The organism is Pseudomonas halotolerans, from assembly GCF_039581215.1.
Classification (GTDB): domain Bacteria; phylum Pseudomonadota; class Gammaproteobacteria; order Pseudomonadales; family Pseudomonadaceae; genus Aquipseudomonas; species Aquipseudomonas tehranensis.
Genome location: NZ_JBCNTJ010000008.1, coordinates 1 through 112088, shown reverse-complemented (window position 1 = coordinate 112088; position 112088 = coordinate 1). Strand labels below are relative to the sequence as shown.

At 60.0% G+C, this 112088-nt stretch carries 103 protein-coding genes, 2 tRNA genes, 8 pseudogenes and 1 riboswitch (1 of these 114 running past the window's edge); of the genes and pseudogenes, 60 read left to right on the top strand and 53 right to left on the bottom strand.

Annotation, left to right across the window (positions count from 1 at the left end):
* The 3 genes and pseudogenes from AAIS01_RS13300 to AAIS01_RS13290 all read right to left on the bottom strand — a co-directional run.
* Positions 1-11, bottom strand: a pseudogene (locus AAIS01_RS13300) (Atu4866 domain-containing protein) (it extends 247 nt beyond the left edge of the window).
* Between the two features lie 119 nt (positions 12-130).
* Positions 131-868 (bottom strand): SDR family oxidoreductase, encoded by a 738-nt coding sequence (locus AAIS01_RS13295; RefSeq protein WP_343469330.1) that lies wholly within the window; start codon positions 866-868, stop codon positions 131-133.
* Between the two features lie 111 nt (positions 869-979).
* Positions 980-1558, bottom strand: a complete 579-nt coding sequence (locus tag AAIS01_RS13290; protein ID WP_343469329.1) for an NAD(P)H-dependent oxidoreductase — start codon at positions 1556-1558, stop codon at positions 980-982.
* Positions 1559-1704: 146 nt separating this feature from the next.
* Between AAIS01_RS13290 and AAIS01_RS13285 the strand changes: the two genes are divergently transcribed.
* Together AAIS01_RS13285 and AAIS01_RS13280 are read left to right on the top strand one after the other, a co-directional pair.
* Positions 1705-2613, top strand: a complete 909-nt coding sequence (locus tag AAIS01_RS13285; RefSeq protein WP_343469328.1) for a LysR family transcriptional regulator — start codon at positions 1705-1707, stop codon at positions 2611-2613.
* Positions 2614-2812: 199 nt separating this feature from the next.
* Complete coding sequence (locus AAIS01_RS13280; protein WP_343469327.1) at positions 2813-3064, top strand: hypothetical protein; 252 nt, start codon at positions 2813-2815, stop codon at positions 3062-3064.
* A 196-nt stretch (positions 3065-3260) separates the two neighbouring features.
* Here AAIS01_RS13280 and AAIS01_RS13275 read toward each other — a convergent pair whose 3' ends face one another.
* On the bottom strand, positions 3261-3686 hold the full coding sequence (locus AAIS01_RS13275) for a bleomycin resistance protein (RefSeq protein WP_343469326.1): 426 nt from the start codon (positions 3684-3686) through the stop codon (positions 3261-3263).
* A gap of 758 nt (positions 3687-4444) precedes the next feature.
* On the opposite strand from AAIS01_RS13275, the gene AAIS01_RS13270 reads away from it, so the two are divergent.
* Positions 4445-4810, top strand: coding sequence for a DUF6124 family protein (locus AAIS01_RS13270; RefSeq protein WP_186655056.1), 366 nt, complete (start codon positions 4445-4447; stop codon positions 4808-4810).
* 571 nt (positions 4811-5381) lie between these two features.
* Here AAIS01_RS13270 and AAIS01_RS13265 read toward each other — a convergent pair.
* The 12 genes and pseudogenes from AAIS01_RS13265 to AAIS01_RS13210 all read right to left on the bottom strand — a co-directional run bounded on the left by AAIS01_RS13265 (position 5382) and on the right by AAIS01_RS13210 (position 18582).
* Positions 5382-5455 (bottom strand) — tRNA-Gly (locus tag AAIS01_RS13265).
* Between the two features lie 161 nt (positions 5456-5616).
* Positions 5617-6501, bottom strand: a complete 885-nt coding sequence (locus AAIS01_RS13260) for an alpha/beta fold hydrolase (RefSeq protein ID WP_343469325.1) — start codon at positions 6499-6501, stop codon at positions 5617-5619.
* Positions 6502-6810: 309 nt separating this feature from the next.
* A complete protein-coding gene (locus tag AAIS01_RS13255; RefSeq protein ID WP_343469324.1) occupies positions 6811-7503 on the bottom strand; it encodes a pseudouridine synthase in 693 nt (230 codons plus the stop codon).
* Between the two features lie 32 nt (positions 7504-7535).
* Positions 7536-7754 carry a cysteine-rich CWC family protein gene (locus AAIS01_RS13250; protein ID WP_343469323.1) on the bottom strand — a complete coding sequence of 73 codons (219 nt, stop codon included), beginning with the start codon at positions 7752-7754 and terminating at the stop codon, positions 7536-7538.
* Positions 7747-8358, bottom strand: a pseudogene (locus AAIS01_RS13245) (GGDEF domain-containing protein); the annotation flags it as partial. The pseudogene AAIS01_RS13245 and the gene AAIS01_RS13250, both read right to left, overlap by 8 nt.
* A gap of 366 nt (positions 8359-8724) precedes the next feature.
* Positions 8725-10503: an allophanate hydrolase gene (gene atzF / locus AAIS01_RS13240; RefSeq protein ID WP_343469322.1), complete on the bottom strand. Its 1779-nt coding sequence runs from the start codon at positions 10501-10503 to the stop codon at positions 8725-8727.
* Between the two features lie 22 nt (positions 10504-10525).
* Entirely contained in the window at positions 10526-14206 is a 3681-nt protein-coding gene (uca, locus tag AAIS01_RS13235; RefSeq protein WP_343469321.1) for an urea carboxylase, read from the bottom strand.
* Positions 14207-14506: 300 nt separating this feature from the next.
* Positions 14507-15148 (bottom strand): urea amidolyase associated protein UAAP2, encoded by a 642-nt coding sequence (locus tag AAIS01_RS13230; RefSeq protein ID WP_343469320.1) that lies wholly within the window; start codon positions 15146-15148, stop codon positions 14507-14509.
* Positions 15149-15159: 11 nt separating this feature from the next.
* Positions 15160-15885 carry an urea amidolyase associated protein UAAP1 gene (locus tag AAIS01_RS13225; protein ID WP_343469319.1) on the bottom strand — a complete coding sequence of 242 codons (726 nt, stop codon included), beginning with the start codon at positions 15883-15885 and terminating at the stop codon, positions 15160-15162.
* A gap of 13 nt (positions 15886-15898) precedes the next feature.
* A complete protein-coding gene (locus tag AAIS01_RS13220) occupies positions 15899-16687 on the bottom strand; it encodes an ABC transporter ATP-binding protein (RefSeq protein ID WP_343469318.1) in 789 nt (262 codons plus the stop codon).
* Positions 16684-17499, bottom strand: coding sequence for an ABC transporter permease (locus tag AAIS01_RS13215; RefSeq protein ID WP_343469317.1), 816 nt, complete (start codon positions 17497-17499; stop codon positions 16684-16686). Before AAIS01_RS13215 ends, AAIS01_RS13220 begins: the two co-directional genes overlap by 4 nt.
* Positions 17500-17514: 15 nt before the next feature.
* Complete coding sequence (locus AAIS01_RS13210) at positions 17515-18582, bottom strand: putative urea ABC transporter substrate-binding protein (RefSeq protein WP_343469316.1); 1068 nt, start codon at positions 18580-18582, stop codon at positions 17515-17517.
* Positions 18583-18642: 60 nt separating this feature from the next.
* A riboswitch (guanidine-I (ykkC/yxkD leader) is annotated at positions 18643-18744 on the bottom strand.
* 306 nt (positions 18745-19050) lie between these two features.
* Here AAIS01_RS13210 and AAIS01_RS13205 point away from each other — a divergent pair.
* Positions 19051-19458, top strand: coding sequence for a hypothetical protein (locus tag AAIS01_RS13205; RefSeq protein ID WP_343469315.1), 408 nt, complete (start codon positions 19051-19053; stop codon positions 19456-19458).
* 183 nt (positions 19459-19641) lie between these two features.
* Here the strand turns inward: AAIS01_RS13205 and AAIS01_RS13200 are convergent, their stop codons facing one another.
* The gene (locus tag AAIS01_RS13200) at positions 19642-20754 is read right to left on the bottom strand and encodes an enoyl-CoA hydratase/isomerase family protein (RefSeq protein ID WP_343469314.1); all 1113 of its coding nucleotides are present in this window, start codon (positions 20752-20754) and stop codon (positions 19642-19644) included.
* Between the two features lie 131 nt (positions 20755-20885).
* Between AAIS01_RS13200 and ung the strand changes: the two genes are divergently transcribed.
* A complete protein-coding gene (gene ung, locus AAIS01_RS13195) occupies positions 20886-21578 on the top strand; it encodes a uracil-DNA glycosylase (RefSeq protein WP_343469313.1) in 693 nt (230 codons plus the stop codon).
* A gap of 243 nt (positions 21579-21821) precedes the next feature.
* Here the strand turns inward: ung and AAIS01_RS13190 are convergent, their stop codons facing one another.
* From AAIS01_RS13190 to AAIS01_RS13175, 4 genes are read right to left on the bottom strand one after another with little or no spacing between them, the layout of a single operon-like run.
* Positions 21822-22862 (bottom strand): AbrB family transcriptional regulator, encoded by a 1041-nt coding sequence (locus tag AAIS01_RS13190; RefSeq protein WP_343469312.1) that lies wholly within the window; start codon positions 22860-22862, stop codon positions 21822-21824.
* Positions 22855-24369: a tripartite tricarboxylate transporter permease gene (locus tag AAIS01_RS13185; RefSeq protein ID WP_343469311.1), complete on the bottom strand. Its 1515-nt coding sequence runs from the start codon at positions 24367-24369 to the stop codon at positions 22855-22857. Before AAIS01_RS13185 ends, AAIS01_RS13190 begins: the two co-directional genes overlap by 8 nt.
* A gap of 1 nt (position 24370) precedes the next feature.
* On the bottom strand, positions 24371-24829 hold the full coding sequence (locus AAIS01_RS13180; RefSeq protein ID WP_343469310.1) for a tripartite tricarboxylate transporter TctB family protein: 459 nt from the start codon (positions 24827-24829) through the stop codon (positions 24371-24373).
* Between the two features lie 57 nt (positions 24830-24886).
* Entirely contained in the window at positions 24887-25864 is a 978-nt protein-coding gene (locus AAIS01_RS13175) for a Bug family tripartite tricarboxylate transporter substrate binding protein (protein WP_343469309.1), read from the bottom strand.
* 452 nt (positions 25865-26316) lie between these two features.
* Between AAIS01_RS13175 and AAIS01_RS13170 the strand changes: the two genes are divergently transcribed.
* Both AAIS01_RS13170 and AAIS01_RS13165 read left to right on the top strand, forming a co-directional pair.
* Positions 26317-26988: a response regulator gene (locus AAIS01_RS13170; RefSeq protein WP_047227978.1), complete on the top strand. Its 672-nt coding sequence runs from the start codon at positions 26317-26319 to the stop codon at positions 26986-26988.
* A complete protein-coding gene (locus tag AAIS01_RS13165; RefSeq protein ID WP_343469308.1) occupies positions 26981-28372 on the top strand; it encodes a sensor histidine kinase in 1392 nt (463 codons plus the stop codon). The genes AAIS01_RS13170 and AAIS01_RS13165 overlap by 8 nt, the downstream gene beginning before the upstream one ends.
* A gap of 228 nt (positions 28373-28600) precedes the next feature.
* Here AAIS01_RS13165 and AAIS01_RS13160 read toward each other — a convergent pair whose 3' ends face one another.
* Entirely contained in the window at positions 28601-29422 is an 822-nt protein-coding gene (locus AAIS01_RS13160) for an HDOD domain-containing protein (protein WP_343469307.1), read from the bottom strand.
* A 36-nt stretch (positions 29423-29458) separates the two neighbouring features.
* On the bottom strand, positions 29459-30400 hold the full coding sequence (gene ygfZ / locus AAIS01_RS13155) for a CAF17-like 4Fe-4S cluster assembly/insertion protein YgfZ (protein ID WP_343469306.1): 942 nt from the start codon (positions 30398-30400) through the stop codon (positions 29459-29461).
* A 149-nt stretch (positions 30401-30549) separates the two neighbouring features.
* Between ygfZ and AAIS01_RS13150 the strand changes: the two genes are divergently transcribed.
* On the top strand, positions 30550-30804 hold the full coding sequence (locus tag AAIS01_RS13150; protein WP_007930227.1) for an FAD assembly factor SdhE: 255 nt from the start codon (positions 30550-30552) through the stop codon (positions 30802-30804).
* Entirely contained in the window at positions 30788-31240 is a 453-nt protein-coding gene (locus AAIS01_RS13145; RefSeq protein ID WP_214913217.1) for a protein YgfX, read from the top strand. Before AAIS01_RS13150 ends, AAIS01_RS13145 begins: the two co-directional genes overlap by 17 nt.
* Here AAIS01_RS13145 and nadB read toward each other — a convergent pair.
* Positions 31209-32825, bottom strand: a complete 1617-nt coding sequence (nadB, locus tag AAIS01_RS13140; protein ID WP_343469305.1) for an L-aspartate oxidase — start codon at positions 32823-32825, stop codon at positions 31209-31211. The genes AAIS01_RS13145 and nadB overlap by 32 nt on opposite strands.
* Positions 32826-33380: 555 nt before the next feature.
* On the opposite strand from nadB, the gene rpoE reads away from it, so the two are divergent.
* From rpoE to AAIS01_RS13120, 4 genes are all read left to right on the top strand, one after another.
* Complete coding sequence (gene rpoE / locus AAIS01_RS13135; RefSeq protein WP_003172477.1) at positions 33381-33962, top strand: RNA polymerase sigma factor RpoE/AlgU; 582 nt, start codon at positions 33381-33383, stop codon at positions 33960-33962.
* Between the two features lie 30 nt (positions 33963-33992).
* Positions 33993-34580, top strand: coding sequence for a sigma-E factor negative regulatory protein (locus tag AAIS01_RS13130; protein WP_256231798.1), 588 nt, complete (start codon positions 33993-33995; stop codon positions 34578-34580).
* A gap of 9 nt (positions 34581-34589) precedes the next feature.
* On the top strand, positions 34590-35537 hold the full coding sequence (locus tag AAIS01_RS13125) for a MucB/RseB C-terminal domain-containing protein (protein ID WP_343469304.1): 948 nt from the start codon (positions 34590-34592) through the stop codon (positions 35535-35537).
* A gap of 226 nt (positions 35538-35763) precedes the next feature.
* The gene (locus tag AAIS01_RS13120; protein ID WP_343469303.1) at positions 35764-37191 is read left to right on the top strand and encodes a DegQ family serine endoprotease; all 1428 of its coding nucleotides are present in this window, start codon (positions 35764-35766) and stop codon (positions 37189-37191) included.
* Positions 37192-37254: 63 nt separating this feature from the next.
* Here the strand turns inward: AAIS01_RS13120 and AAIS01_RS13115 are convergent, their stop codons facing one another.
* Complete coding sequence (locus tag AAIS01_RS13115; RefSeq protein ID WP_343469302.1) at positions 37255-38688, bottom strand: M48 family metalloprotease; 1434 nt, start codon at positions 38686-38688, stop codon at positions 37255-37257.
* A 98-nt stretch (positions 38689-38786) separates the two neighbouring features.
* Between AAIS01_RS13115 and AAIS01_RS13110 the strand changes: the two genes are divergently transcribed.
* Positions 38787-39026, top strand: a complete 240-nt coding sequence (locus AAIS01_RS13110; protein WP_047227968.1) for a sulfurtransferase TusA family protein — start codon at positions 38787-38789, stop codon at positions 39024-39026.
* 30 nt (positions 39027-39056) lie between these two features.
* On the top strand, positions 39057-40127 hold the full coding sequence (locus AAIS01_RS13105) for an AI-2E family transporter (protein WP_092459920.1): 1071 nt from the start codon (positions 39057-39059) through the stop codon (positions 40125-40127).
* Between the two features lie 132 nt (positions 40128-40259).
* Here the strand turns inward: AAIS01_RS13105 and AAIS01_RS13100 are convergent, their stop codons facing one another.
* On the bottom strand, positions 40260-40733 hold the full coding sequence (locus AAIS01_RS13100) for a peroxiredoxin (protein WP_343469301.1): 474 nt from the start codon (positions 40731-40733) through the stop codon (positions 40260-40262).
* Between the two features lie 10 nt (positions 40734-40743).
* Complete coding sequence (locus tag AAIS01_RS13095) at positions 40744-41304, bottom strand: glycine cleavage system transcriptional repressor (protein ID WP_214913209.1); 561 nt, start codon at positions 41302-41304, stop codon at positions 40744-40746.
* Positions 41305-41619: 315 nt separating this feature from the next.
* Here AAIS01_RS13095 and dapA point away from each other — a divergent pair, with 315 nt between their 5' ends.
* The 8 genes and pseudogenes from dapA to AAIS01_RS13060 all read left to right on the top strand — a co-directional run bounded on the left by dapA (position 41620) and on the right by AAIS01_RS13060 (position 47571).
* Positions 41620-42498, top strand: coding sequence for a 4-hydroxy-tetrahydrodipicolinate synthase (gene dapA / locus AAIS01_RS13090; protein WP_343469300.1), 879 nt, complete (start codon positions 41620-41622; stop codon positions 42496-42498).
* Positions 42499-42515: 17 nt separating this feature from the next.
* Positions 42516-43631, top strand: a complete 1116-nt coding sequence (gene bamC, locus AAIS01_RS13085; RefSeq protein WP_343469299.1) for an NlpB/DapX family lipoprotein — start codon at positions 42516-42518, stop codon at positions 43629-43631.
* 4 nt (positions 43632-43635) lie between these two features.
* A complete protein-coding gene (locus AAIS01_RS13080) occupies positions 43636-44394 on the top strand; it encodes an MBL fold metallo-hydrolase (RefSeq protein WP_092397343.1) in 759 nt (252 codons plus the stop codon).
* 28 nt (positions 44395-44422) lie between these two features.
* The gene (gene purC, locus AAIS01_RS13075) at positions 44423-45136 is read left to right on the top strand and encodes a phosphoribosylaminoimidazolesuccinocarboxamide synthase (RefSeq protein ID WP_025212375.1); all 714 of its coding nucleotides are present in this window, start codon (positions 44423-44425) and stop codon (positions 45134-45136) included.
* Positions 45137-45219: 83 nt separating this feature from the next.
* Positions 45220-45309: transfer RNA gene (locus AAIS01_RS13070), tRNA-Ser, on the top strand.
* A gap of 461 nt (positions 45310-45770) precedes the next feature.
* Positions 45771-46547 (top strand): annotated as a pseudogene (locus tag AAIS01_RS25705) (MCP four helix bundle domain-containing protein); the annotation flags it as partial.
* A 69-nt stretch (positions 46548-46616) separates the two neighbouring features.
* A complete protein-coding gene (locus tag AAIS01_RS25700) occupies positions 46617-47405 on the top strand; it encodes a methyl-accepting chemotaxis protein (protein ID WP_371134788.1) in 789 nt (262 codons plus the stop codon).
* Positions 47406-47418: 13 nt separating this feature from the next.
* Complete coding sequence (locus AAIS01_RS13060) at positions 47419-47571, top strand: hypothetical protein (RefSeq protein WP_343469297.1); 153 nt, start codon at positions 47419-47421, stop codon at positions 47569-47571.
* 30 nt (positions 47572-47601) lie between these two features.
* On the opposite strand, the gene AAIS01_RS13055 is transcribed toward AAIS01_RS13060, so the two are convergent.
* From AAIS01_RS13055 to AAIS01_RS13045, 3 genes are all read right to left on the bottom strand, one after another.
* Positions 47602-47973, bottom strand: a complete 372-nt coding sequence (locus AAIS01_RS13055; protein ID WP_343469296.1) for a cupin domain-containing protein — start codon at positions 47971-47973, stop codon at positions 47602-47604.
* A 101-nt stretch (positions 47974-48074) separates the two neighbouring features.
* Positions 48075-48881 (bottom strand): AraC family transcriptional regulator, encoded by an 807-nt coding sequence (locus tag AAIS01_RS13050; RefSeq protein ID WP_343469295.1) that lies wholly within the window; start codon positions 48879-48881, stop codon positions 48075-48077.
* A gap of 143 nt (positions 48882-49024) precedes the next feature.
* Entirely contained in the window at positions 49025-49216 is a 192-nt protein-coding gene (locus tag AAIS01_RS13045) for a YegP family protein (RefSeq protein WP_214913200.1), read from the bottom strand.
* Positions 49217-49540: 324 nt separating this feature from the next.
* Here AAIS01_RS13045 and AAIS01_RS13040 point away from each other — a divergent pair, with 324 nt between their 5' ends.
* The gene (locus tag AAIS01_RS13040; protein ID WP_343469294.1) at positions 49541-49906 is read left to right on the top strand and encodes a 5-carboxymethyl-2-hydroxymuconate Delta-isomerase; all 366 of its coding nucleotides are present in this window, start codon (positions 49541-49543) and stop codon (positions 49904-49906) included.
* A 108-nt stretch (positions 49907-50014) separates the two neighbouring features.
* On the opposite strand, the pseudogene AAIS01_RS13035 reads toward AAIS01_RS13040, so the two are convergent.
* Positions 50015-50317: pseudogene (locus AAIS01_RS13035) on the bottom strand (LysR family transcriptional regulator); the annotation flags it as partial.
* A 523-nt stretch (positions 50318-50840) separates the two neighbouring features.
* Here AAIS01_RS13035 and AAIS01_RS13030 point away from each other — a divergent pair.
* The 8 genes from AAIS01_RS13030 (at position 50841) to AAIS01_RS12995 (ending at position 59355) form a co-directional block, all read left to right on the top strand.
* Positions 50841-52223: a glutamine synthetase family protein gene (locus tag AAIS01_RS13030; protein WP_343469293.1), complete on the top strand. Its 1383-nt coding sequence runs from the start codon at positions 50841-50843 to the stop codon at positions 52221-52223.
* Positions 52224-52411: 188 nt separating this feature from the next.
* On the top strand, positions 52412-54061 hold the full coding sequence (locus AAIS01_RS13025) for a phosphoethanolamine transferase (protein WP_343469292.1): 1650 nt from the start codon (positions 52412-52414) through the stop codon (positions 54059-54061).
* A gap of 70 nt (positions 54062-54131) precedes the next feature.
* On the top strand, positions 54132-54773 hold the full coding sequence (locus tag AAIS01_RS13020) for a class I SAM-dependent methyltransferase (RefSeq protein ID WP_343469291.1): 642 nt from the start codon (positions 54132-54134) through the stop codon (positions 54771-54773).
* A 121-nt stretch (positions 54774-54894) separates the two neighbouring features.
* Entirely contained in the window at positions 54895-56028 is a 1134-nt protein-coding gene (rnd, locus tag AAIS01_RS13015) for a ribonuclease D (RefSeq protein WP_343469290.1), read from the top strand.
* Positions 56025-56318, top strand: coding sequence for a YcgL domain-containing protein (locus AAIS01_RS13010; protein ID WP_343469289.1), 294 nt, complete (start codon positions 56025-56027; stop codon positions 56316-56318). The genes rnd and AAIS01_RS13010 overlap by 4 nt, the downstream gene beginning before the upstream one ends.
* A gap of 125 nt (positions 56319-56443) precedes the next feature.
* The gene (locus AAIS01_RS13005) at positions 56444-57379 is read left to right on the top strand and encodes a D-2-hydroxyacid dehydrogenase (RefSeq protein WP_343469288.1); all 936 of its coding nucleotides are present in this window, start codon (positions 56444-56446) and stop codon (positions 57377-57379) included.
* A gap of 265 nt (positions 57380-57644) precedes the next feature.
* Positions 57645-58094, top strand: a complete 450-nt coding sequence (locus tag AAIS01_RS13000) for a YcgN family cysteine cluster protein (protein ID WP_186656064.1) — start codon at positions 57645-57647, stop codon at positions 58092-58094.
* A gap of 31 nt (positions 58095-58125) precedes the next feature.
* A complete protein-coding gene (locus AAIS01_RS12995; RefSeq protein ID WP_343469287.1) occupies positions 58126-59355 on the top strand; it encodes a hypothetical protein in 1230 nt (409 codons plus the stop codon).
* A 123-nt stretch (positions 59356-59478) separates the two neighbouring features.
* Here AAIS01_RS12995 and AAIS01_RS12990 read toward each other — a convergent pair whose 3' ends face one another.
* The 4 genes from AAIS01_RS12990 to AAIS01_RS12975 form a co-directional block, all read right to left on the bottom strand.
* The gene (locus AAIS01_RS12990; protein WP_343469286.1) at positions 59479-59856 is read right to left on the bottom strand and encodes a YgaP family membrane protein; all 378 of its coding nucleotides are present in this window, start codon (positions 59854-59856) and stop codon (positions 59479-59481) included.
* Positions 59857-59933: 77 nt separating this feature from the next.
* Entirely contained in the window at positions 59934-60404 is a 471-nt protein-coding gene (locus tag AAIS01_RS12985) for an RNA methyltransferase (RefSeq protein ID WP_003184248.1), read from the bottom strand.
* Between the two features lie 183 nt (positions 60405-60587).
* Positions 60588-60962 (bottom strand): YajD family HNH nuclease, encoded by a 375-nt coding sequence (locus AAIS01_RS12980; RefSeq protein WP_003184246.1) that lies wholly within the window; start codon positions 60960-60962, stop codon positions 60588-60590.
* Positions 60963-61010: 48 nt separating this feature from the next.
* Entirely contained in the window at positions 61011-61697 is a 687-nt protein-coding gene (locus AAIS01_RS12975) for a spermidine synthase (RefSeq protein WP_214913190.1), read from the bottom strand.
* A 77-nt stretch (positions 61698-61774) separates the two neighbouring features.
* On the opposite strand from AAIS01_RS12975, the gene AAIS01_RS12970 reads away from it, so the two are divergent.
* Positions 61775-62059, top strand: a complete 285-nt coding sequence (locus tag AAIS01_RS12970) for a hypothetical protein (protein WP_092458208.1) — start codon at positions 61775-61777, stop codon at positions 62057-62059.
* 136 nt (positions 62060-62195) lie between these two features.
* Here the strand turns inward: AAIS01_RS12970 and AAIS01_RS12965 are convergent, their stop codons facing one another.
* Together AAIS01_RS12965 and AAIS01_RS12960 are read right to left on the bottom strand one after the other, a co-directional pair.
* The gene (locus AAIS01_RS12965) at positions 62196-62669 is read right to left on the bottom strand and encodes a cyclic nucleotide-binding domain-containing protein (protein WP_092397377.1); all 474 of its coding nucleotides are present in this window, start codon (positions 62667-62669) and stop codon (positions 62196-62198) included.
* 230 nt (positions 62670-62899) lie between these two features.
* Positions 62900-64954: a S9 family peptidase gene (locus AAIS01_RS12960; protein WP_343469285.1), complete on the bottom strand. Its 2055-nt coding sequence runs from the start codon at positions 64952-64954 to the stop codon at positions 62900-62902.
* A 179-nt stretch (positions 64955-65133) separates the two neighbouring features.
* On the opposite strand from AAIS01_RS12960, the gene AAIS01_RS12955 reads away from it, so the two are divergent.
* Genes AAIS01_RS12955 through AAIS01_RS12945 form a run of 3 tightly spaced genes read left to right on the top strand, consistent with a single transcriptional unit; the run spans position 65134 to position 66997 of the window.
* Positions 65134-65631 carry an MFS transporter gene (locus AAIS01_RS12955; RefSeq protein ID WP_343469284.1) on the top strand — a complete coding sequence of 166 codons (498 nt, stop codon included), beginning with the start codon at positions 65134-65136 and terminating at the stop codon, positions 65629-65631.
* Positions 65632-65664: 33 nt separating this feature from the next.
* Positions 65665-66441 (top strand): class II glutamine amidotransferase, encoded by a 777-nt coding sequence (locus tag AAIS01_RS12950; protein WP_343469283.1) that lies wholly within the window; start codon positions 65665-65667, stop codon positions 66439-66441.
* A 13-nt stretch (positions 66442-66454) separates the two neighbouring features.
* Positions 66455-66997, top strand: a complete 543-nt coding sequence (locus tag AAIS01_RS12945) for a DUF2937 family protein (protein ID WP_305416078.1) — start codon at positions 66455-66457, stop codon at positions 66995-66997.
* Positions 66998-67115: 118 nt separating this feature from the next.
* On the opposite strand, the gene AAIS01_RS12940 is transcribed toward AAIS01_RS12945, so the two are convergent.
* The 3 genes from AAIS01_RS12940 to AAIS01_RS12930 form a co-directional block, all read right to left on the bottom strand.
* Positions 67116-68294: a vWA domain-containing protein gene (locus AAIS01_RS12940; protein WP_092458222.1), complete on the bottom strand. Its 1179-nt coding sequence runs from the start codon at positions 68292-68294 to the stop codon at positions 67116-67118.
* A 34-nt stretch (positions 68295-68328) separates the two neighbouring features.
* Positions 68329-69174, bottom strand: a complete 846-nt coding sequence (locus AAIS01_RS12935) for an AAA family ATPase (RefSeq protein ID WP_025212404.1) — start codon at positions 69172-69174, stop codon at positions 68329-68331.
* A gap of 330 nt (positions 69175-69504) precedes the next feature.
* Positions 69505-70581 (bottom strand): DUF748 domain-containing protein, encoded by a 1077-nt coding sequence (locus AAIS01_RS12930; RefSeq protein ID WP_343469282.1) that lies wholly within the window; start codon positions 70579-70581, stop codon positions 69505-69507.
* A gap of 130 nt (positions 70582-70711) precedes the next feature.
* On the opposite strand from AAIS01_RS12930, the gene cysK reads away from it, so the two are divergent.
* Positions 70712-71686 (top strand): cysteine synthase A, encoded by a 975-nt coding sequence (gene cysK, locus AAIS01_RS12925; RefSeq protein WP_343469281.1) that lies wholly within the window; start codon positions 70712-70714, stop codon positions 71684-71686.
* Between the two features lie 168 nt (positions 71687-71854).
* On the opposite strand, the gene AAIS01_RS12920 is transcribed toward cysK, so the two are convergent.
* The gene (locus AAIS01_RS12920) at positions 71855-72772 is read right to left on the bottom strand and encodes a DMT family transporter (protein ID WP_343469280.1); all 918 of its coding nucleotides are present in this window, start codon (positions 72770-72772) and stop codon (positions 71855-71857) included.
* Positions 72773-72902: 130 nt separating this feature from the next.
* On the opposite strand from AAIS01_RS12920, the gene aceK reads away from it, so the two are divergent.
* From aceK to AAIS01_RS12885, 7 genes are all read left to right on the top strand, one after another.
* On the top strand, positions 72903-74624 hold the full coding sequence (aceK, locus tag AAIS01_RS12915; RefSeq protein WP_343469279.1) for a bifunctional isocitrate dehydrogenase kinase/phosphatase: 1722 nt from the start codon (positions 72903-72905) through the stop codon (positions 74622-74624).
* Between the two features lie 327 nt (positions 74625-74951).
* Positions 74952-78863 carry an ATP-dependent RNA helicase HrpA gene (hrpA, locus tag AAIS01_RS12910; protein WP_343469278.1) on the top strand — a complete coding sequence of 1304 codons (3912 nt, stop codon included), beginning with the start codon at positions 74952-74954 and terminating at the stop codon, positions 78861-78863.
* A 331-nt stretch (positions 78864-79194) separates the two neighbouring features.
* Positions 79195-80316, top strand: a complete 1122-nt coding sequence (locus AAIS01_RS12905; RefSeq protein ID WP_092397399.1) for a beta-ketoacyl-ACP synthase III — start codon at positions 79195-79197, stop codon at positions 80314-80316.
* A gap of 164 nt (positions 80317-80480) precedes the next feature.
* Positions 80481-81092 (top strand): RNA polymerase sigma factor, encoded by a 612-nt coding sequence (locus AAIS01_RS12900; protein ID WP_343469277.1) that lies wholly within the window; start codon positions 80481-80483, stop codon positions 81090-81092.
* A complete protein-coding gene (locus AAIS01_RS12895; protein ID WP_343469276.1) occupies positions 81086-81322 on the top strand; it encodes an anti-sigma factor family protein in 237 nt (78 codons plus the stop codon). Before AAIS01_RS12900 ends, AAIS01_RS12895 begins: the two co-directional genes overlap by 7 nt.
* Before the next feature lie 295 nt (positions 81323-81617).
* Positions 81618-82928 (top strand): OprO/OprP family phosphate-selective porin, encoded by a 1311-nt coding sequence (locus tag AAIS01_RS12890; protein WP_343469275.1) that lies wholly within the window; start codon positions 81618-81620, stop codon positions 82926-82928.
* Between the two features lie 140 nt (positions 82929-83068).
* On the top strand, positions 83069-84193 hold the full coding sequence (locus AAIS01_RS12885) for a GNAT family N-acetyltransferase (RefSeq protein ID WP_343469274.1): 1125 nt from the start codon (positions 83069-83071) through the stop codon (positions 84191-84193).
* 16 nt (positions 84194-84209) lie between these two features.
* Here the strand turns inward: AAIS01_RS12885 and aqpZ are convergent, their stop codons facing one another.
* The 5 genes from aqpZ to AAIS01_RS12860 all read right to left on the bottom strand — a co-directional run bounded on the left by aqpZ (position 84210) and on the right by AAIS01_RS12860 (position 89505).
* Positions 84210-84899 carry an aquaporin Z gene (aqpZ, locus tag AAIS01_RS12880; protein WP_343469273.1) on the bottom strand — a complete coding sequence of 230 codons (690 nt, stop codon included), beginning with the start codon at positions 84897-84899 and terminating at the stop codon, positions 84210-84212.
* Positions 84900-85281: 382 nt separating this feature from the next.
* Positions 85282-87114, bottom strand: coding sequence for an ABC transporter ATP-binding protein (locus tag AAIS01_RS12875; protein ID WP_343469272.1), 1833 nt, complete (start codon positions 87112-87114; stop codon positions 85282-85284).
* Between the two features lie 82 nt (positions 87115-87196).
* Positions 87197-87760 carry a peptidylprolyl isomerase gene (locus tag AAIS01_RS12870; RefSeq protein ID WP_343469271.1) on the bottom strand — a complete coding sequence of 188 codons (564 nt, stop codon included), beginning with the start codon at positions 87758-87760 and terminating at the stop codon, positions 87197-87199.
* Positions 87761-87764: 4 nt separating this feature from the next.
* On the bottom strand, positions 87765-88568 hold the full coding sequence (locus AAIS01_RS12865; RefSeq protein WP_343469270.1) for an alpha/beta fold hydrolase: 804 nt from the start codon (positions 88566-88568) through the stop codon (positions 87765-87767).
* 13 nt (positions 88569-88581) lie between these two features.
* Positions 88582-89505 carry a PA3225 family LysR-type transcriptional regulator gene (locus tag AAIS01_RS12860; protein ID WP_107322098.1) on the bottom strand — a complete coding sequence of 308 codons (924 nt, stop codon included), beginning with the start codon at positions 89503-89505 and terminating at the stop codon, positions 88582-88584.
* A 50-nt stretch (positions 89506-89555) separates the two neighbouring features.
* On the opposite strand from AAIS01_RS12860, the gene AAIS01_RS12855 reads away from it, so the two are divergent.
* From AAIS01_RS12855 to AAIS01_RS12845, 3 genes are all read left to right on the top strand, one after another.
* The gene (locus tag AAIS01_RS12855) at positions 89556-89870 is read left to right on the top strand and encodes a 3-phosphoglycerate kinase (RefSeq protein ID WP_343469269.1); all 315 of its coding nucleotides are present in this window, start codon (positions 89556-89558) and stop codon (positions 89868-89870) included.
* Between the two features lie 151 nt (positions 89871-90021).
* Positions 90022-90621 carry an FMN-dependent NADH-azoreductase gene (locus tag AAIS01_RS12850; RefSeq protein WP_343469268.1) on the top strand — a complete coding sequence of 200 codons (600 nt, stop codon included), beginning with the start codon at positions 90022-90024 and terminating at the stop codon, positions 90619-90621.
* Positions 90622-91063: 442 nt separating this feature from the next.
* Positions 91064-91930 carry a carboxylate/amino acid/amine transporter gene (locus AAIS01_RS12845; RefSeq protein ID WP_343469267.1) on the top strand — a complete coding sequence of 289 codons (867 nt, stop codon included), beginning with the start codon at positions 91064-91066 and terminating at the stop codon, positions 91928-91930.
* 114 nt (positions 91931-92044) lie between these two features.
* Here AAIS01_RS12845 and AAIS01_RS12840 read toward each other — a convergent pair whose 3' ends face one another.
* Entirely contained in the window at positions 92045-93343 is a 1299-nt protein-coding gene (locus AAIS01_RS12840; RefSeq protein ID WP_343469266.1) for a mechanosensitive ion channel family protein, read from the bottom strand.
* A gap of 193 nt (positions 93344-93536) precedes the next feature.
* On the opposite strand from AAIS01_RS12840, the gene AAIS01_RS12835 reads away from it, so the two are divergent.
* The gene (locus AAIS01_RS12835) at positions 93537-94883 is read left to right on the top strand and encodes a DEAD/DEAH box helicase (protein ID WP_092397423.1); all 1347 of its coding nucleotides are present in this window, start codon (positions 93537-93539) and stop codon (positions 94881-94883) included.
* Positions 94884-95129: 246 nt separating this feature from the next.
* On the opposite strand, the gene AAIS01_RS12830 is transcribed toward AAIS01_RS12835, so the two are convergent.
* Positions 95130-95405 carry a hypothetical protein gene (locus AAIS01_RS12830; protein ID WP_343469265.1) on the bottom strand — a complete coding sequence of 92 codons (276 nt, stop codon included), beginning with the start codon at positions 95403-95405 and terminating at the stop codon, positions 95130-95132.
* A 287-nt stretch (positions 95406-95692) separates the two neighbouring features.
* Here AAIS01_RS12830 and AAIS01_RS12825 point away from each other — a divergent pair.
* The 7 genes and pseudogenes from AAIS01_RS12825 to AAIS01_RS12795 form a co-directional block, all read left to right on the top strand.
* Positions 95693-96649 (top strand): annotated as a pseudogene (locus AAIS01_RS12825) (ShlB/FhaC/HecB family hemolysin secretion/activation protein); the annotation flags it as partial.
* Positions 96643-97107: pseudogene (locus tag AAIS01_RS25695) on the top strand (DUF637 domain-containing protein); the annotation flags it as partial. The pseudogenes AAIS01_RS12825 and AAIS01_RS25695, both read left to right, overlap by 7 nt.
* Positions 97108-97748: 641 nt before the next feature.
* Entirely contained in the window at positions 97749-98309 is a 561-nt protein-coding gene (locus AAIS01_RS12815) for a hypothetical protein (RefSeq protein WP_343469263.1), read from the top strand.
* A 210-nt stretch (positions 98310-98519) separates the two neighbouring features.
* Positions 98520-98804 (top strand): annotated as a pseudogene (locus AAIS01_RS12810) (IS4 family transposase); the annotation flags it as partial.
* Between the two features lie 70 nt (positions 98805-98874).
* Positions 98875-99135: a transposase gene (locus tag AAIS01_RS12805; RefSeq protein ID WP_343469262.1), complete on the top strand. Its 261-nt coding sequence runs from the start codon at positions 98875-98877 to the stop codon at positions 99133-99135.
* A pseudogene (locus AAIS01_RS12800) lies at positions 99113-99712 on the top strand (transposase); the annotation flags it as partial. The gene AAIS01_RS12805 and the pseudogene AAIS01_RS12800, both read left to right, overlap by 23 nt.
* 333 nt (positions 99713-100045) lie before the next feature.
* Entirely contained in the window at positions 100046-102538 is a 2493-nt protein-coding gene (locus AAIS01_RS12795; protein ID WP_343469261.1) for an exo-alpha-sialidase, read from the top strand.
* A 600-nt stretch (positions 102539-103138) separates the two neighbouring features.
* On the opposite strand, the gene AAIS01_RS12790 is transcribed toward AAIS01_RS12795, so the two are convergent.
* Entirely contained in the window at positions 103139-103870 is a 732-nt protein-coding gene (locus AAIS01_RS12790; RefSeq protein ID WP_343469260.1) for a DUF899 domain-containing protein, read from the bottom strand.
* A 187-nt stretch (positions 103871-104057) separates the two neighbouring features.
* Between AAIS01_RS12790 and AAIS01_RS12785 the strand changes: the two genes are divergently transcribed.
* Positions 104058-104450: a transcriptional regulator gene (locus tag AAIS01_RS12785; protein WP_343469259.1), complete on the top strand. Its 393-nt coding sequence runs from the start codon at positions 104058-104060 to the stop codon at positions 104448-104450.
* A gap of 141 nt (positions 104451-104591) precedes the next feature.
* Here the strand turns inward: AAIS01_RS12785 and AAIS01_RS12780 are convergent, their stop codons facing one another.
* The 3 genes from AAIS01_RS12780 to AAIS01_RS12770 all read right to left on the bottom strand — a co-directional run bounded on the left by AAIS01_RS12780 (position 104592) and on the right by AAIS01_RS12770 (position 106655).
* On the bottom strand, positions 104592-105458 hold the full coding sequence (locus AAIS01_RS12780; protein ID WP_343469258.1) for a DUF6279 family lipoprotein: 867 nt from the start codon (positions 105456-105458) through the stop codon (positions 104592-104594).
* 96 nt (positions 105459-105554) lie between these two features.
* Positions 105555-106271 (bottom strand): TorF family putative porin, encoded by a 717-nt coding sequence (locus AAIS01_RS12775; protein WP_343469257.1) that lies wholly within the window; start codon positions 106269-106271, stop codon positions 105555-105557.
* A gap of 195 nt (positions 106272-106466) precedes the next feature.
* On the bottom strand, positions 106467-106655 hold the full coding sequence (locus AAIS01_RS12770; protein WP_025212437.1) for a hypothetical protein: 189 nt from the start codon (positions 106653-106655) through the stop codon (positions 106467-106469).
* A 350-nt stretch (positions 106656-107005) separates the two neighbouring features.
* On the opposite strand from AAIS01_RS12770, the gene AAIS01_RS12765 reads away from it, so the two are divergent.
* Positions 107006-107842: a CvfB family protein gene (locus tag AAIS01_RS12765; protein ID WP_047227905.1), complete on the top strand. Its 837-nt coding sequence runs from the start codon at positions 107006-107008 to the stop codon at positions 107840-107842.
* A 318-nt stretch (positions 107843-108160) separates the two neighbouring features.
* Entirely contained in the window at positions 108161-109609 is a 1449-nt protein-coding gene (locus AAIS01_RS12760) for an NCS1 family nucleobase:cation symporter-1 (RefSeq protein WP_343469256.1), read from the top strand.
* Here the strand turns inward: AAIS01_RS12760 and AAIS01_RS12755 are convergent, their stop codons facing one another.
* On the bottom strand, positions 109610-110782 hold the full coding sequence (locus AAIS01_RS12755) for an MFS transporter (protein ID WP_343469255.1): 1173 nt from the start codon (positions 110780-110782) through the stop codon (positions 109610-109612). It abuts the gene before it with no gap.
* Positions 110783-110885: 103 nt separating this feature from the next.
* Here AAIS01_RS12755 and ptrR point away from each other — a divergent pair, with 103 nt between their 5' ends.
* Complete coding sequence (gene ptrR / locus AAIS01_RS12750) at positions 110886-111779, top strand: putrescine utilization regulator PtrR (protein WP_343469254.1); 894 nt, start codon at positions 110886-110888, stop codon at positions 111777-111779.
* A gap of 140 nt (positions 111780-111919) precedes the next feature.
* Positions 111920-112045 (top strand): PA1414 family protein, encoded by a 126-nt coding sequence (locus AAIS01_RS12745; protein WP_343469253.1) that lies wholly within the window; start codon positions 111920-111922, stop codon positions 112043-112045.
* Positions 112046-112088 lie beyond the last annotated feature (43 nt).

The window sequence follows — 112088 nt, the reverse complement described above, 5'->3', positions numbered from 1 at the left end:
GGGTTCGCCATGTCGTTGCTCCTTGGTTTAGTTAAGGCGCCGCTCGCTTCGCAAAACGTTCGGCAGGGCAGGTAGTCGCACTAACGACGCGAGGCTGGCCCGATGGTCAGCCTCGCAATTGCGCATCCCGTCAAAAAGGGCTCGCGGTTGGCCGTACGATCAGCTCGCTTACATCTACTTCCGCGGGCTGCTCCACTGCGTAGGCAATGGCCCGCGCAATGGCATCGGCAGGAATGGCGATCTTGCGGAACTCCACCATTTCAGCACGACCTCCTTCATCGGAAATGCTCTCTGCCAGCTCGGACTCGGTCACCCCAGGCGCGATAACGGTGACCCGAATGTCGCCGCCCACTTCCTGGCGAAGGCCTTCCGAAATTGCTCGCACGGCGTACTTGGTTGCGCAGTAAACGGCCGCCGTCGGGCTAACCGCATATGCGCCAATCGAGGCAATGTTGATGATCTGCCCAGTTCTCTGCGTCTGCATCAGCGGAAGGGTCGCTGCGATACCGTGCAGCACTCCACGGATATTCACGTCGATCATGCGATCCCACTCATCGACCTTGAGCGCTTCAAGCTTGGAAAGCGGCATCACACCGGCGTTGTTTACCAGCACATCGACTCGACCGAAGCGGGTAACGGTGAAGTCAATGAAGTCCTGGACGTCTTGTCTATCGGTGACGTCGAGTGCACGGAACTCTGCGCTACCGCCGGAGCCTCGGATATCGCCGGCAATCTTTTCAAGACGCTCGGTACGCCGAGCGCCGAGTACCACCTTGGCACCGCGACTGGCCAGTAGTCGTGCGGTAGCTTCACCAATACCGCTGCTGGCGCCAGTTATTACGATGACTTTGCCTTCAATGTTCATCATGTTCGATTCCTCTTATGTTCACCCCGCAGTGGGTATGGACATAAGGTTAGGGGCGGGGGCCGAGGAAGCAGTAATCGATTCCTGTGAAATAACTGCCTATTTCTGCCTCAGCTATTGATATTGGTTTACTAGCTCATAGGGCTTCTGTTCTCGTGCAATCTTCAGCGCTCTGGCCCACCAGTTGAGCTGGACTAGCATTCTCGCCATGGGAAGTCTTGCCTGATCTTGCAGGCGCAAGACCCCACACTCATCGAAGAGCGTCCAGGGACTGGGAAATGTCACGAAGCTGCAGATGGGTACCGCGTGTTGCCCCGCCACTACTTGGCGAAGCTGCCCGATAGCGTTCATTCCGCCCGACTCGCCGCCGTACCCGATGAATGCCACCGGCCTGGCCTGCAAACGAATTGCTACCTTGTCGATGATTGCTTTCAATTTCGCGGAATACCCGTTGCTCCGCTCCGAAGCAAGGATCAGGAAAGCATCAGCTCTGGCAAGGTGACGCAAGATTTCTCGTCGCTGAGGTTGATCGTCATCAAGAGGGCCACCCACAAGGTGGGTCGGCTCAAGTAGACAGCACTCGAACTCGGCGCGCTGAGCTATAACTTCCGTGGCCCACGTCACCAGCGCAGGACCGATCTCCTCTTCATCCTTGCCGTCGTAGATCAGGATCAGTTTGACCTTGCTGTTCATCTCATCCTCCAGACTGGACATCTATAGCGGTGGCACGCCTGTTGCTGAGTTTCGAGGCTCAACTCGGGCTCTGGAGAACAGAATAAGAGTGGGGTTTCGGCAGATATAGCCGGTCCTCAGGCATACAACTTGTGACTTGAATTCAAATGAGACGACTAGACATAAACTGCTTTGCCGAGATGAGCGTATTCGTCAGGGTTGTCGAGGACGGTGGATATACAGCTGCAGCTAAGAGTTGCGCGATGAGCCCCTCCGCGGTGAGCAAGCTGATCTCTCGGCTGGAGAATAGGCTGGGCACCCGCTTGCTCAATCGTTCGACGCGACGACAGCTGCTTACTCCCGAAGGGACGGCTTTCTATGAGCGCACTCTGACCATCCTGGCTGCTCTCGATGAGGCTGAGCAGGAAGCAGCCGCCAGCTCGGCACCACAGGGAACCGTGCGGGTAAACTGCAACGTGGACATAGGGCGCTTGTACCTATTGCCGCTGTTAAACGAGTTCCTCGGCTACCACCCTGGGGTGTCGGTAGAGATTTTCCTCAGTGATGAGGTGGTTGATCTCATCAGCTCGCGGGCAGACGTAGCGATCCGCAGCGGGCCGCTCAAGAGTTCCAACCTCGTGGCCAGGCGCCTAGGTGAGACTCGAACTCTTATCGTGGCGTCACCGGCCTATCTCGAAACGCATGGCACTCCGACGTTGCCCTCGGATCTCGCGTCTCACAACTGCCTGGGATTCACATTCAACCAACCAAATATGGAGTGGGGCTTCGTGGATGGGGACGGCCAGCCGTTTTCTATACCCGTGACCGGAAACACTCGAGCCAGCGATGGCCATGGTGTGAGGAGCCTGGCGATCCTCGGGCTTGGCCTTGCACGCGTAGGTTTCTGCCAGGTTGAGCAGGACTTAGCCGCCGGGCAGCTCCTGCCGATCCTGGAGGATTTCATGCCCACGGGGAAAACTGAGGTGCATGCGGTTTACGTCGGGCAGGGCGGTCGGTTGCCCACACGCGTCAGGGTTTTCATGGATTTCCTTGCGGCGAACCTTAAGATCAATTGACCGGGCAGGCAGCAGCGCTGCCGGGCGAAGTCAGTTCAGGTGGCACTCATGGAGTCTATCTGAGCGCCAAAACCCCAACATCGCAGGCAAGTCTGCAAAAGCCCTCTCCGTATTGCGAGACAGTGAATCCGTCGAAACAACAGCGCCCAAGGTTGCTGGGCCGCGAATTTCTCACTGGCTCGTAACGAAAGAGGCCACCATGACTGCTATCAACAACAACCAAATCCGCTGCCACAGTTATTTGGGTGGCATCAGTCCCGAGGCTTTCGAGCCGGCCCCGTTGTTAGGTCGGGAAATGTCTACCGGAGTGGGGGTAGTCCAAAAAAGGTCTTTCAGCGAGAAAGAAACGGTCCTCCTTTGGAGGATTGCTGTCTTCCCCCACTGGCAGCTATTGGCCGATTCTGTTGAAAAAGTCGGCCCTGGGTTCCGCGGCAGAAAATTACACATCTGAGATTGAAATCTTTACTTTTGGCTGAGGCTTCAAGGCTCAGATTTGACATAGCAGCCTGCAAAAATGGCGTTTTCCCCGGTCAATTTCCGGGCAGTTTAAGCGGAGCGACTTTTTCAACACTATCGGCCGATTTCTGCCCGTCGCGAGGGGCTGCAAACGACCCAAAACTGACGGTCGGCTTGGTTCAGATCCAGATTCAGCAAGCCGGTCGCTCGCCCAGCCGCTCTACCAACCTTACGAGATAACCGTCGGCATCCTGGACGATGAATTCTCTCTGGCCTACTTCTACATCTTCAGCCCGATACCAGGTGTCTTTGCATTCTCGGTAGAGTGAAAATCCAGCCTGATCAAGCTTTTGGATGATCGGGGCGACAGCCTCAACATCAATCTGTAGGTTGATGCCTCTTCCAAACGGCTTAGTCAACGGTGCCGTCAGCCATTGACCCGCGTCCGAATCAACCTGTTCAAGCATGACTTGAGCCCCATTCAAATTAAGGTATGCAAATCCATCTTCCGGGCGTTGATAAGCTACTTTGAACCCCAGGCAAGAAACCCAAAAAGCTAAGCTGCTCTCCAGGCTGGTTACCATTAACTCCGGAACCAGTTTGTTACGTTCAAACATAAGATGACTTCCATTTCACAAGGCTCATTTGTGCAGGCGGGCAGGTTCTGCATTTATGACTTCGATGCCGCGACGGGGTCGTGGCGAGCATGATGATGCACGGTCGGGCGGGAATGATCGAGTCGCTTTTTGAGTGGCAGCTTTCGCGCCGAACATCCATCGTCGGACAAGCTACATAGCCAGAAGGAAATCGGCAGACCGGCCGCCTGTCACGCTGCCGCTCACCAGCCTATCGACGCTTAACGGTGCCTGCCGTGCGCAACCAGCACAATTCAAAGCCCAATCAGCGAGGCCAAAGGTGATAGCCAGCGTCCAGTCTCCCCGTCCCGAATCTAACGCAGTGCCACCGACATTTCAGTCCCAAAAAACACCAACGAAACTCTCGATGTTTATTGCGCATAAACACATCCCAAGGCGCATGTTTAAAGACACCCGGCGTTACGTCCTAAAGGCTACGACACCTTGCGTCCCTACTTACGCGTGCGTCAGAATCCGCTGGCTTGTGCGCTTTGCCCTCGGCCTCTATCGTTTACCTGCCACTGCCTATCAGTGGTCGGGTTTAGTCGCCCGGTCGGTTTTAGCAAGGTGCATGAGCGCCATTCAGTCAGGTCATTCTATTCCTGTACTTGATGGTGGTTGTGCGCAGGGCGCCCTTGGGCGCGCCGGGTTTGCTAATTCCACCGGTCGACTAACCTGCGTACAGCCGCCACCCTCTTTTAGTCGAGAGCGGTTGTGGCCCCAACTCTGGAATTAGACATATGTTCAAGGTTACCCCCAACCCCCCGGATATCGATCCAGTACCCTACGACGCCTCTCTCGATCCTAAGAAGCTAAAAGAGGCGGCAGACCGCGCACTCAGCTACTACCTCAACCCCGGGGCGCCGAAAACGCAGATACCGCCCCGCAAGTCCGGCAACATCTTCCTCATCGACCCAACGGTGGATGACGAAACGCTGCTCGTCCACGCCTGCGAATCGCTGGCGTCGGCCAGCGATATGGCCAGTGATATCGCCGGCGCAATGGAAGGCTCGCAGCGCAACACGATGATGGTGCTGCAACAGGTGATCATGTTGAGTGAGTTAGCGGTGAATCGCGTACTGGATAATCAGCAGTTACCTGGGTAGTCGCCAGGTACGTTGTGAGGGCGCCTGCGCCCTCACAGCATTGATTTTGCCTACAGCCAAGCGGGAACCATCCACTATCCACAACTGTGTAGATCGGAAATAGTGCTCCGCAGACGGACTATAGGAAATGAGCGACTGACGTCCGACAGATTTTGCTGGCTTCGTTTCACTGACTCAGCAGGGCCCCCGACCTGGGAGGAGAAAAAGACATGTCCACACATCGAAGTTATCCATCAAGCATCGAGCAATTACATCGTGAGGTGGAGGCGTTAGCTGAAGAAATGAGGCGCCCGACCCCGACCACATTCCGCGTTACGTGGCTGCCGTTCAGCATCGGTGCTGCGTTCGCTCTGACTGTGTTTGTCGTCGTCGCTTTTGTCGCTAAGCATGTTTGATGCTCTATCGGGCGTGAAATGGCGACATATTTATTTGGCCCGCACACGGGAAGCCACCTACCTACGCTCGAAGATCCCCTCACACGTCCCCAAACATCAGCCATAAAAAAACCGGCCACCAAGAGCCGGTTTTTTTATCCCCCGTCAAATCACACGACGTGAGACCAGAATTCGATTGGAGCGGGTGAAGGGAATCGAACCCTCGTTATCAGCTTGGGAAGCTGGAGTAATGCCATTATACGACACCCGCTCAGAGCGGCTGACTTTGTACCAGATGTGGCCAGGGATTTGAAGTTTTTCTTTACGGACGGTGAAGTTAACCGTCTACGCAAGCCTCAAACCAGAGCGGTCGTTCGCGGGCAAACCCCGTTGCTGAAAGCGCAGGGCGGGGCTTGCTCGCGAAGACTCGGTTCAGATGGCCGGTGCATGGTAACCCTGCACGTAGCTGTAGCGCGGTCGGCTTTCGTGCTGGGTGGGTTTGAGGAAACCCAGCAAGGCGTCACGGCTGTCGCGGCAGGCGGCTTTGTGTTCCATGTCCAGGAAGTGCCCGGTGGCTTGCAGCGTGCTGAAGCTGCTGTGCTGCACGTGGTTGGCGAAGACCTTGGCATCTTCGGCGGCGGTGTATTCGTCCCATTCGCCGTTCAGGAACAGCACCGGCACGTTGATTTTTTTCGCCGCATTGACGTAGCACAACCGATCGCTGTGGAGCACGTCGCTGATGTGGAAGTGCATCTGCCCGTATTCATGCTCGGCCAGGCTGCTGACGTGGCGATAGTTGAAACGTTTGAACAGCGGCGGCAGGTGCTTGCCGATGGTGCTGTTGACCAGGTGGCCCACGCGGTGGCCGTCCAGGCTTCCCAGGTAATCGACACCGCGTTCCAGGTAGTCGCGCATCGGTGCATTGAGCACCGGCGAGAATGAGCTGATCACCGCTTTTTCGATGCGCCGTGGACGTTGGGCCAGGGCGGTGAGGGTGGCGGCGCCGCCCCAGGAAAAAGACAGCACATGCTCAGCGGCGAAGTGATCGATCAGTTCCAGGAGGATCTGGCCTTCGATCTCTTTGGTCAGCATTTTCTCATGGCGGTTGTGGGGCTTGGACTTGCCCGCGTAGGGCTGGTCGTACAGCACGACGTTGAATTGCGGGTAGAGGTTTTTGGCGGTCTGAGCAAACGAGGCGGTGGTGGCCATCGAGCCGTTGACCAGGATAATGGTCTTTTGCGCGGCGTCTGCGCGATAGAACTCCGTGTAAACCCGATACTGACCCTGTATATCCAGCACAGCGATTTCTGGCCTCATGTCATAAGACTCCTGGCAAGCGGGTATGCGCGCAATGAGATTGCACGAGCAATGTGACAGGTAGGCATACGCCTGGAAGAGAAGGCCCATGTCGATCCGCGCAAGCTGGTCGACGGGTGTTGTTATAGGCGGGCAGTTTGTCGGCTGTTAAGAAGAAGCCTGAGGGCTCCGGCCGGCAAAAAGTTTCTTGGAAGTATGTGGTGACTCATCGGTCACATTTCGGCCGACGGTTTGATTCAAGCAGCGGACCGGCTGTCGCGCAAGTGTTGTTTGACAATTGCCCGACACTTCTGCCGAGCGGTCATACGATCAGATCAGCTGGATCTCTTCAGGGCTCAGGGCGCGGTATTGGCCCGGCTCAAGTTCGGCGTCCAGCAGCAACGGGCCCATGCGTTCGCGGTGCAGGCGCAGTACCTTGTTATTGAAGTGGCCGAACATGCGTTTGACCTGGTGATAGCGGCCTTCAACGATGCTCAGTCGCGCCGATCTTGGCCCCAGCAACGTCAGCTCAGCTGGCTGGGTCGTCAGGTCTTCGAAGGCGAAGTACAAGCCGTGGGCGAAGGTGATGGCGTACTCGGCGGTGATGGTTTGCTCGGTTTCGACGTAATAGACCTTGGGCAGTTTGGTTTGCGGCTGGGTCAGGCGCCGCGACCAGCTGCCGTCGTTGGTGATCAGCATCAGCCCGGTGGTGTTGAAGTCCAGTCGCCCGGCGATGTGCAGGTCGTCCTTGTCTGGCTCGTCCAGCAGGTCCAGCACGGTAGGGTGTTGCGGATCGCGGGTGGCGCTGACGCAACCGGGCGGTTTGTGCAGCATGAAGTAGCGCGCAGGGCGGCCCCCTTGCAGCACCTCATCGTCGATTTCGACTCGGCTGAATTCACGTACCTGCGCATGGGGATCGTTGACGATCTGGCCGTCGATCCGTACTCGGCGTTCCACCAGCAACAGGCGGACCTGCTGGCGATTGAAACGGGGTAGGTTGCTTAAAAAACGGTCAACGCGCATGGGTGGGCAGCGGAGGAGAAAGGACGCGCATCTTACCCAATCGACTGTTCCTTGGCTTGTAACTGCTCCAATACCTGGGCGCAGCGCGGGCACAGGCAGGATTGATTGCGCAGCTCGACCGGCAATGCTTCAAGCACGGCCGGGTCGATGCTCACGCCGTAACACCAGCAGGCACGGTCGGCGGTTCGCGGGTCGGCCAGGGTGCAGTCATTGCTGGCGCCGCAGGCCGGGCACAGGTCAGGTTTATTCATAGCTGGAGTGAGGCATCTGTACACAGGTTCGGTTGTTTCCGGTTTGCCGGGCGCGTTGCAGTGCATGATCGGTCCGCGACAGCAGGCTGTGCAAGGTGTCTTCGTCCTGCAAGGTGGTGAGGCCGATGCTGACGGTGACTCGTAGTTCTTTGCCGCTGCAGAAATAACGCTGTTGTTCGATCCGTTGACGAATTTTCTCGGCGATCTTCAGACCGTTCTGCCCGTCGGTGTCCTTGAGCAGCACAATAAAAGCCTCGCCACTCCAGCGACACACAATGTCCGAATGCCGCAGGCTGTCGGTCAAGTCGCGAGCGAACCCGGTCAACAACTGGTCGCTGGCGATGTGACCATGGGTGGCGTCCAGCCGCTTGAACTCGTCCAGCTCCAGCAGCAGCGCCGCCAGGGGCTTGGGTTCACGTTGGGCTTCATGCAGGGCTTGCACGGCCAGCAGATCGAAGCCGCGCCGGTTCGGCAGTTCGGTCAGGCTGTCGAGGGTGGCTTGGGCGTCGATACGGTGTTGGTAGCGGTCGATCAGGCGATAGAGGATGACCAGGACAGTCAGCGTCACGAGTGCGCCGATCAGCAGGTTCAAGTACAGCGTCTTGAGGAGGGTGTCGCGTATGGAGGCATGGGCCGCGTAATAGCCCAGCAATGCAATGGCCAGGAAACCTGTAACGAGCAGCGCCACCACGGCCAGGAGCGGCTTGCGCTGGGAATACAACGGCGAACGGAGCGACATGGCGATTCCCTTGGCGCAGACCCAATGAAGTCAGTTTAGTGGCCTTGTGGGAAAAGGTGCTCGGATTTGCAGGTTTGTAACATTGTGGCGAGGGGATTTATCCCCGCTGGGCCGCGAAGCGGCCCCAATGCACTTTTGTCTGATATACCGCGTTGACAGGTTTTAGGGCCGCTTCGCGGCCCAGCGGGGCGGTGCGACGTTTCGATAAATCCCCTCGCCACAGGGTTATGTTTATTGGTGGGTATTAAGGTAAGCCCGCCACCCGCCCAAATGACTGATGTCCTGCGCCCCCGCCAAACCATACGGCTCGCAAATGAATCCGCTTTCCCAGCGACCGTCGGCCAGTTGTACCTTGCCCAGCCCAAGCGGCGCGGGGATGCCGGTCAGGAACGAGCCGAGTTCACTGCTCGGCAGCTCCCACACCTCCACCTCAATCGCCACACCACCCTCACTGACCCGCAGCATGCCGGGGCGCAGAGGCGGGCCACCGGCCAGTGCGTAGAGACGGTAATCGGCTGAGCTGTGGGTGGCCTCGATCAAACGCGCACCGCGTTGCTGGAGCTGCCAGTTTAGCGCCAAGCCGTCCAGATGCGCCCCGCACACCACCAGCCGCGCCCGGTCATGGCGAGCCGGGTTGGCCGGCGCTGGCACGGCCGGCTCTTGCTGGCGCTGCAAGGCATCGGCCACGCTTAACAGGTATTGATCGGTGAAGGCCCGACCGAACAGTGTCACGCCCCAGGGCAAGCCGTTGGCCATGAACGCGCTGGGAACGGCGACGGCGGCGTAGTCCAGCAGGTTCATGAAGTTGGTGTAGTAGCCCAGCTCCGAGTTGCGCAGCACCGGTTCGGCGGCCAGTTCGGCGAGGGTCACCGGGCGGCCGATGGTTGGGGTGAGCACGCAATCGAGCGTTTCCATGACGCGATCGCATTGGGCTTTGAGCACTTGCAAACGGTACTGGGCACGGAAGGTTTGTACGCCATCCACGGTAGGCGCTTTCGCCAATACGGCGCGGATAACCGGCAGTACGGCGTCGGGCTCGCGCTCCATCAACTCCCCGGCAACGCTGTAGCGCTCGGCCACCCACGGCCCTTCATACAGTAGCCGGGCGGCCTCTAGAAACGGCGACAGGTCCAGTTCCACCGCTTCGCCGCCCAGGCCCTTGAGTCGCTCGATGGCCTCTTGAAACAGCCATGGACCTTCGTGGCAGCCAAAAAAAGCCAGGTCTTGTGGACGAGGCACGCCGAAGCGAAAGCGTCGCGGCGCGCCGAACGCGGAGCCGTCGTTCCACAGCGGATTGCGGCGGCTGTACTCGTCGCGTGGGTCGAGGCGGGCGGTCAGCGCCAGTAATTGACTGGCCTCCCGCGCCGTTGCGGTGAAGGTCGTGACGCAATCCAGCGTGCGACAGGCCGGCACCACACCCGCCGTGGAAATCAAACCCTTGGTGGCTTTCAATCCCAGCAGATTGTTCAGCGCCGCCGGCACCCGACCTGAACCCGCGGTGTCGGTGCCCAGGGCAAAACTGGCCACACCCAGGGCCACCGCCAGTGATGAACCAGCGCTTGACCCGCCGGCCGGATAGTCGGGCAGCACGCTATTGCGACAGGCACCGTAAGGCGAGCGGGTGCCGTTGAGCCCAGTGGCGAACTGGTCGAGATTGGTCTTGCCCAGAGGAATCGCGCCCAAGGCCAGTAGCTGCTCGACAACGGTGGCCGAACGTTGCGGCACGTAGCTGAACGCCGGGCAGGCGGCCGTGGTGGGAATGCCAGCCAGGTCGATGTTGTCCTTGATCGCGAACGGCACGCCATACAACGGCAGGTTTTGCAGATCCTGGCCCTCCAGTGCGACGAGGTAAGGTTCCAGTTCCTCGGGCGTGAGCAGGTGGATGAACAGGTGATAATCAGGGTTCAGCGCCGCGGCTTTTTCCCGCAGGCTCAACAGTAAATTCCGGGGTGTAAGTTCGCCGCTGCGGTAGGCGTCACGCAGATCGTCCAGGCGTAAAGACAGGTTCATGGCATTCATCCTTTGCTTGAGTTCAGTCACGTTCCAGCACCACCACACGTTGTCCGGCGCGCACCGCCGAGCCGGGCTGTACACGAATCTGGCGCACCACTCCGCAGACGGGGGCGAGCACCGGGATTTCCATCTTCATCGACTCCAGAATCACCAGCACATCGCCGACCGCAACGCGTGCGCCAACCTCTACCTGGACCTGCCAGAGATTGCCGGCGAGGTGGCTGTCGACGCTGAGCTGATCCTCGCTCAGCAGCGAATCTTCGCTGGGCGCGGGTGCCGGGTCTTCGCTGTCAAAGTGTGCCTGGCCACTGGCGATCCAGCGCTCGCGCTCGGCATTGAAGGCGCCTTGTTGCTGCGCTCGGAACGCGGCGATGCTGTCGGCTTCCTGCGCCAGAAAGCGCTGATAATCGGCGAGGTTGAGCTGGCTGTGTTCGATGTCCAGGTCGAAGCGGCCCAGGGGGAAGTCTCGGCGGATGCGCAGCAGTTCATCGGCGCTGACCGGGTAGAAGCGGATCTGGTCGAAAAACCGCAGCAGCCAGGGTTTGCCGTCGAATGCGGCGACCTCGCGATAACGATTCCACATCTGCAACGTACGCCCGACGAATTGATATCCGCCTGGGCCCTCCATGCCGTACACGCACATGTACGCGCCGCCGATGCCCACCGAGTTTTCCGCAGTCCAGGTGCGGGCCGGATTGTATTTGGTGGTCACCAGCCGATGCCGAGGGTCCAGTGGCGTGGCGACGGGCGCGCCGAGGTAGACATCCCCGAGGCCCATCACCAGGTAGCTGGCGTCGAACACCGTGCGCTGCACCTCGTCGAGATTGGGCAAGTCGTTGATGCGCCGAATGAACTCCAGGTTGCTCGGGCACCAGGGCGCGTCCTTGCGCACCGTGGTCATGTATTTTTCGATGGCCAATTGGCAGGCCGGATCGTCCCAGGACAGCGGCAAGTGCACGATGCGTGACGGCACCTGCAGATCCTGCGCGGCGCACACCGCGTCCCACTCTCCGCTGAGGATCTGCAGTAGCTCGGGCAGCGGCAGTTGTTCGGGTTGGTAATGCACTTGCAGCGAGCGAATGCCCGGCGTCAGATCGATCACGCCGCGCATCTTTTTGTGCTCCAACGCCTGCATCAAGGCGTGGGCGCGAAAGCGCAGCACAAGGTCCAGTTCGGGAGCGCCTATCTCCAGCAACAGGTGCGTGTCGCCGGCCAATCTCGCCACCAGCCGGGTATCGCCCAGACCAATATCCAACACCACCGGCGACATCAATGTTTGTGTATCCCCAACACCTGTGGCGAGCGAGCTTGCTCGCGCTGGGGCGCGTAGCGGCCCCAACCCTTCAGGGACAGGATCATTGTCTGGCGAGCGCTGCGCACTCGAGCGGGAGCAAGCTCCCTCGCCACAAGGGAAGTGTGTCGCCAGTGATCGGGCGGTCTTCAGGTCCACCGGCACAAACCGCACCCTGTCCCCGGCCTTGAGTTGCCCCAGTTGCCAAAGATCCGCCTCGATCACCGTCACCGGGCAGACGAAGCCACCCAGGCTCGGGCCATCGGGGCCGAGGATGACGGGCATGTCGCCGGTGAAGTCCACGGCGCCGATGGCGTACGGGTTGTCATGGATATTGGAAGGGTGCAGGCCGGCCTCGCCACCGTCGGCGCGCACCCATTCGGGTTTCGGCCCGATCAGGCGCACACCGGTGCGGCTGGAGTTGAAATGCACTTCCCAGGACGTGTCGAAGAAGGTCTGAATGTAGCGCTCGGTGAAGTATTCCGGCGCACCATGCGGGCCGTAGATCACGCGGATCTGCCGCACGTCGGGCAGCTCCAGAGTGGGTTCGCTCGTGTGCGCCACGCTCGCGCGCTCATCCAGGGGCGCCAGGTGCAGCACGTCACCGGTACACAAGGCCCGGCCACCATGGCCACCGAACTGGCCGAGGGTGAAGGTGCTTTTGCTGCCCAGGTAATCCGGCACTTGCACGCCGCCTTGCAGGCACAAGTAACTGCGCGCCCCGGCGCCGGAAATGCTGCCGATCGCCAGCGTTGAACCGGCAGGAATCGACAGGGCAGTGTTCATCGGCACGGCTTCGCCATCAAGGGTCAGCGCAATCACCGCGCCGGTCACGGCCACCCGGGCATTGCAATTGAAACGCAGCAGGGGCCCGCTCATGGTGATTTCCAGCGCCGCAGCGCCTTCTTCATTGCCCAGCAGGCGATTGCCCTGGCGCAGCGAGCGACTGTCCATCGGCCCCGATGGCGGAACACCCACCGCCCAATAACCGAGTCGGCCGGGATAGTCCTGGATGCTGGTCTGGGTCCCAGGGCTGAGCACTTCAAAGGTGTTGGCGCGATAGACCAGCGCCTCCAGGCAGCGCGTCCAGGGCTGGCCGCTGGCAAAGGGTGCATCCAGGAGAATCTGTTGCAGGTAGTCGCGGTTGCTTTCCACGCCGTACAGCAGGCTTTCATTCAGCGCCTGATGCAAGCCCAGGCGCGCTTCTTCGCGGGTCGGCGCCCAACGAATGACTTTGGCGATCATCGGGTCGAAGTAGGGCGGAATTTGGCAACCGGCCTCGACCCAGGTGTCGACGCGCAGGTGTTTGCCGTCGGCTGGCGGGAATTGCACAGCCGTCAGCAGCCCCGGGCTTGGCTGGAAATCCCGGCCTGGATCTTCGGCATACACGCGCGCCTGGATCGCATGGCCCTGGGCGTGCAAACCCTGGCTCAGCTCGTTCAGAGGAGGCAGTTCTCCGGCGGCCAATTGCACCATCCAGCGCACCAGGTCCACGTTCCACACTTGTTCGGTGACGCCATGCTCCACTTGCAGACGGGTGTTCACTTCCAGAAAGTAAAAGCGTCCGGCGTCACTGTCGAACACGAACTCCACCGTGCCGGCGCTGCGGTAGTTGACCGCCTGGGCCAGTTGGATCGCCGCTGCGCAGAGCTCCTCGGCCATCCCTTCGGGCAGGTTGGGCGCGGGGGTTTCTTCGATGACTTTCTGGTTGCGCCGCTGCACCGAGCAGTCGCGTACACCCAGCGCGATCACCTGGCCCTGGCCGTCGCCAAATACCTGAACCTCAAGATGCCGGGCGCGTTCGATGTACTGCTCGATGAACACGCCGGCATCGCTGAAGTTGTTCTGGCCCAAGCGCTTGACCGCTTCGAATGACTCGCTCAACTCGGCGGCATTGCGACAGACACGCATGCCGATGCCACCGCCCCCGGCGGTGCTTTTGAGCATCACTGGATAGCCGACCTGGGTGGCGGCCAGCAGCGCGGCGTCGAGGCTGTCGAGCAGTTCGGTGCCTTCGAGCAGTGGCACGCCGTGGCGGCGAGCCAGGTCACGGGCGGTGTGCTTGAGGCCGAACACGCGCAGTTGCTCTGGCGTCGGGCCGATGAAAGCGATGCCGGCGGCTTCGCAGGCCTGCGCGAAAGCGGCGTTTTCCGAGAGAAAGCCGTAGCCGGGATGGATCGCCGTCGCGCCGCTGCTTTTGGCGATTGCCAGGAGCTTGTCCACGGCCAGATACGTAGCGGCCGCCGCGCCTTCACCCAGGCAGTGGGCTTCGTCGGCCTGCAGGATGTGCAAGCTGGCCGCATCGGCTTGGGAATACACCGCAACGCCTTGGACCTTCAGTTCGCCCAGGGTCCGCAGGATCCGGCAGGCGATGGCGCCACGGTTGGCGATGAGGATTTTTTTGAACATGGCGTAACCCCCTCAGGCATGCATGTCTGCCTGAACTGGGATGCGGGCCGTCCCGCAGTTTTCGATGGCCGCCGGGGTCGTCCCCGAGGGCGAAATAATCAACCTTAAAAACACCGCCAATCCCTGTGGGAGCGGGCTTGCTCGCGAAAGCGGTGTGTCATTGAGCATCAATGTCACTGTCAGACCGCCTTCGCGAGCAAGCCCGCTCCCACAGGGGGGCGTCTGGTAACCGCTATTTAATGCACTGCCCCGACCGGCTCTGGCACAGCACAAACAGCCAGCGTCGCAGGCGGGCTAACTTCAGTTCCATATCAAAAGCTCCGCTGGCGTGGGGTTGTAGGCGTTGCACGGGTTGTTCAGTTGCGGGCAGTTGGAGATCAGGACGATCACGTCCATCTCGGCCCGCAGATCGACGTATTTGCCGGGTGCCGAAATCCCGTCCTCGAACGTCAGGCCACCGTCGGCGGTGACCGGCACGTTCATGAAGAAGTTGATGTTCGGCCCGATGTCGCCCTTGCCCAGGCGACCGTCGTGGGCGCAGGCCCGCAGGTAGTTGTCGCGGCAGCTGTGCATGTAGCGTTTTTCCAGGGCGTAGCGCACGGTGTTGCTTTCCTGGGCGCAGGCACCGCCGAGGGTGTCGTGGCGCCCGCAGGTGTCTTCAACGATGGTCAGCATGGGGTGGCCGAGGTTGGAATACAGCACGCTGCCGGTGCTCAGGTACACGCTGTTCTGCCGGCGCAGAGTGCGCTGCACGTCGTAGCGTTCCTTGGGGTTGGCCAGGCTGTAGAACAGCGTATCCACCGCCTGGTTGCCTTCCAGGTCGAGGATGCGCAGGGTTTGCCCGGCCTTGACCTCAACCAGCCAGGGTTCCCCGGCGGGAATGGTGGCGCGGTAGATGGCGGCGTCGGGCTGCTTGTGTGGGGTGGCGATGGCAAGTGACATGGCAGCGATCCTCAGGCGAACAGGCGGTCGGTGTTGATGAAGCCGCGCTGGTTTTCCGGGCGCGAGTGGCGGCAGTGCTCGGCAACGCTGGGCTCGGCGTTCATCCAGCTGAGCTTGAGCGGTTGCGGGGCGTATTGCGGGTTCGGGTCCATCGGGTGTTGCAGCGCAGTCAGCACCACCAGGGTGTCCATCGGTGCGTAGAGCTCGATGTAATCGCCGGCCTTGGAATGGCCTTCAACGAAGTGAAAGTTGCCGGCCTCATCGACATCGACCCGGCTGAACAGGTTGAGGGTCATCAGCAGGTCGGACAGGCCCAACCCCCATTTGCCCAGCTCCACCAACAGGTTGTCGGTGCCGTTGCGAAAGAAGCCGTTGCGCAGTTCCTGATAGCGGCCCTGGCCGTATTTTTGTGCGACTTCCTCGGCGCAGAGCACGCCGCCCAGGCTATCGCTCCAGCCGCAGGTGTCGGCGGTGATGGCCGCCAGCACCCGGCCCATGTCCGAGTACAGGCAATGGCCGCTGGTGAGTTTGGCGGTGTGTTGGCATTTGAGGCTGTCGGGCAGGTTCAGGCGTTCGGTTTTCTCATGGGCATTGAGCAGCGTCAGGCTCACGTTGGCCCCGCCGCGCAGATCGGTCAGGCGCAGCAGTTGCCCACGCTTGAGCACGAAGGAACGGTGGCCGCCACCGGGCAGCAGTTCTTCGGCGAAGGGAGCAAATAATTGGGTCGAATCGGTCATGGGTAAACTCCTTTCAAGCGATACGCAATGCGCCGGCCAGTTCGGCGGGCAGGGCGTCGACGGCGGCACGGGCGGTGCGGCGGTCGCTGTTCAGTGGAATGTCGTAGGTGATGCGTGCGCCATAGGCGCCGGGGGCATGGGGGTCGAGGCGAACCTTGTCGAACACCAGCAGGCGTGTGCCGAGGCTGAAACCTTCGGACAGGTCATGGGTGACCATGAACACCGTCAACCGGGTTTCGCGCCACAGGTCCAGCAACAGGGCGTGCATGTCTTTGCGAATGCCGGGGTCGAGGGCGCCGAAGGGTTCGTCCAGCAGTAGGACACGGGGTTTCATGATCAGCGCCTGGGCGATGGCCAGCCGCTGTTGCATGCCCCCGGACAACTGCGCCGGGTATTTGTCCAGCGCATGGCCGAGGCCGACCTTGTTCAGCAGGTGCGCGGCCTCTTCACGGGCCTGGCGTTTGGCGCTGCCAAACAGGCGACCCAGCAGCGGCGAGCGCGGCAGTTCCAGGCCCAGGGCCACGTTGTTCAGCACCGTCAGGTGCGGGAACACTGAGTAACGCTGGAACACCACGCCACGGCTGGCATCCGGCTCGCCGGCCAGGGGCTCCCCGTCCAGCAGAATCTGCCCGCGACTGGCGCGCTCCTGGCCCAATAGCAACCGTAGAAAGGTCGACTTGCCACAACCCGACGCCCCCACCAGCGTGCAGAACTCACCTTCGGCGACGCTCAGGTTCAAGCGCTCCAGCACCACCTGATCGGCGTACTGCTGCCAGACGTTGTTGACCTTGATGAAGCTCATGCCTTCGCCCCCTCATACCAGGGGAACGCTTGGCGGGTCAGGTGCTTGAGACCCCAATCCATCAGCCAGGCGAGCAGGGTGATCCAGACCACGTACGGCAAGATCACATCCATCGCCAGGTATCGGCGCACCAGGAAAATCCGATACCCCAGCCCATCGGTGGACGCAATCGCTTCAGCGGCGATCAGGAACAGCCAGGCCGAACCGAGCATCAGCCGCAAGGAAATCAACAGGCGCGGCAGCAATTGTGGCAGCACCACCCGTAGCATCAGGGTCCAGGTCGAGGCGCCGAGGGTCTGGGCCTTGATCAGCAATTCGACCGGGATTTCCCGGGCGCGCTGTTCCAGATCCCGGGCCAGGCACGGGGTGATGCCAATGACGATCAGCATCACTTTCGACAACTCCCCCAGGCCGAAGACGATGAACAGGATTGGCAGGATGGCCAGCGGAGGCACCATCGACAGCACGGTGAGTAAAGGCGATAGCGGCGCACCGAACAGCGGCAGCGTGCCGGCGGCGATGCCCAGGCACAGGCCGGCCAAGGCACTGATGCCCAGGCCGATTGCCAGTCTTCGCAGGCTCGACGCGGTGTCTTGCCAGAGCAGGTAGTCGCCACTGCGCACGTCAGCGGTGAAGGCCAGGCGTTTGACCGCATCGGCCATTTGCACCGCACTGGGCAGCAGCTTGTCGTTGGGGTTGTCCGTCAACCGTTCGGCCGAGCCCATGAAGTAGGCGAACAGCACCAGCGCGAAAGGCAGGATCACCAACAACAGGCGACTGGGGCGATCCGGGTAGCGGTTGATCAGGCGCATGCCAGCTCCTCCGGTTTACAACTTGGCGTCGGCGGCCAGTTGCACGTAGGTCGGGTCAAAGCGCAGCTTGAGATTGGCCTTGTCGCCGCTGCTCACGCCATTGGCAAACGACATGCCGACCGCGTCGGTGTCCTTGGCGCCTTCGCCGAGCAAACCGTGCTGGAACGAGAACTCGGCGACTTTGCGCATGGTGGCGGGCAGTTGCTCGCTGGTGGCGAAGTTCAGAGCCTCCTTGGCGGTGGCGAACAGCTTGGTGGTGTCCAGTTGCGACTGGAAGCCGGCCAGGTCGGTGCCCGAGGCTTTGGCCATGTGTTCCAGTGCGGTCTGGCTGGCGGCGTTTTTTGCGTTCATCAGCGCCACCACTTCAAACCAGGCGCCGGTCAATGCTTTGCCCAGGGCCGGGTTGTCCTTGAGGGTCTGGGTGTTGACCACCATCATGTCCATGATCTCGCCGGGGATCTGGCTGGAATTGAACACCTCGCTCACGTCGGGCTGGGCCTTGATGTCCGAGAGCATCGGGTTCCAGGTGGTGACGGCCTTGACCTCGTCGGTATTGAAGGCCGCGGAGATATCGGCGTCGGAGGTGTTGACGACTTTCAGGTCTTTTTCGGTGAGGCCGACCGAGTCCAGGGCACGGGCCAGCAGGTAGTGGGAGACCGACAGTTCCACCAGGTTGACGTCCATGCCCTTGAGGTCAGCGACTTTCTTGCCGTCACCCTTGAGCACGATGCCGTCGTTGCCATTGGAAAAGTCGCTGACGATCAGCGCGGTGCTGTCCACGCCACCGGCGGCGGGAATGGTCAGGGCGTCCATGTTGGTCATGGTGCAGCCGTCGAACTGACCGGCGGTGTATTGGTTGATGGATTCGACATAGTCGTTGAGCTGCACCACATCGATGGTGATGCCGTATTTTTTCGCCCATTTATCGACAATGCCTTGGCTGCCGGCGTATTCCCAGGGCATCCAGCCGGCGTAAATGGTCCAGCAGACGCTGAAATGGTCTTTGGGTGCGGCAGGGGACGAGGGGCTCACGAGGGCCGAGAACGTGGCGAGGAGCAGGGCGCAAAGACGAAGCTTGAGCATGGTGGTTCTCCAGTTGATCAAGGGCGGACAGGAGCAACGCGGCACCGCGAACGGTGGCTTGTCTCCCGGGCTTTTGTCCCGCCGTGTAACCTCAACTGGAGGTCGCCAACTCTCGGACCAGCCACTCGCCAGAGGCGAGCCGGAACCCTAGTCAGCCATTGCAAATTGTGGTGCCGCGAACCTGTGATGACTCCTGCACGGAGTTTGTTAAAGCGAGAGCCGTGCCAAGTGCCGTAAAGGCCCGGGCCAGAGAGGGGCGGCCGAGCAGCGCGCGGCGTCGCAAGTGGATTTTTGCATAGTTGTGGTGCTTGCCCGCACCGGGATGAGGCACAGGGTTACATGTTTCAACTTATTGCCAGGGCGCACCAGATTCGGATTTCGCTGTCAGATTAATCGTCAGTCACCCAATAGATGACTGCCGCCCGCCAGCGTCGCTGATGTGGCTCATTAGCGGTCCAGGAGGCCGCCATGTATCGACGACTTCTGCTCATTGCGTTTCTGGGTTTGACACTTTCGGCATGTGTTCCTTACGACGGAGGCTCAAGCTACTACCGTTCCGAGGTCTACACCTCACCGGCGCCGGTTTATTACGGTGGCGGGAGCTACTATTCGGCACCGCGGTATTACCAACCGGCGCCACGCTACTATTCGGCACCGCGGTATTACCAACCGGCACCGCGCTATTACTCGGCGCCGCGTTATTACCAACACGGGCCGCGCCATTACTCGCCACCGCGCACGGCGTACCGGTCTCATCCACACCGGGGCGGCTGGGACGGCCATAAACGGGGCGGTTGGAATGACGACCGTCGTGGTCGAGGCGGGCGGGATCATCGGGGACGCGGTGATCATGATGGACGGCGTAACCACCGCTGATTCATCGGCAGCAAAAAGCGGCGCATTGAGCGCCGCTTTTTTTGTGCCTGCCATAAACCTGATGAGATAACGCTTGTGGGAGCAAAGCTTGCTCGCGATGGCGTCGGGTCAGCCGACATTGAGGTATCTGATATACCGCTATCGCGAGCAAGCTCGCTCCCACAGAGCACTCTTCCTGGCTCGTTACTCGTTGGACAAATCCGCCAACGGATGCCGCCCTTCCCAGGCTTTGTGAAAGTGCGCCTCGACCGCCGCTTCGGGTACATGGTTGATGTCTGGCCAGTGCCAGTGGGGCTTGTGGTCTTTGTCGATCAGCCGTGCCCGCACGCCTTCGCTGAATTCCGGATGACGGCAGCAATTGAGGCTCAGGGTGTATTCCATCCGGAACACACCGGCCAATGACAAATGCCGGGCTCGGGCGATCTGTTCCCAGACCAGATGAGCGGTCAGCGGGCAACCTTCGGTCATGGTCTTGGCGGCCCGGGCGATCAACGGGTCCGGGTGGTCCACCAGCAGGCTGAGGGCTTTCCAGGCGCAACGTACATCGCTGACATCCAGCCATTCGTCGATTTTCTGCCGGCGCGGCAGCCATTGCGCCTCGGGCAACTGAGCAACGGCCTCCTGCTGCAAGGCTTTGAGCAGGCTGTTGAGCTGCATGGGTGTTTGTTCCTGCCAGTTGAGCTGCAACAAGCCCTCGATCAGGTCGTCCTGTTGTTCATCCAGCAAGAAACGGTCGGCTAGCCCCAGGTCAATGGCGTCCCGCGCATTCATGTGGGCGCCCGTCAGGCCCAGGAACAGGCCAAGTTTGCCGGGCAACCGCGACAGGAACCAACTGGCGCCGACATCGGGGTACAGGCCGATGCTGATTTCCGGCATCGCCAGGCGCGTGCTCGGTGTGACGATCCGAATATTCGCGCCTTGCAACAACCCCATGCCGCCGCCAAGCACGTAGCCATGGCCCCAGCACACCAGGGGTTTGGGATAAGTGTGCAGGTTGAAGTCCAATCGGTATTCCGCTGCAAAAAATTGCGCAGCCAGAGGCGGTACTTCGCCGGGTTGAGCACGGCAGGCCTCCACCAGGCTGCGCACCTCGCCACCGGCGCAAAACGCCTTGGCGCCGTTGCCGCGCAACAAGACACAGACGATTTGCGGTTCTCTGGCCCAGGCATCAAGCCGATCGCGCAGAGCGTTGATCATCGGCAAGGAGAGGGCATTCAGGGATTTTTCAGCATCCAGCGTGGCGATGCCGATACGGGCGCCGTTGATGCCGGTGAGTTCTTCGAAGTGCAAATTCATCGTGACCTCGATCAGAAATTTGAATGATCAGTATGACCGCTGCGTAGGAAAGTGCCGGTTCTGCATCAGATCAATTGACAAGCCATGTAGGCTTTCCTAGGGTGCGCCCATTGTTTTTACCGGGTGCAACCATGACTGCTGACGACCGTATCAAACTCGAACCGAGCTGGAAGCAAGCCCTGCGTGCCGAGTTCGACCAGCCCTACATGGCAGAGTTGCGCGAATTTCTGCGTCGCGAGTACGCGGCCGGCAAGGAGATTTACCCACCGGCACCGCTGATTTTCAATGCCCTTAATTCCACGCCGCTGGACAAGGTCAAGGTGGTGATCCTCGGCCAGGACCCGTATCACGGCCCGGGCCAGGCTCATGGCCTGTGCTTTTCGGTGCAGCCGGGCGTACCGGCACCGCCTTCGCTGGTGAACATCTACAAGGAATTGAAACGCGACCTGAATATCGACATCCCGAATCACGGCTACCTGCAAAGCTGGGCCGACCAGGGCGTGTTGCTGCTCAACACCACCATGACCGTGGAGCGTGCCAATGCCAACTCCCACGCGGGCAAGGGGTGGCAGCACTTTACTGATCGGGTCATTGAAGTGGTCAGTGAGCACCAGCCGCATTTGGTCTTTTTGCTGTGGGGCGCCCATGCCCAGGGCAAGCAGAAGCTGATCGATGCCACCAAACACCTGGTGCTGACCTCCGTCCACCCATCGCCGCTGTCGGCTTACCGCGGCTTCCTGGGTTGCGGACATTTCAGTCGGGCCAACAAGTTTCTTGAGCAACAGGGCGAGACGCCGATCGATTGGCGGTTGCCGCCGGTTTAATGCGTTGACCGGGCTGGCCTCATCGCGAGCAAGCTCGCTCCCACATGGGGTTTTTGGAGGGGCGCAGAAATGGGGTTCGCCACCAATCCTTGTGGGAGCGGGCTTGCTCGCGAAAGCGGTGGTTCAGCTTGCATCAAGGGTGAATGTGCCGGCGCCTTCGCGAGCAAGCCCGCTCCCACAGGGTATTGCGGCGTACACAAATCAGTGTGGGAGCGAGCCTGCTCGCGATGGGGGCAACGCGGTCTATAAGTCCGAACCCGACTTGCGCATCCAATACCTGAACAACGGCTCCGCCAGAAACAACACGAACAGCAGGCGCATGACCTGCAACGCTGTCACCAGCGGCACCGACAATTGCAGCGTCTCCGCCGTCAGGCTCATTTCCGCAATACCGCCGGGCATCATGCCCAAGGTCAGTGAACGCAAGTCCAGGTGGGTCAGGGTGCTCAGGCCCAAGGCCGCGAGGGTGGCGATCAACATCGTCAACACCGTGCCGATCAGCGTACGGCCCATGAACGAAGGCGCGCGGCGGAAGAACTGCCGGTTGAAATGACAACCCAGCCCGCTGCCGATCAACCATTGGCCGATCTGGCTGCCGCCGTCGGGCAGGCTGATGTGCAGGTCCCAACCGATGCTCACCGCCGCACTCACCAGCAACGGCCCGAACAGCCACGGGTTGGGTTGGCGCAAACGCTCCCAGCCCCAGGCGAGCAGGGCGCCCGCCGGGAACAGCAGCGCCAGCCACAGCCAGTCCACCGAGGCAGCGTGCTGCGCCGGGGCGCCTTCGCCGAGCAAGTATTTGAAAGCGGCCGGCACGCAGAGCACCACCACCAGCACCCGCAGGCTCTGGCCGGCAGCGACGCGGCTCAGGTCGGCGCCATTGCGGGCACCGAGGTTGACCATCTCGCCGGAACCGCCCGGCATGCTGGAGAAAAAAGCGGTGGCGCGGTCTTCGCCGGTGCGGCGCATCAGCCACACACTCACCACGCTGGACACGCTGGTGATCAGCGCGCCGAAGAAGATCAGGCCAAAATGGCTCAGCACCTGTTCCATCACCACCGGGGTGAAGTGCAGGCCGATACCGATGCCGACCACCCACTGGCCGCATTTACGGCCGCCAGGGATCTCCATCAGTTGCCACGGCGTGAGGCAGCGCACCAGGATGATCGCCAGTAACGAGCCGACCATCCAGGGCAAAGGCCAGCCGATCAGGCTGGCCAGATAACCGCCGGCCAGACCGACCAGCGGTGTTCCCCACCATTGTCTGAGTGTTGCCTCAGACATTGGCCAGGGCGCGACGTTGAGCCGAGCGGCGGCGCCAGATCCGCAGCAATGGCATCATCAGCATGATGACGGTCAACACCCAGCAACCCAAGGTGATCGGGCTCGACCAGAGGATTTCCAGCGCACCGTTGGAAATCGACAGCGCACGACGCAGGTTCTGCTCCATCAGACCGCCGAGGATGAAGCCCAGCAGGACCGGCGACAGCGGGAAGTCCAGCTTGCGCAGGATGTAACCGAAGATGCCGATACCGATCATCAGGAACAGGTCGAACGTGGTGGCGTGCACTGCGTAGACGCCGATCCCGGTGATGATCGCGATGACCGGGACCAATGCCCAGTTCGGCACGGCCAGGATACGGGTGAAGACGCGGATCATCGGGATGTTGAGGATCACCAGCATGATGTTGGCGACGAACAACGAGGCGATCAGGCCCCAGACGATGTCGGGTTGCTGTTGGAACAACAGCGGACCCGGCGTGATGTTGTACAGCGACAGTGCGCCGATCATCACCGCGGTGGTGCCGGAACCAGGCACACCCAGGGTCAGCATCGGCACCAGCGCACCGCAGGCTGCACCGCCGATGGCCGTTTCTGGAGCGGCCAGACCACGCTTGTCGCCCTGGCCGAAAGTGCCAGTCGAGCCTGCGATGCGTTTTTCTGTCATGTACGCCACGGCACTGGCCAAGGTCGCACCAGCGCCTGGCAACACGCCCATGATGAAGCCCAGCACGCCGCATCGCATGTTCACCCAGAACACCGACGCCGCTTCCTTGACGTTGAACATCATCCGCCCGGTGGCTTTCACCGCTTCCTGGCCGCGATGGGTCTTCTCCAGCAGCAACAGAATTTCACTGATGGAGAACAGGCCCAGCACCAGCACGACGAACTGGATGCCGTCGGTCAAGTGGATGTTGTCCCCGGTGAAACGGTATACGCCGCTGTTGGCGTCAATTCCGACGCAGGACAGGAACAGCCCGATCAGCGCCGCGATGAAGGTCTTGAGTGGGCGATCACCGGCCATGCCGCCGAGACAGACGATGGCAAACACCATCAGGACGAAGTATTCCGCCGGTCCGAAGGCAATCGCCCATTTGGCCAGCAGCGGGGCGAACAGCACCATCCCGCAAGTGGCAATGAATGCACCGAGGAACGAACTCCACGCCGACAGCGAAAGGGCGACGCCGGCCATGCCTTTGCGGGCCATCGGGTAGCCGTCCAGGGTGGTCATGACGGTGGAGGCTTCGCCCGGAATATTGAGCAGGATCGAGCTGATCCGCCCGCCGTATTCACAACCCAGATACACCGCTGCCAGCAGGATCAGCGCCGATTCCGGCGGCAGCCCCAAGGCGAATGCAATCGGGATCAGCAACGCCACGCCATTGATCGGGCCCAGGCCCGGCAGCAGGCCGACCACAGTACCGATCAAGGTGCCGCTCAGGGCGGTCACGAGGTTATAGGGGGTCAGTGCAACGCCAAAACCCTGGCCGAGATAATTCAGGGTATCCATATCAATTCTCCAGGACGTCGAGCAGGCCCAAGGGCAGCGGCACGTCCATCAGCTTGTCGAACAACAGATAAAGACCGATGGCCATCAGGCTGATGATCACCACGCTCGGCACCCAACGACCGCCATACAGGCGCGCCATCGGCACCCCGACCACGATGCTGGCGAGGATGAAGCCCAGGGGTTCGAAGGTTCCGGCGAATATCAGCAGCAGCACTACGCAGATGCCGATTTTTTGCAGGGTTTCACGATCCAGTTGCGGATCTTCGTCGCTGTGCACGATGGGCGTCGGACGAAACACCATATAAAGCAGGGACAGGCTCAACAGCCCGATCATCAGCAAGGGGAAGGCACGCGGCCCGACCGGTTCGTAGGAAAAGGCTGCCTGGTAAGGCCAGGCCATCAGCGCGAGGCCGACGCAAACCAGCAGCAGCACTGAAGCGAAAATACGTTGGATGAGCATGACTAACTCCTGGGCGGCGCCGTGGGATTGCCGACGCCGCCGCGAGAACAGAGGCGATTACTGGACCAGGCCAAACTCTTTGGCCAGCATCTTGTAGTCGGCCACTTGCTTCTTCACGTAGGCGTCCAGTTCCGGACCGGTCATGGCGAACGGAAACAGCTCGCGCTGGTCACGCAGCTTGGCGAAGTCTTCGGAAGCCAGCAGCTTGTCGAACGCGTTTTTCCACCAGGCGTAGTCTTCATCACTGACCTTCGGCCCGAGGTAGAAGCCGCGAACCACTGGCCAGACGATCTCGTAGCCTTGTTCGCGGGCGGTCGGGATGTCTTTCATTTCCGGCTCGTCCAGGCGCTTCTCGGCGAACACCGCCAGCAGGCGCATGTCGCCGCTCTGGATGTGTGGCATGGAGTCGGAGATGTCGGTACTGCCCACTTGGATGTGGCCGCCGAGCAGGGCCGTTGCGATCTCGCCACCGCCTTCGAGCGCCACGTAGCGCAGTTTGCGCGGGTCGATACCGGCGGCCTTGGCGATCAGTGCGGTTTGCATCCAGTCCTGGCTGCCGACGGTGCCGCCGGAGCCGATCACCACGGAGCCCGGATCTTTCTTCAGGGCCTGTACCAGATCATCGAGGTTCTTGTAGGGCGAGTCGCTTTTCACCGCGATGGCGCCATAACTGGTGCCAACGGCCGCCAACCAGCGAACGGCGTTTTCGTCGAAACGCCCGAACTTGCCCTGGGCCAGGTTCAGCAACGAGCCACTGGACCAGGCCACCAGCGTGCCGGCGTCGGCCGGGCGCTGGGCAACCACTGCGTTGTAGGCCACCGCACCGACGCCGCCGGGCATGTAGGTCACACGCATCGGTTTGGTCAGCAGTTTTCCGTTCACCAGGGCGCTTTGGACCAGTTTGCACGTCAGGTCAAAACCGCCGCCAGGAGCGGCCGGGGCGATGCATTCCGGACGCTTGGGTTCGGCGAGCAACTGCCCGGCGAACATCAGGCAACCGGCGGCCAGGGCTACTTTACGCAGTGATAGGTTCATTGTTGTCTCCACAGGAGTTGTTGTTGTGTGTTGCACATTGGGTGTTGCCGGCCCCTTCGGGAATCGACAACGGGCCATCAGGAGCGAGAGGTCACGTGGCGCAGACGCACAGGCACGACGATGCAAGACCGGCGAAAGCGGTGGCGCAACGGAAAGACTTCTGGTTGAAGCGGGAAGGGCGAGCAGGCGTCGGGGCCTGGGGCTGTATGGACAGCATGGTGAATACTCCGCGCTATTGTTCTTATTTGGCGAAAACGCTTCGGGGCGTTTTTCGTTCGCAAGGTGCCTCGCGAGCGGCAGTCGAAACTAGCCGTTGGAGGACTCTAACCGGCCAACCTTTCGCTAACCTTTCAAAAGCTTTCACGATGTTTTTGGCTTCACAGAGGCGGATGCGGCTGTAAACTCCGCGCCACAGAGTGGTGCCGACCATCCCTGAATCGAGGTGAAACCCAATGCGTGTCCTGCTCGTCGAAGACCATCTCCAGCTGGCCGAAAGTGTAGCCCAGGCGCTCAAGAGCACCGGTTTGACCGTGGATGTGCTGCACGACGGGGTGGCGGCCGATCTGGCGTTGAGCAGCGAGGAGTACGCGGTCGCGATTCTCGATGTGGGGCTGCCGCGCATGGACGGCTTCGAGGTGCTGGCCCGGCTGCGAGCCCGCGGCAAGACCTTGCCGGTGCTGATGCTGACTGCCCGCAGCGACGTCAAGGACCGGGTCCATGGCCTGAACCTGGGCGCTGACGATTACCTGGCCAAGCCGTTCGAACTCACTGAGCTGGAAGCGCGGGTCAAGGCTCTGTTGCGCCGTAGCGTATTGGGGGGCGAACGCCAGCAGCGCTGTGGTGGGCTGATTTATGACCTGGACACCCGCCGCTTTACCCTCGACGACGAATTGCTGACCCTGACTTCCCGCGAGCAGGCGGTGCTGGAGGCGTTGATCGCCCGGCCAGGCCGGGTGATGAGTAAAGAGCAGCTTGCGGCCCAGGTGTTCGGCCTGGACGAAGAGGCCAGCCCCGATGCCATTGAAATTTACGTCCACCGACTGCGCAAGAAACTCGACGGCCATGCCGTGGCGATCGTGACATTCCGCGGCCTGGGCTACCTGCTGGAAACCCGCGATGCATAAGCCCGACAGTTTGCGTTGGCGACTGCTCTGGAACCTGGCGCTGCTGTTGGTGGTGCTGATGCTCGCCAGCGGCCTGAGTGCCTATTGGAACGGTCGCGAAGCCGCGGACACGGCCTACGACCGCACGCTGCTGGCCTCGGCCCGGACCATCGCCGCCGGCCTGTCGCAACGCGACGGCAGCCTCAGCGCGGACGTGCCTTACGTGGCCCTGGATACCTTCGCTTACGACAGCGCCGGGCGTATTTATTACCAGGTCAATGACATCCACCAGAAGCTGATTTCCGGCTACGAAAACCTTCCAGATCCACCGCCCGGTACGCCGCGTACCGACGATTACCCGGCCCTGGCGCGCTTCTATAACGCCAGCTATCAGGGGCAGGACGTGCGGGTGGTGAGCCTGCTCAAGGCGGTGAGTGAACCGAACATGAACGGCATGGCGGAGATTCGCGTGGCGGAAACCGAAGAGGCGCGGATCAGCATGGCCCGCGGCCTGATGGCCGATACGCTGTTGCGTCTGGGCATGCTGGCAGTGGGCGCGCTGTTGATGGTGTGGTTCGCCGTCAGTGCCGCCTTGCGCCCGCTGGAGCGCTTGCGCACGGCAGTGGAGGAGCGTCAGCCGGACGATTTGCGGCCATTGCCCCTGGTGGAAGTCCAGCATGAACTCTGGCCACTGGTGCGGGCCCTCAACCATTTCACCGAGCGTCTTCGCGGGCAATTCGAGCGTCAGGCGCAATTCATCGCCGACGCCGCCCATGAACTGCGCACGCCTTTGGCTGCCTTGAAGGCTCGGCTTGAATTGGGGCTACGCGCCAGCGAGCCGGCAGTCTGGCGTGAAACCCTGGAAACTGCGGCTCAGGGCACGGATCGGCTGACCCATCTGGCGAATCAACTGCTGTCCTTGGCACGGGTCGAAAATGGTGCCCGGGCCATCGCCGAGGGCGGCGCGCAGTTACTGGATCTCAGCCAACTGGCACGGGAGCTGGGCATGGCCATGGCCCCGCTGGCCCATGCCCGCGGCGTGGCGTTGGCTTTGGAAGCCGACGAGCCGGTGTGGCTGCGAGGTGAGCCAACCTTGTTGAACGAGTTGTTGAGCAATCTGGTGGACAATGCCCTGGCCCATACCCCGTCGGGGGGCAATGTGATTCTGCGGGTCACCGCACCGGCGGTGCTCGAGGTCGAGGACGACGGACCGGGCATCCCGTTGCATGAGCGAGACCGCGTGTTCGAGCGCTTCTATCGGCGCAATCAGCAAGTGGCCGGTTCTGGTTTGGGGCTGGCGATCGTCGGTGAAATCTGCCGTGCGCACCTGGCGCAAATCACGTTGCATGACGGGCAGGAGGGCGGTCTGAAGGTCAGGGTGAGCTTTATCCCCGGTTCCGATTGAGAGTCGAACACTGTCTTGTGGCGAGGGAGCTTGCTCCCGCTCGACTGCGCAGTCACGCAGTGAGCCAGGTCCTGTGGCGAGGGGATTTATCCCCGTTGGGCTGCGCAGCGGCCCTAAAGCAGTTAACTCAATCTTCCTGGTACACCGAGTTGCCTGGTTTGGGGGCTGCTGCGCAGCCCAGCGGGGATAAATCCCCTCGCCACAAAAAGACGCTTTCCCTCGGGCGTTCTAGTAAAACATCGACCGCGCTTCTTCGATATCCGCGCACCTGGCTTTGTTTTCCGGGTCGATGCCCAGCTTTTTGAAGGCCGGTACGCCGAAGGCATCGATCCTGCCCAGAGGGTGGTCGCAGTCCTTGTAGCAATACAAGGCGGCCACCTGCACCAGATCGACGTAATCGAGTTGCTTGGAGTCTCGGGTGAAGTCCAGATACAGCCCCGGCAGCTTTACCAGTCTTTCTGGAAACTCCCAGACACTGAGCAACTTGTCTCCCAGCACCGGGTGAATCGTTTCGATGACGTGATTGAGGCTGACCGGGTCTGACAGCAATTCATTGTTGTCTTCGGCGTAGGTGAGGATCGGCAGTACGCCGATCTGATGCACCAGCCCACCCAGCGCAGCCTGATCGGGCTTGAGCTGCGTATAGACCCGGCACAACGCATAGCTGACGCCGGCGATTTCCAGGCTTTTACGCCAGACTTCGCGCATCTTCTGTTCCACTACTTCGGACCGGGCATGGAAAATCTGCTCCATGACCAGGCCGATGGCCAGGTTGCTGCTGTAGTTGACCCCCAGCCGGGTGATGGCTGTGTGCAGGTCGGTGACTTCCTGGGTCGCCCGCAGCAGCGGGCTGTTGACCACTTTTATCAGGCGCGCCGAAAGCGCCGTGTCACGACCAATCACTTTGCTCAGGTTGCTGACGCTGATTTCCGGGTCTTCGGCGGCCCGGCGAATCTGCAGGGCCACTTCCGGTAACGTTGGCAGAACCAGGTCATCGTTATCGATGGCCTCTACCAAATCCCGTTGGACCTTATCCGCCAAATCGCTCATTTCGTTTCTCTAGGGTGTTACGACAAAATGCTGCGATCAGCGCTGGATTTCGAGGTCGCGGTCCAGTTCGTAAGGCAGGTCGAGCAATTGCAGGCCCGGGCCTTCCAGCGCGCCGAGGTGCAAATTGTCATCTTCTGCAGCTTCGGCCTGTACCACGGCCAGCAGTTCAATGTTTCGTTCGGCCCGAGCAGCCATCACCACTTCACCGATGGAGCTGCCATGCGTGGGTGAAAACAAAGGGGCGCCAGGCTCGGGCAGTTCGCTGGCATCCATTTGCAGCCGATACAGGCGCCGCTTGAGCTTGCCCAGGTACTGCATGCGGGCGACGATTTCCTGGCCGGTGTAGCAACCTTTCTTGAAGCTCACGCCGCCGACGGCTTGCAGATTGAGCATCTGCGGGATGAACAGTTCGCGGGTAGCCGGCATGACCTGGCCGATCCCGGCGCGGATCTGACCCAGCAGCCACTGGTTCAGCTCGCCTTCGGCCAGCTGTTCGCGCAGCCGTGCTGACAGCAGGTCGGCCTGTTCGGCGGGCGCCCAAAGTTCGGCGCGGTGGGGAGAGACGCGAATGGCGACCAGGCAATCATGGCGAACCACACTGTCGGTGTCGGCCGGCAGTTCGAGGCCCAAGGTTTCGAGCGCTGTATCGGCGTTCTCCAGGCCGAAGCGAACCCAAGCGGTGCTTTCATCGGTCAGCCTGGATTTGGAGAACACGGCGTACTTTTTCAGGTCGGCCAGTTGCGGTTCGAGCAATTCGGTGGCCATTGCCATCAGTACACCATCGCCTTCGAGCAGGATGCGGAAACTCGATTGCATCCGGCCTTTCTGGGTGCAGCGGGCGCCGAGGCTGGCCCGGCTGTCGCTCAGGTAGTTGAGATTGCAGGTCAATTGGCCTTGCAGGAATTTGCCGGCGTCCACGCCGCGGACCGCGAGAACGCCTTCGTGGGACAGGGTGCAGAAAAAAGCGGAATCAGCCATGGGTCATCGCAGGGTAAAAAGTCTGGTGGACATCATAAGGGGGTGCCCTTGAAATGGGTAGTTCACAAAGGATCGGTGGTGCCTGACCCGAGCTGTCTGTTCCATCGTGGCGGGGCCTGTATACTTGCGCTCTATTTGAGGAGCGCTCCATGGTCGAAGATGTTGAACTGAATCGCCTTTACTGGCACAGCCGCCGCGGCATGCTTGAGCTTGATGTGCTGCTGGTGCCGTTCGTGAAAGAAGTTTATCCCCACCTTAACGACGTGGACCGTGCCTGCTATGTGCGCCTGCTCGAGTGCGAGGATCAGGACATGTTCGGCTGGTTCATGGAACGCAGCGAATCCGAGGACCCGGAGTTGCAGCGCATGGTTCGGATGATCCTGGACCGTGTCCAGCCCAAGTAATCGCTTTGAATGCCGCTGGCAGGCCTCCGGGCAACTGCTGGTGGCCTATCTCCTGGCCCAGGCCTTCGCCCTGGGTTCGTTGTTGCTGTTGTCGGCCCCGTTCTGGTTAATCGCCCTTGGCGTGGTGCTGTGCCTGGCCCATGGCGCCTGGACGCTACCTCGCCATCTATTGTTGTCCCACCGTCAGGCTTTTTGCCGGTTGCGTCGTGATGCCGATGGCTGGCAGCTATGGAACAGGGCCGGTGGCTGGCAAGCGGTGCAGTTGCGCCCGGACAGCCTGGCGCTGCCGATGATTATCGTGCTGCGTTTTCGCCTGCGGGGTGAGTGGCGGGTTCGCTCGCTGTGCGTGCCTCGCGATGCGCTGGCGCCGGATCTGCATCGGCGCCTGCGGGTTCGGCTCAAGTTCAGCCGACGTAGGTGGGCGGCACCAGGATAGTGTCCAGCGCTTCGGGCAGCAGGCCCGGGTAATCGAGGGTGTAGTGCAGCCCGCGGCTCTCCTTGCGTTCCATGGCTGAGCGAATCATCAGTTCAGCGACCTGGGCCAGGTTGCGCAACTCGATCAGGTCGCGGCTGACCTTGTAGTTGCTGTAGAACTCATCGATTTCATCCAGCAACAGCCGCACCCGATGCTGCGCCCTTTGCAGGCGTTTGTTGGTGCGCACGATGCCGACGTAGTCCCACATGAAGCGCCGCAGTTCGTCCCAGTTGTGCGCGATGATCACATCTTCGTCCGAGTCGGTGACCTGGCTGGCATCCCACGCGGGCAGGGCGGATGGAGCGCCGATCTGCGGCAACTGCTCAAGAATGTCCGCCGCCGCCGAACGGGCGTAGACGAAACATTCCAGCAGCGAGTTACTGGCCATGCGGTTGGCGCCGTGCAGGCCGGTGAAGCTGGTTTCGCCAATGGCATACAGGCCCGGTACGTCGGTGCGACCCTGTTGGTCGACCATCACGCCACCGCAGGTGTAATGCGCCGCTGGCACCACCGGAATCGGTTGCTGGGTGATGTCGATGGAAAATTCCAGGCAGCGCTCGTACACCGTCGGGAAATGGCTCTTGATGAAGGCTTCGGGTTTGTGGCTGATGTCCAGGTAGACGCAGTCGATGCCCAGGCGCTTCATTTCATGGTCGATGGCCCGGGCGACGATATCCCGGGGTGCCAGTTCGGCGCGGGAATCGAAGCGCTGCATGAAGCGCTCGCCGTTGGGAAGTTTCAGGTGAGCACCTTCGCCGCGAAGGGCCTCGGTGATCAAAAAGCTCTTGGCCAGCGGATGGTAGAGGCATGTTGGGTGGAACTGATTGAACTCCAGGTTCGCCACCCGGCAGCCCGAGCGCCAGGCCATGGCAATGCCGTCCCCGCAGGCGCCGTCGGGGTTGCTGGTGTATAGATAGACCTTCGCGGCGCCACCGGAGGCGAGGATCACGAAGCGGGCGCCGTAGGTGTCGACTTCGCCGGTGCCGCGGTTGAGCACGTAGGCACCCAGGCAGCGATCGCCGTCCAGGCCCAGGCGTTTTTCGGTAATCAGATCGACCGCGACGCGTTGTTCCAGAAGCTCGATATTGGGCCGCTGGCGGGCTTGGGTCAGCAGGGTCTTGAAAATCGCCGCGCCGGTGGCATCGGCGGCGTGAATGATGCGTCGATGACTGTGACCGCCTTCGCGGGTCAGGTGAAACTCGAAACCACCGTCTTCGGTCCCGGATTGTTCGTCACGCGTGAACGGGACGCCCTGGTCGATCAGCCACTGGATGGCTTCCCTGCTGTGCTCGACGGTGAAACGCACGGCGTCTGGATTGCACAGGCCTCCTCCGGCATTGAGGGTGTCATCGACATGCGATTCAATAGTGTCGGTGTCATCCAGCACGGCCGCGACGCCGCCCTGGGCCCAGAATGTCGAACCGTTGGCCAGGTCGCCTTTGCTCAGGACTGCGATGCGCAGATGCTCCGGCAGCGTCAGCGCCAGGCTCAAACCGGCGGCGCCGCTGCCGATTACCAGAACATCGTGTTGGAACTGTTGGCTCATTTGAAAGGTTTCCGCTCAAAACGACCCGGGTCGGGGTTGGCGCAAGACATCCGTCAATGGGTCAGGCAGCCATGCAGCCCACTAGTATATAGAGAGGGGGATCGGCACAATAGCGGCGTATTCATGGCAATGTGAAACCAGAATGACACAATGGTGATGCGCTTCGTCGGATCACCCTTTTGGTAGATGGGCGACAAGGCGACCGTTTCGTGGATGAAACACTGTTTATCTCGTCAGGGTTGCCCGATGTTCCATACGCAAGGCTATAAATAGTTGGAACTTTTGCCGAACGACCGGGTTCAATAGACGGTTGTCTGCAAAAGGGAACAACGTCGGGTTGGTGCAGGATTAGGATTTGAATCTTTGCCGACAGGCCCGGCGACAGATTATTCGCGCAGTCGGGGAATCTCGTGCTGCGCTTTTCGTGTGTGCCGGATCAGAGCACACCGGAAACTTGCTTGAAGGGGGAGAACTTTTGCGAAAAGCCCGAGTCTATGGTTGCAAGCCCGGTCGATTAGTAATGCAAGCCTCCTTCGAGCTTATCGAGGAGTGTTCATGCTAACCCAGGAAGAGGATCAGCAACTGGTCGAGCGCGTTCAACGCGGCGACAAGCGAGCTTTCGATCTGCTAGTGCTGAAATACCAGCACAAAATTCTCGGGTTGATCGTGCGTTTTGTGCACGACACCCATGAAGCCCAGGATGTTGCTCAGGAAGCCTTCATCAAGGCTTACCGCGCGCTTGGTAATTTTCGCGGAGACAGCGCGTTTTATACGTGGCTTTACCGCATCGCCATTAACACGGCGAAGAACTATCTGGTTTCACGCGGCCGCCGGCCGCCGGATAGCGATGTAAGTTCTGAAGATGCAGAGTTCTATGATGGCGATCACGGCCTCAAGGATCTTGAATCACCGGAACGAGCGTTGCTGCGGGATGAGATCGAAGGCACTGTCCATCGGACCATCCAGCAACTGCCCGAAGATTTGCGTACGGCTCTAACTTTACGTGAATTCGACGGTCTGAGTTACGAGGACATTGCCAGCGTCATGCAGTGTCCGGTGGGTACCGTGCGCTCCCGGATTTTCCGCGCTCGGGAGGCCATCGATAAAGCCCTGCAACCCTTGTTGCAGGAAAACTGAGACAGCGGCGACAGCCAAGAGAGGAACGCCATGAGTCGTGAAGCCCTGCAGGAATCGCTGTCCGCAGTGATGGATAACGAAGCGGACGAATTGGAATTGCGTCGGGTATTGAATGCCTTTGACGATGTTGAAACCCGTGAAACCTGGGCGCGCTACCAGATTGCCCGGGCTGTCATGCACAAGGACTTGCTGCTTCCGCGTCTTGACATCGCTGCGGCTGTATCTGCTGCACTGGCTGATGAAGCGGTTCCGGCCAAAGCCTCCCGCAGCCCTTGGCGCAACCTGGGTCGTCTGGCGGTTGCCGCTTCGGTGACGGTGGCTGTTCTGGCTGGGGTTCGCCTCTACAACCAGGATGAGATTGCCGGTGTGCAAATGGCCCAGCAATCCAACCAGCCTGGCTTGGCCGCTCCACAGGTCAAAGGCCCGGCAGTGTTGGCCGGTTACAGCGAAAGCTCGGAAGTCGCAGGCCCCATGGCCAACGGTGTGCTGCAAGGCCAGCCAGGCTGGCATGATCAGCGTCTGCCCAACTACCTGCGTCAGCATGCCCAGGAAGCTGCCCTGAAAGGTACTGAAAGCGCGTTGCCCTACGCTCGTGCAGCCAGTCTGGAAAACCGCTAAGGAGGACCATTGCGCGCCATACCTCTATTTTCGCTTTTGCTAGGTGGCTGGTGCGTTATCCCAGCCTATGCCGGTGAGGCTCAAGACTGGCTTAATCGTCTGAGTCAAGCCGAGCAACAGCAAAGCTTCCAGGGCACTTTCGTTTACGAGCGCAACGGTAGTTTTTCTACCCATAACATCTGGCATCGTGTCCAGGATGGCAAAGTCCGCGAGCGGTTACTCCAGCTTGACGGCTCGGCACAGGAAGTCCTGCGCATTGATGGACGTACTCAATGCGTAAGTGGCTCCTTGATTGCAGGGGTGGGGAATACGCCTGAAGGCACGGCCCGTGCGCTCGATCCGCAAAAACTCAAGAATTGGTATGATCTTGCCGTCATTGGCAAGTCGCGCGTGGCTGGGCGCCCGGCGGTGATCGTGGCGCTGACGCCCAAGGATCAGCATCGTTATGGGTTCGAGCTGCATCTGGACCGAGAGACCGGCTTGCCACTCAAGTCTCTGTTGCTCAATGACAAGGGGCAACTGCTCGAACGTTTTCAGTTCACACGTTTGAATATTACGGCGCCGTCCGACGGTGACCTGCAAGCCACTGCCGAATGCAAGGTTGTAGCGCAGAACCCGGCTCAAAGCGCCAAGGCGAAAGCTGCATGGCATTCGGACTGGCTTCCACCGGGCTTCGAACTGACCAGCAGTGGAATGAGAAAGGACCCGGAAACCAACGTTCAGGTCAATAGCCTGATGTATGACGATGGCCTGGCTCGTTTCTCGGTGTTTCTCGAACCATTGAACGGCGGGACCGTCACGGACACGCGTACGCAGCTCGGCCCGACAGCCGCTGTTTCGCGTCGACTCACGACGCCCCAGGGCGAAATGATGGTCACGGTGGTCGGCGAAATCCCCATCGGTACAGCGGAACGGATCGCGCTCTCCATGCGTTCCGATGCCACGGCAACGCAATAGCTGCCTGGGGTGGGTCGATTGGGCGAGAGGCTTGCAACGCCAGGACTGATCGAAATGCCGAAACTTCCTGTCAGTATTTTCATTTGCAAAACTTCAATTTTTTTTCTATAGGTCAGAGCCGCTCGGCTCTGGCCTTGCCTGTTTGCGGAACAAAAATACCGGCGTATCTTCCTCTGGTATTTCTTGCTCCATATCGCTTAACCACGCTCGTCGTAACGGGAGCCGTATGTCGATACCACGCTTGAAAACCTATCTCTCCATTTTTGCCACCGTGCTTGTGCTCGGTCAGGCCGTTCCCGCCATGGCGGTCGAATTGCCTGACTTCACCGAGCTGGTCGAGCAGGCCTCGCCCGCGGTGGTGAACATCAGTACCACCCAGAAGCTGCCGGAACGCCGGGTGATGGACCAGCAGATGCCGGACCTGGAAGGTTTGCCACCAATGTTGCGCGAGTTCTTCGAGCGCGGGATGCCGCAACCGCGTTCTCCCGGCGGTGGCCGTCAGCGTGAAGCGCAGTCCCTGGGCTCGGGCTTCATTATTTCGCCCGACGGTTACATCCTGACCAATAATCATGTGATCGCCGATGCTGATGAGATCCTGGTGCGCCTGGCAGACCGCAGTGAGCTCAAAGCCAAGCTGATCGGTACTGACCCGCGTTCTGACGTGGCGCTGCTGAAGATCGAAGGTAAAAACCTGCCCGTCCTCAAGCTGGGCAAATCCCAGGACCTGAAAGCTGGCCAGTGGGTTGTGGCCATCGGCTCGCCGTTCGGCTTCGACCATACCGTAACCCAAGGCATTGTCAGCGCCATCGGTCGCAGCCTGCCAAACGAAAATTACGTGCCGTTCATCCAGACCGACGTGCCGATCAACCCAGGTAACTCCGGTGGCCCGTTGTTCAACCTCGACGGTGAAGTCGTGGGGATCAACTCCCAGATATACACCCGTTCGGGCGGCTTCATGGGTGTGTCCTTCGCGATCCCGATCGACGTCGCCATGGACGTGTCCAATCAACTGAAAACCGAAGGCAAGGTCAGCCGTGGCTGGTTGGGCGTGGTCATTCAGGAAGTGAACAAGGACCTGGCCGAGTCGTTCGGGCTGGAGAAACCTGCCGGTGCGCTGGTGGCGCAGATTCAGGAGGGTGGTCCGGCTGCCAAGGGTGGCCTGCAAGTGGGCGACGTGATCCTGAGCATGAACGGTCAGCCGATCGTCATGTCCGCTGACCTGCCACATCTGGTAGGTGCCCTCAAGGCCGGTTCCAAGGCGAATCTGGAAGTGATTCGTGAAGGCAAGCGCACAAACGTCGAATTGACCGTCGGCGCCATTCCAGAAGAAGGCAAAGAGCTCGATTCACTGGCCAAGTCAGGCGTGGAACGCAGCAGCAATCGTCTGGGTGTGGCTGTGGCGGAGCTTACGCCGGAGCAAAAACGGACCCTGGAACTGCAAGGTGGCGTGGTGATCAAGGAGGTGCAGGACGGTCCTGCGGCCATGATCGGCTTGCAACCGGGCGACATCATCACTCACTTGAACAACCAGGCCATCGGTTCGGCCAAAGAGTTCACCGACATCGCCAAGGCCTTGCCGAAAAACCGTTCGGTTTCGATGCGGGTGCTGCGTCAGGGCCGTGCGAGTTTCATTACCTTCAAGCTGGCCGAGTGATCGCTTAGCCCCCTCCACAAAAAAACCGCCTTGAGAGGCGGTTTTTTTGTGGCCGAAAAATACTCAGCCCATCATGTCCTTGACCATGCGCTCCTGCTCCATCAGCTCGCGCTGCCTGGCGTCGATGCGTGACGACAGCGGGAAATTGCTACCCGCGCGTCGTTTGGCGAAGTCCAGTTGCTGGATGGCCTGACGGTAGTCGCCTACCAGGGCGAAGTATTCGGCGCGGGCCTGGTGCAGGCCGATGATGTTGCCCGACAGCCCCCGAGTCTCTGCCACCATGTACCAGACGTCCGGGTCGTCCGGGCGAGTCTTGAGCAGGCCCTCAAGCGCTTTCTCGGCGTCGGCGGGGCGGTTCTGCTTGAGCAGCAGGTCGACACGCACCTGATTGAGCGGATAGTTGCCCGGGTACTGGGCCAGCATCCGGTCGACGCGAGCCTGAGCGTCCGGCAGTTTGTTGCTGGTGATATCCAGATCGACCTGGGCCAGGTTATAGATGATCTCGTTAGGCGATTTGGCCAGTAACGGCTTGAGGTTTTCCCGGGCCTCATTCAACTGGCCGCCCTTGATCTGCGCGATCGCCAAGCCATAGCGGGCCACGTCGTTCTTCGGGTTTTCATCCAGTTGCGCCCGGAAGCGCTTGGCGCCCAGCCCTGGCGTTTCTTCGTAGATCAACTTGACCCGTGCGCGAATCAATTGATAGCGCATGCTGTCCTCGATGCCACCTGGCCTTGCCTGTTCGGCGCGGTTGCGGGTGTCAGCAATTCGGGATTCGGTCACCGGGTGAGTCATCAGGAATTCAGGAGGCCTGGCGTCGAAACGGTACTGGCGCATCAGCCGTTCGAACATGGTCGGCATGGACCGTGGATCATAGCCGGCCTTTTCCAGGTTCTGGATGCCGATGCGGTCCGCCTCCTGCTCATTCTGACGAGAGAAGCGCCGTTGTTCCTGGATGGCGGCCGCCTGGGTGCCGGCAATCGCCGCGATCCCGGCATCCCCACCACCGGCGGCGGCGATCACAATGCCAGCCAGCAACGCTGCCATCATCGGCACCTGCATGCGTTGTTGGGCTTCGACGCCCCGGGCAAAGTGGCGTTGCGACAAGTGCGCCAGTTCGTGGGCCATGACCGAGGCGTATTCCCCTTCGGTCTGCGCGTTGAGGAACAGTCCACCGTTGACCCCGACGATTCCGCCGGGTGCGGCGAAGGCGTTGAGCTGGGGGCTGTTGATCAGGATGAACTCCAGGCGTCGGTCGTTGACCTGGCTGGTCTCCACCAGTTTGTAAACGCTGGACTCGACGTAGTCCTTGAGCTGTGGATCGTTGAGCTGTGAGACCTGACTACGCAGCAAGGCCAGCCAGGCGCGGCCCAACTGGTGCTCCTGTTGTGGCGAGACGATGGCAGAACTGGCGTCGCCAAGTGACGGCAGGTCGTCGGCGAAGCCCGGTGAGGCAAGCAGGCAAGCGAGCGTCAGCAGGGTGGGGCGCAGAAATGTCATGCACGAAGCCTTAGTCGACAAAGACCCTACTGTAGCCGGACACCAGGCCCGGGACCAGATATTCTAAGTCGCCCAACGACCCGCTGCGGAGTGAACCGATGACCGATGCTGTAGCCCCCGATGCCGAACTGGACGCCAGCGGCCTGAATTGTCCGTTGCCCCTGCTCAAGGCCAAGCTGGAACTCAATCGCCTGGCCAGCGGTGCCGTGCTCAAGGTGACCGCGACGGATGCAGGCTCCCAGCGTGATTTCCGCACCTTTGCCCGGTTGGCCGGTCACACGCTGCTGCGTGAAGAAGACGATAACGGCGTCTACCGTTACTGGCTGAAGAAAGCCTGAAAAAACCACAGCGGCCCTTAAGGATTTTTAATGTTCAAAGTGTTACGCGACTGGATCCAGCGCTACTTCTCCGACGAAGAGGCGGTGGTGCTGGCAGTGTTGCTGTTCCTGGCCTTCACGGCAGTCCTCACGCTGGGTGGCATGCTCGCGCCGGTGCTGGCAGGGATGGTGCTGGCGTACCTGATGCAAGGGCTGGTCACGACGCTGGAACGGATGCGGCTGCCTGGCGCCATGGCGGTAGGGCTGGTATTCGCCCTGTTCATGGGATTGCTGGTGGTGTTCGTCGTGGTGATCATGCCGCTGCTCTGGCATCAGTTGGTGACCCTGTTCAATGAATTACCCGGGATGCTCGCCAAATGGCAGTCGTTGTTGTTGCTGTTGCCGGAGCGCTATCCGCATCTGGTGTCCGATGAACAGGTACTGCAGGCCATCGAGGTGGTGCGCGGCCAGATCGGCAAGTTCGGCCAGTGGGCACTGACGTTTTCTTTGTCCAGCCTGCCGCTGCTGGTGAACATCATGATCTACCTGGTGCTGGTGCCGATCCTGGTGTTTTTCTTTCTCAAGGACCGGGAAATGATCGGGCGCTGGGTTCGTGGCTATCTGCCCCGCGAGCGGGCGCTGATCACCCGGGTGGCCCAGGAAATGAATCGCCAGATCGCCAACTACATTCGCGGAAAGGTCATTGAGATTTTCATCTGCGGCGGCGTGACCTATATCGGCTTCGTGGCCCTTGGGCTCAATTACGCGGCATTGCTGGCGCTGCTGGTGGGCATTTCGGTGGTGGTGCCTTATGTCGGGACCGTGGTGGTGACCGTGCCCGTGGCGTTGATTGCGCTGTTCCAGTGGGGGTGGAGCGATCAGTTCATTTATCTGATGGCTGTCTACGGGATCATCCAGGTGCTCGATGGCAACGTGCTGGTGCCGCTGCTGTTCTCCGAAGCGGTGAACCTGCATCCGGTGGTGATCATCTGCGCGGTATTGCTGTTTGGCGGGCTGTGGGGGTTTTGGGGCGTGTTCTTTGCCATTCCCCTGGCAACACTGTTCAAGGCTGTGCTGGATGCGTGGCCGAGCCGGGAGCCGGTGGTGGCGCCGTTGCTGTAGCGGTCAATCTGAATCAGCCGGTGAGGCTGATGGCCCCTTCGCGAGCAAGCCCGCTCCCACCTGGATCTGCGACAATCTAACCATGTGGGAGCGGGCTTGCTCGCGAAGGGGGTGGAGCAGGCGCTCCAAAAGTCAGGCCTTGTTCAGGGCCTGCGCCGCCGCCAACACCGCATCCACATGCCCGGGCACCTTCACACCGCGCCACTCCTGGCGTAGCACGCCATCCTTGTCGATCAGGAACGTGCTGCGATCAACGCCCAGGTATTCCTTGCCATAGAGCTTTTTCAGCTTGATCACGTCGAACAGCTGGCATACGGCCTCGTCCTTGTCGCTGATCAGCTCGAACGGAAACGCCTGCTTGCACTTGAAGTTCTCGTGGGACTTGAGGCTGTCCCGGGAGACGCCGAACACTTCGGTGTTGGCGGCCTGGAACTGGGCGTACTGGTCACGAAAGCCCTGGCCCTCGGTAGTACAGCCCGGGGTGCTGTCCTTGGGGTAGAAGTAAATCACCACCTGCTTGCCTTTGAGGGCCGCGAGGCTGACCGTGTGCCCGCTGGTGGCGGGCGCCTGGAAGTCGGTAACCGGTTGGTCGATGGCAACGGCCATGAACGTTTCCTTACATTGGGTTTTGGGGGCGCCACGGTTCGATCAAGGCATCGAGGTTCATCGCATCGGCGAAATCCAGGAACTGATCGCGCAGCCAACTGATCTGGGTGCCGGCCGGCAGTGTCACGGTAAACGTGGCATTGAGCATGGTGCCGCCTGTCTGCGGGGCCTGGTAGGTGTCGCAGGTCAGGTTCTCCAGCTCGACATGGTGGTCCATGAAGAACTGGCACAGCTCATTGATGATATCCGGGCGATAGGCCGAACTCACATACGCCACGTAGGGCAGGGCCTGGGGACGGTTCTCCAGGGCGGCGCTGCGCACCACGTTGACGGTGAAGGCGTGTTTCTTGGCCAGCGCCGGCAAGCTGGCTTCCAGGCGGGCCAGGGCGTCCCAACTGCCGGAGATCTCAAGCACGAGCGCACTGCATTCGCCGTGACGGGTCAGGCGTGAGGTTACGACGGCGCAGCGATTTTCATGGCTGGCGCGGCACAGGACGTTAGTCAGCTCCATGGGGTTGGCGCCAAGGGCACTGATAACAAGGAATTGTTCGCGGACTGTGGGGGTGGACATGCAGCATTCCTAAAGCGATGAGCGGTCGGTACTTTTGCAGCTCGGCACGGCGACAAACCTGGAGAAACGAACGACTCAAGCCCTTTGCCTGGGTTGCGCTGCATTCCGGGATGGCGAAAATGCGGCAAGACAAACGCAGGAATGGGGCTTGTGGCGACGAATAACGGAGGCTGGGAACCGGCGTATGAGCTTATCGGTACCGATCAAAGCCTGAAGGGTAGCGAAAACCATCGCCAAGGGGAATGGTAGTTCGCTTGTACAAGCATCTTGGCGCCAGTACCATTACCGCTCTCTTTTTCCGGCAGGAGCGGTTTCATGATTGCGGGCAGTATGGTGGCACTGGTCACACCCATGGATGCACAAGGGCGTCTTGACTGGGTCAGCCTCAGCAAACTCGTGGACTTCCACCTTGAAAACGGCACCCATGCCATTGTCGCCGTCGGTACCACTGGCGAGTCGGCAACCCTCGACGTCAACGAGCACATCGAAGTCATCCGCGCCGTGGTCAAACAGGTAGCCGGAAAGATTCCGGTGATCGCCGGTACCGGCGCCAACTCGACCCGCGAAGCCGTCGAACTGACCCGCAACGCCAAGGAAGCCGGTGCCGACGCTTGCCTTCTCGTCGTGCCGTATTACAACAAGCCAACCCAGGAAGGCTTGTACCAGCACTTCAAGCACATTGCCGAGGCTGTGGACATCCCGCAGATCCTCTACAACGTTCCCGGCCGCACCTCCTGCGACATGCAGGCCGAGACCGTGATTCGCCTCTCCACCGTGCCGAACATCATCGGCATCAAGGAAGCCACCGGCGACCTGGACCGCGCCAAAGCCATCCTCGCTGGCGTGAGCGATGATTTCATCGTGCTGTCCGGCGATGATCCGACCGCGGTCGAACTGATCCTGCTGGGCGGCAAGGGCAATATCTCCGTCACCGCCAACGTCGCTCCGCGCGAAATGGCCGACCTGTGCGAGGCGGCGCTCAAGGGCGATGCCGAGACCGCGCGGGCAATCAACGAAAAACTGATGCCGCTGCACAGGGACCTGTTCATCGAAGCCAACCCGATTCCGGTGAAGTGGGCTTTGGTTGAAATGGGCCTGATGCACCAAGGCATCCGTTTGCCGCTCACCTGGTTGAGCGAAGCCTGTCACGAACCGCTTCGGCAGGCCATGCGCCAGTCGGGCGTCCTGGTTTAATTGAGGAAGTACAACGCATGAAGCGAATGGCCGGACTTTCCGCACTTGCCTTGATTATCTCCAGCACCAGTGGCTGCGGATGGGTCTGGGGCCCGGAAGGTTACTTCCGCGACCGTGGTAGCGATTACCTGGAAGCGCAACAGACTGCACCGATGCAAATCCCGACCGATGTCAGCGTCGCCAAACGCCTGGATCCGCTGTTGCCGATCCCGCGTAACGTGGCGGATGACAGCGTCAAGGGCGAATACGTCGTTCCCCGTCCACAGCCGCTCTCGGCCTTGGCCGATGCCAGCGACTACACCCTGCAGAAGAGCGGCGATTCAAGCTGGGTCATGGCCCAGCATCCGCCGGCCGAAGTCTGGCCCGTGGCGATCCAGTTCTTCCAGGACAACGGTTTCCGCCTGGATGAGCAGCGCCCGCAAACGGGCGAGTTCACCACCACCTGGCAACGTGCCGATGAGCTGTCCGCCGCCGTGGCCAAGCGCTTGAGCGCCGCCGGTGTCGGTGCCGACAGTGAAAGCCGCGTGCGGGTTCGCATCGAGCCGGGCGTGCAGCGCAACACCAGTGAAATCTACGTGGTCAGCGCCGAGCGTCCCGCTGGCAGCACTGCCGATGTGGCCTTCACCAACCGTTCGGTCAACACCGGGCTGGACGCCGCGCTGGTGGACGACATGCTCGCCAGCATGAGCCGTACCGCAGAACAGGGCGGTTCGGTTTCGATGCTTGCATCCCGGGATTTCGACGTTCCGAGCCGCGTCAGCCTGAGCGAAGACGGCAGCGGCAACCCGGTGCTCAACGTCGGCTCCGACCTGGATCGCGCCTGGTCGAGTGTGGGTCGTGCGCTGGAGCAGGGTGAATGGCGGGTGGAAGACATCAACCGCAGCCTGGGCCTGTACTACATCAACCTCGCCGAAAAGGCCGAGAATAAAGATGAGAAACCGGGTTTCTTCAGTGGTCTGTTCGGCAGTAAGCCGGACAAGGAAGAAATTGAAGCCCGCGCCGAGCGTTATCAGGTTCGCCTGAGCAAGGTGGGTGACAACGTTCAGGTGACTGTCGAGAAAAACATCAACACCGTGGCGCCGGCCGATGTGGCCCGCCAGGTGTTGAGCGTGATTCAGGATAACCTGGGCTGATCCGATGCGTTTTGCCGTTCTCGGCAGCGGTAGCCAAGGGAACGGCACGCTGATAGCCAGCGCCGGCACGTATGTGCTGGTCGATTGTGGTTTCTCCTTGCGAGAAACCGAGAAGCGCCTGTTGCGCCTGGGTGTGCACCCGGCGCAACTGAGCGCGATACTCGTGACCCACGAACATGCCGACCACGTGCATGGCGTGGGTTTGCTGTCTCGGCGCTACAATCTGCCGGTATACCTGAGCCGCGGAACACTGGAGGGCCTGCGTAAGCCCCTCGAACCTGCAGGCTTGGTGGCCGGTGGTGAGCAACTGCGCATTGGTGCCCTGGAGGTCAGCGTGGTCAGCGTGGCGCACGACGCCCGGGAGCCCACGCAGTATGTGTTCAGCGACGGTGAGCGGCGCTTTGGGTTGCTGACCGACCTGGGTTCGTATTGCGACAGGGTGATGGACAGCTACCGCGATCTCGATGCTTTGATGATCGAGTCCAACCACTGCCGTGACATGCTGGCGCGCGGGTACTACCCGTACTTTCTCAAGCAGCGGGTAGGCGGGGAGCGCGGACATTTGAACAACCACCAGGCGGCGTTCCTGGTGGCCGAGTTGGGCTGGCAAGGCCTGCAACACCTGGTCCTGGCCCATCTGAGCAGCAAGAACAACCTGCCGCAGCTGGCCCGGCAATGTTTCGTCGACACCCTTGGGTGCGACCCGGACTGGCTGCAACTGGCCGATCAAGATTCAGGGCTCGACTGGCGACATATCGCCTAGCCCATCTACTTAGCAAGCGGAGCCCATCATGGAAAAACGTGAAGAACTCTACCGCGGCAAAGCCAAATCGGTTTACAAGACCGACGACGCAGACCGCTTGATCCTGCTGTTTCGCAACGACACCTCGGCGTTCGACGGCAAGCGCATCGAACAGCTGGACCGCAAGGGCATGGTGAACAACAAGTTCAACGCCTTCATCATGCAGAAACTCGAAGCCGCTGGCGTGCCGACCCAATTCGACAAGTTGCTGGGCGACAACGAGTGCCTGGTCAAGAAGCTGGACATGATCCCGGTCGAATGCGTCGTGCGTAACTACGCCGCCGGCAGCCTGGTCAAGCGCCTGGGTGTGGAAGAGGGCATGAAGCTCAACCCCTACACCTTCGAGCTGTTCCTGAAGGACGACGCCAAGGGCGACCCGTTCATCAACGAATCTCACGTCGTGGCATTCGGTTGGGGCACCGCCGAGCAACTGGCGCGCATGAAGGAATTGTCCCTCAAAGTCAACGAAGTGCTGACCAAGCTGTTCGACGACGCCGGCCTGCTGCTGGTGGACTTCAAGCTTGAGTTCGGCGTGTTCAGCGACGGCTCCATCGTCTTGGGTGACGAATTCAGCCCGGACGGCTGCCGCCTCTGGGACAAAGACACCAAGAAGAAGATGGACAAAGACCGCTTCCGCCAGGGCCTCGGTGACGTCATCGAAGCCTACGAAGAAGTTGCCCAGCGTCTGGGCGTACCGCTGTAATCGACGCAAGCATCTGATAGCACGGAAAAAATTTCGCCCGGGGGTTCGCTTCCGGCGAATGTGCTGGTATGATGCGCGCCACTGGAGAGATGCCGGAGTGGCCGAACGGGACGGATTCGAAATCCGTTGTACTGGCGACAGTACCTAGGGTTCAAATCCCTATCTCTCCGCCATAATTGAATACGACTAAGCCCCTGAAATGGTTGAACATTTCAGGGGTTTTTTCGTTTTTGGCGTTTGGTTTAGGGCATACGTCGGCATTACTGGTAAGCGCCATGTATCTATTCATTTTCTACATTCCATTTGATTGAGGGCCTTCTTACCATTTGTCATCGAGTCGCCAAACCCGAGCTGCTCTTACGAACGACGCTTGGACTATAGGGCCCTTCTGTAGAAATCCTCAATCAGATGATGAGTCAGAAAATTCCCTGAATTATGTGGGCGGTAAATGTCAGAAAATTCCCCGCCGCTCCTGCCTCCAACCCACCTTTTTCTTCCACCCCGACCCACTCCGCAACCTGCATAACCACAGCCTTCCCAACGGCGAAAGCTTTGTGTCAATCAGACTAATGGTCTATAGCTCAAGGCATGCCTGCCGATAGGTAAGCTAACCCCCATAGAAGGAGTGCCCCCCATGATGCGGTTCTTTGCCGACCTGGGTTTTCGCTGGAAAATCACCCTGCCGATTGCTTTCCTGGCGCTGTTGTTGGTGTTAATGGGGTGGTCGGGCATGCGTGGCATTGATCAGGTGACGCAGTCCAGCACACAGCTGACCAAGCGTTACTTGCCGGCCATCAGCCTGTTGCTCAATGCCGATCGCGATCTCTATCAGGCCTTCGTGGCTGAGCGCAGCCTCCTTGACGGTCATGCGGACGAGCATCTGACGGCGCTGAGCGCCAGTCATGAGGAGAATACGACGCAGGCTTTTGATCGTGTGCAGCAATACGCCGCGATGCAGCCGGGGGCCGAAGCGCTGGCGTTGGTCAGTCAGTTCAATGACGGTTTCGCCAAGTGGAAGCAGGTTTCGCGACGGGTCATGGAGCTGTCCGTGGGGGATATGGAGGCGGCCAGCAAACTGAGTTTTGGTGACAGCGAACGCCTGTTCGATACCATGCGTGATTCCATCGACAAGTTGGGCGAGCTGGAAGATCAGGCGTCCCACCGCGAGGGTGACGCGGCGATAGAAAATGGCGAGGAAGTGGGGTTGCATCAGGGCGGCATTCTGTTGATCGGTCTGCTTGGCTGCATTCTGGTGGTGGTTGCCCTGCCAATGGTCGTGTTGCGCCCTATGCGTCGCTTGCTCAGCCGCGTCGAGCAGATTGCAGAGGGTGGCGGCGATTTGAAGGCGCGTCTTGAGGTCCGTTCGGCTGACGAACTGGGCCAGCTCGGTAGCGCGTTCAACCGCTTTCTCGACAAACTGCAGCCGCTGATCGCCGAGGTGGGCCGGGTGACCGGAGAGGTCGATGCCGCGGCACGCGCCATGGCCAGCATGGCCGCGACCAACGACCAACTGATCAGCAGCGAGCATGCGGCGCTCGATCAGGTCAGCACCGCCGCGACTCAGATGAGCGCCGCCGTGCATGAAGTCGCTCACAACGCGCTGAACGCCTCGGACGCCGCACAACAGGCCACCAGTCAGTCCCGCGATGGCGCCGAGGTTGTCAGCAGCACCATCGAATCGATCCGCCAACTGGCCCAGGAAGTGGAAAGCGCATCGGGAACCATCGAAGCCTTGGCCCAGGAAACGTCCAGCATCGGCGCGGTCCTCGAGGTGATTCGTGGCATCGCTGAACAGACCAACCTGCTTGCGCTGAACGCCGCCATCGAGGCTGCGCGGGCCGGTGAACAAGGCCGCGGTTTTGCCGTCGTGGCTGACGAAGTCAGGGCGTTGGCGGCACGGACCCAGGATTCGACCAAAGACATCCAGGTCCGCATCGAGCGCTTGCAATCGGGCGTCGCCAAGGCCGTACAAGCGATGCACGTCGGTAGCACCAAGGCCCGTGACAGCGTCGAGCGGGCGGCGAGTGTGGATCAGGTGCTCAGCGGCACCGGCGGTTCCATACAGCGGATCAACGACATGGCCGCGCAGATCGCCAACGCTTGTGAAGAGCAGAGCAGCGTCACTGAGGAAATCGCCCGTAACATCTCCGATATCCGCGACCTGTCCAACGAAGCGGCGCAGAACTCTGCCCAGAGCATGCATGCCAGCCAGCAGCTTTCCGGCCTCTCGAGGACATTGGCGGAATTGACCGGCCGTTTCCGCACCTGAGGCAGGCGCGATCGTGGCCTCCCTCCCACCCTTGGCGGCGCTCACTGGCGACCGCTTGCGGGCCCTGCATCAGGACGGTTTTGTCCTGATGCCTGCGGTGTTGAACACCGCGACACCTCGCCAGCGGCGCCTGTTGGGTGATCATCAGGAGGTCGAGTACGATTGACCCCGGTATCGGTTACGTCACGGGGCGACGTCAGATCCAGACATCATTGACTGCTGTTCGCTCATTGGTTTCTTCGCCTGTGTTGATGACGCCGCGAGGCTCGATCAACAGCAATTTCACTTCCAGTGCGGCGCTGGGCTTGTGCTCGACACCTTTTTTCACCACGTACATCTCGCCCGCGCCAATCGTCACCGCGCCGTCGCGAAAATCAATTCGAAGCTCGCCTTCCAGCACGATGAAGGTTTCATCGGTGTCGGCGTGAGTGTGCCAGATGAAGTCTCCTTCGAGCCGGACGATCTTGAACTGGTAGTCGTTCATTTCGGCCACGACTTTCGGGGCCCACTGGTCCTGGAAGAGTGTGTATTTCTGAGCGAAATTGATGGGGGCGTAGTGAGTGCTCATGGGGATGCTCATCTTGTGAAGGGGGTGAGAGCGACCTTACAGCCTGAGCTTGAGCGGGTATTGGATGATTGTGCAGCTTTTTTGGGGGCGGGCGCCCGGCGTTAACGCAGCATTTTCATCCAGCGTGCCGGTGAAATACCGAACGCCTGGGTATGCAACCGGGTCATGTGGCTCTGATCGAAAAAGCCGCACGCCAGGGCGGCTTCACTCAATGGCATGCCGTGGATAACCAGGTGCCGGGCTTTATTCAGGCGGCGCTGGTTGATATACCGATAGGGGCTGGTGCCGTACAGCGCTCGAAAGTCCCGGGACAGGCTCCATCGATCCCGCCCACTTGCCTGGACCAGATCATCCAGGCTGATGGGTTGGTCAAGGGCATCGTGAATGAACAGTCGGGCGCGTTCTGCCGCCGAGTAGTCAATCAACCGCCGTCCGCGCCGGTTACCCGCTGCGCTGTCGAGGGCCTGGGCCACATCGTAGAGGCCGTCCTCCTCTTCCAGCGGATCGAGCGGATGATCCAGGCTGCGCAATAGTCTGCGGGTAGCGACATTAAGGTGAGGATCGTTCGACAACCCTCCTTCAATGAAGGGCAAGGGTTTGCCGCCCAGCACTTGCTGGATCACGGAGGGCTCTACGTAGAACATCCGGTAGCGAAAGCCCTCGCTCGTGCCTGCTTCGCCATCGTGAACTTCATCCGGGTGCAGGACGATGGTTCCGCCGGGCTGGCTATGGCGTTTGCTATGGCGGTAATTGAAACTCTGAACACCGCAGAGCGTGACGCCGATGGCGTAGGTGTCATGCCGGTGGGTGGTGTAGCCATGGCCACTGAAATAGGCTTCGATGCGTTCCATTTTTCTTGATTCAGGAGCCCGCACCAGCCAGTCGCGATCACGGTTTGATGGAGTCATTTAGACCGGCCTCTCGCTTTTTGTCTGCACACGATACCTGTCTGATAGGCCTTGGCGCAGTAAAAAGCGAGACCCGGATTCAGGTCGCAGCAAGCTGCTTGTTACGCGGGACAGCTTACTGGTCGGTACAGTGCGTGGCTGCTTCAGATTTCTTTCACGGGTGTCTCGCCCTGGGCGCTCTTGATCAGCCCGATAACGTGAAGGCAGTCAGCCTTGTTCACATAGGATTCGCCGCTGGCGATCGTTTCATGGTTGCCGGCTCTCAAGCGCCACCGCCATTGGCCTTTTCCAGTGTTCTGGGTGCCTCGGGTCTGCCTGTAGATCTCAAAGTACATCGGTTCGCTCCCTGCGATTAATTCATTCAAGACATGTTTTGAACATGTTTCGCAAGCCTAGCCAAACGGGTACTTTTCGCTACCGCAAATACGTTTCCAATAGTGATGAAATATTGCCAATAATTGCAGCGCTGTCGCGTAAGTGAATGCGCGCGTGGGCGATGGATGAATCGCAACGTTCGCGATGGTCGGCGCCTGGAGCCGACGACCGGTGGCGAACCGGCCACCGTCGACCCAACAAAACCTGCGTGAGCAAAGTCAAGTCGAGGTATGGTTGCGACGGCTGAAACCACATCGTCATATTTTCGAACAGGAGTCGAATACATGCCTCACCTGCACATGGAGTACACCGCCAACCTGCCCAAGTTGGACGAGGGGGTCGTACTGTTGCGCCTGAATAATGCGCTGGTGGCTTCCGGTCAGTTTGCTGCCGAATCGGACATCAAAAGCCGGGCTTTGAAAATCGAGAATTTCCTGGTGGGCACGGTTTTCGAAAAGCGAGGTTTCGTGCACGTGAAGCTGGCCTTGTTGAGCGGCCGTTCGCCAGAGGTCAAGAAGCAGTTGGCCGAAAAACTGCTGGCCGTGATCCAGGAGGTGGGCGACTGGCCAGCTGACGTTTCCGTGCAACTGTGCGTGGAAATCCTCGACATCGATCGAGGCCCCTATGCCAAGGCGGTCGTCGGCGTTTGAGGGGCTGATGCCTCGGGCCTTGACGATCCGCTCGCGCAGCCAGGCGCTATCAGCGTTCTGGTTGCACGGGGGTGTTCAAGGTGAATCCCGGCAAGCCTTCAGGCGCTTGATGGCTTGCCGGGCGGGATCAACCGTGGCCGCGCCGGCATGACACAGGTTGATGCTCTGCAAGATGGTGCGCACGTGGTTGTACATGCCCTCGGCTTTATAAGTGGGGCGCATGCCGGTGCGGGTGTTGATGAACAACTCGTCGTCGAAACAGGTCCGCAGTTTTTTGAGGCAGTAGCTGACCGTTGACTGGCTGACACACAGCGCCTCGGATACACCGGTCACGCTGCTTTGCTCGTACACGGCGTTAAATACCATGAGGTCTTGCATATCGAGTTTTCTGAGGGAGTTACTGTTCAGCATCCGTTCTGTCTCTCTCTGAGCTCCTTGCGCGGATCTTGCGCAAACCAGACCCTTGATCCTAACGGAACGATCGTCCCAGGAGAATGCCAGGCAAGCGCTTTCACGGTCGGGAGTGGGACAGATAAAGTAATGAACACGACAGATCGATCAGCACTGGATGCTCTGGCCGATTGTTTAGTCTGTGGCGATCCAAGCTCCATCAAATCGAGGTTTAACCGACTTTGGTGGCGTGGGACGCTGTCAGGGTGTGTTTTCTGTGATGTCTTTTATGGACGGTTGGCCCGCAGCACTCCAATACCCGTCATACGCCGCAATGGGGCCGGTCGGCAGGTTTATGTCCGGTGTCTCTCCCACGCTTTGTGCGCTGCCTTCTGAACTGGCATTTTGGGCGCTCTGGCATTGCCGCCATGCCCGTCCTCCAGATACTTGTATTTCCTGTTGATCCTTAAACAGTGTTCGTTGATCGCGAGCACAGGCTGACGGTGCTTTGTCGCCCGTCCGACATGAAAATACGAGCATTCTCATGAGTTCTGCCCACCTCTCTTTTGCCCCCCTGCATCAAGCCCAGGCGTTCCTGGAGCAAAATCCGGATATTGAGTTGTTCGAGCTGTTTATCCTCGACAGCAACGGTGTGCCTCGGGGCAAACTGCTGCACCGCGATGAGTTGCTGGCGCTTTACGAAAGTGGACGGCCCTTGCCCAGTACCATTCTCGGCTTGACCATCAATGGCGATGACGTGGAAAACTCCGGGCTGGTATGGGAGGTTGGCGACATCGATTGCCGGGCTTATCCCATCAGCGGCAGCTTGCAGCGAATGCCCTGGCGGCTGATCCCCACTGCCGCCGTGCAGGTCAGCATGCATCCTCAGGAAGGCATGCCTGCCACCATCGCCGATCCGCGTTACCTGCTCAGCCAAGTGATCGACGCGTTGCAGGCCGATGGCTATTACCCGGTGATGGCGGCGGAGCTGGAGTTCTATCTTTTGGATGCGCAGCGCGACAGCCAGGGCCGACCACAACCGGCGCGGGACGCTGATGGCGGCCGGCCACGTGCCACGCAGGTCTATGGCTTGCGCGAGCTGGAACAGATCGAGCCATTCCTGGCGGACCTCTATGCCGCCTGCAAGTCCCAGGGCATCCCGGCCCGAACGGCCATTTCCGAATACGCGCCGGGCCAGGTGGAAATCACCCTCCAGCACCGTACCGATGCCTTGCAAGCCATGGATGAAGCGGTGCGCTACAAGCGTCTGGTCAAAGGCGTGGCGCATAAACACGGCATGCAGGCGTGTTTCATGGCCAAGCCGTTCGCGGAACTGGCGGGTTCGGGCATGCACATGCACGTCAGCCTGGCGGATCGCGAGGGCCATAACCTGTTTGCCAGCGAAGCCGCCGATGGCACGCCGCTGCTGCGTCATGCGGTGGGCGGGATGCTCGACACGTTGCTCGACTCACTGCTGATGTTCTGCCCGAATGCCAATTCCTACCGGCGATTCCAGAGCAACAGCTACGCGCCGCTGGCGGCCACCTGGGGCGTGGACAATCGCACCGTGAGCCTGAGGGTACCGGGCGGGCCGGCGTTTTCGCGGCATATCGAACATCGTATTTGTGGTGCCGACGCCAACCCCTATCTGGCCGCCGCCGCCATATTGGCCGGCATCCATCGCGGCATTCGTGAACAGTGCGATCCCGGTGCGCCGGTAGAGGGCAACGGCTATGCCCAGGCGAGTGAATTGCTGCCCACCGACTGGCTCACCACCATACGCACGCTTGAAGCCTCGAGCTGGGCCAGGCAAGCATTTGGGGACGAATTTCTCAGGGTGTACCTGGCGGTCAAACGCGCCGAATACCGCCAGTTCATGGGCGAGGTAGGCGAGCAGGACTGGCGTTGGTATATCCATCAGGCCTGAAATGAGCGACCAGCTGCACGTCGGGTCGGACGTGTGGCTTGTTATTTGAAAAATTATTTAATAGCAACTTTTTCACGAAAAATTGATAGTGGCCTGCCTAGAGTTTGCGTGGCCGTAGCACAGTTTTTTTCTAACTTTCCTGCGGTATTTGCTTTCCATCGCGCAACTTCCAGGAAACGTTAAACCTCATGCTGACTATTAAACCTGTGCGTCCCGAATGGGTGACGCTGGTCGCCAGTGTCTTTTTATTAGTGGGCTTTAACGCCGTGCTCTGGCAGCACCTGCATAGCATTACGGCAGGTGACGGCGGGGGCGTGCTGATCGGCGTGGCGTTTGCGGTGCTGGTGTTGTTCGCCTTCAACCTGGTACTGACAATGGTGGCGTTCCGTGGGCTGCTCAAGCCTGTGCTGATCGTGCTGTTTCTGACCAGCGCCGGTGTGGCGTACTTCATGGCTCAGTATGGCGTACTGATCGATGCCGGGATGTTTCGAAACTTCGCTGAAACCAATGCCACGGAAGTGCGTGATTTATTGTCGTTGAAGTTGTTTGCCTACTTCGGTCTGTTAGGCGTGTTGCCGTCCTGGTTATTATTTAAAACGCCGATCAGTTATCGCCGCTGGCCCAAAGAGCTGTTAAGCAAGTTGGTGGTGAGTGGGGTGTCGGCGGCGGTGATCGGCGTGGTCGCCCTGGCCAATTACCAGGGGTTGTCTTCATTGTTTCGCAATCACCACGAATTGCACCTGATGGTGGTGCCGAGCAACTACATCGGTGCGTCGATCGGGTACTTGCGCGAGCAGGTCGCGGCGGCCAAACAACCCTTCATCACCTTGGGTGAGGACGCGAGTCGCAATCCGGTCTGGCAAACCCATGCCCGCAAGTCCCTGACCGTACTGGTGGTGGGGGAGAGCGCCCGTGCCGAGAACTTCGGCATTCTGGGCTATAGCCGCGATACCACGCCGCAACTCAATCAAGAAGCCGGCCTGATCGCCTTCACTGATGTGCATTCCTGCGGTACCGAAACCGCGGTATCGGTGCCGTGTATGTTTTCCAACATGGGCCGCAAGAACTACGACGCCAGCAAGGCCAAGAACGAAGAAGGCCTGCTGGATGTGCTCAAGCGTGCCGGGCTGGAGGTGATCTGGCGTGACAACCAGTCGGGCTGCAAAGGCACTTGCGACCGGGTCACTGTGCAGGACGTCAGCAATCTCAAGGACCCGACCCTGTGCGCCAACAGCGAGTGTCGCGACGAAATTCTGCTCCAAGGCCTGCAACATTTCATCGACACCCTCGACAAGGACACCGTGCTGGTGCTCCACCAAATGGGCAGTCACGGGCCGGAGTATTTCAAGCGCTATCCCAAGCAATACGAACATTTCACCCCAGTGTGCCAAAGCAATGCGCTGAACAATTGCAGCCGCCAGAGCATCGTCAACGGCTACGACAACACGCTGGTGTACACCGACCATGTGCTATCGACCCTGATCGACTTGCTGCGGGCCAATCAGGACAAGGTCGACACCGCCATGCTGTACCTGTCGGACCATGGCGAGTCCCTGGGCGAATACAACCTTTTTCTCCATGGCACGCCCTACATGCTCGCCCCGGAACAACAGAAACACGTGGCGATGCTGGCGTGGTTTTCCGACAGCTATCAGAAGTCCTTTTCGGTCGACACCCATTGCCTGCAGATGAGCCGGGACAAGCCCTTGAGCCAGGACAATCTGTTCCATTCGATGCTCGGGCTGCTGGAGGTCAACAGCAAAGTTTACAACCGCGACCTGGACCTGTTCGCCGGTTGCCGTGGCGCGGTCATTGACGGCGTGCTGGCCCGGCAGTGAGCGCCTCGACCTTTTTTTCACGTATCGGTGGTTAGCCTGTTCCCATTCATCTTTGCCAAGAGCGGCTGGTATGTCCGGGCAACCCCCATCCCCCGTAGAGCTCGAGTTCGCCAGGCATCACGACCGGGAACACGCGCGCATCTGCCGTCAAGCGGCGCCCAAGCGACTGCGCTTGGCGTTCTGGCGTGATGAGCAATTGGTCCGCAATGCCTTGAAAGCAGCCGGTGAGCCGGGACTGGTGCTGGATGTGACCTGTGGCGCGGGTCGGTTCTGGCCGGTGCTGGCCGAACACGCCAATCGGGTGATCCTGGCGGCGGACCCCTCGCCGGACATGCTCGATCACGCCCGAACCCACCATGGCGGCGCGTTGCTGGAACGGGTCACGACCTTTCCCAGTTCGGCATTCACCCTCGGCCTGTCGGCTAACGCGGTGGACTGTATTTTGTGTCTGCAACTGTTTCGGCACCTCAGGGCCAGCGAGCATCGGCTGGCGCTGCTGCGCGAGTTTCATCGGGTCAGTCGTGACACGGTGATTGTGTCGGTGCAAATTGAGGGGCGCCTCAACATCGGACCTGCGCCGCACCGCGAACTGGCCGATAAGGCTGAAGTTGAAGCCGAGTTCCGCCAGGCCGGTTTCACCCTGCTGTGGTTCCAGGATTTTCTGCCCGGTTTTGCGCTGACGCGGGTTTATGCGTTGTGCAAGGCCGGTTAATTTCCGATGTAGGACTATTCTTGCCTTCGCGCAGGCGATTTCTCTCAGGCTCCCGCTCTATGGATGCTCGCAATCGCTGGCGGCGATATATACTGCGCGCCATTCTTCAAGGGAGAGCCGTGTGGCCATCGATATTCACTGGATTCGCGACAACGATAGCCTCGGTCAGTTTTGCGACGAATGGCAGCAGTTGCCATTCGTCGCCCTCGACACTGAATTCATGCGGGTCGACACGTTTTATCCCATTGCCGGTTTGTTGCAGATCGGCGACGGTGAGCGTGCCTATCTGATCGACCCCTTGACCATCGACAACTGGAAACCCCTGGCCGCGTTGCTGGAAAACCCGGCAGTGCTCAAGGTGCTGCACGCCTGCAGCGAAGACCTTGAAGTGCTGCTGCGCTTGACCGGCAGCCTGCCCGCGCCGCTGTTTGACACTCAATTGGCCGCCGCCTACCTGAACCTGGGTTTTTCCATGGGTTATTCCCGGCTGGTGCAGGACGTGCTGGGTCTCGAGTTGCCCAAGGGCGAAACCCGCTCTGATTGGTTGCAAAGGCCGCTGTCCGACACGCAGATCAGCTACGCCGCTGAAGATGCGGTGCATCTGGCGGAAGTTTTCGTACAGTTGCGCCCGAAGCTTTCTGACGAGAAATATGCCTGGGTCCTGGAGGATGGCGCCGAACTGGTGGCCAACCTGCGTCGCGAAGTCGACCCCTATGAGGTCTATCGCGAGGCCAAGCTGGCCTGGAAACTTTCCCGTGCCCAACTGGCCGTGCTGCGCGAGCTATGCGCCTGGCGCGAGCGGGAAGCGCGGGCCCGTGACCTGCCGCGCAACCGGGTCATCCGCGAGCATTCGCTGTGGCCCCTGGCCCGCACTCAGCCGGATAACCTTGGTGCGCTGGCGAAAATCGAAGACATGCACCCGCGTACCGTGCGCCAGGACGGCGAGTTCCTGCTGGAGCTGATTAAACGCGCCGCCAGCCTGCCGCCCGAACAGTGGCCGCCCGCCGTGGCCGAACCCTTGCCCATTGAGGCCTCGGCGCTGGTCAAGCGTCTGCGGGCACTGGGGCAGGTTGAGGCCGAGCGCCTGGGGATCGCCCCTGAACTGATGCTGCGCAAGAAAACCCTTGAAGCGCTGATCAAGAGCGGCTTTCCCGAGGGTCCTTACCAATTGCCCGATTCGCTGCGTGGCTGGCGCCGCGAATTGATGGGCCAGGCGCTGCTCGATAGCCTGGCCACCGCCGGAGAACAGCCTTGAAACGTATCTGCTCGATCTACCGAAGCTCGAAGAAAAACGAGATGTACCTGTATGTGCTCAAAAGCGATGCCCTGGAGCGCGTGCCCGAGCCCCTGATGGCTGCCTTTGGCAAGGCGATCCATGCCTTTGACCTGGTGCTGAGCCCCGAGCGCAAGTTGTCCCGGGAAGACATCAACCTGGTGCTGGAAAACCTCGATACTCAGGGTTATCACTTGCAGATGCCACCGGCTGAAGACGAATACATCGAGCATCTTCCGGATGAGTTGCTGCGACGCAACGACCCGGTCTGACGGTACCCTGAGGCACCCGTCCCGGGCGTCTCTTGAAACACTGGAATGGTTTAATGGCGATGGCCGCAAGGATGGAGCGACACTCTGTCGGCGGTCGTCTGCATCGTTTTTGAAAGGTTTGATCCATGCGCGTTCTGATTGCCGAACACGACCACGCGGTGTATGCCCAGCTTCTGCGACAGGCTGCACCCGATCTAGAAGTCCTGACCAGTGGCGACTCCGCCGAACTGTCGCGACTGGCCGCCGACTGCCCGGTCTGGCTGGGCCAGCCCGACCTGCTGGCCACCCTGTTGCGTCAAGGCCATCAGCCCCAGTGGCTGCAATCGACCTGGGCGGGCATCACACCGCTGCTGGCCGAGGGCTTGACGCGTGATTATCGCCTGACCCGTGCGGTGGGCATTTTTGGCCAGGTGATGGCCGAGTACGTGCTGACCTACATGCTCGGCCATGAGCGCGAGGTGCTGGCGAGGCTGGTCAGCCAGGTCGAGCGCAAGTGGGACAATCGTCAGGGCCAGAGTCTGGCCGGGCGCAAGGCATTGATCGTCGGCACCGGCGATATCGGCCAGCGCGTGGCGCAGTTCCTGGTGCCGTTTGGCGTGCAACTGTATGGCATTGCCAGCGAAGCCCGGGAGCTGGAGCCTTTCATCGAGGTCGGGGCGTTGAAGGATCTGCCGCGCATGGTGGGCGAGGTGGATTACGTGATCAACCTGCTGCCCAACACGCCGGACACCCACGATATTTATGACGCGGCGCTGTTCAAGCAGTTCAAGCCTACTGGCCTGTTCATCAATGTCGGGCGCGGCGTGGCCGTGGTCGATGCGGATCTGGTGCAAGCCTTGAAAGAAGGGCACCTGGCCGGTGCGGTGATCGACGTTTGCCGCCAGGAGCCGTTGCCACAGCGGCACCCGTTCTGGACCGCCTGGGGCCTGCTGTTGACCGGCCATAGCTCGGCTCCGACGTCGCCGGCGATGATGGTGCAGTTGTTTCTGGAAAACCTGCGGGCCTACCAGGCCGGCGAAACCGCGTTGCGCGGGGAAGTGGATTTCGATCGGGGCTATTAAGGCCAGCACCCATCCGATTGTGGGAGCGAGCCTGCTCGCGATAGCGGTGTGTCAGTCGGTCTCAAGGCTGGCTGATCCGACGCTATCGCGAGCAGGCTCGCTCCCACAGTTGATCTTCTGCGCTCGCCCAATCGGTGTTCTCGGCCAATCCATTGACGGACTTCGCCAGCGCAACGCCCTACCGACAGTCGCCCATGCTTGGCCTGAAGCAGCCCCGGCACTAGACTGACGACCTTTTCACCACCTGATGCTGAATGCTTGAGCCATGGCCGCCAAAGTCGAACCGTTCTGGATACGTAAAACCCTCGATCAGCTCGATGCGCAGGAATGGGAATCGCTGTGTGACGGCTGTGGCCTGTGCTGTCTGCAAAAACTCGAAGACGAAGACGACAACAGCGTCTACTACACGCGCATCGCCTGCAAATTGCTGGACCTGAAAACCTGCCAGTGCACCGACTATCCCCGGCGCCGCGACTTTGTTCCCGATTGCATCCAGCTCACGCCGGGCAAGGCCGATGAGTTCAAATGGTTGCCGCCGACCTGCGGCTATCGCCTGGTCAGCGAGGGCAAGGACCTGCCGTTGTGGCACCACCTGGTCTGTGGCGATCGCGATGCTGTGCACCACGAACGCATTTCCCAGTCGGGGCGTATGCTCGCCGAAGGCAGCGTGCCCGAGGATGATTGGGAAGATCATCTGATTTTTCGCGCCGGCTGAATGCCAGGCATCGCACCATCAGGGAGAACCCATGGCTGCAGGATTGAAAAGGATGCTGGCAGCCGGGCTGTTGGCGCTGTGCGGGCCGCTGTGGGCGGCGCAGAAGGTCGATCTGGATTATCACGTGCAACTGTTGCCGCAAAGCGATCAGGCCGAAGTGCGCCTGACCCTGGCGCGGGGCTCGGCGGTGCGCAGCCTGGACTTCGACCTCGGCGATGGCAGCCGCTACAGCCACTTCAAGGCCGACGGTCAATGGCGGCTCATCCCTGGCAAGCAAACACGCGGTGTTTGGCGTCCCAGCGCCGACAAGGCGAGCCTGAGCTATCGCGTGCGCGTCAGTAAGACTCGCAAGAACGGTACGTTTGAAACCCGTATGACCCCGGGATGGGGGCTGCTGCGCGGCGACGATCTTGTGCCGCCGGCCAAGTTGGATCAGCTGGATGGCACTGAGCTGGTGTCACGCCTGCAATTTGAGCTGCCCGACGGCTGGAAAAGCATCGAAACGCCCTGGCCGCGCATCGGCAAGCAACGCTTTCGCATCGACAACCCGGCGCGGCTGTTCGATCGCCCCACCGGCTGGATGCTCGCCGGTAAACTCGGCAGCCGCCGCACGCGTCTGGGAGAGACCGAGGTGACGGTGGCCTCGCCCCAAGGCCAGGGCATGCGCCGGATGGATGTGCTGACGCTGCTGACGTTCGTCTGGCCGCAGGTGCAGGCGCTGGTGCCGCGTCATCCCGGCAAGCTGCTGATCATCGGCGCGTCAGACCCGATGTGGCGTGGTGCCCAGGCCGGGCATGAGTCGATTTATCTGCACAGTCGCCCCGCTCTGGTGAGCGAACGTGGCCATAGCCCGATGTTGCGGGAACTGGTGCAGATGCTGGCGCGGGTCAAAGACCGTGAGCGCAGTGACTGGATCAGCGAAGGGCTGGCCGAGTACTACGCCATCGAATTGCTGCGCCGGGCCGGCGGCATGAGTGATGAGCGCTATCAGGCCCTCAATGACCGCCTCGCCCGTGACAGCAAAGGCGTCACCACCTTGCGCGGTGAGCAGATCGGAACCGCGACGCAGGCCAAGGCGGTGTTGCTGTTGCAGGAGCTGGACCGCGAGATTCGTTTGAAAACCCGCAACAAACGCTCGCTCGATGACGTGCTGCAGGCTGCGATGCGCCTGGAGACGGTCGATACCGAGGAGTTTGTCCAGCTCAGCGAGAGCGTTCTGGGGGAGAGTTCTACCGTTCTGGATAGCAAGTTACTTCAGTAATACCGCTATCGCGAGCAAGCCTAGTTCCCACACTGGATCTTCGCCGGACGAAATGTTTGGTACGACTCGATCCTGTGGGAGCAAGGCTTGCCCGCGATGAGGCCATCAGCCCCACCGCAAAAGTCAGAGCCCAACCTTGGGCGAATTCAGCGAATCATTCCCCGTCACTGTAGCCGTGCTGGTCGCGGCCTCGGCACTGGCCTTCATGCGGCTCAGCTCATCACCGGCCTGCTCGATGCGGGCACGGGCGTGGTGCAGGTTCTGACGATTCTTTTCCAGCAACGTCTTGGCCGAGCAGTGCCCGGTGATGCCGCGCGCCAGGGCCATGCCGCCGATCGCCAGTTGGGCCAAACCGATCACACCACCACGGCGCAAGCCCTTGCCCATCATCAGGACTCCGCCGGCCAATGAGCCAATGCGTTCCCAGCCATGCACGTTTTGCGGCGGATGAGATTGGAAAGGGGTGGTCTCAATCGGCTCGAACGGGTTGTTATCGCTCATGATCTGTCTCCGGTGTGGGGGTTGGTATAAAACTGACTGCCCGAGCGATTCCCTTGTTCAATCCAATTGCGCACCGATCAGCGGAATTGCGGTCCCGAACGGGTGTTGTTGCCTTTGGCCATGCGGTCGTACAGCACGACGTTGACCGTGGCCGCCAGGTTCATGCAACCGGTGGTGGGGATGTACACCACGTCTTCGCACCAGTCACGGATGTCTTTATCCAGCGAGCCATCTTCCGGGCCGAAGATATACAGCGCCCGGTCCGGGTGAGTGTATTCAGGCAGGGGACGCGCACCGTCCACCAGCTCCACGGCCACTGGCACACAACCCAGGGGCAGGATTTTCTTCAGGTCGTCGATGCCGATCAGCGGGATGTCGTAGTGGACTTTCTTGGTGTCCGTGACGAAGTCCGCGGCGCGCTCATAACGCTTGCCGGTGTAGAACACCGACGCCACGCCGTAGCAGCCGGCGGCACGCATGACCGAACCGACGTTTTCCGGAGATTTGGGGTTGAACAAACCGATGCAGCTGTAGCGTTTGTTGGCCACGGGCGGGGTGCCTTTGGGGAAAAGGCGCGATTATACGGGGAATGGGGGAGGGTGGTCAGGTTCGAGATGTGTGGTGTTTATTTGATCGCCTTCGCGAGCAAGCTCGCTCCCACATTGGAGTTTCGGCGTTCACAAAACCTGTGGGAGCGAGCTTGCTCGCGATGGCGGCCTGACAGCTGTAAATTACTCGTCTTTTTTCATCAACCCCGCCAGCGCGGCAAACGGGTTGTGGGTCGCCTTGGCGATTTTCGGGGTGCTCAGGGAGCCGTCGCCGAAATATTGCTGGTCGGTGTAACGCGAGTGTTCGTTGTCGTGGCAATACAGGCACAGCAGTTCCCAGTTGGAACCGTCCTGCGGGTTGTTGTCATGGTTGTGGTCGCGGTGGTGAACGGTCAGTTCACTCAGGCGCTTGCCGGAAAACTCACGGGCGCAACGGCCACAGACGTGGGGGTACATTTTCAGGGCTTTGTCGCGGTAACCCATTTCCCGGTCACGCTGGGCATCGGCCAGGATGCGATCCAGCTTGGCGGTGTTGGACGGTGGCGTTGACGAACTCATGGGTTCACCTTTGTAAAAAAGACTGATGACGGTTGAACAGAGTTTAGCTCAGCCCTTGAGCTTCTCGGCAATCCAGATGGTGTGGCGGGTGCCTTTGTTGCCATGGGCGAAGACTTGCACCTCTTCGGCCTTGAAGCCGGCCTTTTTCAGTTTGTCGCAAAACTGCCGGTCGGCGCTGGCCGACCATACCGCCAGTATGCCCTTGGGCCGCAGGGCCTTGGCGCAGGCGGCCAGGCCGCCGGTTGAATAGAGCCAGCTGTTGGCTTTCTGTGTCAGGCCTTCGGGGCCGTTGTCGACGTCCAGCATGATGGCGTCGAAGCCTTGGGGTTCGGCTTGCAGCACCTTGGCCACATCTTCCATGCGGATCACAGTACGCGGGTCCGACAATGGACGGCCGGCTTTTTCGCCCAAAGGGCCGCGGTTCCACTCCACCACGCCGGGCACCAGTTCGGCTACCACCACTTCGGCGCTTTTGCCCAGGTGCTTGAGCGCCGAGGCCAGGGTGAAACCCATGCCGAGGCCCCCGATCAGTACGCGCGAGCCGGGACGGCCGGCGACCTTGCGGCAAGGAATTTCTGCCAGGGCGTCTTCGGAGCCGTGCATGCGCGTATTCATCAACTGGCCACCGTCGCCGCCCTGGATCTTGATAACGAAGTCGTCGCCGTACTCGAACAGGCACAGGGCGCCGCCGTTGTCAGGGATGGGGGCGGTGTCCAGCAGAACGAAACGTTTCATGGATGTCTCATGCAAAGGAGGGCAAAGCAGCGCGGTAAGGACTAGCCTGAAGACAGACAATCGCCACGGAGCCATTGATGAAGCGCACCATTCTAACGGCCATTGCCCTGGCAGCGCTCTCGATAAGTTGGGTGCAGGCCCAGCAGCCCACGATTCCGGTAAGCCCACCGAGCATTCCCGGTTCGCCCGGCACGCCTACACCGATGCCATACCCGCCGGTCACGCCCAGCGGCGTGCCCACGCCCGGCCCTGGAAGCGGACCGCCGTTGCTGCCGCCCATCGAAATGCCCAAGCCGCCCAAGGACCAGCCGATACCGGGCATGGAGCCGAAACCGCCAAAGGCCAAGTCGCCGGGTGGGTAGATCCTGGAAAGGTTGAATGATGCAACCCTGTGGGAGCGAGCCTGCTCGCGATAGCGGTGTGTCAGTCAACATCAATGCTGATTGATACACCGCTATCGCGAGCAGGCTCGCTCCCACAGGTGCTGTGGCGCTACGGTCAGACCTGCTGCGCCAGCAACTGCCCATCGGCCATGCGCAGGCGCTTGGACAGGGAGACGGCGAGGGCTCGAATGATTTTGGCGGCGATTTTCGGTGCATCGTTGAGCATTTTTTCCAGGGAATCCTTGCCCAGGTTCAGCAGTTGGCAGTCACTGGCGGCGATGCAACTGGCCGAGCGCCGTTCACCGTCAAGCACCGCCATTTCCCCGAATGCCCGGCCACTGCGCAGCGTGGCGATGGTGACGGGTTGGCCGTCGGGGCCGGTTTTCTGCACGGCCACTTGCCCTGAGTGGATGATGCACATGAAGCTGCCGGCATCGCCCTCGCGAAAAATGGCTTCCCCTTGGGCAATGGCGCTGATGCTGAAGTAGCCCGACGCCGCGGCGAAGTCGACAGGCTGCAACTGGTCGAACAGGCCGCAGTCCATGAGCCAGTCGCGGATTTCGTTGTTCAGTAAGGTCGGTTCTGACATGTTGTCACGGTCTTTTTCTTGTGTCTGGTGCGGTTCAAGGGTTTGGATGTAAGGCGATTCCTTTGTGGGAGCAAGGCTTGCCCGCGATACAGACGACTCGGTCTGTCTGTCAGATCAAGCTGATGCCATCGCGGGCAAGCCTTGCTCCCACAAAGGCTCGCTCCCACACTGACTGTGGTTGTGTCAGGGCCTGTACATGGAGCTAAGACCCGGCCATCCCACAGAGTTCCTCAGACCAACCCCAAAACCTTCAAAACAAATGCATATTCGAGGGCTACGTCACGTAACCCCTGGTAGCGCCCGCTCATTCCGCCGTGGCCGGCACCCAGTTCGGTCTTGAGCAGCAAGGGGTTGTCATCGGTCTTGGTGGCGCGCAATTTCGCCACCCATTTGGCTGCTTCCCAATACTGCACGCGGCTGTCGTTGTAACCGGCGATCACCAGCAGCGCCGGATAGGCCTGGGCCCTGACGTTTTCGTACGGGGCATAGGCTCTGATCCGATCATAGACGGCTGGCTCCTCGGGATTACCCCACTCGTCGTATTCGGTGACGGTCAGCGGCAGGTCCGGGTCGAGCATGGTGTTGAGTACGTCGACGAACGGCACTTCGGCAATCGCCACCTTGAACAGGTCCGGGCGTTGATTGAGCACCGCGCCAATCAACAAGCCTCCGGCACTGCCGCCGCTGATTGCCAGTTGATCGGCGCGGGTGAAGCCATTGGCGATCAAATGCTCGGCGCAGGCAATGAAGTCGCTGAAGGTGTTGTGCTTGTGCTCCTGCTTGCCGGCGCGATACCAGGCTTCCCCCAGTTCTCCGCCGCCACGCACATGGGCAATGGCAAACGCCACGCCACGATCGAGCAGGCTCAGTCGTGAGTGGGAGAACCACGGATCGAGGCTCTCGCCATAGGCGCCGTAGCCATACAGGTACAACGGTACCGGCTGACCGAGGGCTTCGCGTTTGACCACCAGACTGATGGGCACTTGCGTGCCGTCCGGCGCCGTCGCCCACAGCCGCTGGCTGACGTAGTCATCGGCATCGAACGAACCGAGCACCGGGGTTTGCTTGAGTACGACCTGTTCGCCGCTGTCCAGGTCCAGCTGGCGAATCTGCGCCGGACGGTTCAGCGCCTCGTAGCGCAGGCGAATGCGGGGGCTGACGAACTCCAGGCTGTTCTGCACATGCAGGCTGTAGGCCGCGTCCGGCAGTTGCACCCGATACGCCGGTAAACCTTGTGGGTGAACTTCGATGATCGGCAGGCCGCCTTCACGCAGGCTCAGGGTCATGGCGCTGGCGTTCAGGCTCAGGCCGTCGATCATCACCGTGTCGCTGTGGGGGATCAGGTTCTGCCAATCGGCCTCGGTCGGCGCCAGGCCCGTGTCGGCCGCCTGGTACAGCGCGAAGTTGATCCCGTCGCGGTTGCTGCGGATCAGCCAGGTCCACTGACCGTCGCGCAAGCCATGGTCGACGTCGTACTCATGGTTCTCCACCCGCGGCGCCAGGCAGGTGAAAGGCTGATGGGGCTGTGTGGCGTCCAGGACCCAGACTTCACTGGTGGTTTTGCTGCCCAGGGACAGGATCAACTGCCGCTCGGAGCTTGAGCGGTAGCAATGCAGGAAGAAACGCCCGTCCGGCTCATGGAACACTTCTTCGGCCGCCGTGCCGTCCAGGCGATAGCGCCACAGTTTGTGCGGGCGATGGGTGTCATCCAGTTCACCAAAGAACAGCGTCAGGCTGTCGTTGGCCCAGGTCATGCTGCCGTCGCAATCCTCAAAGGACAGTTCGCTGACCTTGTCATTGGCCAGCTCCTTGACGAACAGGGTGTAAATCTCGTCGCCCGTGGTGTCCAGGCTGTAGGCCAGGCGCTGGTGGTCGGGGCTGATGCTGAAGGCACCCAGGGAAAAGAACCCGCCGCCGGCCAGCACGTTGGGGTCCAGCAGCAATTGTTCGCGGCTTTCATCGACGGTCAGGCTATCGTCCGTCGGGCGCGGGCAGCGGTAGTGACGCGGGTATTCGTCGCCGGCCGTGGTGCGGGTGTAATACAGGTACGGACCCCAGGGCGAGGGCAGGGACAGATCGGTCTCCAGGATCCGGCCTTTGATTTCCTGAAACAGGGTTTCGCGCAGTTCGGCCTGGTCAGCCAGTTGCGCGTCCTGATAGCTGTTTTCAGCCTTGAGGTAGTCGAGCACGGCGTCGGTGTCGCGCTCCTGCAGCCAGGCGTAGGGGTCAACACCGGCGTCCCTGCGGGCAATCGGGGCGTTGCAAACGTGGGCAGATAGGGGCATGAAAGGCTCTCGAACGTTGTACGAAATAGGGACTGGTGGCCGGTGTGGTTAGTTCGGTCAGCCACCTGCGGCGGCAGAAATTAACCGACAGATACGGCGGCACAGACCACTCGACAGACGCCGGGGCAGCCTGACGAGCGAAAAGCCGTTACTATAAGCGCCTCTTTGCCTGCCTTGCCATGGACACCATGACCGAGAACGACTATCTGATCGCCTGGGGCCTTTATGCCTTCGCCGCCCTGGGCTGCCTGCTGGTATGGATGCGCATGACCCGCTGGATGTGGCGCGGGTTGCGCGAACCGCTGCGTCTGTTGATGGCGGTGTTGCTGTTCAGCCCCACTATCGTCGACCCCGTGAAGGAGCAGGTTGCTCCGGCCCTGGCCATCGTCGCCCTGGACGTGCTGTTCAAGGTCGGCAACAACGCCTGGCGTGCCGTGTCCGATCTGTTCATGTACGGCATGATCGCCTTTGGCCTCTATTTGATTCTCGTGCTGATCCGCTTTCCCATCGAGCGTGCCGCCAGCGCTCGCAAGGAAAAAGCCACTGCCGCCAAAGCCGCTGCTGCGGCCGATGAGCTACAGGATGAGCAACCGTTCGGTGTGGCGGGGGATGACCGTTACGGTCGCCCACCGGTGCCGAGCAATCCTCAGCGTTCGCGTATCGAGCCGCGGCTGTAAACAGGCTTGTCCCATTGAAGCGAGGGTCCGAGCATGTGTGAGTTACTGGGCATGAGCGCCAACGTGCCGACCGATATCGTGTTCAGCTTCACCGGGCTGATGCAGCGTGGCGGCAAGACCGGGCCGCATCGGGACGGCTGGGGCATTGCCTTCTATGAAGGTCGTGGCCTGCGCCTGTTCCAGGACCCTGCCGCCAGCAGCGAGTCGGAAGTGGCGAACCTGGTGCAGCGCTATCCCATCAAGAGCGAAGTGGTGATCGGGCACATTCGTCAGGCCAATGTCGGCAAGGTCTGCCTGTCCAACACCCACCCGTTCGTGCGTGAGTTATGGGGGCGCAACTGGTGCTTCGCCCACAATGGCCAGCTTGCCGATTTCCAGCCGGGCGCAAGCTTCTATCGTCCGGTGGGTGATACCGACAGTGAGGCGGCGTTCTGCGATTTGCTCAACCGCGTGCGCGAGGCGTTCCCGGAGCCGGTGGAGGTGGAGCAACTGTTGCCCTCGTTGATCCAGGCCTGCACCGAATACCGCAGCAAGGGCGTGTTCAATTGCATGCTCAGCGACGGTGACTGGCTGTTCTGCTTTTGCTCGACCAAACTGGTCCATATCACCCGTCGCGCGCCGTTCGGCCCGGCGCGGCTCAAGGATGTCGACGTGATCGTGGATTTCCACGCCGAAACCACGCCCAATGACGTGGTCACGGTAATTGCCACTGACCCCTTGACTGAAAACGAAACCTGGACCCGCTACGAACCGGGCCAATGGAGCCTGTGGCGGCGCGGTGAATGCGTCAGCCATGGCCAGACCGAATAAGGACGTCACGCTTATGTTGCTCAGTTATCTACGGCTGGTGTTGTTCGCGGTAGGCCTGTTGGTGGGGGTGCAGGTGCCGGGTTTCATCAGCGATTACGCCAAGCGGGTCGAGGCGCACCTGATCGAAGCGCAGACCGGCCTGCAAGGTTTCCAAGGCACCGCCAACCAGTTCTTCAAGGGCGACATGCAGGCGTTGGTGGCGCATTACCGTGCCAGCGAAGACCCGATCTTTCGCAGTGATGCCGACAGCCTGAACACCTTGCTCGTCCGTCAGCAGGCGTTGGACAAGCAATTCCAGGCGATGCAGGGGCCGTGGTACATCCGTTTGCTGCAAGTGGCACTGGCCGCCGACCCGGAGATTCGCAAGGAAACCTGGAACGGCTACAGCTACCAGATCCTGCTGACGCCCGAGGCGATGATCTGGGGCCTCAGTGGCGCCATGTTGCTGTCGTTCGGCCTGGAGTGCCTGTTCCGCCTGATCGACTGGGTGGTGCTGGGCGGCAGGCGCCTGCGCCAGAGCCGACCGATCGAAGAGCGGGATTTGCGCGGGTTGTAACATCGCTCGGAGGCTGAAAGCATCGCGAGCAGGCTCGCTCCCACATTGGACTTTGTCGTACACGAGACCCTGTGGGAGCGAGCCTGCTCGCGATGAGGCCCTCATGGGCAGAAAAATCTTACTTGGAAAGCAACCGCATCCCTTCTTCCAGCCCGCGCAAGGTCAGCGGGAACATCCGGTCTTCCACCAGTTCGCGCACGATGTTGGTTGAAGCGGTGTAGCCCCAGGTGTCCTTGGGGTAAGGGTTGATCCAGATGAGTTTCTTGTACTTCTCCATGAAGCGCTGCATCCACACGTAGCCCGGTTCTTCGTTCCAGTGCTCGACGCTGCCGCCGGCCTGGGTGATTTCATACGGGGCCATGGCGGCGTCGCCGATGAAGATCACTTTGTAGTCGGCGCCGTACTTGTGCAGCAAGTCCTGGGTCGAGGTGCGTTCCGAGGTGCGGCGCAGGTTGTTTTTCCACACCGACTCATAGACGAAGTTGTGGAAGTAGAAATACTCCAGGTGCTTGAACTCAGTCTTGCAGGCCGAGAACAGTTCTTCGCAGATTTTTACGTGGGCATCCATCGAGCCGCCGATGTCGAACAGCAACAGCAACTTGACGGTGTTGCGACGCTCCGGGCGCATCTGGATGTTCAAAAGGCCCGCGTCCCGGGCGGTGTGGTCGATGGTGCCATCGATGTCCAGCTCTTCGGCGGCCCCCTGGCGGGCAAACTTGCGCAGGCGGCGCAAGGCGACCTTGATGTTGCGGGTGCCGAGTTCCACCTGGTCGTCCAGGTTCTTGTATTCGCGCTGGTCCCAGACCTTTACGGCCTTGCCCTGACGCTTGCCGGCGTCGCCGACACGGATGCCTTCGGGGTTGAAGCCGCCGGAACCGAACGGGCTGGTGCCGCCGGTGCCGATCCACTTGTTACCGCCGGCATGGCGTTCCTTCTGTTCTTCCAGGCGCTTCTTGAATTCTTCGATCAGCTTGTCCAGGCCGCCCAGGGACTGGATCTGCGCCCGCTCTTCGTCGGTCAGCGAACGCTCGAATTCCTTGCGCAGCCAGTCTTCGGGAATCAGGGCCTGGAGGTGATCATCGAGTCTTTCCAGGCCGTTGAAGTAAGCGGCGAAGGCGCGGTCGAATTTATCGAAATGCCGTTCGTCCTTCACCAGGATTGCCCGGGACAGGTAATAAAACTCATCCATGTCGGCAAAGATCACTCGCTGTTTCAGCGCGTTGATCAAATCCAGCAGTTCACGCACCGACACCGGCACCTTGGCGGCGCGCATTTCATTGAACAGGTTAAGCAGCATGGCAATCGCCCTCGCTCTTGTTAAACGAAGAGGATCAGCGAGTGCCGCGGCGGCTCATGAACGCCAGGCGTTCTAGCAGTTGCACGTCCTGTTCGTTCTTGACCAGGGCACCGGCCAGGGGCGGAATGGCCTTGGTTGGATCACGCTCGCGCAGCACCGCTTCGCCGATGTTGTCGGCCATCAGCAGCTTGAGCCAGTCCACCAGTTCGGAGGTGGAAGGTTTTTTCTTCAGGCCCGGCACCTTGCGCACGTCGAAGAACACGTCCAGCGCTTCGCTGACCAGGTCTTTCTTGATGTCCGGGTAATGCACGTCGACGATTTTCTGCAGGGTGACGCGGTCGGGGAAGGCGATGTAGTGGAAGAAGCAGCGGCGCAGGAAGGCGTCCGGCAGTTCCTTCTCGTTGTTGGAGGTAATGATGATGATCGGCCGCTGTTTGGCCTTGATGGTTTCATCGGTCTCGTAGACGTAGAACTCCATCTTGTCGAGTTCTTGCAGCAGGTCGTTGGGGAATTCGATGTCGGCCTTGTCGATTTCGTCGATGAGCAGAATCACCCGCTCCTCGGACTCGAAGGCTTCCCAGAGCTTGCCTTTTTTCAGGTAGTTGCGCACGTCGTGAACCTTGTCCACGCCCAACTGCGAGTCCCGCAGACGGCTGACCGCATCGTACTCGTACAGGCCTTGATGGGCCTTGGTGGTGGACTTGATGTGCCAGGTGATCAGGCGCGCACCGAAGGATTCAGCCAGTTGTTCGGCCAGCATGGTCTTGCCGGTGCCCGGTTCGCCCTTGACCAGCAAGGGGCGCTCCAGGGTGATGGCGGCGTTGACGGCCAGCTTCAGGTCATCGGTGGCCACGTAGGCGCGGGTGCCTTCGAACTTCATCTGCAAATCCTCGAACGGTGTCGCCGGCCCGGACGAGGCGGGGCGCGCGAAATAAATGTCGTACCCGACTATAACGCGACGCCCCGCCGACTGTGAACGCAGACGCTGTATTCAGTCTCTGAATGGAGCGTCACATGTTGACTCAGTCTCGGCGGCTTGCCAGAAACGTATCGCCAATTTGCCGATACGTTTCTGGGTTCATGTTTTTCTAACGGTCAGCCGCGCTTGTGGCGAGGGAGCTTGCTCCCGCTGGGCTGCGAAGCGGCCCCAAAAGCCTACGAGCGCTGCGCACTCGAGCGGGAGCAAGCTCCCTCGCCACAGGTCACATGCCTAGTCAGCCGAAGGCGGCGGCTGCTCATACCGGGCATTGAAAGCCTGGACGAAGCCGTTGCGCAGGATCTGCAGGAAGGCTTCGAAGGCGCTGATGTTCTGCTGATGGACATTGCCGCTGAGTTCAACCCGGGTGGCGAACTGGTTCTTGCGCTGGTTTTTCAGGGCCGTTTCGCCCGCGCCCACCAAGGCTTCCCAGACCGAGCGGAAAATGTTCTTTTTTTCGTTTTCCACGTCCTGCTGCCAGTCGAATACGTCAACGTCGCGCAGCAGCGGTTTGATGTAGCCGCTGAGTTGGGCATTCTCGGCCTCTGCTTCCACCACCAGGTCGCCATGGCCAGCATTGAAATCGAATTTGCCATAGGCCGCGGCGAAGTCGTTAAGGCGCTTGAGCTCAATGTTCGTGGCGCGCAGGCGGAAGTCGAAGTCCTCGAAATCGCTCAACGGGTCAAAGGTCGCCTGCACCTCCAGTGGCGCATGTTCGGCCACCAGGGCCTTGCCCTCGAAGCGAGCGTCGCGCTTGCCTTCGGTGTCGACCACGTTGGTCAGGTTATAGAAGCTGGCATTGACGTCGGTGGCCCGCAGGTTGACGGGGGGCTTGGAATTAAAATTGCGGAACGTCACCTGGCCTTCCCGGATCCGCACTTCGTTGAAAGTGATGGGCAGCAACTTGCTCAGTTGCTCGCGCCAGTTGGTGCCCCGACCGGTCTGGGAGTTTTGCCGGTCGGCGCCGCCATCGACGAAGTTCACTTCGGGACGGACAAACTCCGCCTCGGCCACTACTGCATGGTCGTACCACAGCGAATGCCAACTGACCGACAGGTCGATCAACGGTGCTTCGACGAACGGCACCGGGACCTTGCCATCGACCTTGACGATCTCCAGGCCGTTGATCCGATAGGCCCCCCGCCAGAGCGCCAAATCCACATCGGCGACCTGGCCGCGGTAGTCACCCATGTCGGCCAATTTGTCGTTCAGATAATCGCGCACCAGATAAGGCAAGGTGAAATGCAGGGCCACCAGCACCGCAACGATGGCGGCGAGAGTCCACAGTGGCCAGCTGTATCGACGCTTCATTTCAGTCAGTCTCCAGCGTTGTTAACACATTGACTGTCGTAACAACTGGAACGTTCGGTGCAACTGGACGCCCATGGTCAACAGGCATACCTTTAAGCGCTAAATCCCCGCTGCATTAAGGACCCCAGTCATGAGCCGCATATTCGCTGACAACGCCCATTCCATCGGCAATACGCCACTGGTGCAGATCAACCGCATCGCCCCGCGCGGCGTGACCATCCTGGCCAAGATCGAAGGGCGCAACCCAGGTTACTCGGTCAAGTGCCGGATCGGCGCGAGCATGATCTGGGACGCTGAAAGCTCGGGCAAGCTCAAGTCTGGCATGACCATCGTCGAGCCCACTTCGGGCAATACCGGTATCGGCCTGGCGTTCGTGGCCGCGGCCCGTGGCTATAAGCTGATGTTGACCATGCCGGCGTCCATGAGCATCGAGCGGCGCAAGGTACTCAAGGCCTTGGGCGCGGAGCTGGTGCTCACCGAACCGGCCAAGGGCATGAAAGGTGCCATTGAGAAAGCTGCCGAAATCCTGGCCAGCGATCCCGCCAAATACTTCATGCCGCAGCAGTTCGATAACCCCGCCAACCCGGCTATTCATGAAAAAACCACCGGGCCGGAAATCTGGAACGACACCGACGGCGCTGTGGATGTGCTGGTGGCGGGCGTCGGCACCGGCGGGACCATTACCGGGGTTTCGCGATACATCAAGAACACCTGCGGCAAACCGATTCTGTCGGTGGCGGTGGAGCCTGTGGTTTCGCCAGTGATTACCCAGGCGATGGCGGGGGAGGAGATCAAACCCAGCCCCCACAAGATCCAGGGGATCGGTGCCGGGTTCGTGCCGAAAAACCTTGATCTTTCGATCGTCGATCAGGTCGAGCGGGTCACTGATGAGGAATCCAAGGCCATGGCCCTGCGCCTGATGCAGGAGGAGGGCATCCTGTGCGGCATTTCCTGTGGCGCGGCGATGGCTGTAGCCGTGCGCCTGGCGGAAAAGCCCGAAATGCAGGGCAAGACCATCGTGGTGATCCTGCCGGATTCGGGTGAGCGCTACCTGTCGAGCATGTTGTTCAGTGATCTGTTTACCGAGCAGGAGACTCAGCAGTAATCGTGCCCCCCAGCGACTGGTGAGTGAGCGTTATTGTGGCGAGGGGATTTATCCCCGTTGGACTGCGCAGCAGTCCCCAGAACAGCTCAGTCACCTCGAGGTGTCAGTTAGGGGGTCGCTTCGCAACCCAGCGGGGATAAATCCCCTCGCCACAAGGGTGGGGGATGTTCAGTTACGCTGGCCTGGGAGCGGCTCCTTGGTCGCGCTCGCCGCTGGTTTCAACACCAGCCACAACGCCGCCGCAATCAGCACGCCGCCGTACAGGTGCGCCATCCCTAACGGCTCATCCAGCAGCAACGCTCCCCAGAGCACGCCGAATGGCGGGATCAGGAAGGTCACGGTCATGGATTTGACCGGGCCCATGGAACTGAGCAGCCGGAAATACAGGATGTACGCCAGCGCCGTACACACCAGGCCCAACCCCAGCAGCGACAGCCAGACGCTCCAGCCACCCCAGCTGGGCGGAGGGTGACTGATGACGCTGTAGCCAAACAGCGGCAACAGCAACACCGTGGCGCCGAACATGCTGCCCAGGGCCGCGAGACGGCTGTCCAGTCCGCCTTGATGGTCGAGCCAGCGGCGGGCGAGGAACCCGGCGAAACCGTAGCAGGTGGTGGCAAGCAGGCAGGCGAGGGCGCCCATCAGCAGTTGCAGGTCAAAGGCCACCGGCCCCGCGCCGGTCAGGATGCCGACCCCGAACAATCCCAGGAACACCCCGCTGACCTTGGTCATGGTGAGTTTTTCGCTGAAGAACAACGCGCCGATCAACACCCCCATCAATGGCGTGGTAGCGTTGAAGATTGCCGAGTAGCCGGCCGGCAGCACCTGGGCCGCCAGCGAATAAAATGTGGCCGGAATGCCCGAGTTGATCAGGCCCAGCACCATCACGATTTTCAGCTTGCCGCGAAAATTCCAGTCGATACGCATCAATGCCAGGATCACCAGCAAGCCGACAAAAGCGATGGAGACGCGAAAAAAGGCAGTGGGGATTGTGCCAATGACAGGGGCGATAATGCGCATGAACAGGAAACTGGCGCCCCAGATAGCGGCCAATGACAGCAAACGCAGGATATCAACGGGGTTCACAGCGCATTCCTTCCTTGATCGGGTCGCAAGTGTCGCCCCGCCAAAGACCGATGGCAATGGTTGCGTTGCCGCGCGATTGGCCTCTAAGCTCAGTCGCCAATAACAAGCATGACCCGCCGAGGTTTACCCTATGCCGCAGCCATGGCCCGCCGCCGATATCGCTCGTTCGATCCTCGAAGGCTTTGACGATTACCGTGAGCATTTCCGGCAGATCACCGATGGCGCCCGCGCCCGGTTCGAGCAGGCCCGTTGGCAGGAGGCGCAAGAGGCGTCTGCGGCGCGGATCAACTTGTATGAAGAAAAAGTCTTCGAAACCGTCGCCCATTTGCGCAAGGCTTTCGAAGCCGAGGCGCTGATGGACGTCAGTTGCTGGCCGCTGGTCAAAAGCGCCTACATCAGCCTGATCGACCTGCGTTTCGACGATGAGCTGTCCGAGACCTGGTACAACTCGATCTTCTGCGGGCTGTTCAGCCATGACCTGATCAGCGACGGCACCATGTTCATCCATACCACCCGGCCCAGCCTGCGCCGCGCCCGCGCCGCCCAGACCCGTACCTACAAACCCGAGGGCCAGTTGGACCGGATGCTGGCGGCCGTCTTCGCCGATTACCGTTTCAGTGAGGATTACGCCGACTTGCCGGGCGACTTGCAGCGCCTTGAAGCCCAACTGCGGGAGAACCTGCCCGACTGGGTCTGCAAGGATCCGCAACTGACGGTGGAATTGTTTTCGTCGGTGCTCTATCGCAACAAGGGCGCCTACCTGGTGGGCCGGATCTATACGCAGGACGACCAATGGCCATTGGTGATCCCGCTGCTGCACCGCGAAGGCCGGGGCATCCAGATCGATGCGCTGATCACCGACGAGGCGCAGGTGTCGATCATTTTCTCGTTCACCCGTTCATACTTCATGGTGGACGTGCCGGTGCCGGCGGAATTCATCGGCTTTCTCAAACGCATCCTGCCGGGCAAGCACATCGCCGAGCTGTACACCTCCATCGGTTTCTACAAGCACGGCAAATCCGAGTTCTACCGGGCGCTGATCAACCATCTGGCAAACACCGACGACCAGTTCATCATGGCCCCTGGCGTGCGCGGCATGGTCATGAGCGTATTCACCCTGCCGGGCTTCAACACCGTCTTCAAGATCATCAAGGATCGCTTCTCACCGTCGAAGAACGTCGACCGCGCGACCGTGATCGAAAAGTACCGGCTGGTGAAAAGCGTCGATCGGGTCGGGCGTATGGCCGATACCCAGGAATTCGCCGATTTCCGCTTTCCCCTGGGCAAGTTCGAACCGGCATGCCTGGAGGAACTGCTGGACGTGGCACCGTCCACGGTGTCGGTGGAAGGCGACACGGTATTGATTCGTCACTGCTGGACCGAACGGCGCATGACCCCGCTGAACCTCTACCTGGAAAACGCCAACCAGGACCAGGTGCGCGAGGCGCTGGAAGACTATGGTCTGGCGATCAAGCAACTGGCGGCGGCCAACATCTTCCCCGGTGACATGCTGCTCAAGAACTTCGGCGTGACCCGCCACGGTCGCGTGGTGTTCTACGACTACGACGAAATCTGCTTTCTCACCGAAGCCAACTTCCGGCACATCCCCCAGCCGCGGACCCCGGAAGACGAAATGGCCTCCGAGCCGTGGTATTCCATCGGGCCGCTGGACGTTTTTCCCGAAGAATTCCCACCGTTCCTGTTCGCCGATGCGGGGCAGCGCAAGCTGTTCGATCAACTGCACGGCGAGTTGTACAACGCCGATTACTGGAAAAGCCTGCAAGAGGCGATTCGGGCGGGCAAGGTGATCGACGTGTTCCCGTATCGGCGTAAAGATCTGGACAGCGAATAACCTGCGTGGGTGAGTGAAGCCTCTGTGGCGAGGGAGCTTGCTCCCGCTGGGCTGCGAAGCGGCCCCAAGATCTTGCGGCTGCTGCGCAACCGAGCGGGAGCAAGCTCCCTCGCCACAAAAGCATTCTGGACGCAAATCTCCTGTGGGAGCGAGCTTGCTCGCGATAGCGGTGTATCAGTCAACATCAATGCACGCTGAACCACCGCCATCGCGAGCAAGCTCGCTCCCACAAGGGTATGGCGGTGGGCTGCTTTGCGTGTTCGGCGCAATGGCCGCAAATCTGCGACAATCGGCCCCCTGCACAAACCGACGACCCTTGCGTACCTGATGACTGACCAAGCTCCCGCTATCGACAAGCTGCTGAAAAACCTCGACCACGCCATGCTCGCTGACCGCCATCGGTTGCGGCGTCAGTTGCTCGAGCTGCGCAAGAAACCTGACGAGGCCAAGCTGGCCCAGTGGGTGACGCGCATGCAGGCGTCGTGCGATCAGGTGTTGGCGCGCAAGGCCAGCCTGCCGGTCATTCGTTACGACGACAGCTTGCCGATCGCCGCCAAGCGCGACGAAATCAAGGAGGCGCTGCTCAAGCACCAGGTGCTGATCATCGCCGGCGAAACCGGCTCGGGCAAAACCACGCAACTGCCGAAAATCTGCCTGGAAATCGGTCGCGGTCAGCATGGTTTGATCGGCCATACCCAGCCGCGCCGGATCGCCGCTCGCAGCGTGGCCAGTCGCGTGGCCGAGGAGCTGGCGACACCACTGGGCGCACTGGTGGGTTATCAGGTGCGCTTCGAAGACCAGAGCGACGCCAACACCCTGATCAAACTGATGACCGACGGCATCCTGCTGGCCGAGACCCAGAACGACCGTTACCTGGAACGCTACGACACGATCATCGTCGACGAAGCCCATGAGCGCAGCCTGAACATCGATTTCTTGCTCGGCTACCTCAAGACCTTGCTGCCACGCCGCCCGGACCTCAAAGTCATCATCACCTCGGCGACCATCGACCTGGAGCGTTTCTCCAAGCACTTCGATGACGCGCCGATCGTGGAAGTCTCGGGCCGCACCTTCCCGGTGGACACCTGGTATCGCCCGCTGACCCTGGAGCAGGATGAGGAGGGCAACCGGGTCGAGGACGACTTGACCGTCGACCAGGCGATCCTCGCCACGCTGGATGAAATCGCCGCCTTTGAGCGCAGCGAACGTCGCAGCCCCGGTGACGTGCTGGTGTTTCTGCCGGGCGAGCGGGAGATTCGCGATGCAGCCGAAATGCTGCGCAAGGCCCAGCTCAAGCACACCGAAATCCTGCCGTTGTATGCACGGTTGTCGCCCGCCGAACAACAGCGGATCTTCCAGTCCCACCCAGGCCGGCGCGTGGTGCTGGCGACCAACGTTGCTGAAACGTCGCTCACCGTGCCGGGCATCCGCTACGTGATCGACAGCGGCACCGCGCGCATCAGTCGCTACAGCTATCGTGCCAAGGTCCAGCGCCTGCCCATCGAAGCCATTTCCCAAGCCAGCGCCAACCAGCGCAAGGGCCGCTGCGGGCGGGTCGAACCGGGGATTTGCGTGCGGCTGTACAGCGAAGAGGATTTTCTCGGTCGGCCGGAATTCACCGACCCGGAGATTCTGCGCACCAACCTGGCAGCGGTTATCCTGCAGATGCTGCACCTGCGCCTGGGCGAGATCACCGATTTTCCGTTTATCGAGCCGCCGGACGGCAAGGCCATCAGCGACGGCTTCAACCTGCTGCAAGAGTTGTCGGCGGTGGACCGCAACAGCCAACTGACCCCGCTGGGCCGCCAGTTGGCGCGCTTGCCGGTGGACCCGCGCATGGGCCGCATGCTGCTGGAAGCGGCGAAGCTGGGTAGCTTGCAGGAAGTGCTGATCGTCGCCAGCGCCATGTCGATCCAGGACCCGCGCGAGCGTCCACCCGAGCGTCAGCAGGCGGCTGACCAGGCCCACGCCCAGTGGAAAGACCCCGACTCGGACTTCGCCGGGCTGGTCAATCTGTGGCGCGGTTTCGAAGAGCAGCGCCAGGCCCTGACCGCCAGCCCGCTGCGCAACTGGTGTCGCAAGAATTTCCTCAACTACCTGCGCCTGCGCGAGTGGCGCGATTCCCATCGCCAATTGAGCCTGATCTGCCGTGACATGCAGTTGAGCCTCAATAAAGAGCCGGCCGACTTCCCGAAACTGCACAAGGCGGTGCTTTCCGGCCTGCTGAGCCAGATCGGTCAGAAAACCGAAGACGGCGATTACCTGGGTGCCCGTCAACGACGGTTCTGGGTTCACCCCTCGTCAGGCCTGGGCAAGAAGCGCCCGCAGTGGCTGATGACCGCCGAACTGGTGGAAACCACCAAGCTCTATGCGCGCATGGTGGCCAAGATCGAACCGGACTGGATCGAGCCGCTGGCCGGGCATCTGATCAAGAAAAACCACTTCGAACCCCATTGGGAAAAGAAACGCGGGCAAGTGGTGGCGTATGAGCAGATCACCCTGTTCGGGCTGATCGTGGTGGGCCGTCGGCCGGTGCATTACGGGCCGGTGGACCCGGTGGTGTCGCGGGAACTGTTCATCCGCGAGGCGCTGGTGCGCGGCGAGATCCAGTCCCGGGCCAAGTGCCTGAGTGCCAATACCCAACTGCTGGAGCAACTCGACGAACTGGAAGCCAAGGCCCGCCGTCGTGACATTCTGGCGGACGAGGAAACCCTGTTCGCCTTCTACGATGCGCGTTTGCCAGCCGAAATTCACCAGACCGCGACCTTCGACAGCTGGTACCGGATCAATAGCCAGAAAGACCCGCAACTGCTGATCATGCGCGAAGAAGACGTGCTGGCCCGCGAGGCCAGTGAAGTCACTGCCGCGTACTACCCCGACACGTTGCGCGTCGGTGAGCTGACCTTGCCGCTGAGCTACCACTTCGAGCCCAACCATCCCCGCGACGGCGTGACCTTGCGCGTGCCGGCACCGCTGCTGCCCATGCTGCCGCCGGAGCGTCTGGAATGGCTGGTGCCCGGGATGATCGAAGCCAAATGCATCGCCCTGGTGCGCAACCTGCCCAAGGCCCTGCGCAAAAACTTCGTGCCCGTGCCGGACTTCGTCAAGGCCGCGCTGCAACGCATCACCTTTGCTGAAGGTTCGCTGCCGCAATCCCTGGGTCGCGAGCTGCTGCGCATGACCGGGGCACGGGTCAGCGACGAAGCCTGGGTGGAAGCGGCGCAGCAGGTGGAAAGCCATCTGCGCATGAATCTGGAAATCGTCGACGGCCAGGGCAAGTTTCTTGGTGAAGGCCGTGACTTGGCTGAACTGACGGCGCGCTTTGCCGAAGCCAGCCAGGCCGCCTTGGCCGTGCCGCAGACGGCGAAAAGCCAGGCGCCGGTGGAAGCGAAAATCTTCGCCCCGGTGGCCGAGAAAACCCAACAGAAGATCGCCGGGCTGTCGATGACGGTCTACCCGGCGCTGGTGGAAGAGGGCGGCGTGGTCAAGGAAGGCCGTTTCCCGACCCCGGCCGAAGCCGAGTTCCAGCACCGTCGCGCCTTGCAGCGCTTGCTGATGCAGCAATTGGCTGAATCGGCCAAGTTCCTGCGCGGCAAACTGCCCGGGTTGACGGAGCTGGGCCTGCTGTACCGCGAACTGGGGCGCATCGACAGCCTGGTGGAAGACATCCTTCTGGTCAGTCTCGACAGTTGCGTGCTGGAAGGCGAGCCGAGCCTGCCCCGTGATGGCGCCGCACTGGCATCCCTGGCCGAGCGCAAACGCGGCGGCTGGACCGAACACGCCGAACGCCTGGCGAAGCTGACCCTGGACATCCTCAAGCTCTGGCACGGCCTGCAAAAACGCTTCAAGGGCAAGATTGACCTTGCCCAGGCCGTGGCCCTGAACGACATCAAACAACAGCTCAGCCATCTGGTGTACCCAGGCTTTGTGCGCGAAACCCCGCATCAGTGGCTCAAGGAGCTGCCGCGCTACCTCAAGGCCATCGAGCAGCGCTTCGAGAAACTCGGCAGCCAGGTGCAGAAGGATCGGGTCTGGAGCGGTGAACTGTCGAACCTCTGGGCCCAGTACCAGGCGCGCGCCAGCAAACACGCCCAGGAAGGCAAGCGCGATCCGCAACTGGAGCTGTACCGCTGGTGGCTGGAGGAGTACCGGGTGTCGCTGTTCGCCCAGCAATTGGGCACCAAGGTGCCGATCTCCGACAAGCGCCTGAGTAAGCAGTGGGGGCAGGTGGAGGGGTGATGGTCAAGGCCACCAAACCCTTGTGGGAGCGAGCTTGCTCGCGATAGCGGTTGATCAGTCAACATCAATGCAGGCTGAACCACCGCTATCGCGAGCAAGCTCGCTCCCACAGGGTTTTGTGTGGTGAAGAAGGGACAATGGGCCAAACGCCAGCGTTTATGGCAAACTTCGCGCCTATAAATGCCGGTCCCGTGGTTTTTGAGCTTCAACGGCCACGGGCGGATCGGAATAAAGCGCTGCCAGGTCTGCTTCCCCTGGATGGGAAAAGACCCCTTGTGTGTTGGTACGTCGGTGCCAACGCTTTCTGCCTGAACAGATCAGAGACACGACCATGCATAACGTCGTCATCAGCGGCACCGGCCTGTACACCCCGGCCAACAGCATCTCCAATGAAGAGCTGGTGCAGTCTTTCAATACCTACGTCGCGCAATTCAACGCCGACAATGCCCAAGCCATCGAGCGCGGTGAAGTCGAGGCGCTGACTGAGTCCAGCGCGGCGTTCATCGAAAAAGCCTCCGGCATCAAGAGCCGCTTTGTCATGGACAAGGACGGTATTCTCGACCCGCAACGCATGACCCCGCGCCTGCCCGAGCGCTCCAACGAGGAGTGGTCGGTGCTGTGCGAAATGGCCGTCGGTGCCGCGAAACAGGCCCTGGAACGCGCTGGGCGCACCGCTGCCGACATTGATGGCGTGATCGTCGCCTGTTCCAACCTGCAGCGTCCGTACCCGGCCATCGCCATTGAGGTCCAGGAAGCCCTGGGCATCGAAGGGTTTGGTTACGACATCAACGTGGCCTGTTCCTCGGCGACGTTCGGCATCCAGGCGGCGGCCAACAGCGTACAACTGGGCCAGGCCCGGGCGATCCTGATGGTTAACCCGGAGGTGTGCACCGGCCACCTGAACTTCCGCGACCGCGACAGCCACTTCATCTTCGGCGACGCGGCCACCGCGGTGATCATCGAACGGGCGGACCTGGCGACCTCGCCGTATCAGTTCGACGTGGTCAGCACCAAGCTGCTCACCAAATTCTCCAACAACATCCGCAACAACTTCGGCTTCCTCAACCGCGCCGGGGAAGAGGGGATCGGCAGCCGCGACAAGCTGTTCGTCCAGGAAGGTCGCAAAGTCTTCCGCGACGTGTGTCCGATGGTGGCCGAGCTGATCGGCGTCCACCTGGAAGAAAATCAACTGAGTGTCGGTGAGGTGAAGCGTTTCTGGCTGCACCAGGCCAACCTGAGCATGAACCACCTGATCGTGCGCAAGCTGCTGGGTCGCGAAGCCACCGAAGAGGAAGCCCCCGTGATCCTCGACCGCTACGCCAACACCAGTTCGGCGGGTTCGGTGATTGCGTTTCACACCTACCAGGATGATTTGCCCAGCGGTTCAGTGGCCGTACTCAGCTCGTTCGGTGCCGGGTATTCGATTGGCAGCGTGATTTTGCGCAAGCATTGATCTTCTGGCGGCGACGAATTTTTTTGTGGGAGTAAGGTCATGTGGGAGCAAAGCTTGCTCGCGAAACAGGCAGCTCGGTTTATGAAGGACCGCATCGCGGGCAAGCCTTGCTCCCACATCAGCCCCCTCGCCACAACCGCAATCTATTCAGCAATGGGCGTTGAATGACCGTCAGCGACGAAACACAACTGCTCCAACGCCTCCTGGCCGGTGAGCAGCAAGCCTTCAAGGAACTGGTCAGCCTCTACCAAAGTCCGATGCGCGCCGTGGCTTACGCCATCGTGGGCAGCCGGCATGCCGACGAAGTGGTGCAGGACGCCTGGCTGTCAGTGGTGCGCAACCTCAATGGCTTCCAGGGCCGCTCCAGTCTCAAGACCTGGCTGCTGACCATCACCGCCAACGCCGCCAAGGGCCGCTACAAGCAGAACCGCCGGGAAGTGCTGCTCGATGATCTGCCGTCGCCCCACGGCACGCTTGGGGATGATCGTTTCGCCGCGGATGGCCATTGGTTGCTGGCGCCGTTCGCCTGGCATCAGGACACGCCGGAGGCGCTGCTCACCATGAGTGAACTGCGCGAATGCCTCGAACACACGCTGCTCAGCCTGTCGCAACTGCAGAGCAGTGTCTTGAGCCTGCGCGAACGTCAGGGTCTGGAACTGGAAGAAATCTGTAATCTTCTGGACATCTCGCTCTCCAACGTACGGGTGTTGTTGCATCGGGCGCGGCTGAAGGTCTTTGCCACCGTGGAACATTTCGAGGAAACCGGCGAATGCTGACCTGCAAGGAACAAGTGGCACGCTCCAGCGATTTTCTCGACGACCAATTGAGCCTGCGTGAGCGCTTGATGATGCGTCATCACTTGATGTTCTGCGCCAAATGCCGGCGTTTCATCCGCCAGATGCGCCTGATGCAGGCGACCCTCAAAAAGCTCCCTGAACCCCCGATTCCCGACCTGGATCACCTCGCCGAAAAACTCGCTGCCGAGCGCCGTAAAAACATCCGCTGAAATCACAACACCCTGCGCATCTGTGGGAGCGAGCCTGCTCGCGATAGCATTGCCTCAGTCGACATCAATGCCGGCTGATTCACCGCTATCGCGAGCAGGCTCGCTCCCACAAGTTCTGCGGCGGGTTCAGTTGGATTGGTTATTCCCTTTCGAAGTAAAAAGTTCCCCTGTCATAAAATCTTTATCTGACAGCAACTGCGCTGACACAACCCACCGCCAAGATCCCCTCCAACACCAGCGGGCTCAGTTCCGCGTGTTTTCTAACGGCATAGACTACCAACAGGGGAATTCTTCGATGATCCGTAAGCACTTCGCAGGTGTTGCCGCCAGCGCACTGGCAATGGCAGTAACCGCCCAGGCTTTCGCCGGCACCGTGACTACCGACGGCGCCGATATCGTGGTCAAAACCAAGGGCGGCCTTGAGGTCGCTACCACTGACAAAGAGTTCAGCTTCAAGCTTGGCGGTCGTTTGCAGGCTGACTACAGCCAGTTTGACGGTCTCTACACCGACAATGGCAATTCGGCCGACGCCGCTTACTTTCGTCGCGCTTTCCTGGAACTGTCCGGTGTGCTGTACACGGATTGGGCCTACACCATCAGCTACGACTTCTCTCATAACGCCGGCAGTTCAGACGACGGTTACTTTGACGAAGCGTCCATGGCCTACAACGGCTTCAAGCCGGTCTCGATCAAATTCGGTCGTTTTGACCCGGATTTCGGCCTGGAAAAAGCCACCAGTTCCAAGTGGGTGACCGCGCCGGAGCGTAACGCCGCCTACGATCTGATCGACTGGGCCAACGGCCACCAGAACGGTCTGGGTCTGCAAGCGTCCAGCACCTTCGCTGATTCGTTCTATGCCTCCGCTGGCGTATTCGCCAAGGACAACAACGATACCGACGGCGACAGCGTCAAACAGGTCAACGGTCGCTTCGTATTCGCGCCGATGCACGATTCCGGCAATGTCCTGCACTTCGGCGTGAACGTCGCTTCCCGTGACGTCTCCGACACCGTGTTCGATGCACGCTATCGTTCCCGCCTGGGCATGCGTGGTGTGGAAACACTCGGCGGCAACGATGCTGGCCCTAACGGCAACCGTCCGTTGCTGGGTGGCGCCAACAACTCGCCGGCCGGTTCGTACGACACCGACACCGCGTTCGGCCTGGAAGCCGCTTTCGCCATGGGCCCAGCCTCGATCCAGGGTGAATACATCTCCCGCAAGACCAAGGCCGACGACAGCGCCTTTGAAGACATCAAAGGTCACGGCTTTTATGTACAAGGCGCCTACACCCTCACCGGTGAGTCCCGCGGCTATAAAATCGGCAAGTTCGACGCGATCAAGCCCGCCAACAAGTCCATTGGCGCCTGGGAAGTGTTCTATCGCTACGACAGCATGACCGTCGAAGACGACAACATCACCACCGCCTCCGCGACCCGTGACGTGGGTGATGCCGAAGCCAAAGTGCATAACCTGGGCGTGAACTGGTACGCCAACGAAGCCGTGAAAATCTCCGCTGCTTATATCAAGGCCAAGGCCGACAACGTGACCAATGCCAACGGCGACGACGATGGCGACGGTTTCGTGATGCGCGCCCAGTACGTGTTCTAAGTCACGCTGACTTGATACAGCGCTTCACCTTTCATCCGTTATAGCTCCTTTGAACCCCGCCTCTGGCGGGGTTTTTTTTATCTGTCCGGTCAGAATCGGCGATACTCGCGCCATCCGCATTCTGGATCTCGGGGAACTGCATGCCGCTACACGTTCTGGACAGCCTGTCCGCCATCGCGCCGCACGAGTGGGACGCACTGGTGCCGGCCAATCAACCCTTCCTGCGCCATGCCTTCCTCACGGCCCTTGAAGACAGTGGCAGCCTGGGCCCGCAATCCGGCTGGCAGCCCGAGCACTTACTGCATATTGAAGACGGTCGTTTGCTGGCGGCTCTGCCCAGTTATCGCAAATGGCATTCCTACGGCGAATACGTGTTCGACCACGCCTGGGCCGACGCCTGCGCCCGGGCCGGGATCGACTATTATCCCAAGCTGCTGACGGCGGTGCCGTTCAGCCCGGTCAGTGGTCCACGGTTGCTGGCGGCGAGTGGGGAAGACGGGTTGGAGTTGCTTGGCAGCCTGCCGGGTTATCTGGAAATCGAATCGCTTTCCAGCGCCCACATCAACTTCACCGATGCCTTCACCGACGCAGCGTTGGCCGGGCAACCGGGCTGGCTGCAGCGGATCGGCTGCCAATATCACTGGCAGAACCGCGGTTATCGGGACTTTCAGGACTTTCTCGACGCGCTCAGTTCCCGCAAGCGCAAGCAGATGCGCAAGGAGCGTGAACAAGTGGCGGGGCAGGGCATCGAGTTCCAATGGCTGGAAGGTCAGCAACTGGACCAGGCCCAGTGGGATTTTGTCTACGCCTGTTACGCCAACACTTACGCGGTGCGTCGGCAAGCGCCGTACCTGACCCGGAGTTTTTTCAGCCTGCTGGCCGAGCGCATGCCCGAGGCCATTCGCGTGGTGTTGGCCAAGCAAGGTTCACGGCCGGTGGCGATGGCGTTCAGCCTGGTGGGTGGTGACAGTTTTTATGGGCGTTACTGGGGTTGCCTGGCGGAGTTTGATCGCCTGCACTTCGAGACCTGTTTCTATCAGGGCATGGACTATGCGATTGCCAACGGACTGCAGCGTTTCGATGCCGGTGCCCAGGGCGAGCACAAACTGATTCGCGGTTTCGAGCCGGTGATCACCCGTTCCTGGCACTACTTGCGCCATCCTGGCCTGAAGGCGGCGGTTGCCGATTTTCTGATCCGGGAGCAGGAGGGCGTGCTGGCGTACGCCGAAGAAGCGAAGACCGCACTGCCCTATCGGCAGTGCTGATCTTCGCCGGGGTGGCTCAGCTGTTTTCCTTGCCCAGCCAGCGGTAAGACACACCGCCGACGACAGCGCCCAGCAGCGGTGCCACCCAGAACAGCCACAGTTGCTCGATGGCCCAGCCGCCGACGATCAGCGCCGGACCGGTACTGCGGGCCGGGTTGACGGAGGTGTTGGTGACCGGGATCGAGATCAGGTGAATGAGCGTCAGGGCCAGGCCGATGGCAATCGGTGCCAGTCCGGCCGGTGTACGTTTATCGGTGGCGCCGAGGATGATCAGGATGAACATTGCCGTCATGACCAGCTCGGTCACAAAACCGGCCACCATGGAATACTGACCGGGTGAATGTTCGCCGTAACCGTTCGCCGCCAGGCCGGAAGCGGCCAGGTCGAAGCCTTCTTTGCCGCTGGCAATGAAGTAGATCAACGCGGCGGCCAGCACCCCACCCATGAGCTGGGCAATGATGTAGGCGGGCAGTTCCTTGGCCGGAAACCGCCCGCCCACGTACAAGCCCACCGACACGGCCGGGTTCAGGTGGCAACCCGAGATATGGCCGATGGCGAAGGCCATGGTCAACACCGTCAGGCCGAACGCCAGGGCAACCCCCAGCACGCCAATCCCGGAAGCGGCCAATACAGCGCTGCCACAGCCGCCCAATACCAGCCAGAACGTACCCAACAACTCAGTCGTTGAACGTTTGAGTAAAGACATAAGCATCCTTGATAAAACAGTCGTGATAATCGAAGAACGTTGTGACAAATCCAGAGGCATTAAAAAACCGCCAGAGTCATGGACTGTGGCGGTTTTGGCCATGGACGGTGGAAAGTATGTCGCTGTGGTGTGCGCAGGATGGTTCCTGGACAGATTTTTTCAGAAAGGCTTGGGACTGCATTGCGCAGAAGTAGAGCAAAGCGCGGTCAGCTTTTGTGGCGAGGGGATTTATCCCCGCTGGGTCGCGTAGCGACCCCACAGCAGTTGCATATAATCGGTCTGGTACACCGTGGTGCAAGTTTTTGGGGCTGCTTCGCAACCCAACGGGGATAAATCCCCTCGCCACAGGTTCTGTGATGGTCCAAGCATCCTCATCACCGGTTCAGTCGATCCCGACAAAGCCCCCGGTCTGATGCTGCCACAACCGCGCATACAACCCGCCATGGGCCAGCAGTTCGGCGTGGCTGCCGGTCTCGGCGATGCGGCCGTTTTCCAGCACCACCAGCCGGTCCATCCGCGCGATGGTGGAGAGGCGGTGGGCGATGGCGATCACGGTCTTGCCTTGCATCAGGGTCTCGAGGCTTTCCTGGATCGCCGCCTCGACTTCCGAGTCCAGCGCTGACGTCGCTTCGTCCATGATCAGGATCGGCGCGTCCTTGAGCAGCACACGGGCAATGGCGATGCGCTGGCGTTGGCCGCCGGACAGCTTCACCCCGCGTTCACCCACATGGGCATCAAAACCGCTGCGACCTTCGGCATCCGACAGCAATGGAATGAACTCATCGGCCCGGGCCTTGTGCACGGCTTCCCAGAGTTGCGCATCGGTGGCGTCGGGCTTGCCGTAAAGCAGGTTGTCGCGAATCGAGCGATGCAGCAGCGAGGTGTCCTGGGTGATCATGCCGATGCGCTCGCGCAGGCTTTCCTGGCCCACTTCTGCGATGTCCTGGCCGTCGATGAGGATGCGCCCGCCTTGCACGTCATAGAGGCGTAGCAGCAGGTTTACCAAGGTGGATTTACCCGCGCCGGACGGGCCGATCAGGCCGATTTTTTCCCCAGGCTTGATCACCAGGTTCAGGTCGCTGATCACACCGCTTTTCTTGCCATAGTGGAAATCCACATGCTCGAAGCGCACTTCGCCACGGTTCACCGCCAACGGTTTGGCCTGGTCGCGGTCAGTGACGCTGACGGGCTGGGCGATGGTCTGCAGACCGTCCTGAACCATGCCGATGTTTTCGAATATCCCGTTGACCACCCACATGATCCAGCCGGACATGTTGACGATGCGGATCACCAAGCCGGTGGCCAGGGCAATCGCACCCACGCTGATCAGCGACTGGGTCCACAGCCACAGGGCCAGCGCCGTGGTGCCGACGATCAGCAGCCCATTCATGCTGGTAATGACCACGTCCATGCTGGTCACCACGCGGCCGGCCAATTGGGCTTTTTCGGTCTGCTCTTTGATGGCTTCGCGGGCGTATTGCTGTTCAAAGTTGGTGTGGGCGAACAGCTTCAGCGTGGTGATGTTGGTGTAGCCGTCGACGATCCGCCCCATGAGCTTGGAGCGGGCATCGGACGACACGACGGAGCGCTCCTTGACACGCGGCACGAAGTAACAGAGCGCGCCGATGTAAGCGGCGATCCACATCAGCAGCGGGATCATCAGGCGCCAGTCGGCTTCGGCAAACAGCACCAATGAGCTGATGGCGTAGATCAGCACGTGCCACAGCGCGTCCACGGCCTGCACGGCGGAGTCGCGCAGGGAGTTGCCGGTCTGCATGATGCGCTGGGCGATGCGTCCGGCGAAGTCGTTCTGGAAAAAATTCAAGCTCTGCTTGAGCACGTAGCTGTGGTTTTGCCAGCGGATCAGGCTGGTCATGCCTGGACTCAGGGTCTGATGCACCAGCAGGTCATGCAAGGCCACGAAGATCGGCCGAAAGACCAGCGCCACCACGGCCATCCACGCCAGTTCGACGCCGTGAACCTTGAAGAAATCTACATTGGGTGTGCCCTGGGTCAGGTCGATGATGCGGCTCAGGTAGCTGAACAGCGCCACTTCGATCAGCGCGCCAATCAGGCCCACCACCAGCAGTACGGCGAAGCTGGGCCAGACTTGTTTCAGGTAATAGGTGTAGAAGGGCAGGACGCGGTTCGGGGGGGCCGAGGTCGGGGCGTCGCGGAAAATGTCGATCAGTGTTTCGAAACGGCGATAAACCATGGGGTGCATAGCCCGGGCAGGGCTCTCCTTTTTTCCTGTGAGCGGCGCGCGATCGCCGCCGCTCAGGCTTGCCCTGTGCTGTTTAGTCGATGCGTTTGGCCGACTTGATGATCACAGGGTCGACCGGCACGTTTTGCATGCCTTGTTTGGTGGTGGTCTGGGAGTTGACGATGATGTCCACCACGTCCATGCCCTTGACCACTTTGGCGAACACCGCGTAACCGGCGTCACGGCCCGGGTCGAGGAAGGCGTTGTCGGCCACGTTGATGAAGAACTGGCTGGTGGCCGAGTTCGGGTTGGAAGTGCGCGCCATCGACAAGGTGCCGCGAACGTTGTGCAGGCCATTGCTGGCTTCGTTCTTGATCGGTGCCTTGGTGTCTTTCTGTTGCATCTGCTGGGTGAAACCGCCGCCCTGGGCCATGAAACCGGGGATCACGCGGTGGAAAATCGTGTTGTTGTAGAAGCCGCTGTCGACGTATTCAAGGAAGTTCTTGGTACTGATGGGTGCCTTGACCGGATCCAGTTCGATTTCGATCTGACCGTTGGTGGTGTCCAGCAATACGTGGGGCGCCTTGGTTGGCTGCGCGGCCATCAGGTTGGCGGCAAACAGGACGGAGCCGGCGGCGAGGGCGATTTTTTTCAGCATGGGTTCAGTGATCCTGAGTAGTTGAGTCGATTGCGGTCAAAAATTCGAGCAGGGTTTGGTTGAAGCGTTCGGGTTGATCCAGCGGGGTCGCGTGCCGTGAGTCGGCAATGACCACCAGTCGGGCGTCCGGCAGCAGCTTTACATAGGCTTCTTTCAGTGCCACGGGGGTGTAGTCGTGGTCGGCGCAAATGACCAAGGTTGGACAGACCACCTGCGCCAGTCGTTCCTGAACGCCCCAGCCCACGATGGCGTCGAAGCTGGCGAGATAAGCACGTTTGTCGTTTTTTGCCCAGCGTCGGGCCATTTCCAGGCGTAACGCGGTTTGTTCCGGTTTCGGAAACAACTTGGCGCCCAAGGCCTTGCCAATGGTTTCGAGGCTCAGGAGGCGCATCAGGCTCCAGCGCTTGAACCATTGCCAGCAGTCATCCAGCGTGCGGACTTTGACCTGCGGCGCGCTGTTGACGATACACAGGCTCTTGACCCGCCCGGGTTCGTCCACCGCCAGTTGAAAGCAGATCATGCCGCCCATGGACCAGCCCACCAGATGCACCGGGCCCAGGTCCAGGTGTTCGATCAGGGCGATCAGGTCGGCGCTGAAACCTTCGATGCTGTAGGACCCACGGGGTTTGTCGGAGCGTCCATGGCCGCGCACGTCCACCACGATCAGGTGGTAGTGGGCGGACAATACCGGGATCTGCTTTTCCCAGTCACGGGTGCTGGAGCCCAGCCCGTGGACCAGGATCAAGGGTGCGCCGTGGCCGTATTCCTCGTAGTGCAGGTTGCAGTCTTCGTGGGCGAAGTAGGCCATTGGCAAAGTCCTGTCAGGCTTGTTCAGGGGCGGCGAACGGCGCATCCAGCGGCGCAGTGTCGAAGGTGCGCAGCAGCTCAATGAGGATTTGCGTGGCCGGGCCCAGGGGTTTTTCCTTGTTTGAAAAAAGATAGAACGTGGAATTGCGGGTGCCGCCTTGCTCCAAGGGTAGACGCTTGAGCAAGCCTTCCTTGAGTTCCCGCTCGATCATATGCCGTGGCAGCCAGGCGAAGCCCAGGCCGCTGCCGACGAATGTCGCGGCGGTGGCCAGGCTGCCGACGGTCCAGCGTTGCTCGGCGCCCAGCCACCCGACATCACGGGGTTGCTGGCGACCGGAGTCGCGGATTACCACCTGCAATTGGCTTTCCAGGTCCTGGAAGTTCAGCTCGCGGTTGAGGCGGTGCAGGGCGTGTTCGGGATGGGCCACCGCGACGAACTCAACATCGCTCAGTTCGGCGCCCAGGTAACCGGGAATGCTGAAGCCGCTGATGGCCAGGTCCGCCACGCCTTCGAGCAGCACTTCCTCGACACCTGACAGCACCTCTTCGCGCAGGCGCACCCGACAGCCACGGCTTTGCGGCATGAACGCGGTCAAGGCACGTACGAGGCGGGCGTTGGGATAGGCGGCGTCGACCACCAGCCGCACTTCCGCTTCCCAACCTTGCTCCATGTGATGGGCCAGGTCTTCCAGCTGGCTGGCTTGTTTGACCAATTGACGGGAACGACGCAGCAGTACGCCGCCGGCTTCGGTCAGTACGGCCTTGCGCCCATCGATGCGCAGCAACGGTACGCCGAGCTGGTCCTGCATGCGCGCCACGGTGTAACTCACCGACGACTGGGAGCGGTGCAGCACCTCGGCAGCCTGGGCGAAACCGCCGTGGTCGACCACCGCTTGCAAGGTTCGCCATTGATCCAGGGTCACGCGGGGCGCTTTCATATTGAGCTCCTCTTGTCCTAAGCTGGCGGTCCCTTGGTGGAGACTGCCTAATGAAAAAAATCTGTTGTGTGCTGCTGGCGCTGTTGCCGCTGACTGCGTTTGCCTACCCGATCGATGTGGAAAAACACCTCAATGGCCTGAGCATCGACTCCACCGCCTATGACACCGATGCCGACATCGGTTCCATCCAGGTCAACAACTACGGCAGCACCGATGCGGCCTGCACCGTGGTGTTTCGCAATGGTCCCGAAGCGCCGCGTACCCGCAAGATCGAAGTCGCCGCCGGCAAATTCAAAAACGCCACCGCCAAGTTCAACCGCAACATCATCAAGCTGCGCATCACCCTGACCTGCCGGCCCAAATAGGCCGGTGGCGCCGTAGCGAGCCAATCCGTGCTCCGCTTATAAACGAATTTATCGATGTTTTGCAGCAATTATTTGCGCTTTTTGATCGATGTAACCATGTTTAATCTTCACTCCATCGACTGACAACATTCTCCGATGGAGGCTACATCCCATGTCCCGCGTTCTGATCATCGAAAGCAGTGCCCGCCAGCAAGACTCGGTTTCGCGTCAATTGACCCAGACCTTCATCAGCCAGTGGAAAGCCGCGCACCCGGCCGACGAAATCAGTGTTCGTGACCTGGCCGTCAATCCGGTGCCGCACCTGGACGCCCATCTGCTGGGTGGCTGGATGAAGCCCGTCGAGCAGCGCAACGACATCGAAAACGCCTCCCTGGAACGCTCCAACCAGTTGACCGATGAATTGCTGGACGCCGACGTACTGGTGATGGCCGCGCCGATGTACAACTTCGCCATCCCCAGTACCCTGAAAGCCTGGCTGGACCACGTACTGCGTGCCGGTGTGACTTTCAAGTACACCCCCACCGGCCCCCAGGGCCTGCTGACTGGCAAACGTGCCTTCGTGCTGACCGCTCGCGGCGGCATCCACGCTGGCGCCAGCTCCGACCACCAGGAACCCTACCTGCGTCAGGTCATGGCTTTCATCGGCATTCACGACGTGACCTTCATCCATGCCGAGGGCATGAACCTGGGCGGTGATTTCCAGGAGAAGGGCTTGAATCAGGCCAACGCCAAGCTGTCCCAGGTCGCCTGATCCGTTAATCCTCAGGTAATCGCCAGGTGGTCTAGTGGCCTGGCGCTCCCTTCAAGTTGTTTTGCGCATCGAACCTCCCTTGGCACTTGTTGCTCCTGAGTGCAGTCGCCCGATTGAACGCTTTAGCGAGATCGGGCTTTTTTTTGCCTGCGATTCCAGGCCAGCCACATAACCCTGTGGGAGCGAGCTTGCTCGCGATGGCGGAATGTCAGGTAGCATCTATGTCTCTGATGCACCGCTATCGCGAGCAAGCTCGCTCCCACATGGGCGGTGTGGTGAGCACTGTCTCGCGGTCACCGCCAAACTCTGTGGGAGCTGAGCTTGCTCGCGATGGCGGTGGGTCAGCTTGCATAGATCTATGAATGTCCCGACACCATCGCGAGCAAACTCGCCCCAACAGCTCAAAACCGCTATCTTCGCCGCCATCCGAAACGAGGGGCGTATGGGCTATCTACTTTTTGTGACGCTGATTCAGGCGTTTTCCTTCAGCCTGATTGGCGAATACCTGGCCGGGCATGTCGACAGTTACTTTGCGGTGCTGGTACGGGTTGTGCTGGCGGGGCTGGTGTTCATTCCGCTGACCCGCTGGCGCCAGGTGGAACCGTCGTTCATGCGTGGCATGCTGTTGATTGGCGCCTTGCAGTTCGGCGTGACCTACGTGTGCCTGTACTTGAGCTTCCGTGTGCTGACGGTGCCCGAGGTGCTGCTTTTCACCATCCTGACGCCGTTGCACGTGACCCTGATCGAAGACGCGCTCAATCGTCGCTTCAATCCCTGGGCCCTGATCGCGGCGCTGGTGGCGGTGGCTGGTGCGGCGGTGATTCGTTACGACCGGATCACCCCGGATTTCTTCATGGGCTTTTTGTTGCTGCAACTGGCCAACTTCACCTACGCGGCCGGGCAGGTGCTGTACAAACACCTCGTCGCCCGCCATCCCAGCGACCTGCCGCACTACCGGCGTTTCGGCTACTTCTACCTCGGCGCACTGGCGGTGGCGTTGCCGGCCTTCCTGCTGTTCGGCAAGGCCGACTTCTGGCCTGAGGCACCTCTGCAGTGGGGCGTACTGATATTCCTCGGCCTGGTCTCCACCGCGTTGGGGCTGTACTGGTGGAACAAAGGCGCGTGCATGGTCAACGGCGGCACGCTGGCGGTGATGAACAACCTGCATGTACCGGTGGGGCTGCTGGTCAACCTGCTGATCTGGAACCAGCACGAAGAGCTGGGACGGTTGCTGCTGGGCGGGTCGGTGATACTGGCGGCGGTGTGGATCAGTCGGTGGGGGGTACGCCAACCGTTGCCCGCACACTGATGAACCTTGTGGGAGCGAGCCTGCTCGCGATGGCGGTATGTCAGTCAACATATCTATGACTGTTACACCGCTATCGCGAGCAGGCTCGCTCCCACAGGAAACCTGTTGTGAGTATCAGATCACCTGCTTCTGCGGCTCCGGCAGGTGGCTCGCCCCCAACGCCGCCGGCAACAACCCCGAGCGCAAATCCATGCCGCTGGGCTGTTGATACAGGTTCAAGCCGAACTCCGGCATCACCGCCAGCAGGTAATCGAAAATATCGCCCTGAATGCGCTCGTAGTCGGCCCACGCAGTGGTGCGGGTGAAGCAGTAGATTTCCAGCGGGATGCCCTGGGCCGTGGTCTGCATCTGGCGCACCATGCACGTCATGTTGGGCTGGATGTCCGGGTGGCTTTTCAGATACGCCAGGGCGTAGGCGCGAAAGGTGCCGAGGTTGGTCATGCGTCGGCGGTTGGCCGACATCGCTGCGACGTTGCCCTGGGCTTCGTTCCAGGCCTTGAGTTCGGCCTGTTTGCGGCTGATGTAGTCGGTCAGCAGATGAATCTGGGTCAGGCGCTGTTCTTCCTCGTCCTGCAAAAACCGCACACCGCTGGCATCGATGAACAAGCTGCGCTTGATCCGTCGCCCGCCGGATTGCTGCATGCCGCGCCAGTTCTTGAACGACTCGGACATCAGGCGCCAGGTGGGGATCGAGACGATGGTCTTGTCGAAGTTCTGCACCTTGACCGTGTGCAGCGTGATGTCCACCACGTCACCGTCGGCCCCCACCTGGGGCATCTCGATCCAGTCACCGACCCGCAGCATGTCGTTGCTGGTCAGCTGCACGCTGGCGACGAACGACAGCAAGGTGTCCTTGTAGACCAACAGAATCACCGCCGACATGGCACCTAAACCCGACAGCAGCAACAGCGGCGAGCGGTCGATCAGGGTGGCGACAATGATGATCGCGCCAAACACATACAGCACCATCTTCGCCAGTTGCACGTAGCCTTTGATCGAGCGGGTGCGGGCATGCTCGGTGCGGGCGTAGACGTCCAGCAAGGCGCTGAGCAGGGCACTGGTGGCCAGCACCATGAACAGGATGGTGAAGGCCAGGGCGACATTGCCCAGGAAAACCATGCTGGTCTTGCTCAGTTCCGGCACCAGGTGCAGGCCGAACTGGATGACCAGCGAGGGCGTCGTCTGCGCCAGGCGATGGAAAACCTTGTTATGACGCAGGTCGTTGACCCAGTGCAGGGCCGGCTGGCGGCCGAGCAACTTGGCACCGTGCAAAATCAGGTAGCGCGCCACGCGCCCGAGCACCAGGGCAATGACCAGCAGCAACAACAAGGCAAGGCTGGACTGCAGAAGCGGGTGCTGCTCAAGGGCACCCCAGAAGTCTTGAATGTTGACCCAGAGCTGTTTGATGTCCATGGACGAAACGGTTCTTCTATAAAGACGCGACGGTGCGATTAGAGCATTTAAGCCAGGTTAAGTGACCCTTGATGACGAATCGGCTCACAAAAAAGCCACTGATTAGCGCCGTTCGTATAAAGAAACTCGGCCTTCGCGCTCGAAACCGTTACCCTATGCAGCTGTTTTTTTGCATTTCTTCGAGGTAGCACCCGTGTTTTCCCAATTCGCCCTGCACGAACGCCTGCTCAAAGCCGTGGCCGAGCTTAAATTTGTCGAGCCAACGCCGGTGCAGGCAGCGGCTATTCCGCTCGCGCTCCAGGGGCGTGACCTGCGGGTGACGGCGCAGACCGGCAGCGGCAAGACCGCAGCGTTCGTGCTGCCGATCCTCAACCGTCTGATCGGCCCGGCCAAGGTGCGCGTCAGCATCAAGACCCTGATCCTGCTGCCGACCCGTGAGCTGGCCCAGCAAACCTTGAAGGAAGTGGAGCGCTTCTCGCAGTTCACCTTCATCAAGTCCGGCCTGATCACCGGCGGCGAAGACTTCAAGGTCCAGGCCGCCATGCTGCGCAAAGTGCCGGACATCCTGATCGGCACCCCGGGGCGGATGATCGAGCAACTGAACGCCGGCAACCTTGACCTCAAGGAAGTCGAAGTGCTGGTGCTGGACGAAGCCGACCGCATGCTCGACATGGGCTTTGCCGAAGACGTGCAACGGTTGGTGGACGAATGCGTCAACCGCCAGCAGACCATGCTGTTCTCTGCCACCACCGGCGGGTCGGGCCTGCGGGAAATGATCGCCAAGGTGCTGAACAACCCTGAGCATTTGCAGCTCAACGCGGTCAGCCAACTGAACGCCACGACCCGTCAGCAGATCATCACCGCTGACCACAACCAGCACAAAGAACAGATCGTGAACTGGCTGCTGGCCAACGAAACCTACGAAAAAGCCATCGTATTCACCAACACCCGTGCCATGGCCGACCGCATCTACGGTCGCCTGGTGGCCCAGGATTACAAGGCGTTCGTGCTGCACGGCGAAAAGGACCAGAAAGACCGCAAACTGGCCATCGACCGCCTCAAGCAAGGTGGCGTGAAAATCCTCGTCGCCACCGACGTTGCCGCCCGTGGCCTGGACGTTGACGGCCTGGACATGGTCATCAACTTCGACATGCCCCGCAGCGGTGATGAATACGTGCACCGCATCGGCCGCACCGGCCGTGCCGGCAACGATGGCCTGGCGATCTCGCTGATCTGCCACGGCGACTGGAACCTGATGTCGAGCGTCGAGCGCTACCTCAAGCAGAGCTTCGAGCGCCGCACCATCAAGGAAGTCAAAGGCACCTACGGCGGACCGAAAAAGGTCAAGGCTTCGGGCAAGGCCGTTGGCGTGAAGAAGAAAAAGGTCGACGCCAAGGGCGACAAAAAGAAAACCGGCGCCAAGGCCCCGACCAAGCGCAAGATCGCCAACCGCCCGAAGACCGACGCTTTGTCGCTGGTCAGCAAGGACGGCATGGCCCCGCTCAAGCGCCGCAAGCCAGAGGCGCCGGCGGCTGAGTGATACGGAGGTAGTGCTGCATAAAAAAACCGGACCTTGGGTCCGGTTTTTTTATGGGCGAAACTCAAACTTAAGTTCGATGCAGAACCCTGTGGCGAGGGGATTTATCCCCGCTGGGTTGCGAAGAAGCCCTAAAACCGGACACTCGGTGTATCTGGTTCAACTGAGTTGCTTTGACTGGGGTTGCTTCGCAACCCAGCGGGGATAAATCCCCTCGCCACAGAAGCGGGTTGTGTGCGCTTTGAGCAGTCAACCGGCTTTCTTTTCTGCCTTCTTTAGTTCTTCCAGACGCTCATCAATCAACTGGCACTTATCCGGCACATCCTTGCTGGCGGTCTCCAGGTCCATGGCTTGCAATTCGTCATTGATTTCCTTGGCCTTGGCCGGGTTCTGTTCGGTGAGCTTGGTCACCTCCTGGGCCAGCTGTTCCCGCTTGGCGGTGGCTTCCTCGGGGGTGCAGGTGGCCCAGGCGGGGAGGGCGCAGGCGAGGGAGGCGGCTAGGGTCAGTTTCAAGAAAGCTTTCATGGCAGGGCCTCGTATTCCTTGTTGGGCTGATAAGGGGTTGAGGCCACACGAGGGGGGAAAGTTCATTGGCTGAGTGTCGTGAGGTGCGACCGGCACCGTGTCTGTCCGTTTCGCAGGACGTTTCCGGCTCCTCATCGGACCTTTCGTACTCTTATACGAGAAGCACCTGATTTCAGATGAATGGTTTCGATTCTAGCCTCACAGATTAAACAATTCATTGACGTCAAATTGATGGCTAACTAGTATCGCGCCACTATTTTGATATCGTTTCTGTAGAGGGATCTAACATGTCCTCCCCCATGATTTGGGCGAGGTTGTGCGTAGCTTTGCTGTGCCTTTCTCCCCTGACACTTGCTCACGCCGCCCCCACCCCCGGCGAAACCGACCTGATCCGCGAACGTCAGAATCGTTTGCTCGAAGAACAGCGTCGACGCCTGGAGGAGCTCAAGGAGTTACCCGGCAAAGAGACCAAGCCTACCCAGCCGACGGCGCCGGCCGATACCCGCTGCTTCCCCATCAAGACGATCGAAGTCAAGGGCGCCGACAGTCTTTCCGCCAGTGAACGCAAACGACTGCTCAATCCCTACATCGGTCAATGCCTGGGCGTGGCGCAGCTCAACGAGCTGCTCAAAGTCATCACCGATCACTACATCGAAAAAGGCCTGGTCACCAGCCGCGCCTATCTGCCGCAACAGGATCTGTCCGGTGGTCACCTGCAAGTGCTGGTTGTCGAGGGCCGACTGGAAGGTCTGAAAGGCGCCGAGAACAGCAAGTTATCAGACCGTGAATTGGCCATGGCTTTTCCCGGCAAGGCCGGTGACCTGGTCAACCTGCGGGAGATCGAGCAGATGGTGGATCAGCTTAATCGCCTGCCCTCGAATCAGGCGAAGATGGAGCTGACCCCCGGCCAGAACGTCGGTGGCAGCGAAGTACGCGTGACCAACGAAGCACAAAAGCCCTGGCGCGCCGGATTGTCGCGCAGCAACGACGGCCAGCGCAGCACGGGCGAGCAGCAGTGGGGCAGCAGTTTCGAGTGGGACAGCCCGCTGGGGCTGGCGGATCAACTGATGCTGCGCGGCGGTCACGATGCGATGACCGACCACCAACACACCTCCAACAACGCCATGCTCTATTACAACCTGCCGTGGGGCTGGTGGAATATCAGTTACACCTACAGCCAGAGCGAGTACCGCTCGCAAATCCCGCTCAACGGTTTCAACTTCAGGCAGACCGGCGACAGCCAGAAACGTCCACGCTTTTAAGCAAGGCATTGGGGCAAGGGGGCAGCGTGAGCGATGCATTGAAAGGTGCGTTGTTCAATACGTTGGCGGCAGCCAGCTTCAATGCGATTGGGGATTACACCAAAGGAGTACTGGCTGACGGTTCTTTGCCGAAGATCGCCGTTCACGCGATGGTTGGAGGTTTGCTGGCAGAAGCGACTGGTGGTGACTTCAGAACCGGTGCCCTAGCAGCAGGGGCGAACGAGGCGCTCGTTACGCATCTGAACACGCTAGTTAAAGGTAATGAAGATCTGTTGAGCATGAGCTCACAAATTGTTGGTGTCTTGGCAGCAGCGGCGCAGGAGGATACCGATGCTAGCAAAATGGAAACGGGTAGCTGGATCGCGAGAAATGCTACGCAATATAACTTCATGGGCCATCAGGAGCTTGATGACCTGGAAAAAGCTGCCCGCCTTTGTGAGGCTAAAGGAAACTGTGAGGAGGTTAAGCAGCAGTTTAGGAATCAAAGCGTTGCGGACGATGATGCGCTTGCAGCCTTGTGTGATGGCAATGCGTATTTTTGTGTTCAGTTGTATGGTGATCTAGTGCATGACCGGAATAGCTTGCAGGAGCGTCTTGCGCAAATGGCTTTGGATGACACCCTCCCAGCTATGTTTCGGGAGGACCTGCATCGTTATCAGATGCAAAATACCAGTGCCATCGGTACGTTGACTCAAGCGCTAACGCAGCTATCCCTAGAAAGCAATGGGGCGTCTCCCGAAGCTGCTAGCTGGGGGAGCTATCTGCTCTCTGCCATGGGGGGCTTGTTGTTTGGGAAAACAGGGGCAAAAGTAACCAGCATCGAATTTGTGCCGAAAAAGACTCGAAATAGTGCGGGCCAGATCGAGGTGAATATGACTTCCAGCGATGCTATAAAAATGCTTGAGTCAAGTGGATATAAGAAGAATTTGTATCAAAATGGTACAATTACAGTAATGACAAATGGAGATAAAATATACCGCTTTTATCCAAGGTCGACGTCCACAGGACAACCTACGGCTTCGCTGAACATTGAAGGGATTAAGAATCCGGTAACGAAAATTAGATTTATTGGAGAGTAAAATTGACAATTCGGAAAGTTGATTTTGTTGAGTTGTCTCGCTTAATTGGTGAGCTGTCAGGAATGGTTGATTTTAAAAAGGATCTGCCTACGAATTTGTTTGTTGGAAATGGCTTTAAGTTTTGGTTTTTTGAGAGGCCATTGCTAGATTTTGTTGACGCGTTTAGTGAGTTGGTTTCAGAAAGTCTCTCAAGTTTTGGGGGGGATGTATTTATAAAATTTTCAGGAGAGGAGTTTTTGGTCGATAGCTGTTTTGCTATCAATGGAGATACTGTTGATGCGGACGCCTCTTGGGTTAGCGATAATTTTGAGGATTTTTTTGGTGGTAGGGTTGGTTATCCAGTGGTTTTGTTTAATGGGGCATTTGACTGGGTCGCTTTTGAAAGTTTGCGTGAAGAGTTTGGCGTGATTGCTGTTAAGGTGTCGAGTTTTCAGAATGGCTTTTTCGAATATTTGGAATCAAATTTCATTTCCTGTGATGGACTTTCAAAAATGTCATCCTCTAGCTCTGTAGAGGGTTTGATTGCAAAGGCCTTTGAGTTTTCATATTGCCGAAAAAAATGAGATTGCGGTTCTTCAGGGGCAGACCACAGTTCTGTGTAGGTTTTAGATCTAAGGCTTGGTTTGTACCCAAAAGGAAAATGGGGACAGATTTGAATGGCACTTACTTAACAGCTAACTAGCTGATACGACTGCGAAAAAATGAAAAAAAGCTGGCCTTGGTCTACGGTGATAGTTGCGAACACACACCGATCAAGCAAGGACACAGCCCGAGTGAATCGTAGACGCCAAATCGTCCGACATCAACAGCACCGTATGCGCCAGCACGCCATGAACAGCAATGCTCATGCTTTCTTCAAGCTGCTCTCCGATCCTGAGTTATTGCGGGGTGTCGAGTCGTCGATACCCAAGCATCGCCAGCGGCTATTTCCCCCGACCGAAACGCTGTCCATGTTTTTGTCCCAGGCAATGAGCGCCGATCGGTCCTGCCAGAATGCCGTGAATGATTTATCCATCAAACGCTCCTGCGAGGGTTTGAAACCCAACAGCGTTCATACTGAACTGGCCTAATGATTTTGGACACTTCAATCGGGCGCTATGATGGCGCCCAAATCTGAGGTGTGTGGATATGCGTAAATCTTATTCCAGTGAGTTCAAACTCAAGGCCGCCAGCATGGTGCTGGACGAGGGCCAGTCAGTTCCCGATGTTTGTGCCAGTTTGGATATTGGCCCTACGGCCTTGCGCCGTTGGGTCGACCAGGTTCGCAAGGAGCGCTTGGGTTCGACCCCGGTGGGGGCCAAGGCAATCACCGCCGATCAGCGGGAGATTCAGCAGCTCAAAGCGTTGCTCAGGCAAAAAGACCTAGCGCTACCTCACGGATCTGCGTGAGCTTAAGGATGCATTTGGCGTAAAGGTCTACGCCTATTGCCTGATGACCAATCATGTTCATCTGTTGCTGGCCCCGGGGGAGTCGGTCGCTGGGTTGGGGCAGTTGATGAAGGCTCTGGCGGCGCGTGCGACGCGCTACCGCAATCGGTTGGAGGGGCGTTCAGGCACTTTATGGGAAGGCCGTTACAAATCCAGCGTGGTGCAGTCGGATTCTTACTTGCTTGCCTGTTGCCGGTACATCGAATTGAATCCTGTGCGAGCTCGAATGGTGGCTGATGCTACGGATTACCCATGGTCGAGCTATCGAACCCGGGTAGGTGATGTGCCAGACAGCCATTGGCTGGATGCTGATCCATGCTTTGTTGCTCTGGGTAATACAGCTGCGGAGCGTTGTCGTCGGTATGAGGCTTTCGTACGCCAAGCCGTTCCAGCGGATGAGGTCAGATTGATTCGCGATGCTTTGCAGCGAGGTCAGTTGACGGGGACGAGCCGTTTCGTGGACGAGGTAGAGCGGATTGTTGGTGTACGCATAGAGCAGCGAGGGCAGGGTAGGCCAAGGGTTGATTCGGAAAAATAAATCTGTCCCCTTTTGCTGCTGCTTGGCAGGCGTTCCGTCGCTGCGCGAGCCCAGACACGGATTGAAGTCTTTTTCAGGGATTTCCCTAGCCGATATGAAACCGTCGTCTACCATGGAGAAAGTGACTGGCAGCCCTATGCCTGTAACGCTGGGTCGCTCCTTCACACAGGACGTGAGTGCTTCATTAGCTAGGAGGCTAACAATATGTCTGACGCAATGCAGTCGATGACTTCTAGATCACCCGGTGCCGTTCGCACTTGAGCAATGGAACAACTACGCCTGTCAGGACGTCTCCACGGCCTGCGATAGCTATTAATTCAAGGAATGAAATCTATGAGCCTTAGAGCGATACTCAGTCGGCTGATGTTGTGCCTGTGTGGTTTGTTCGCGGCGTCATCGGCTTATGCGGAAAGTGTGATCATCGCCACGTCGCGACCTGATGAGGGGATCGTAGTTGATGTGTTTGACAGCCCTGATGCCGTAAACGGCATACCTTCTTCGTCGGGCATGGTGCCATTTCCCTCGATAGGATTGGCTACACCCGCAGTGCAGTCGTTCAAGGGCAAGGTTTATATGTTTTGGGCCAACGATAGTGATTCCGCTATCTATTTTTCCACTTCGGCGCAGGGCAGTAATTGGTCCACCCCACAGCCCATTCCGGTATCTGACATCGTGGGTAATGTCTCGGTGACCGTGTTTCAGCAAAAGCTGGTACTGACCTTTACCGACGAGAATCATATAAATAGCATCAGCTCCGAGGACGGCATAGCCTGGTCCAATGTTAACCCTATCGCGGTCTCCAGCGACGCCGCTACTAACAGTCCTGTGGTGTACAACGGAAAATTATTTGTCCTGTACAGCGAGGAGGACGATCACACGATTAACTATGTGACCTCGGACGATGGCGTGCTGTGGAGTAAGGAGAATCCTGGATTCAGTGCAAATGCTCTCAGAGTGCTGAGTCTGGTGCCCGTGGTCTACAACGGTGAGCTGTTGGTCTATTACTCTTATGATCTTAGTAATTTTGCCGTGCGCAGTTACGACCGGGGCGGTCACTGGGGAGATGAACAAAGACTGTCGGGCATAGCAAAAAGTGAGCTTTTCCTGAACCGTGCAACCATCACCGGTAACCGCATTTTTATCAGCAGCGGCCCTACCACTTTTGGTTCAAACGATGGGGTCAACTGGAGTCCCTATTATTCCAGGCTTTTCTCTGACAGTTTGACCGGCCCATCGGGATTGGGCGTTTCCTATGTCATTACCACAAACGATTTAACGGCGGACAACCCGCAGTTGCCAGCCGATCTAGCGACGGGCCTCAGTCATACTGACTATGCTACCTTCGCCTGGCGTAGCTTTTTTGCACTGAACAATACGGCCAAGGCGCCATTGCCCGCTAACCGCGGCGTCGGCAATCCCGACAGCAGCTTTGCCGATTCGGGCAAGGTCCCAAAATCTTCCAGCCCGTTGTTGTGGCAAACCTTCGCCCACCGCAGCGAGTTGTTTCCGGCGGCAGGGTTCAATAAAGTTGGCGGTCCTACGCGTTCGTTTGGTTCTGATCCGCTATACACCTATACCCAGTTCCTCAATAACAAGATACGGATGGCGCCAGGCACTGACTTCACCCTTTATAACAATCTGGATGAGGCGACCCAAATAGGGCAAAACGCTATTTTCTTCCCGGTTAAGCCTCCCAATGTGGCGAAGACAGCAGATGCACGGGGAGACTACGCTCCTTCAAGCGACAGCCAGATCCTGTTCGAGGCCAAGGCCAACCCCGTCGTTTACAAGTATGCGCAAGGCCTGACCAGTTATCCGGATCATATTGTGCTGCCCGACGGTGCGGTGGAGGTCAAGGCTGCATGGCGCAAGCTGGCCGACATCCCGGTACCGGATCGTGCGCGCTACCATTCGGCGACGGTGGTGACCTATACGGGCACCGACACTGACCCGGAGGCGCAGAACGAAGACTACGCACTGGTCGCCTTGCATATCATCCATAAGACGCCCAACTACCCGACCTTCATTTTCGCCACGTTCGAGCACGAAGATGCCCTGACGTTGCCCGACGGTAAGTCGCCGACCGGACTCTACTACATCGCCAACTACAACAAGATCGATTACCCCGGCCTCGATACGCCGCCGAGCGCCACCTTCTCTGACGGCAACAAGACCTATACGGTTTCCCTGCCGCCGGAGGGCAAAGTCGTAAGCTCTAACCCCAACTTACCCGTCTACTCAGGCAGTAATGGGATCCCCGAAGGACAGGCTGGGCCGATCTCGGTCGTGCAACCCTTAACCATTCATTCCGAAGTCGCAGCGGTGAACAATCAGGTCAAGCAACTCATGGATGGCAGCAGTGAGTTCGATAATTCGGTCTGGAAGCATTATCGGCTCAAAGGCGTGCAAGCCATCCCGTCGAGCACTCAAACCGATCCGGATTACTACCTGGCCAATATCATGGTCGAAAGCAGCCAGCCGGGGATCCAACTGTTTCGTGGGAGCAACGTATTCCCGATCCCGAATAACAACACCCTGACCAATGCGCGCAATCAGCCGAACATCAATGTGCCGGATTATGCTCACAGCACTCAAAGCCTGACCATGGGCGGCTGCATGGGGTGTCACGGCATCGCCCAGAGCTCGCTGAAACAAGGTTTCAGCTTCCTGTTCGATGCGATCAATCCCACGTTCAGCAAAGGTGTCACCGGCTTTGCGGGCCCAGAGACCGTAGGCTTACCTGATCCGCGGACCTCGAAGGCACGGGCCCTGAAATACTCTTTCGGTCCTCAGAATGCGGCAGCCGTTGAGGCGGCGGGCAAGTAGCCGCCAAACATAGGCGAAGCGAGATAGCCCTGCTTTCTGAGGTTGGCGCGATAGCCCTTTCCGACAAAGAACCGGACCTTGAATCCGGTTCTTATTGAAATCCAAACCTGATCGGCTCTGCCTTTGTGGCGAGGGAGTGGCCGCCGCGTCTTCGACGCTGCGCTGTCGCGCAGTGAACCACGCCCTGTGGCGAGGGGATTTATCCCCGCTGGGCTGCGCAGCGGCCCTAAAGCAGTTAACTCAATCTTTCTGGCACACCGAGTTGCCTGGCGTGGGGGCTGCTGCGCAGCCCAGCGGGGATAAATCCCCTCGCCACAAAGGGAGGCGCACTCGCCTAACTGAAATCACATTGCCGAATTGTGTTTGGCAGAAAATTTTATTTTTAAAAATCAGCAGGTTGTAGTTTATTCCATGAGAGCTTGCTCCCGCTGGACTCTGTAGGAGCTGGCGAAGCCTGCGATCTTTTGATCTTTCGCTTGGGACTCAAGCGTCTGGGAAGAGATCGTTGCACTCGACAGCTCCTACGCAACTGCTTCGCACCCCAGCGCGAGCAAGCTCCCTCGCCGCGGGGATCTCGCTCGACTTGTGCGGGTTGGCGCATCAGCCGTGGCAGCAGCTGTGTGGCTTGGCCTCGTCGTATTTATCATGATGCCGCACCCAGTCCATGATTTCGTCTTCATTGCGGCCTTTGGGCGTGAGGTCGAGGTAGTTGTAGGTGCCGACCAGGATGTCCAGGCCGCGGGCGTAGGTGGAGTAGGTGTGGAAGATGTCGCCGGCCTCGTTGCGATAGAAGACGCTCAGGCCGGGGAGTTCGCCTTCGGTGGTGTCGGTTTTTTCGTAGTTGTAGGAGGCTTTTCCAGCGGCGACGTCTTCGGCTTTGAAGCTGACGCCGAAGTCGTAGTTGAAGTCGCAGCCGTTTGACGAGACCCAGTCGAAGGTCCAACCCATGCGCCGTTTGAACGGCTGGAATTCGGCGAACGGGGCGCGGGAGACGGCGACCACGGCGACGTCGTGGTGGGCCAGGTGTTGGTTGGCGCCGTCGATGTGGTCGGACAGGAACGAGCAGCCATCACAGCCTTCTGTCCAACCGGGGCCGAACATGAAGTGGTAGATGATCAGTTGGCTGCGGCCGCCGAACAGGTCGGCCAGGCTCAGTTCGCCGTGGGGGCCTTGGAAGCGGTAGGGTTTTTCGATTTTTACCCAGGGCAGGGCGCGGCGTTCGGCGCTGAGTTTGTCGCGTTCGCGGGTGAAGGCTTTTTCGTGGATCAGGTGCTGGCGACGGGCGGCGAGCCATTCTTCCCGCGAGACGACGGCATGATTTTCTACGTTCATGGTGAATTCTCCTGCGTGGCAGAGCCGCTGATTCGGCACTTCTGTCAGTGGTCGTTTGGCCCTGGGTGAATTCGACAGGCCGTTGGTCGGCTTGTGAAATAGCCCACCGGTAAGCCCGGCTGAACGGCGGCGCAGCGCCTGGGTCACATCTTAAGTAGGCATCTCACTCTTTGGAGGATGGACCAAGATGACGACTTATAACTGGGACTTGATCGAACTGTTGTTGCACGAAGTGCAGAACGGTGCCGGCCACAGCTTTACCCCTCGGCCTTATGCGGAGCGGTATGCGGCTGAGAAAGCGGCTGCAGGCGAGGAGATCGAGAACCTCGATCATCTGAAAGCGGTCGCCGGGGAGTACGAAAAGTTGCTGCTGGAGCGTGGCTATATCGAGCCTCGGCCGGAGGAAGAGGGCGGTAATGGCGAAAACTTTGTGCTGACGCCTCGTGGCTCGCGGTTGCTGAGCCTGCTCGACAGCAGCATTCCGGGCAATGATCATCCGCGCCAGGTGCTGGATGAGCAGGACGATGCGCTGGATGAGTTTACTTTTGATGAGGTGGCTTCTAAGGCGCAGATTGCCTAGAGCCGCGCGCAGATATTGTGGGAGCGGGCTTGCTCGCGAAAGCGGTGTGTCAGTTAACAGTTATGTCGACTGATACACCGCTTTCGCGAGCAAGCCCGCTCCCACATTTGTTTTTCACTCCACATTGGATTTTTGGTGTTCTTAGGCGCGACTTGCCTTCAGGCACTTCAAATCACTGAAATCCTTTTTCACCCGGTCGATCTTCCTCAGCAAGTGTTCGCGTTGCGTCGCGGTGCTGTCGGCCATTACGTCCACCAGCAGGCTGCGGGCCTGGGCTTCGGTTTTGTCGAAGGCTTCGCGGTAGGCGGGGGTCCATAGGCTTTCGCGGTCGACCAGCAGTTGCTCGATGCGTTTGGGGAAATCGGGGCGGTGGCGCTGGGCCACAGCTTCGCTGAACTGGTTCTGCCAGTGCGCGCGGTTGGCGATCCATTGCTGGTTCTGATCACCCAAGGCGCGAGACCAGGCCTGCACGCGTTGGCGCTGGGTGTCGCTGAGCGGGCCGAGCCAGTCGTTCAGGCGTTTCTCCATGCGTTCGCTGCGCTCCTGAATCTGCTGTTGCAACGTCGGCTTGAGGTATTGCTGCTGGCGTTTGCGCTGATCTTTGACGAACGCGGCGTCCATGTCCGCGACCTGATCGTCGTTCAACCCCTGCAAAAGCTCGATGGCCGATGGCGTGATTTCCCGAGCGGTTTCGGCGATGGCGGCCTTGGCTTCCCGGGCACGCTGCTGCAGGGCCTGGTCGGTCACCTGATTGGTCTGCACCATGTTCTTCAAGCGGTCCAGCCAGTCGAGGTAGCCGGGCAGTTGCGTGGTGCAATGCCAGTTCAAGTGTTCATTGAGACGGTCGTTGAACCAGTCCTTTTGCTCGCCATTGATGTCCAGATAGTCGTTGAGCGTCCAGGGGATGATCAGGTCGAGATTGCGGTAGGCCAGGCCCACGCGGCTGCAGGCGGTGACGGTGAGCAGCAGGGCCATGAACAGGGCGAGACGGGTGAACCAGCGCGACATGAGCGAGTCCTTGCGAAGGCATGGGTTGCAAAGGCGTAACTGTCTTGTTTGAGCATGGCAGGTGCGCGGCAGTTCAGCCGATCGAATAAGTAACGCTTAGTAAAAAGGGTGTGCCATCTTGAGGGTCAGCAGGCCGTCGCATTCGCTGTTGTGGCCGGAGTACGCTGAGCAACGGCTGCCGCTCAGGCTTGAGTCGCTGTAGATCAGGTCCAGGTCAATACCCTTCCAAGGGCGGGAAATTTTCAACGACCAATCGCTGAAACTGCCTACATAACCGTCCTCCACCGACACGGGTGAATTGTACTGGTGGGTGGTGTACTTGGCGCTGACGCCAATGCCAAACGGCACGTTGCCGCCCAGGTCGGCAAACAAGGTGCTGTTCTGTTTGTCCGGGTCGTTACTGAAGGCCGCGCCGAAACGGCTGCCCAGCATGGTCAGGCCGCCGAAGAATTCCTGGCTGTCGAGCGTGTCGAGGGTGGGGTAGCTGTAGTGGATCAGGCCGATTTCGTAACCCAGGGTCTGGTCGAAGGGCTGTTTGAAGCCCATGTAGGAGTCGACCTCAAGTTTGCTCGAAGGGCTCAGGCCAACGCTGGGCGACCATTGGCCCACGTACCAGCCGCTGTCGTGGCTAAGGTCCAGGCCGCCATGAAACGAGCCGGTGCTCGAGGGTGTGACCAGCCCCTCGGCCATACTGCGGCTGGGCGTGGTGCCGAGTTTGAGGTCGAAATCGCCGAGTTCGCGCTGGAACACCTGCCCCTGAGCAAGGGGACATATCAGCAGGCTGATCGCCAGCAGAACACCAGGAATGTGCATGCTTCACTCCATCAATAGCGAGGAGCAGGAACGGTAACTAAGCTGAAACGCTTGAGCTAGAGAGGTGCAAGCATACCGGCGAATGCTCGGCAGCGAGGGCCGTTCGTCGATTTTTGCAGGATGAAGGTAGGCGGGGGAGGTTCCAGTCCAAGCGCTTCGAAGCTCAAAGCGCTTTGGGACCAGGTGACGCGATGATTACTTCTTGCCCAGACTGATCTGCTTGGACGGGCCGAATGTCTGGCCGCTGACCCCTTTGGCAATTTGCTGGATTTCCCCGCCGGACTTAAGGAACGCAGCGATTTGGTCGTTGATCGACTCGCTGGTTTCAACGGCTGGAGCTGGCTTTGATTTGCTGTTGGAGGCTTTTACGCGCATGACGGCCATTAACCTGTAAATAATTAATTGGGCCAGGCATCGTACAGGAAATACTTGACAATTGCTTGGCAAATATCTCCCTCAATTATCACGCGAGGCGTTGGAATAATGCCCGTTTATGCCGTCATTATTGCCCTAAGTCGCTGTTTTAAATAACAACCCTCGGGGATAAGTAACGTCAGGGCGGATGGCCGAAGCGGTCTCGCGGGGCGGCGTCCGCCTGACGAATGGCCGCCTGCGCGACGAAAACCCAGAGAAATCAATGGCTGCGCAAGGCCTTCCCGGCCGCGCGCGGCAGAGGCCACGAAACACACCGCAAAACCGGGTAGAATGCCGCCCACGCAATGAGGGTATTGGAAATGGCTTTAGTCGGGCGCTACAACAGTTTGCAAGTGGTTAAACACACTCACTTCGGTTTATATCTGGACGGCGGGGCGGACGGCGAAATTCTGCTGCCTAACCGTTATATCCCCAAGGATATTCCCAGCGAAGATGAAGACTGGCTCAATGTTTTTATTTATTTGGACAGCGACGACAAACTGATCGCTACCACGGAAAAACCCAAGGTTCAGGTCGGTGAATTTGCCAGCCTGAAAGTGGTTGAAGTCAACAGCATCGGCGTGTTCCTGGACTGGGGCTTACCCAAGGACTTGCTGCTGCCGTATTCCGAAGAAAAGCGTCAGATGACCGCCGGCGAATATTGCGTGGTGCACGTCTACCTCGACAAGCACACCCGCCGCATCACCGCCACGGCGCGCCTGGACCGTTATCTGGACAAGACCCCGGCCAACTACACGCCGGGGCAGGAAGTCGATTTGCTGGTCGCCGAAGCCACCGACATGGGCTTCAAGGCAATCATCAATAACAAGCACTGGGGCCTGATTCACAAAAACGAAATCTTCAAGTTCATGCGCGCCGGCAAGCAGGAAAAAGGCTTCATCAAGGAAATCCGCCCGGACGGCAAGATCAGCCTGAGCTTGCAACCGGTGGGGCAGGAAGCTGCGACGAGCCTGAACGCCAAGATCCTCGCCAAGTTGCGTGAAAATAACGGCACGCTGCCGGTCAGCGACAAGAGCGACCCGGTGCTTATCAGCAGCTTGTTCGGCGTGAGCAAGGGCAACTTCAAGAAAGCCATTGGCGCGCTGTACAAGAATGGGCAGATTGTCATTCATGCTGATCGGATTGAGTTGAGCTGATCTTCAGCAAACAACGGAATCTTTGGCAAAAGGATTTCCTGTGGTGAGGGGATTTATCCCCTCACCACAGGAGCTGTGTCTGCCTTTCGTCTGTATACAAAATTCTGCACCTTTAGCATGCACTGGCGCCCTGTTCGTGGGCGCATACCTGTTCCTGCGCGGCGTTCCTCCCCGCCACACACCGCAGTTTGTCTCACATTTCCAACCTGTGGCACGCATTCTGCGTAGCAACCCGTATACAAACCATGCCGGCTCCCGTGCGCAGTATGGTGAGCAGGGTGATGCGGGGGCACGGCGGTACTCAAAAGGAGCCCCGCAATGTCTGAGCAAGTGCCCAACGGCTACAGCCCTCGTCTCTATAACGAAGACCTGGGCCCGCTGCCGCAGAAATGGAACTGGTACAACATTTTCGCGTTTTGGATGAGTGATGTGCACAGCGTCGGCGGTTATGTGTTCGCGGCTAGCCTGTTCGCGTTGGGGCTGGCGAGTTGGCAGGTGTTGATTGCGTTGCTCTGCGGCATTTGCATCGTGCAGTTGATCGCCAACCTGGTCGCCAAGCCGAGCCAGCAAGCGGCGGTGCCGTATCCGGTGATCTGTCGACTGGCGTTTGGGGTATTCGGTGCGAATATTCCTGCGGTGATCCGCGGCTTGATCGCGGTGGCCTGGTATGGGATTCAGACGTACTTGGCCTCCAGTGCGCTGATTATCGTGGTGTTGCGGTTTTTTCCTTCGATGGAAGCCTACGCCACGCCGCAATTTGCCGGTTTGTCTTACCTGGGTTGGTTCGGTTTCCTCAGCTTGTGGTTCGTTCAGGCGCTGGTGTTCTGGGCTGGCATGGAGTCGATTCGCCGTTTTATCGACTGGGCCGGACCGGTGGTGTACGCCGTGATGTTTCTGTTGGCCGGCTGGATCGTATGGAAAGCCGGCTGGAGCAACATCAATTTCACCTTGGCGGAGAAGTCGTTGTCCGGCTGGCAAGCGTTTGGTCAGGTGATCGTAGCGACCGCGTTGGTGGTGTCGTACTTCTCCGGCCCGACCCTGAATTTTGGCGATTTCAGTCGTTACTGCCGGAGCATGTCTGACGTGCGCCGTGGCAACTTCTGGGGGCTGCCGGTGAATTTCCTGGCGTTCTCCTTGGTGACCGTGGTGATTGTCTCCGGGACCTTGCCAGTGTTCGGTGAAATGCTCCACGACCCGATCGCCACCGTGGCGCGTATTGATAACGACGTGGCGGTGTTGCTGGGGGCTTTTGCCTTTGTGACGGCCACCATTGGCATCAATATTGTCGCCAATTTTGTATCCCCGGCGTTCGACTTCGCCAACGTTGCGCCCAGCAAAATCAGCTGGCGTGCCGGCGGCATGATTGCGGCGCTGGCGTCGATTTTCATCACACCGTGGAATCTGTTCAACAACCCCGAAGTGATCCATTACACCCTGGACGTGCTGGCGGCTTTCATCGGTCCGCTGTTCGGGATTCTGCTGGTGGATTACTACCTGATCAAAAAACAGCAGATCGACGTCGACGCGCTGTTCAATGACGGGCCCAGCGGGCGTTATTACTACAGTGGTGGCATCAACTGGACGGCGGTCAAGGCGCTCGTGCCGGCGACGTTGATGGGCGTGGCGATTACGTTCACGCCGATGCTGCAAGCGATGGCCAATTTTGCCTGGTTCACCGGTTGCTTCCTGGGCGGGGTGTTGTATTTCGCCCTGGCGCGGCGCGAGTTGGCGCCGCAGCCATCGTTGAGCCCGGCCGGTCAGGCCTGATCAACGCAGGGCGGTCCGAGCGCAAGGGCTCGCTGCGTCCCGACCGGCGGGCCGCAGCAAGAGCCCGCCCGCCAGCACGAAACCGCTGCCGGCTACGATCAGCGCCGGATGCAAACCACCGCTGAAATGGCTGCTCAGCGCCGCCAATAACGGCCCGCTGAGCTGACCGACGGCAAAGAATGCGGTCAGCAGCGCCGCGTTGCGTTGAAGGCTGTGGGGTGCCAGTTCGCGGGAGCGCAGCACGGCCAGTTGCATGCAAGCCAGAAATGGCGTGCCACACAGGAGGACCCCCAACGCCAGCCCCGGCCCGCTGCCCAGCAGGCAGGCAAACACACCAGCGGCTTGCAGCCATAACGTACCGATCAGCCAGCGGCCAGTGGTGGCCGGGTTGGGCCGACGCAAGCTCACCAGCACCCCGCCGAGGGCGGCAGCCAGGCCGAAGCAGGGCCAGAACAGATCGGCCTGCCATTGCCCATGGAACTGCGCCGAAGCCATCTGCGACAGGAAGGTGGCGGGAATGATGTAACCCAAGCCGTACAGGGCGTACACCACACCGAGTCGGACGATGCTGCGGTTGGGCGACAGCGTGACCGCAGTAGCCACGGTCGCGGCGGCGGTGGGTTTTGGCAAGATCGGCAGGATGACCAGCAACATCGCCAATGCCACGCCGGCATACACCAGCCACAGAATGGCGGACGTCTGGCCCAACAGGTTCGAGCCCAGGGCGAGCAAACCTGTGAGGAAAATCCCCAACCCCGGCCCGGCAAACACCAGGGCGCCGAGGCGTGGCCGTCCCGCCGCTGCGGCCAGCGGTTGGCTCAGGGCGGTGATCATCACCATGACCCAGGCACTGGCCACACCGGTGCCGAAGCGCAGCGCCAAGTGAGGCCAGAAGCCCCAGGCCCAGAACGAGGCCAGAGTCAGCAACACGCACAACCACAGGCCCCCGATCAAACGCCGCCGCACCTGTTCCGGGCGGTGGGCGAACATGGCGTCCAGCGCGCCGAGGAAATACCCCAGGTAGTTGGCGGCGGCAATCAGACCGGCGGCGGTCAAGTCGATCTGACCTTCGCCGATTAAATGAGGTAACTGCGGCGTTAGGGCGAAGCGGCCAATGCCCATGGCCATCATCAGGGCGATAAAGCTGCCGAGCAGGCGAATCAGAGGTGACATGTCGGGTCTCCGGCGTTGAGGCGAATGACCGTCAGGCTAGGACTGATTGACTTTCATTAAAAATGAATAATAGTGAGTAACTTGTTCATTTTTGGAGAGTGTCGTGGAGTTCAGCCAATTGCGGATTTTCCAGGCCGTGGCCGAGGAAGGCTCCATTACCCGCGCTGCCGAGCGGCTGCACCGGGTGCCGTCGAACCTCTCGACGCGGCTCAAGCAGCTTGAGGAGCAACTGGGCGTGGATCTTTTCCTGCGCGAGCGTCAGCGTTTGCAGCTATCGCCAGCGGGAAAAGTCCTGCTGGACTATGCGATCAAGCTTTTTGCCCTGCACGACGAAGCCCATGCTGCCGTGCAGGGCGGGCAACCGGCCGGGGATTTTGTGTTGGGTACGATGTACAGCACGGCGGCGATTCATTTACCGGACCTGCTGGCCGGTTATCACCGCACGTACCCGGCGGTGAACTTGCAGGTGCAGTCGGCGCCCAGCGGTGAACTGCTCGAAGGCTTGCTCACCGGGCGTCTTGACGCGGCACTGGTGGACGGCCCATTGGAGCTGGCGGGGTTGGATGGCGTGCCGTTGTGCGACGAGCGGCTGGTGCTGATCACCGAGGCCGATCACCCGCCAGTGCGCAGTGCGTTGGATGTCCAGGGCCGCTCGGTATTCACCTTTCGCCAGGGCTGTTCCTACCGCATGCGGCTGGAAGCCTGGTTTGCCCATGACCATGCGGCCATGGGCCGGGCGATGGAAATTGAGTCTTATCAAGGGATGCTGGCGTGTGTGATCGCCGGTTCCGGGGTGGCGCTGATGTCCGAGTCGATGCTCGCCAGCCTGCCGGGCCGCGAGCGTGTGAGGATGCATCCGCTGGCCGAGCCGTTTGCCAGTGCCACGACCTGGCTGATGTGGCGCAAAGGCATGGTGGGGGCCAATCTCACCGCCTGGGTTGAACTGCAACAACAAGCGTGGCCTCGGGCGCCCCTGCTGGCGGAACAATCAGCTTGAGCGCCCGGTGTCGGACTTTGATGGATTCAGTAACAGATCATTGCAATGTGTAACGAGCATTGCGTAGGACTTCGGACTATTATCAGTGCGAAGGGGCCACAGAATTTTGCCGCTCGTACCACCCTGAAGGGGGCACCACGATGAAAGAGAAAATCCAGAACTGGCTTCACGACTTGGGTGTCGCGCTCGGCCTGATCGAGCCGCCCATGCAACCGATCCCTATCCGCACCGATGACGAGCAGCGCCGCCCGCCGCGCCGTCGGTAAAGACATCGCAGAATATCGGAGAGATCACAGTCTCGGGCTGTTT

What these genes read in the sequence shown, in the direction of transcription:
- AAIS01_RS13295 (WP_343469330.1), bottom strand. Translation starts at nt 868, where the DNA reads ATGATGAACATTGAAGGCAAAGTCATCGTAATAACTGGCGCCAGCAGC.
- AAIS01_RS13290 (WP_343469329.1), bottom strand. Translation starts at nt 1,558, where the DNA reads ATGAACAGCAAGGTCAAACTGATCCTGATCTACGACGGCAAGGATGAA.
- AAIS01_RS13285 (WP_343469328.1), top strand. Translation starts at nt 1,705, where the DNA reads ATGAGACGACTAGACATAAACTGCTTTGCCGAGATGAGCGTATTCGTC.
- AAIS01_RS13280 (WP_343469327.1), top strand. Translation starts at nt 2,813, where the DNA reads ATGACTGCTATCAACAACAACCAAATCCGCTGCCACAGTTATTTGGGT.
- AAIS01_RS13275 (WP_343469326.1), bottom strand. Translation starts at nt 3,686, where the DNA reads ATGTTTGAACGTAACAAACTGGTTCCGGAGTTAATGGTAACCAGCCTG.
- AAIS01_RS13270 (WP_186655056.1), top strand. Translation starts at nt 4,445, where the DNA reads ATGTTCAAGGTTACCCCCAACCCCCCGGATATCGATCCAGTACCCTAC.
- AAIS01_RS13260 (WP_343469325.1), bottom strand. Translation starts at nt 6,501, where the DNA reads ATGAGGCCAGAAATCGCTGTGCTGGATATACAGGGTCAGTATCGGGTT.
- AAIS01_RS13255 (WP_343469324.1), bottom strand. Translation starts at nt 7,503, where the DNA reads ATGCGCGTTGACCGTTTTTTAAGCAACCTACCCCGTTTCAATCGCCAG.
- AAIS01_RS13250 (WP_343469323.1), bottom strand. Translation starts at nt 7,754, where the DNA reads ATGAATAAACCTGACCTGTGCCCGGCCTGCGGCGCCAGCAATGACTGC.
- atzF (WP_343469322.1), bottom strand. Translation starts at nt 10,503, where the DNA reads ATGAACCTGTCTTTACGCCTGGACGATCTGCGTGACGCCTACCGCAGC.
- uca (WP_343469321.1), bottom strand. Translation starts at nt 14,206, where the DNA reads ATGTTCAAAAAAATCCTCATCGCCAACCGTGGCGCCATCGCCTGCCGG.
- AAIS01_RS13230 (WP_343469320.1), bottom strand. Translation starts at nt 15,148, where the DNA reads ATGTCACTTGCCATCGCCACCCCACACAAGCAGCCCGACGCCGCCATC.
- AAIS01_RS13225 (WP_343469319.1), bottom strand. Translation starts at nt 15,885, where the DNA reads ATGACCGATTCGACCCAATTATTTGCTCCCTTCGCCGAAGAACTGCTG.
- AAIS01_RS13220 (WP_343469318.1), bottom strand. Translation starts at nt 16,687, where the DNA reads ATGAGCTTCATCAAGGTCAACAACGTCTGGCAGCAGTACGCCGATCAG.
- AAIS01_RS13215 (WP_343469317.1), bottom strand. Translation starts at nt 17,499, where the DNA reads ATGCGCCTGATCAACCGCTACCCGGATCGCCCCAGTCGCCTGTTGTTG.
- AAIS01_RS13210 (WP_343469316.1), bottom strand. Translation starts at nt 18,582, where the DNA reads ATGCTCAAGCTTCGTCTTTGCGCCCTGCTCCTCGCCACGTTCTCGGCC.
- AAIS01_RS13205 (WP_343469315.1), top strand. Translation starts at nt 19,051, where the DNA reads ATGTATCGACGACTTCTGCTCATTGCGTTTCTGGGTTTGACACTTTCG.
- AAIS01_RS13200 (WP_343469314.1), bottom strand. Translation starts at nt 20,754, where the DNA reads ATGAATTTGCACTTCGAAGAACTCACCGGCATCAACGGCGCCCGTATC.
- ung (WP_343469313.1), top strand. Translation starts at nt 20,886, where the DNA reads ATGACTGCTGACGACCGTATCAAACTCGAACCGAGCTGGAAGCAAGCC.
- AAIS01_RS13190 (WP_343469312.1), bottom strand. Translation starts at nt 22,862, where the DNA reads ATGTCTGAGGCAACACTCAGACAATGGTGGGGAACACCGCTGGTCGGT.
- AAIS01_RS13185 (WP_343469311.1), bottom strand. Translation starts at nt 24,369, where the DNA reads ATGGATACCCTGAATTATCTCGGCCAGGGTTTTGGCGTTGCACTGACC.
- AAIS01_RS13180 (WP_343469310.1), bottom strand. Translation starts at nt 24,829, where the DNA reads ATGCTCATCCAACGTATTTTCGCTTCAGTGCTGCTGCTGGTTTGCGTC.
- AAIS01_RS13175 (WP_343469309.1), bottom strand. Translation starts at nt 25,864, where the DNA reads ATGAACCTATCACTGCGTAAAGTAGCCCTGGCCGCCGGTTGCCTGATG.
- AAIS01_RS13170 (WP_047227978.1), top strand. Translation starts at nt 26,317, where the DNA reads ATGCGTGTCCTGCTCGTCGAAGACCATCTCCAGCTGGCCGAAAGTGTA.
- AAIS01_RS13165 (WP_343469308.1), top strand. Translation starts at nt 26,981, where the DNA reads ATGCATAAGCCCGACAGTTTGCGTTGGCGACTGCTCTGGAACCTGGCG.
- AAIS01_RS13160 (WP_343469307.1), bottom strand. Translation starts at nt 29,422, where the DNA reads ATGAGCGATTTGGCGGATAAGGTCCAACGGGATTTGGTAGAGGCCATC.
- ygfZ (WP_343469306.1), bottom strand. Translation starts at nt 30,400, where the DNA reads ATGGCTGATTCCGCTTTTTTCTGCACCCTGTCCCACGAAGGCGTTCTC.
- AAIS01_RS13150 (WP_007930227.1), top strand. Translation starts at nt 30,550, where the DNA reads ATGGTCGAAGATGTTGAACTGAATCGCCTTTACTGGCACAGCCGCCGC.
- nadB (WP_343469305.1), bottom strand. Translation starts at nt 32,825, where the DNA reads ATGAGCCAACAGTTCCAACACGATGTTCTGGTAATCGGCAGCGGCGCC.
- rpoE (WP_003172477.1), top strand. Translation starts at nt 33,381, where the DNA reads ATGCTAACCCAGGAAGAGGATCAGCAACTGGTCGAGCGCGTTCAACGC.
- AAIS01_RS13130 (WP_256231798.1), top strand. Translation starts at nt 33,993, where the DNA reads ATGAGTCGTGAAGCCCTGCAGGAATCGCTGTCCGCAGTGATGGATAAC.
- AAIS01_RS13120 (WP_343469303.1), top strand. Translation starts at nt 35,764, where the DNA reads ATGTCGATACCACGCTTGAAAACCTATCTCTCCATTTTTGCCACCGTG.
- AAIS01_RS13115 (WP_343469302.1), bottom strand. Translation starts at nt 38,688, where the DNA reads ATGACATTTCTGCGCCCCACCCTGCTGACGCTCGCTTGCCTGCTTGCC.
- AAIS01_RS13110 (WP_047227968.1), top strand. Translation starts at nt 38,787, where the DNA reads ATGACCGATGCTGTAGCCCCCGATGCCGAACTGGACGCCAGCGGCCTG.
- AAIS01_RS13105 (WP_092459920.1), top strand. Translation starts at nt 39,057, where the DNA reads ATGTTCAAAGTGTTACGCGACTGGATCCAGCGCTACTTCTCCGACGAA.
- AAIS01_RS13100 (WP_343469301.1), bottom strand. Translation starts at nt 40,733, where the DNA reads ATGGCCGTTGCCATCGACCAACCGGTTACCGACTTCCAGGCGCCCGCC.
- AAIS01_RS13095 (WP_214913209.1), bottom strand. Translation starts at nt 41,304, where the DNA reads ATGTCCACCCCCACAGTCCGCGAACAATTCCTTGTTATCAGTGCCCTT.
- dapA (WP_343469300.1), top strand. Translation starts at nt 41,620, where the DNA reads ATGATTGCGGGCAGTATGGTGGCACTGGTCACACCCATGGATGCACAA.
- bamC (WP_343469299.1), top strand. Translation starts at nt 42,516, where the DNA reads ATGAAGCGAATGGCCGGACTTTCCGCACTTGCCTTGATTATCTCCAGC.
- AAIS01_RS13080 (WP_092397343.1), top strand. Translation starts at nt 43,636, where the DNA reads ATGCGTTTTGCCGTTCTCGGCAGCGGTAGCCAAGGGAACGGCACGCTG.
- purC (WP_025212375.1), top strand. Translation starts at nt 44,423, where the DNA reads ATGGAAAAACGTGAAGAACTCTACCGCGGCAAAGCCAAATCGGTTTAC.
- AAIS01_RS25700 (WP_371134788.1), top strand. Translation starts at nt 46,617, where the DNA reads ATGGCCAGCATGGCCGCGACCAACGACCAACTGATCAGCAGCGAGCAT.
- AAIS01_RS13055 (WP_343469296.1), bottom strand. Translation starts at nt 47,973, where the DNA reads ATGAGCACTCACTACGCCCCCATCAATTTCGCTCAGAAATACACACTC.
- AAIS01_RS13050 (WP_343469295.1), bottom strand. Translation starts at nt 48,881, where the DNA reads ATGACTCCATCAAACCGTGATCGCGACTGGCTGGTGCGGGCTCCTGAA.
- AAIS01_RS13045 (WP_214913200.1), bottom strand. Translation starts at nt 49,216, where the DNA reads ATGTACTTTGAGATCTACAGGCAGACCCGAGGCACCCAGAACACTGGA.
- AAIS01_RS13040 (WP_343469294.1), top strand. Translation starts at nt 49,541, where the DNA reads ATGCCTCACCTGCACATGGAGTACACCGCCAACCTGCCCAAGTTGGAC.
- AAIS01_RS13030 (WP_343469293.1), top strand. Translation starts at nt 50,841, where the DNA reads ATGAGTTCTGCCCACCTCTCTTTTGCCCCCCTGCATCAAGCCCAGGCG.
- AAIS01_RS13025 (WP_343469292.1), top strand. Translation starts at nt 52,412, where the DNA reads ATGCTGACTATTAAACCTGTGCGTCCCGAATGGGTGACGCTGGTCGCC.
- AAIS01_RS13020 (WP_343469291.1), top strand. Translation starts at nt 54,132, where the DNA reads ATGTCCGGGCAACCCCCATCCCCCGTAGAGCTCGAGTTCGCCAGGCAT.
- AAIS01_RS13005 (WP_343469288.1), top strand. Translation starts at nt 56,444, where the DNA reads ATGCGCGTTCTGATTGCCGAACACGACCACGCGGTGTATGCCCAGCTT.
- AAIS01_RS13000 (WP_186656064.1), top strand. Translation starts at nt 57,645, where the DNA reads ATGGCCGCCAAAGTCGAACCGTTCTGGATACGTAAAACCCTCGATCAG.
- AAIS01_RS12995 (WP_343469287.1), top strand. Translation starts at nt 58,126, where the DNA reads ATGGCTGCAGGATTGAAAAGGATGCTGGCAGCCGGGCTGTTGGCGCTG.
- AAIS01_RS12990 (WP_343469286.1), bottom strand. Translation starts at nt 59,856, where the DNA reads ATGAGCGATAACAACCCGTTCGAGCCGATTGAGACCACCCCTTTCCAA.
- AAIS01_RS12980 (WP_003184246.1), bottom strand. Translation starts at nt 60,962, where the DNA reads ATGAGTTCGTCAACGCCACCGTCCAACACCGCCAAGCTGGATCGCATC.
- AAIS01_RS12975 (WP_214913190.1), bottom strand. Translation starts at nt 61,697, where the DNA reads ATGAAACGTTTCGTTCTGCTGGACACCGCCCCCATCCCTGACAACGGC.
- AAIS01_RS12970 (WP_092458208.1), top strand. Translation starts at nt 61,775, where the DNA reads ATGAAGCGCACCATTCTAACGGCCATTGCCCTGGCAGCGCTCTCGATA.
- AAIS01_RS12965 (WP_092397377.1), bottom strand. Translation starts at nt 62,669, where the DNA reads ATGTCAGAACCGACCTTACTGAACAACGAAATCCGCGACTGGCTCATG.
- AAIS01_RS12960 (WP_343469285.1), bottom strand. Translation starts at nt 64,954, where the DNA reads ATGCCCCTATCTGCCCACGTTTGCAACGCCCCGATTGCCCGCAGGGAC.
- AAIS01_RS12955 (WP_343469284.1), top strand. Translation starts at nt 65,134, where the DNA reads ATGGACACCATGACCGAGAACGACTATCTGATCGCCTGGGGCCTTTAT.
- AAIS01_RS12950 (WP_343469283.1), top strand. Translation starts at nt 65,665, where the DNA reads ATGTGTGAGTTACTGGGCATGAGCGCCAACGTGCCGACCGATATCGTG.
- AAIS01_RS12945 (WP_305416078.1), top strand. Translation starts at nt 66,455, where the DNA reads ATGTTGCTCAGTTATCTACGGCTGGTGTTGTTCGCGGTAGGCCTGTTG.
- AAIS01_RS12940 (WP_092458222.1), bottom strand. Translation starts at nt 68,294, where the DNA reads ATGCTGCTTAACCTGTTCAATGAAATGCGCGCCGCCAAGGTGCCGGTG.
- AAIS01_RS12935 (WP_025212404.1), bottom strand. Translation starts at nt 69,174, where the DNA reads ATGAAGTTCGAAGGCACCCGCGCCTACGTGGCCACCGATGACCTGAAG.
- AAIS01_RS12930 (WP_343469282.1), bottom strand. Translation starts at nt 70,581, where the DNA reads ATGAAGCGTCGATACAGCTGGCCACTGTGGACTCTCGCCGCCATCGTT.
- cysK (WP_343469281.1), top strand. Translation starts at nt 70,712, where the DNA reads ATGAGCCGCATATTCGCTGACAACGCCCATTCCATCGGCAATACGCCA.
- aceK (WP_343469279.1), top strand. Translation starts at nt 72,903, where the DNA reads ATGCCGCAGCCATGGCCCGCCGCCGATATCGCTCGTTCGATCCTCGAA.
- hrpA (WP_343469278.1), top strand. Translation starts at nt 74,952, where the DNA reads ATGACTGACCAAGCTCCCGCTATCGACAAGCTGCTGAAAAACCTCGAC.
- AAIS01_RS12905 (WP_092397399.1), top strand. Translation starts at nt 79,195, where the DNA reads ATGCATAACGTCGTCATCAGCGGCACCGGCCTGTACACCCCGGCCAAC.
- AAIS01_RS12900 (WP_343469277.1), top strand. Translation starts at nt 80,481, where the DNA reads ATGACCGTCAGCGACGAAACACAACTGCTCCAACGCCTCCTGGCCGGT.
- AAIS01_RS12895 (WP_343469276.1), top strand. Translation starts at nt 81,086, where the DNA reads ATGCTGACCTGCAAGGAACAAGTGGCACGCTCCAGCGATTTTCTCGAC.
- AAIS01_RS12890 (WP_343469275.1), top strand. Translation starts at nt 81,618, where the DNA reads ATGATCCGTAAGCACTTCGCAGGTGTTGCCGCCAGCGCACTGGCAATG.
- AAIS01_RS12885 (WP_343469274.1), top strand. Translation starts at nt 83,069, where the DNA reads ATGCCGCTACACGTTCTGGACAGCCTGTCCGCCATCGCGCCGCACGAG.
- aqpZ (WP_343469273.1), bottom strand. Translation starts at nt 84,899, where the DNA reads ATGTCTTTACTCAAACGTTCAACGACTGAGTTGTTGGGTACGTTCTGG.
- AAIS01_RS12875 (WP_343469272.1), bottom strand. Translation starts at nt 87,114, where the DNA reads ATGGTTTATCGCCGTTTCGAAACACTGATCGACATTTTCCGCGACGCC.
- AAIS01_RS12870 (WP_343469271.1), bottom strand. Translation starts at nt 87,760, where the DNA reads ATGCTGAAAAAAATCGCCCTCGCCGCCGGCTCCGTCCTGTTTGCCGCC.
- AAIS01_RS12865 (WP_343469270.1), bottom strand. Translation starts at nt 88,568, where the DNA reads ATGGCCTACTTCGCCCACGAAGACTGCAACCTGCACTACGAGGAATAC.
- AAIS01_RS12860 (WP_107322098.1), bottom strand. Translation starts at nt 89,505, where the DNA reads ATGAAAGCGCCCCGCGTGACCCTGGATCAATGGCGAACCTTGCAAGCG.
- AAIS01_RS12855 (WP_343469269.1), top strand. Translation starts at nt 89,556, where the DNA reads ATGAAAAAAATCTGTTGTGTGCTGCTGGCGCTGTTGCCGCTGACTGCG.
- AAIS01_RS12850 (WP_343469268.1), top strand. Translation starts at nt 90,022, where the DNA reads ATGTCCCGCGTTCTGATCATCGAAAGCAGTGCCCGCCAGCAAGACTCG.
- AAIS01_RS12845 (WP_343469267.1), top strand. Translation starts at nt 91,064, where the DNA reads ATGGGCTATCTACTTTTTGTGACGCTGATTCAGGCGTTTTCCTTCAGC.
- AAIS01_RS12840 (WP_343469266.1), bottom strand. Translation starts at nt 93,343, where the DNA reads ATGGACATCAAACAGCTCTGGGTCAACATTCAAGACTTCTGGGGTGCC.
- AAIS01_RS12830 (WP_343469265.1), bottom strand. Translation starts at nt 95,405, where the DNA reads ATGAAAGCTTTCTTGAAACTGACCCTAGCCGCCTCCCTCGCCTGCGCC.
- AAIS01_RS12805 (WP_343469262.1), top strand. Translation starts at nt 98,875, where the DNA reads ATGCGTAAATCTTATTCCAGTGAGTTCAAACTCAAGGCCGCCAGCATG.
- AAIS01_RS12795 (WP_343469261.1), top strand. Translation starts at nt 100,046, where the DNA reads ATGAGCCTTAGAGCGATACTCAGTCGGCTGATGTTGTGCCTGTGTGGT.
- AAIS01_RS12790 (WP_343469260.1), bottom strand. Translation starts at nt 103,870, where the DNA reads ATGAACGTAGAAAATCATGCCGTCGTCTCGCGGGAAGAATGGCTCGCC.
- AAIS01_RS12785 (WP_343469259.1), top strand. Translation starts at nt 104,058, where the DNA reads ATGACGACTTATAACTGGGACTTGATCGAACTGTTGTTGCACGAAGTG.
- AAIS01_RS12780 (WP_343469258.1), bottom strand. Translation starts at nt 105,458, where the DNA reads ATGTCGCGCTGGTTCACCCGTCTCGCCCTGTTCATGGCCCTGCTGCTC.
- AAIS01_RS12775 (WP_343469257.1), bottom strand. Translation starts at nt 106,271, where the DNA reads ATGCACATTCCTGGTGTTCTGCTGGCGATCAGCCTGCTGATATGTCCC.
- AAIS01_RS12770 (WP_025212437.1), bottom strand. Translation starts at nt 106,655, where the DNA reads ATGGCCGTCATGCGCGTAAAAGCCTCCAACAGCAAATCAAAGCCAGCT.
- AAIS01_RS12765 (WP_047227905.1), top strand. Translation starts at nt 107,006, where the DNA reads ATGGCTTTAGTCGGGCGCTACAACAGTTTGCAAGTGGTTAAACACACT.
- AAIS01_RS12760 (WP_343469256.1), top strand. Translation starts at nt 108,161, where the DNA reads ATGTCTGAGCAAGTGCCCAACGGCTACAGCCCTCGTCTCTATAACGAA.
- AAIS01_RS12755 (WP_343469255.1), bottom strand. Translation starts at nt 110,782, where the DNA reads ATGTCACCTCTGATTCGCCTGCTCGGCAGCTTTATCGCCCTGATGATG.
- AAIS01_RS12745 (WP_343469253.1), top strand. Translation starts at nt 111,920, where the DNA reads ATGAAAGAGAAAATCCAGAACTGGCTTCACGACTTGGGTGTCGCGCTC.